Genomic DNA, 113,644 nt, shown 5'->3' on the forward strand with positions numbered 1-113,644 from the left:
GCGCGCGAGCTTCACGTCGAACGCGCCGCGCGATGCCGACGTCGATCGTGCGCTGGCGTCCGGCACGTGGTCGATTCGTTTCGACGCGCTGAGCAATCACATTCCGCTGTGGGTTGCGCAGCGCGAGCTGTTCCTGTTCGGCCTCGACGGCAGCCCGCTCTTGAAGGACGTGCACGAGCGCGGCTTCCGGAAAGACGACCGGATCGAATTCGGCGCGCGCGACGGCAATGGCTATCTGCGTGTGAACGGCCACGAGGAGGCATTTGCGGGCGCGGCCGCATCCGCGCATGCGTTCATGCAGGAAAGCTTCGTCGGCCTGATCCTCGGCTGGCGTTGGGATCCGGCCGCTGCTGCGGCATCCGCGACGAAATCCGCGTCCGCACGGGGCCTGCCGGCATGACCGCGACCGGCGAACTGCCTGCGTCGCCGCAGCCGGCGCACGGCGAGCGCTTCGACTGTCTCGATGCACCTGTGCTGCGCGGCGCGGCGCGGGCACGCGCGACTCTCGTCGATCGCATCAAGCGGGCGGCGATCCGGCAGCTTCATCGCAGCATGCATGGCGAGCGCTGGATGCTGCGCATGTACCTGATCGGCGAAGAAGCGACCGAGTGCGCGTTGCACGAGGACTGGGCCGGACAGCCGCCTGACTGGCTCGCGCCGCGGATCGAGCAGCATCTCGCGGACGAGCGCCGCCACGCGGCGGCGTTTGCCGATGCGCTGCGCATGCGCGGCGTGGCGCCGTCGACGAAGCCGCACGAGCCCGACTGGCTGAGCCGGCGCAAGATCATGCGATGGCGCCGGCTCGCGCAGCGCTATGCGCCGCATTTCGTGCAAGGCGTGCTCGTGCCGGCCTATGCGACAGGCCTGTGCGCGGAACAGATGGCGATGCGCGTGCTCGCGCGCCACTGCGCGACGATCGGCGACGCGCATCCGCTGTATCCGTTGCTTGCGCGCGTGCTCGCCGACGAGACACGGCACGTCCGGCTTTGCTCGGACACGCTGCGCCGTCTCGTTGCGCCGTCCGAGGCCGCACATCTCGCCGCGTTGCTGGACGAGATTCGCGCGATCGAAGCCGGCTTCGGCGTGACGGGCGCGCTGGCGATGTACGTGGCCGGATGGCTTCAGTCGCTTCGTCTGCGCGCATGATGCAGCGGATCGTCTATCTCGCGACGGCCGACGCGCGCGGCCACCTGATGCGCGCACAACTGCTCGTGCATGGGTTGCGCACGGCCGGCGCGCAGGTCGACGTGCTGACGACGTCCGATGCGGGGCAGGCATTCCTGTCCGCGTTCGGCATCGAGGCGGCCGTGCTGTCCCGTCACTACGCGGTGCAGTTCGACGAACGGCAGAACATGTTGCGCGACGCGACCGATCGCAATGTCGCGCACTACGTGTTCAGGCCGACGCGCATGCTGCGCGACATCGCGCGGCTGCGTGCGATCGTCCGCGATGCCGATCTCGTGATCAACGACTCGTTTCATCCGGCGCTGCTGTTCATGGGCGTGATGCCGGGCTGGCGGCACCGCGTCGTTCACGTGTATGGCGGCAGCCTGCGCCGCGCGTTGACCGCGAATTTCGATGCGCGGCTGCCGCGCCTACTGGCGCGTGCTTTCGCGCGGATCGTCGACTGGCAAATCGATTCGGCGCGGTGCTGCATCGAGCACGATTTTGCGTACGACGGCGCCGATGATGCGCAGCGATCGCACCGGCATTGCCGGTTGCCGACGCCGGTGCCGGTCGTCGCCGAACTGCCGGCTTCGAAACCGGCTGTTGCGGCCGTTTATCTGAATCCGCACTTTCGCGATGTCGCGCTCGCCGATGCGTTGTCGGCCGGCATGCGCGACGCCGGGCTTGCCGCGCATCGCGTGGGCGAGGGCTATGCCGGGTACGACGGCTGGACCGGCGTCGATGCCGACTGGGCGACGCACGCCGCGCATGCGCCGTTGATCGTATCGGCGCCCGGAATGGCTGCGTTGTCGATCGCGCGCGTATATCGCCGCCCGATCCTGCTCGTGCTGACCGATCAGCCCGAGCAGGCGAGCAACGCCGCGCGCGCGGCGCGGCTGCAACTCGTGCACCGTGTCGTCACGTGGCGCGGCGATGCGGCCGCGTTCCGGCAGGAAGTCGGGCAGGCCGCAACCGACCTGATGCGCAACCCGGGTACGCCGGCGGGAACGATCGCCGGCCGCGAGCATGCGCGTGCGCGTGTGGATGCATGGACGTCGCGTATCCTCGCGCTGCGTCCGTATGCGCGGACGGCCGATGCGGATACCCGATGCGAGGCGCCGGCGCCGCGATGAACACGTTGTCGTTTCGTGACGATCGCCGGCCCGATATCCGGCAGATGCTGGCCGCGACGTTCGGCATGGCCGCGGGTCTCGCGATCTTCTTTCTGCTGGAGCGCGGCGTCACGCCGCGCTACGTCTTCGCCACGGCGATCGATGCGCGGATTCCGTTCATCGCATGGTCGTGGTTCGTCTATGTCGCCTTCTTTCCGTTCGTGATTATGCTTGCCGCCTATGCACGGCCGCCCGCGTTCGTCGCGTTCAAGGCGGCCGTGCTGATCGCGTTCGTGCTCGGTGTCGCCGCTTTCCTGATGTTTCCGGAAGCCGTGCCGCGGCCCGACGTCGCGGAGATCGGCAATGCTTTCGTGCGGCATCGGCTCGCGCGCATGTGGCAGCTCGATCTCGCGGCCAACGGCTTTCCGAGCCTGCATGTCGCGGTGACATGTCTCGCCTGCCGGATGCTGGCGGACCGGCGCCGGATCGTGGCGACAGCGATCGGCCTGCTGATCTGTACGTCGACGCTGACGCTCAAGCAGCATACGGTCGCCGACGTGCTGGGCGGCGTGGCACTCGCGATGGTCAGTGCGCGGTGGGTCGAACGGCGTTCGCTGCGCAGGAGGCTCGCGTGACGGATGCCCGTGTTCATCATGCCGGGACGAGCGCCAAGCTCGCGCAGTTCGTGCCCGATCCCGCGCTGTTCCGTGTGAACGCATCGCGCGTCGGCGCGGCGCTGGCAGGTGACTGGCTGGTGATTGCCGTGGCGTTCGCGATTGCGATCGCGTTTGCGCATCCGCTCGTGTACGCGTTCGCCGCGATCATGATCGCGCGCAGCCAGCTTGCGCTCGCGGTCATGATGCATGAAGGCGCGCACGGGTTGCTGGCGCGGAACCGGCGCGTCAATGACGCGCTGGGCCAGCTGTTCGCGGCCGGCCCGCTGTGGTTGTCGCTGCGCACGTATCGTGCAGGCCATCTGAAGCACCATCGCGCACCGATGCAGTCAGACGATCCCGTTGCGCTGCTGTTCGGCGTTCACGACTATCCGGTGACGCGCGGGCGGCTGATCGGCCGCCTGCTCGCGTACGCGTGCGGGATCGGTTACGTGACGAGTGTCGTGAAGCTCGCGCGCGGCCAGTTTGCGCATGCGTTGCCGAAGGTCGAAAAATCGCGTGCGTATGCCGCGTGGGAAGTCGCGTCGATGCTGGCCGGCAACGGCTCGCTGTTCGGCGCGCTCGCGCTGGCCGGACATCCTCTGCTGTACGTCGCGTTGTGGATCGTGCCGTCCGTCACGCTGTTGCCGCTCGCCGGGCAGGTGCGCGCGATCTTCGAGCACGCGGGGCTGCCGGCTTGCGTGGACCAGAGCCGCAACGCGCGCACGATCGTCCGGCGTTCGTGGCAGACGTTCCTGTTTGGCCCGCACGCGATTCATTTCCATATCGAACATCACCTGTTCACGCGGATGCCGTTCCATAGCCTGCCGATCGTGCACCGGCAACTCGCGCAGCGGCAGTTGCTGCCCGACGGCAATCTGTATGCGGGATACGGTGCAGTGTTGCGCGACGTGAGCGTGCGCTGACTTGCAGGCGGGGATTGCGCGGAGAGACGCTCTACCGTGACAGCGAGCTGCACGATGGTAGTGGTGCTGTCCTGCGGCAACTGCTCGAGTCTGAACGGAAACCGGGATGAGGCACGGTCACCTGGCGAGTCGGGAAGGACGCCCGATGCTTGCGTACTCAAGCGGGAACGGGAAGTCGAAATTTCGAGCCCGGCGCGGCACGAGGCAGACGCAAAAAAGCCTCCACGCGGGAGGCTTCAATTGCAACTATCGAAAAGATAGATGGTAGGGTGGGAGGGACTCGAACCCTCGACTCTCTGATTAAAAGTCAGATACTCTAACCAACTGAGTTACCACCCCACGTCCTCAAAACTGCTCGAGAACGAGAAAAACGGCTTCAGGCTGTAGCCGATGCGGACTGAACTAACGACCCAAAGAGCAAAAGATTATAGCGACGGATTATCAGCCCGTCAATAATCCGTCACGATAATTATTTGATCGTTTCGAGCTTGCCCTGCGCCGTCTGCGCCGCGTTCGACCCGGCGTACTGCGAAACAACCTGCTCGAACGTCTTCTTCGCGGCCGCCTTCTGGCCTTGTTCGAGCTGGTTCGTCCCGATCGCCACGAGGGCATCGGCCGCGCGCGGGTGCTGCGGGAACTTGCTGACGATCCCTTGCCACGTCGCAGTCGAACCGCGGTAGTCGCGCAGCGCGTATTGCGCATTGCCGAGCCAGTACTGCGCGGTCGGCTGGTACGGGCTCTGCGGATACTTCGCGATGAAGCTGCGGAACGAAGCCGCCGCCGCCTTGAAGTTGCCGTTGCGGAACTGCTGCTGGGCCGCACTGAGCGCATCCGTTTCACCCGGCTGCACGGTGCCTTCGACGCCGTCGATCGTCGCCTGCTGCGGCTCGAACTTCTTGAGCCGCGTATCGAGATCCTGGTAGTACTCCTTCTGCTGCCGCTCGAGCGTCGTCAGCCGGTTCGTCAGATCCTCGTTCTCGCCGCGCAGCGTCGCGACCTGCTGGTTCAACTGGTCGAGACGGCTGGATTGATCGAGGATCGTACGCTGGGCGGCCGACAGCTGGCTTGCCAGGTTGTCGGTCTTGCTGCGCAGGTCGAGCACGGCGCGGCGCGCTTCGTTGTCGTCGAACACGCCGGCGTGCGCCGGCGCGGCCGACCACGCCGCGCCGGCGACGCAGAATGCTGCGGCAACGCGCAGCCAGGATACACGATGCGTCATACGGCGATTCTTCCGTTACTTACTGTTGATAGACGAGGTCGGCGCGACGGTTCTGCGCCCACGAAGCTTCGTCGTGACCCGCTGCCTGCGGCTTTTCCTTGCCGAGGCTCACGGCTTCCATTTGCGAATCGCCCACGCCGAGCAGTGCCATCGCGCGGCGAACGGCTTCCGCACGCTTCTGGCCCAGCGCGAGGTTGTACTCGCTCGTGCCGCGTTCGTCGGTGTTGCCCTGGATCAGCACGTGGCGCTGCGGGTGGCTCTTCAGGTACTGAGTGTGCTGCTGCATCAGCGGCTGGTACTCGTCCTTCACCGAATAGCTGTCGAAGTCGAAGTAGATGCTGCGCTTCGCGAGCGGGCTGTTCGGGTCGTTCAGCGGATCGACGTTCACTTGTGCGACGTTGTCGGCGCTCGGCTGCGTGCTCATCGCACCCGCGTTGTTCGCCTTGTCGTCGAGCTTCACGCCCGACTTGCACGCTGCGAGCGCGCTGATCATCATCACGGCCAGGGCCAGACGAGCTTTATTAGACATCATGGTTACTCTCCTTGTGGTCATTGCATGAAGGGCCCCCACGACGGCTCACGAACGGAGCCGCCCTGGACGGACAGGATCTGTGGCGGCGCGCTGCCGTCGGAGGGCACTGCAGCCAGAACGTTGCGACCACCCGACTGGGTAGCGTACAGAAGGTACTGGCCGTTTGCCGCGAAGCTCGGCGATTCGTCGCGATTCGTATTCGTGATGGCGTTCGCCGCGCCGGATTGCAGATCCTGAACGTACAGCTTGAAGCCCCCACCCGTGCGGGAGATGTAGGCGAGCAGCTTGCCGTCCGGGCTCACACGCGGGCTCGTGTTGTAGCTGCCGGTAAAGGTCACGCGCTGCGCGGAACCGGCGCTTTCGCCCTGTGCGGGCATCCGGTAGATCTGCGGCGCGCCGCCGCGATCGCTCGTGAAGTAGATCCAGCGGCCGTCCGGCGAGTAGTACGGCTCGGTGTCGATCGAGCTGCTCTGCGTGAGACGGCGCAGGCCGCCGCCGTTCGAGTTGACCGTATAGATTTGCGTGTTGCCCGTCAGCGACAGTGCGACGGCGAGCGTGTTGCTGTCCGGCGACCATGCCGGCGCGCTGTTGTTGCCCTTCTGGTCGGAGACCATGTAGCGTTTGCCGGTCGGCAGGTCATGGATGTAGACGATCGGCTTCTTGCGCTCGAACGACACGTACGCGACCTTCGTGCCGTTCGGCGACCAGGCCGGCGAGATGATCGGCTCGGTGCTCGACAGCGCGATGCGCGCATTCTGGCCGTCCGAATCCGAGATCTGCAACTGGTAGCGGTTACCGGTCTTGATCACGTACGACAGGCGCGTGGCGAACACGCCGCGCACGCCGAGCAGCTTCTGGTAGATGTAGTCGGCGATCTTGTGGCCGGCCGTGCGCAGCGTGGTGTCGGTGGCCGTCAGCGACAGGCCGCCGAGGCTTTGCTGCTTCACGGTGTCGTACAGGATGAAGTTGACCTTGTACTGGCCGTTCGCCTCGCGGTTCACGCTACCGGCGACGAACGCATTCGCGCCCTTGGCCTTCCATGCGCCGAGATCGACCGATGCGGTCTCGGGCACGGGCGTGCTGCCCGCGTCGATATTGGTGAATTTGCCGCTGCGGGCGAGGTCGGCGCGGACGATCGACGTGACCTGCTGCGGCAGGCCTGCCTCGTTCGCGAAATTCGCGGTGGCGATGGGGAACTGGGTCGACCCGACACCGGTGATCAGCACGTTGACCTGGGCATTAGCGGCGCTGCCCGCCGTAATCAGACACGAGGCCACGAGTGCCCTGAAACCTAGCTTTGTCATCAAACTCATGCTTCTTGCTTCCCGTATGACTAGAATCGCTGCGCAACCGCAGAGACAGTAAAAATACCCGATTCGTTCCCGTCTGACAGCGACGCCCGGAGTGTAAGCGCATTTCTTTTCACTCCGCCGCCTTGAAGGTAATCGTAATGTCAGACGGGGTACGACCGTTAGAATCGGGCGGCAACGGGACCGATGCGTGGATCGCACTGACCACGGCTTGATCCCACCCCGAATTCCCGCTGGAGCGGGAGACCGATGCGCTCAATACGTCACCGGATGGCGTGCACCGAATCTTGACGACGGTGGTCAGGCCTGCTCGCTCGCCGCCCCAGACGATGTTCGGTTTGACGCGGCGGCGCACCTTGTCAGCATAGCCGGGCGTCGCGGCATTGCCGCCTGAGCCCGTGCCCGTGCCGCTCTTCGCGAGGCCTTCGCCGCCGCCTTCGCCGGCGCCGGACAGGCCCTGCATCTGCGCGAGACGCGCGCTGCGCTCGCGGTCGAGCTTCGCGTTCGCCGCCGCATCGGCCTTCGCGCGCGCCGTGGCTTCGGCCTTCGCCTTTGCCTGGGCTTCCGCCTTCGCCTTCGCGGCCGCGTCGGACTTCGCCCTCGCCGCCTGCTGCGCTTCGAGCTGCACCTGCTTCTGCTGCTGGAGTTTCTGCTGTTCGAGCTTTTGCTGCTCGGCGAGCTGTTGTTGCTTGAGCTTGTCGGCCTGCTTTTGCTTGTCGCGTTCCGCGGCCTTCTGCGCGGCGAGCGCGGCAGCCTGCTGCGCCGCGAGTTGCGCGCGCCGGGCGTTTTCTTCCTGCTGGGTCTTCAGTTGCTGCGCGCGGCGCTGCTGCTCGAGCAGCGCTTCGCGCGCGGCCGCTTCCTGCTGCCGCTTCTTCTGCTGCAGCGCGATGTCGGCCTGCTCGTCGCGCACCGGGGGAGGGGGCGGCGCGACTTTCGCGGGCGGCGTTACGACGGGCCGCGGCGCGGCGACATCGGGCACTTCGGTCCACAGCTCGGCTTCGGCGCCGGCCGGCGTGCTGTTCTGCCACTGCACGCCGTGATAGAGAAACAGCGCGAGCAGCACGTGCATCAGCGCGGCGAGTGCGAACGCGCGCCACGTGCCGCGCTCGCGGGGAGGCTGAGGCGGGTAGCCGATGTTGCGCGTGGGTTGCGGCCGGTTCATTGCGATTTGACGAGGAGGCCGACGCGCTTGACGCCGCGCGCCTTCAGATCGGACATCACGGTCATCACCGCATCGTACTGCACGGTCTTGTCGGCCGCGATCACGACCGGCTGGTCGGGATGATCGGCCTGCCGGGCCGAGATGAAGCCGTCGAACTCGGCTTTCGTCATCGTGTCTTCCTGGGTCGCGCCCGAGTCGCCCTTGTACTTGACGCTCATCGTGCGGTCGGCCTTGATGTTGACGACGACGGGCGGTGTCTGCTCCTGCGGCGCGGCATTGCCGACGGTTGGCAGGTTGATGATCGACGGGGCGACGAGCGGTGCGGTGACCATGAAGATCACGAGCAGCACCAGCATCACGTCGATGTACGGCACGACGTTGATGTCGGCCATTGCGCGGCGCGAGCGGCCGCCGCGCATGCTGGATCGGATGGGGCTTCCTGCCATGGCTCGCTCCTTACTGGGCCTGACGCTGCAGGATGTTCGAGAACTCTTCGATGAAGGTCTCGAAGCGGATCGCGAGGCGGTCGATGTCGTGCGCGTAGCGGTTGTACGCGACCACCGCCGGAATCGCGGCGAACAGGCCGATCGCGGTGGCGACGAGCGCCTCGGCGATGCCCGGCGCGACGTTCGCGAGCGTTGCCTGCTGCACGTTCGCGAGGCCGCGGAACGAGTTCATGATCCCCCAGACCGTGCCGAACAGACCGATGTACGGGCTGACCGAGCCGACCGATGCGAGGAACGCGAGGTTGGCTTCGAGCACGTCCATTTCACGCTGGAACGACGCGCGCATCGCGCGGCGTGCGCCGTCGAGCACGAGGCCGGGATCGCTGAGGCGCTTTTCCTTCGCCTTCAGGAATTCGCGCATCCCCGATTCGAAGATCCGCTCGAGCGCGCCGATCGTGTGGCGGTTGTTGGCCGCGCTCTGGTACAGCGCCTGCAGGTCGCCGCCCGACCAGAAATCTTTCTCGAAGCGTTCGGTCTGCACGCGCGCGCGGCGGATCGCGAACCACTTGCGGAAGATGAAGGTCCACGACATCAGCGACAGCAACAGCAGCAGTCCCATCACGGCCTGGGCCAGCACGCTCGCGTTGAGGACGAGGGAAATGATCGACAGGTCTTGAGTTGTGTTCATAGAGGTTTGAGTAACGGCCCTTCGGGGCGCCCGGTATGCGTGCGGCGCGGCGCGCCGGCCATGCCTGACGCCGAACCTTGCTTAGTATCGAATCAGAAAGGCAAGTTCATAGGCTTTGTCTAAACGGCGCTCATGCGAGCTTCGTTGACAATACAGTCTGCCCGGCGTCGATGACGGGCCCGCGTTGCAGTGCGTCGAGCACGGCCGGCGGGATGGCCGCGGGCCGGATGCCGGTACGGTCGACGCAGCCGAGGCGAATGTGTCCGGCCACGAGCAGCGTGTCTCCACACCAGGCTTCCTGCGCGAATTCCACCGATGCGCGGCCGATGCGTCCGGGCCGGCTCATGATCGCCAGCGTGTCGTCGAGTCGCGCCGGCGCGCGGTAGTCGAGCGACGTGCTGCGGACGATGAAGATCGCGCCTGTATCGTCGGCGAGCTGACGCTGGTCGATGCCGCATGCGCGCAACCATTCGGTGCGGGCGCGCTCGAAGAACTTCAGGTAGTTGGCATAGAAGACGATGCCGCCTGCATCGGTATCCTCGTAGTACACGCGCACCGGCCAGGTAAAGCCGGAGGGCGCTTCCGGGGAGCGGGAAGGCTGAGTCATGGCGCGCATTCTACCGGAAGGCTGGAGCCCGATTCGTAACCGATTCGTAACGGAATGTAGTACGCCGTAGCACACCGCGGGCCGGCCCGGCGGCCGGGCCCGCGGGGCTTCAGCCGCGGTGGACGGTCGGGCCGCCGGGTGCTTGCGCGATCGGCATCAGCTCGATCGTGTTGACGTTGACATACGCCGGGCGCGTCGCGATCCAGTAGATCGTATCGGCGATGTCCTCGGGCATGAGCGGCTGGACATTGGTGTAGACGTTCGCCGCTTTCGCGTCGTCGCCGCGATAGCGGACGTTCGAGAACTCGGTGCCCCCGCACAGGCCCGGCTCGATGTCGGTGACACGCAGCGGCGTGCCGAGCAGGTCTGCGCGCAGGTTCAGGCTGAATTGTCTGACGAAAGCCTTGGTTGCGCCGTAGACGTTCCCGCCCGCATAAGGGTACGAACCCGCGACCGAGCCGAGATTGAAGATATGGCCGCGGCCGCGCTCGACCATGCCGGGCAGCAGTGCGTGCGTGACCGTGACGAGGCCCGCGCAGTTCGTGTCGATCATCGTCCGCCATTCGTCGAGGCTGGCCTTGTGGGCCGGCTCGACGCCGAGCGCGAGGCCGGCGTTGTTGACGAGCACGTCGAGCGCCGCGAATTCGGCGGGAAGGGCGGCCGGCACGGCCTCGACAGCCGCGCGGTCGCGTACGTCGAGCTCGAACGGCAGAAGGGAATCGCCGAGCTCGGCGGCGAGCGCGTCGAGACGATCCTTGCGGCGCGCGGTCGCGACGACGCGGTGGCCTCCGTTGACGAAGGCACGGGCGATGGCGGCGCCGAAGCCGGCGGACGCGCCTGTGACGAACACGATCATTGCTGCTCCTGGTCGGTGACAAAATAGCGGGTAGTATCCCGCAAGCCTACTGAGATTGCCGCACCGCGGCAAGGCGGCAAAGCGTTTCGGCACGGGCGCGTAGAGTCTGGCCCCAATTGCTTTCTGCGCACTGCCGTGCGGTTGCCTATTCATGACGCATCCAATACACTAACGCGCTCATCACCCCTGCGTGACTGGCGATAGAACCCTTCGGGTTCAAGGTGGAGCATCCCACCGTGAAGCGCGGGGCGCCGTTTTTGCCGTTCGCCTGGGCAGCCGTTGTGCGCCGTCGCGTGCATCGCCGGTGGCTGTCCTGCCTCGCGTCATCCGGATTTTTCCGCCACGTCGAGCTGGTCCCGCCAGCAGCGCGCTGTACTCGGCCACCCCGGTCAACCTGTACACACTTAACGGAAACCGTATGTTTGACAGAGCCCAAAGCACCATTGCGAACGTCGATCCCGAAGTCTTTGCAGCGATCGAGCAGGAAAACCGCCGCCAGGAAGATCACATCGAGCTGATCGCGTCGGAAAACTACACGAGCCCGGCCGTGATGGCCGCGCAGGGCTCGCAGCTCACGAACAAGTACGCGGAAGGTTATCCGGGCAAGCGCTACTACGGCGGTTGCGAATACGTCGACGTGGTCGAGCAACTGGCGATCGACCGCGTGAAGCAGCTGTTCGGCGCGGAAGCCGCGAACGTGCAGCCGAACTCGGGTTCGCAGGCGAACCAGGGCGTGTTCTTCGCGATGCTCAAGCCGGGCGACACGATCATGGGCATGAGCCTCGCGCACGGTGGTCACCTGACGCACGGCTCGCCGGTGAACATGTCGGGCAAGTGGTTCAACGTGGTCAGCTACGGCCTGAACGAGAACGAAGACATCGACTACGACGCGGCCGAGAAGCTGGCACAGGAACACAAGCCGAAGCTGATCGTCGCGGGCGCGTCGGCGTTCTCGCTGAAGATCGACTTCGAGCGTATGGCGCAGATCGCGAAGTCGGTGGGCGCGTACCTGATGGTGGACATGGCGCACTACGCGGGGCTGATCGCGGCGGGCGTGTACCCGAACCCGGTGCCGCACGCGGATTTCGTGACGACGACGACGCACAAGAGCCTGCGCGGCCCGCGCGGCGGCGTGATCCTGATGAAGGCCGAGTACGAGAAGCCGATCAACTCGGCGATCTTCCCGGGTATCCAGGGCGGCCCGCTGATGCACGTGATCGCGGCGAAGGCGGTGGCGTTCAAGGAAGCGCTGTCGCCGGAGTTCAAGGCGTACCAGGAGAAGGTGGCGGAGAACGCGCGGGTGCTGGCTGAAACGCTGGTGAAGCGCGGGCTGCGGATCGTGTCGGGCCGCACGGAAAGCCATGTGATGCTGGTGGACCTGCGCGCGAAGAAGATTACGGGCAAGGCGGCGGAAGCGGCGCTGGGCGCGGCGCACATCACGGTGAACAAGAACGCGATCCCGAACGATCCGGAAAAGCCGTTCGTGACGAGCGGCGTGCGCCTGGGCTCGCCCGCGATGACGACGCGTGGCTTCGGGCCGGCGGAAGCGGAGAAGGTGGGCAACCTGATCGCCGATGTGCTGGAGAACCCGGAAGATGCAGCGACGATCGAGCGCGTGCGCGCGCAGGTCGCCGAGCTGACCCAGCGTTTCCCGGTCTACCGCTGATCGACGATGCGCTGCCCGTTCTGCCGGCATGACGACACGCAGGTCGTCGACTCGCGCGTGTCCGAAGATGGCGCCGCGATTCGCCGGCGCCGTCGCTGCTCGGCTTGCGACAAGCGCTTCACGACGTACGAGCGGGTCGAGCTGGCCTTGCCGTCCGTCGTGAAGAAGGACGGCAGCCGCACGGAATTCGACCGTCGCAAGATCGTCGCCAGCATGCAACTCGCGCTGCGCAAGCGGCCGGTTGCTGCCGACGCGATCGACGCGGCGGTCGCCCGCATCGAGTATCAACTGCTCGCGACAGGCGAGCGTGAAGTGCGTAGCGAGAAGCTCGGCGAACTCGTGATGAACGAGTTGCGTGGTCTCGATACGATCGCCTATGTCCGCTTCGCATCGGTGTATCGCCGGTTCGAGGACGTCTCCGAATTTGCCGACGTGATCGAAGAGTTCCGTCGCGCCTCTCCCGCCAAGACCCCGCGCAAGCGCTGACGCGCTGCATCCGTTCATCGTCTTCTCCGTTGGTTCAGTTCGCGCCGATTGTGTCGGTCGCGATCGCATGTCGCCAGTCGGCCGTTCGGCAAATGGCGTGCGTCCGCACGCGTCGCTACAGTCGTCGCATCACATTGGCGGAGGACGACTGCAATGGGACTGCACCATCAATCCTTGAAAAACGTGGTGCGACGCTCGGGCGGGTTCACGCTCGTCGAGCTGATGGTCGCCATCTCGCTGGCGGCCGGGCTCGCACTCTATGCGGCGCCCGCGTTCGACCAGTGGCGCATGCGGGAACGTGTGGATGCGCGCTCGCGCGCGTTGCTCGGCGCGCTGTCGTTTGCGCGTACCGAGGCGACGCGTCTCGGTACGCGCGTCACGCTGTGCCGGGCCGGGAACGACGGCGTCTGCCTGCGTGCCGGCGAGCGGTGCGATCCGGCCGAATGGTCGTGCGACTGGATCGTCAGCGGGCAGGTCGACGGGCAGTCGCGCGTTCTGCGGCGCTATCCGCGCGATGCCGAAGTGGCCGTCGCGGGCGCCGCGCACGATCTGGCTTTTGCACCGCCGGTCGGTCAGGCGATCGGCGGAATCCGGCGTTTCGAATTGCGTGCACGACGCGGCCCGTCCGGGGACGGCGACGCGCACGTATCGCGTTGCGTGCGGATCGCGGCAGGTGGCCGGGCGCGTATTGTCGCCGGCCGTTGCGACGCGGCGTGATGGCAACGCGCGACGCAATGCACGGCACGTCGCTGATCGAGGCGATGCTGGCCATCGCGCTGCTTGCGGCCGTGATGCTGGCGGTGGCCGGCAGCCAGCTCGCGATGGCGCGCGTACAACGGGCAACGATCTGGCGCGAACGCGCGCTGTGGCTGGCCGATGCGCGTATCGAGCGCTCGCACGCGGGCGCGGGAGGCGACGACGGTCTTGCTGCGCTGGCGGTGGCGTCGTTGCCCGGCGGCGCGATGACGCTCAATGACGGGCCGGGCGGCGTCCGCTACGCGGTTGTCGGATGGCGTGGCAGCGATGTGGTCGCGTCGCCGCGATGCGAAGCCGCGGGGATGTCGGCACAGCCGCCGTCGTGCGTCCGGATTCCGTTTCGAGAGGCTGGCGCCGATGAACGCTGATCGCCGCATGCGCGCGCATACGCTGCTCGAAGTGCTGATTGCGATGACCGTCGGTCTCCTCGTGCTCGCGGCGGCCGGTGCGCTGTACCACGCGCAGCGCGTCGCGCAGCGGCGTGCGGAAGACGGGTTCCGGATGCGCGATGCGGCCGGCACCGCACTGATGTTGATCGGTCAGCAGATCCAGATGGCAGGATTCCGGCCGCTCGATGCCGAAAGGGCATCACCGCTGCCGCCGGTGTTCGGCTGTTCGATGGCGCGCGTGAGGGGCGACGGCGCTCAGGTACGGTGCGAGCCTGTGCGCGCTTCGTCGGACGCGCTGCTGATCCGGTATGCCGGCGATGCCGTGTCGACGTGGCTGACGGTGAGCGGCCAGGTGTCGGATTGCCTCGGGCAGGGTATCGGTGTGTCCGGTGAGCGTTCGCCGGTGGAGAACCGCTTCGATGCGCATGTCAGCCCGTCGACGGGCGAGCCTGAGCTGTACTGCGAAGGAAGCGGCCATCCAGGCACGCCACAGCCCGTCGTGTCGGGAATCGATCAGTTGCGCGTGCGCTATCTTCGTCGCGGCGGCATGCAGTTCGTCAACGCCGATGCAATGCGAGTCGACGACTGGCGCGATGTCGTGGCCGTGCATGTCTGCGTGCGGGCGCGCGGCGAGCCGATGCGCGAGCCGGCGCGCCACGTCGACTGCGACGGTCGTGCCGCCGTTGCACCGGATGGCCGCGCACGTTTGACGCTCCATCGCATCGTCGCGTTGAGGAATGCCGCGATCGCACTCGACGATACATTGCGTGATGCAACGCGCGCACGCGAGGAGTTGCGATGAGCGAAGCAGGGCAGTACGCGCGGAAGAAATCGCGGTGCGTTGCGGCAGGCAACGCGCATGGGCGCATCGCGGCAAACGGCAGTGAACCGCTGCAGGCTGCATGTGCGGGCATCCTGACAACGAGCCGGCGCGAGCCGCGCCTACGCTTCCGGTCGGCCGGTCGTGATTGGCGTCGCGACGCGGGCCTTGCGTTGCCCGCGGTGATCGCGGTCGGTGCGGCGGTCGCGGCGCTGACAGGCACGTGGTTCGAAGCCGCGCTGACGGAATCGCGCCGGACGCGTGCGTTGTCCGATCGGCTGATCGCATTCCACGCGGCCGATGCCGCGCTTGCGGCGTGCACCGCGCGATTGCTCCGTGGCTCGGCGCCCTACGTGAACGAAAGCGAATCACACGCCGAGCCCGACGCGTGGCGGCGTATGCCGGCGCTGGCGGCCGCCGAAGCGTTCGCGCCGTTCGCCGGATGGCCGATGGCAGCGCAACCGCCGCGATGTCTGATCGAGGCTTGGCGCGGGGCAAGGCCGGCCGGTGGCCGCGCCTACCTCGTCACCGCGCGTGGCGTCGGTGCGCATCTGTCGAGCGCTGTCTGGCTGCAGCACCAGGTCGCGATACTCGACGGACGCATCATCGCGCTGCGCTGGCGTCGCGTCGCGGCGGTGCTTCGATGAACGGTCGCACGTTCGTGTGCCGACCGGCGGGATTCACGCTGATCGAGCTGATGATCGTGCTCGCCATCGTCGCGGTGCTGGCCGGATGGGGCATCCCGTCGTATCGCGAGCATGTCGTGCGTGTTCATCGCGCGTCGGCGGTTGCCGCGCTGTACCGGGCGGCCCAATACCTCGAAACGCTGGATGGTGCGCCGCCTTCGGCATTGCCGGACGCGCTCGCGCGGGCACCGCCGGACGGGCGGGCTGTCTATCGATTGATGCTCAGGCGGCCGGACGGCGACGATTCGCCGGTGACCTACGAACTGGAAGCGCGCCCACTCGGCACGGGCCCGATGCACGACGATGCATGCGGCGCATTCACGCTGCGCTCGGACGGGACGAAAGGCAATGCGCGGCGCGATGGCGCCGACGAACCGGGCGCCGCTTGCTGGGGCGTCCGTTGAGTTCGCACGAAAGGCGCGCAACGGCGCATGGCCGTGCGCGCAGGATGTCGATGGTCAGTCGTCGTGCGCGTCGAGCCCGCGCTCGTCGCGAGACTGCTTCCAGATCCGGTAGACCTCCCATGCGGCGAAGCCGAGCGTGCCCCACTTCAGCGCGGGGCCCGCGCTCGCGCGCAGCAGCGAGCGAACGGGTTTCGCCAGCACGAGCGATGCGAGCGAACTCAGCATCGGATACTGGTTGACGAGGTTGCCTAGGCTTGCGTTCAGGTTTCTTGCGGACTGGCTGAACTTGCTGCTGGAAAGGCCGGGGATGAACACCTTGAGCCAGCTGAAGCGCGTGACGGCCTGGCGCATTTCGCCAGCGGCTTCCGCGAGCTCGAGCCGCTCGACTGCGGATCGAAGGATCAGCAATTCCTTGCGGAGCGCGCGATGCTGCGACGCGCTCCAGTTCGATCGCGACGAATGGGAGCGGGGTGAATTGCCCGTGACGTTCTGGCTCATGGCGCGTCGGCGAAGTAGGTGGGAGGGGTGAGCGCGACTGCGTTCACGGCTTGCCGCGGAACAGTTCGCGGTCTTTCTCGAGTTCGGCGAGTGTCGCCTCGAACACGGTCGGCGCATCGCGCAGGCCCGAGCGCGCCTTCAGCGCGCACGCGATGCCGCCTGCGGCATACAGGACGGTGATCGCCGCGAGCGACTGCCAGCGGTAGGTATCCCAGAACGCGATCGCGACGAGCACGGTCAGGCTGATGAGCGCCATCGTCGCGAGCATCATCGCGGCGAGCGCGAGGAACAGCACGCCCATCAGGCGCTCCTTCTCCTCGGCAAGCTCGATGCCCACCAGTTCGAGGCGCGTTTGCAGAAGTCCGATCGCGGAGCCGACGAGGCGGCGCAGCGGTCCTTGGCCGGACGGCTGCGAGGTGGTGTCTGTCGTCATGGATGAGGTGCTTGCGCGTGCAGTGAGCAGCTAGGACAAAGCCGGCCGGCGGAGACCGCCGGCTGGCTTCGACGCCCGTGAGCCGCGCGACGCGGCCCGCGGGACGAAACGGCGCAGAGCGCGTTACTTGCGGTTGATCAGCAGGCCGATCAGCACGCCGATGCCGGCGGCGACGCCGACCGACGTCCACGGATGCTCGTGCACATAATCGTCGGTCGCGCGAGCGGCCTTCTTGCCTTTCTCGACCACCACGACCTGGACGTCGGCTGCCTTTTCCTTAGCCTGCTTCAGGCGCGACATGGCTTTCTCGCGCAGCTCGGCCGCACGGTCGCCCGTGCTGCTCGCGGCTTGCTTGAGCAGGTCTTCGGCGTCCGAGAGAACGGTTTTGATATCCGACATCAGTTTCTCCTTGTTGATTTCCGACATTGCAACTCCCTTCGTGCTGTCATGCTGCAGGTTCACATCGTAGCGAAACGCCTGCCTGCTGGCGAGCCGGGAAGACACACGGCGGCAGTGCAAGACTGCATGGTAAACGATTTGTAATCATTAACAGAGCGGCAAACGGGGTGGAAAGTTTCCCTCGTGACCGTTCGTCCTGCCCCGACACCGGGTAAAAATGACAAAAAAGTATGAATATCAAACGGAATAATCGTTCGCACGGCCCATTGCTTCCCGTAAGCTGATGGACTGTCCCGCGCTGGACCAGCGCGCGGTTTCAACCAGCATCGTTCGAGGAGGGAACATCATGAGTCTGCGTCTTGGCGACATCGCACCGGATTTCGAGCAGGAATCGAGCCTGGGCCCCATCAAGTTTCACGAGTGGCTGGGCGACGGCTGGGGCGTCCTGTTTTCCCACCCGGCCGACTACACGCCGGTGTGCACGACTGAGCTCGGGCTGACCTCGAAGCTGAAGGGCGAATTCGAGAAACGCAACGTGAAGGTGATCGCGCTGTCGGTCGACGGCGTCGAATCGCACAAGGGCTGGATCAACGACATCAACGAAACGCAGTCGACGGTCGTCGGCTTCCCGATCATCGCCGACGCGGACCGCAAGGTTTCGCAACTGTACGACATGATCCACCCGAATGCGAACGAGACGCTGACGGTGCGCTCGCTGTTCGTGATCGACCCGAACAAGAAGGTGCGGCTCACCATTACCTATCCGGCCAGCACGGGGCGCAACTTCGACGAAGTGCTGCGCGTGATCGACTCGCTGCAACTGACCGACAACTACAAGGTAGCGACGCCCGGTAACTGGAAGGACGGCGACGATGTCGTGATCGTGCCGTCGCTGCAGGATCCGGAAGAGCTGAAGAAGCGTTTCCCGAAGGGCTTCAACGCGGTGCGTCCGTATCTGCGCCTCACGCCGCAGCCGAACAAGTAAGCATCACCGGCGCGTGAACGCGGTACCGGGCCGGCGGCCCGGATCGCGAATCCGACGAAAATACGGCCCGCCCGGCAGTCATGCCGGGCGGGCCGTATCTTTTCTGCGTGCGCGGCATGGCTGCCGGGCGGGCCGCATCCGGGTGATCAGAAGAATGCCTGGATGCCCGTCTGCGCGCGGCCGAGGATCAGCGCGTGGATGTCGTGCGTGCCTTCGTACGTGTTGACCACTTCGAGGTTCACGAGGTGGCGCACAACGCCGAATTCGTCGGAGATACCGTTGCCGCCGAGCATGTCGCGCGCGAGCCGTGCGATGTCGAGCGCCTTGCCGCACGAATTGCGCTTCATGATCGACGTGATCTCGACGGCCGCCGTGCCTTCGTCCTTCATCCGGCCGAGGCGCAGCACGCCTTGCAGGCCGAGCGTGATTTCGGTCTGCATGTCGGCGAGCTTCTTCTGGATCAGCTGGTTTGCGGCGAGCGGCCGGCCGAACTGCTGGCGATCGAGCACGTACTGGCGCGCGGTGTGCCAGCAGGACTCGGCGGCGCCGAGCGCGCCCCAGGCGATCCCGTAGCGTGCCGAGTTCAGGCACGTGAACGGGCCGCGCAGGCCGCTCACGTTCGGCATCAGGTTCTCTTCTGGGACGAACACCTCGTCGAGGACGATCTCGCCGGTGATCGATGCGCGCAGCCCGACCTTGCCGTGGATCGCGGGCGCCGACAGGCCCTTCCAGCCCTTCTCGAGGATGAAGCCGCGGATCGCGTCCTTGCCGTTCTCTTCCAGCTTCGCCCACACGACGAACACGTCGGCGATCGGCGAGTTCGTGATCCACATCTTCGCGCCGGACAGCGAGTAGCCGCCGGGCACCTTCTTCGCGCGCGTGACCATGCTGCCCGGGTCGGAGCCGTGGTTCGGCTCGGTCAGCCCGAAGCAGCCGATCCATTCGCCGGTCACGAGCTTCGGCAGGTATTTCTGCTTCTGCGCGTCCGAGCCGAATTCGTAAATCGGCACCATCACGAGCGACGACTGCACGGACATCATCGACCGGTAGCCGGAATCGACGCGCTCGACTTCGCGCGCGATCAGCCCGTAGCTCACGTAATTGAGGCCGGGGCCGCCGTATTCCTCCGGAATCGTCGGGCCGAGCAGGCCGACTTCGCCCATCTCGCGGAAGATGGCTGCGTCGGTGCGTTCGTGGCGGAACGCTTCGGTGACGCGCGGTGCGAGCTTGTCCTGTGCGTAGGCCTGCGCGGCATCGCGCACCATCCGCTCTTCTTCGGTCAGTTGCTGGTCGAGCAGCAGCGGATCGTCCCAATGAAAAGTTGCAGCGCTCATCGTTTCATCTCCTGTCGGTCAGCGTTAGCGCTTCAGCGCTTACGCGGACCCCATGCTTTGCGGTCGGTCAGCGTTAGCGCTGATCCCATGCCTAAGGTTCGCTTGACTTGCGTTCCGCACTGCGGAACAATGTTTTGCAAATCAAACCCAGTGTAGCATCAGATGACACTTTCAACCATCGACGAAACCATGATCGACGAACGCAAGTTCGTCGTCGCGCTCGCGCGCGGGCTCGACCTGCTGCGCGCCTTCCGACCCGGCGAGACGATGCTCGGCAATCGCGACTTCGCGGAGCGTACGGGGCTGCCGAAGGCGACGGTGAACCGCCTCGCCTATACGCTGACCGTGCTCGGCTACCTGCGCTACGACGAGACGCTCGGAAAGTATGCGCTCGACGCCGGCGTGCTGTCGCTCGGCTACGCGCTGCTGTCGGGCTCGGGGACGATCGACCTCGCGCGGCCGCACATGCAGGCGCTCGCGCGCGAGATCGGCGCGGCCGTGTCGCTCGGCTGCCGCGACGGGCTCGACATGATCTATCTGGAGACGATCCGCAGCGAAACCGCGCTGACGCTCGGGCTTGCGCCCGGCTCGCGGCTGTCGATGCTGACGAGCTCGATGGGGCGCGCGTACCTGGCCGTGCAGCCGGAGGACGTGCGCCGCGCGCTGTATGCGGAACTGCATCGCGCGGCCGGCGGCGCGGCCGACGCCGATGCGCTCGTCGTCGCCGCGCAGCACGCGGTGGCCGAGTTCTCGGCGGGTGGAGGTTGCTGCTATTCGTTCCGCGCGTGGCACATGGACGTGAACGCGGCGGCCGTGCCGTTTCGCGAGCCGCGCGAAGGGCGCTGGCTGATCCTGAGCTGCAGCGGCCCCGCGTCGTCGATGGACGAGGGCGTGTTCCGTACGCAGGTCGGGCCGAAGCTGAAGGCGCTCGCGCAGCGGCTCGGGCAGACGGCCTGAGCACGGCGGCGCGCGGCGACGTGCGACGGGCCGGTGTGATACCGGCGCCGCAAGCGGCGAATCACAGTCGCGGGTATCCGCAAAAACGGCAAGCGCGTCCCGCTCGCGGTTGCGTGCCCGGCGCACGGCGCTCATCATCGTCTGCCAGATGCTCGACGAGTTCAACGCGTTCGACGACGAGGCTGGCGATGTCACACCCGGAAACGATGGAAGGCGGTTGTGCGTGCGGGGCGATCCGCTACCGGATCGCGCATGTTCCGACCGACGCCGGTTTTTGCCATTGCCGGCTCTGCCAGCGGACGACCGGCGCGGCGGTCGTCGCGTCCGCGTCGGTGCCGATCGACGCATTCGAATACCTGCAGGGCGAGCCGACGGTCTACGCGTCGAGCGCGTGGGGCGAGCGCCGCTTCTGCGGCCGATGCGGCGCGCAACTCGAATACCGGCTTGCCGATGCGCCGAACACGGTCGAGATCAACTCCGCGACGCTCGACGCGCCGTCGCGGTTGCGCCCGGCGTGGCATGTCTGGTACGGGGATCGTTTTCCGGGCATCGAGATCGGCGACGACCTGCCGAAGTACGACGATGGTGGAAGCGACTAGGCGGCGGCCGCCACGCTAAAGAGAAACACAACGCCTGAACCTGCCGTTTGGCATGCGGCGCGCCACCTCCTGCGCGCGCCGTCCTCCCGTCTCGTCAAGCCGTCACGATCTTCGCGAACACCGGCCCCTGCATGAACCGCACGTCGTGCTGGCGCAGCAACTCGCACTGCGTCTCGTCGACGACGCCGTCGAAGATCAGCGGAATCCGCACGCGCTGCGCATAGGCGACGAGCGCCTTGACCATCCCGTCGCGCAACGCGATGCCTGCATCCATCTTGATGTAGTCGGGCCGCGCCATCTCCGATTCGACCGCGAGGATGCGGCCCGGATCAGGCAGCTTGTCCGCGACCTTGAAACCGTGATGCTGGTAGCTGCGCGTCAGGTAGCCGAGAAAGGTCTTGTGCGCGACCGCGACCGCCGGCAATTCGATCACGATGCGCTCGACCGGCAGCCCGAAGCGCTGCAGCACCGACGAGAAATGCTTGCCGTGGTCGTACTTGACGCTCTTCAGCAGCCGTTCGTGCACGCGCAGGAACAGCAGCCCGTGGCGCTGCGCGCCGAAGAAGTTGATCGCGTGCAGCGCGCGCGACAGGCGATCGATCGCGACGAGCGTCTGGTCGTCGACGGCCGAGTCGATCGGATCGTGCGGCGCACCCGTGACGAGCGTGACGGCCTGGAAGCCGAGTTCGTCGCCGTAGCGCTCGATCGTATCGGCGAACGACGTCGATTGCGGCGCGCCGGGCATCGTGACGTCGTAGATCGGTTCGTAGGCGCTGCCGAGCGTGCGCTCGGGCAGATTCGCGCTCGCGGTGCCGCCTTCGGCGAGCGCGAGGTGATCCCGCAGATACGGCAGTTGCCCGGCACGGGCGACCAGCTCGGGAATGGTGGGCGGAATCATCGGCGTAAGAAGGAAAAACGGCGGCCGAACGGGCCGCCTCGTATCTCGATATTAGCAGCGCACGCCACGCTCGGCTTGGCGTTTCGTTCATATGGTTATCCCGTCCCCGGGTCGGCGCTTAGGGTTTACGATGTTTTCACTATTCGTAATTGGTTTTACTATTCGTAAATCAAAAAGATGTCGCCGATCAAGAAATGCGGCAGTCGGGCGCCGCGAAACGGCGCCGTTCACGAATCAACAGGAAGCAAGGAGCGAGACGTGGCGGTTGACAGGAAATGCGCGCGGGACGGCGGGCCGGAGCGCCGGCAGGCGACGGGCGGGAACACGGATGCGCCGGCGTGCGCACGGCGGCGTTGAGGCGCGGATGGCGACCATGAGCATCGATTACCAGACGCTGAAGTTCGAGTACCGCCCGCGCGCGCATGACGCGGCCGTCCACCCGGTGATCGTCGTCGGCGCGGGCCCGGTGGGCCTGTCGGCCGCGATCGACCTCGCGCAGCAGGGCGTGCCCGTCGTGCTGCTCGACGACGACGACACGCTGTCGACCGGCTCGCGCGCGATCTGCTTCGCGAAGCGCACGCTCGAGATCTTCGACCGGCTCGGCTGCGGCGAGCGCTTCGTCGACAAGGGCGTGAGCTGGCACGTCGGCAAGGTGTTCCTGCAGGACGAGCAGCTGTACGCGTTCGACCTGCTGCCCGAGGAAGGGCATGCGCGCCCCGCGTTCATCAACCTGCAGCAGTACTACGTCGAAGGCTATCTGGCCGACCGCGCGTTCGCGCTGCCGAACATCGACATCCGCTGGAAGCACAAGGTGACGGGCGTCGAGCAGTCGGCCGACCACGCGGTGCTGACGATCGAGACGCCGGAGGGCGTCGCGACGCTGCGCGCGCAGTACGTGATCGCGGCCGACGGCTCGCGCAGCCCGATGCGCACGATGATGGGCTTCGAAAGCCACGGCCGGACGTTCAAGGACCGTTTCCTGATCGCCGACGTGAAGATGAAGGCGGAGTTTCCGACCGAGCGCTGGTTCTGGTTCGATCCGCCGTTCCACCGCAACCAGTCGGTGCTGCTGCACCGCCAGCCCGACAACGTGTGGCGCATCGACTTCCAGCTCGGCTGGGACGCCGATCCTGTCGCCGAGAAGCAGCCGGAGCGCGTGATCCCGCGCGTGCGCGCGCTGCTCGGGCCGGACGTCGAGTTCGAGCTCGAATGGGTGAGCGTCTATACGTTCCGCTGCCAGCGGATGGACACGTTCCGTCACGGCCGCGTGCTGTTCGCGGGCGATTCCGCGCACGGTGTGTCGCCGTTCGGCGCGCGCGGCGCGAACAGCGGCGTGCAGGACGCGGACAACCTCGGATGGAAGCTGAAGCTCGTGCTCGACGGCCGCTCGGCCGACAGCCTGCTCGATACGTACGCCAGCGAGCGCGAGTTCGCGGCCGACGAGAACATCCGCAACTCGACGCGCTCGACCGACTTCATCACGCCGAAGAGCCCGGTGTCGCGCGTGTTTCGCGACGCGACGCTGAAGCTCGCGCGCGACTGCGAATTCGCGCGCAAGCTCGTGAACAGCGGCCGCCTGTCGGTGCCGGCCGTGCTCGCCGATTCACCGCTGAACACGCCCGATCGCAGTGGCGACGCATTCGCGTGCGCGATGCGGCCGGGCGCGGCGGCGGCCGATGCGCCGGTGCGCGCGCTGGGTGCCTCGGGCTGGCTGCTGCAGCACCTGCGCGGCGGCTTCACGGGCGTGCTGTTCGGGCTGCCGGGCGATGCGGCCGCGCTCGCGCAGGCCGTCGACGGCCTTGCGCTGCCGGTGCGGCCCGTGCTCGTCGTGCCGGCCGGGCATGCGCAGCCGGTGGCCGGTGTCGACGTCGATATCGTGGAGGATGTCGACGGTTTCGCCGCGCAACGTTACGACGCGAAGCCCGGCACGTTCTACCTGCTGCGTCCCGACCAGCATGTCTGCGCACGCACGCGCACGCTCGACCGTCAGGCGATTGCCGACGCACTGGCGCGCGCGACCTGCGCACGCTGAACATCGCATTGCACACGACAACGACACCGGAGCCCCCGTCATGCCCTCACTCGATACCCGTCCGCGCCTGGTCGATCCGGACGCGTTCTACGAAGCGCTGATCGACATGCATCGCGACCTGTCCGACGCCGACAGCCAGCTCGTCAACGCGAAGCTGATCCTGCTGCTCGCGAACCAGATCGGCGATCTCGACGTGCTGCGCGAAGCGATGGCGCTCGCGCGCCAGGGCGTGACGCCGCCCGTGCATCCGGCCGCCGAGGCGGCGCAATGAGCGCGGCGCCGGCCGACGCACGCGTGCTCGAAGTCGAGCGCGTGATCGACGAGACCCATCGCCCGGGCTTTCACTGGATGCTGCTCGTGCTGTGCGGGCTGTGCCTCGTGATCGACGGTTTCGATGCGCAGGCGATGGGCTACGTCGCGCCGAGCGTGATCGCCGAATGGGGCGTGCCGAAGCAGGCGCTCGGCCCGGTGTTCAGCGCGAGCCTGTTCGGGATGCTGCTCGGCGCGCTCGCGCTGTCGGTGCTGGCCGACCGGATCGGGCGGCGCCCGGTGCTGATCGGCTCGACGCTGTTCTTCGCGGTGACGATGCTCGCGACGCCGTTCGCGGGGTCGATCCCGGTGCTGATGGCGCTGCGCTTCGTCACGGGCCTCGGCCTCGGCTGCATCATGCCGAACGCGATGGCGCTGGTCGGCGAGTTCAGCCCGGCCGCGCATCGCGTGAAGCGGATGATGATGGTGTCATGCGGTTTCACGCTCGGCGCGGCGATCGGCGGCTTCATCAGCGCCGCGCTGATTCCGGCGCTCGGCTGGCGTTCGGTGTTCTTCGTCGGCGGCACGGTGCCGCTCGTGCTCACGGTCGCGATGGTCGCGCGGCTGCCCGAGTCGCTGCAGTTCCTGGTGCTGAAAGGGCGCGACGCGCAGGCGCGCGACTGGCTCGCGCGCTTCGCGCCGCAGGCCGGCATCGACGCGAACACGCGGCTCGTCGTGCGCGAACGCGCCGCGACCGGCGCGCCGGTCGCCGAACTGTTCAGCCACGGCCGCCTGCCGGTCACGCTGCTGCTGTGGGCGATCAGCTTCATGAACCTGATCGATCTGTACTTCCTGTCGAACTGGCTGCCGACCGTGATGCGCGACGCGGGCTATTCGCAGGGCACGGCGGTGATCGTCGGCACGGTGCTGCAGACCGGCGGCGTGATCGGCACGCTGTCGCTCGGCTGGTTCATCGAACGCTACGGCTTCGTGCGCGTGCTGTTCGTGTGCTTCGCGTGCGCGGCCGTATCGGTAGGGCTGATCGGCTCGGTCGCGCATGCGCTGCCGTGGCTGCTGGTCGCCGTGTTCGCGGGCGGGTTCTGCGTGGTCGGCGGGCAGCCGGCCGTGAACGCGCTCGCGGGCCAGTATTACCCGACGTCGCTGCGCTCGACGGGCATCGGCTGGAGCCTCGGCATCGGCCGGATCGGCTCGGTGCTCGGGCCGCTCGTCGGCGGACAACTGATTGCGCTCAACTGGTCGAACGGTGCGCTGTTCCACGCGGCCGCGGTGCCCGTGCTGTGCTCGGCGCTGTTCGTCCTCGGCCTGGCGGGTGTGACGCGGCGAAGCGGCGCGCAGGCGCCGAACGCCGCCATGAATTGATGGAGAAAGGAAACGATGACGCTTGACCTGTCGAAACCGGCGACTGCCGGCTACCTGAGCGGTTTCGCGAACGAATTCGCGACCGAGGCGCTGCCCGGCGCGCTGCCGCACGGCCGCAACTCGCCGCAGCGCGCGCCGTACGGGCTGTATGCGGAGCAGTTGTCGGGCACCGCGTTTACCGCGCCGCGCGGCCACAACCGCCGCTCGTGGCTGTACCGCATCCGCCCGGCGGCCGTGCACCGGCCGTTCGAGCCGTTCGCGGGCCCGCAGCGGCTCGTGTCGGAATTCGGCGACTCGGCCGACGTGCCGCCGACGCCGCCGAACCAGTTGCGCTGGGATCCGCTGCCGATGCCGGTCGAGCCGACCGATTTCGTCGAAGGGCTGGTGACGATGGCCGGCAACGGCTCGGCGGCCGCGATGAACGGCTGCGCGATTCACCTGTACGCGGCGAACCGCTCGATGCAGGACCGCTTCTTCTACAGCGCGGACGGCGAACTGCTGATCGTTCCGCAGCAGGGCCGGCTCTTCATTGCGACCGAATTCGGCCGGCTCGACGTCGAGCCGTTCGAGATCGCGGTGATCCCGCGCGGCGTGCGTTTTTCCGTCGCGCTGCCGGACGGCGACGCGCGCGGCTACATCTGCGAAAACTTCGGCGCGCAGCTGCGCCTGCCGGATCTCGGCCCGATCGGCTCGAACGGTCTCGCGAACCCGCGCGACTTCCTGACGCCGCAGGCCGCGTACGAAGACCGCGAAGGCGCGTTCGAGCTGATCGCGAAGCTGAACGGCCGCCTGTGGCGCGCGGACATCGGCCATTCGCCGCTCGACGTCGTCGCGTGGCACGGCAACTACGCACCGTACAAATACGATCTGCGCCTGTTCAACACGATCGGCTCGATCAGCTTCGACCATCCCGATCCGTCGATCTTCCTCGTGCTGCAGTCGCAGAGCGATACGCCGGGCGTCGACACGATCGACTTCGTGATCTTCCCGCCGCGCTGGCTCGCGGCCGAGGATACGTTCCGCCCGCCGTGGTTCCACCGCAATGTCGCGAGCGAGTTCATGGGGCTCGTGCACGGCGCATACGACGCGAAGGCCGAAGGCTTCGTGCCGGGCGGCGCGAGTCTGCATAACTGCATGTCGGGCCACGGGCCCGACGCGGACACGTTCGAGAAGGCGTCCGCGAGCGACACGACGAAGCCGCACAAGGTCGACGCGACGATGGCGTTCATGTTCGAGACCCGCACGCTGATCCGGCCGACGCGCTACGCGCTCGACACCGCGCAGCTGCAGGCGGACTACTTCGAATGCTGGCAAGGCATCCAGAAACACTTCAATCCGGAGCAACGATGAGCGATACCCAAGACTGGCGCGCGACGCTCGACCCGGCCCGCAAGAGCTGGGTCGAGACGGCGAACGATCCCGCCTGCGATTTCCCGATCCAGAACCTGCCGTTCGGGATCTTCAGCGATGCGAAGCAGGCGGCGCGCCGTGCGGGCGTCGCGCTCGGCGACCAGGTCGTCGATCTCGCTGTGCTGGCGCGCGCGGGCCTCGTGACGCTGCCGGCCGACGCCGATGCGTTCGCCGCGCCGACGCTCAACGCGTTCATCGCGCTCGGCCGCGACGCGTGGCGCAGCGTGCGCGTGCAGTTGTCGGACCTGTTCTCGCGCGACAACGCACGGCTGCGCGACGATACGGCGCTGCGCGCGCAGGTGCTCGTCGCGCAGCGCGACGCGACGCTGCATCTGCCGGTCGAGATTCCCGGCTATACCGATTTCTATTCGTCGAAGGAACATGCGACCAACGTCGGCTCGATGTTCCGCGATCCGAAGAATGCGCTGCTGCCGAACTGGTCGGAGATGCCGATCGGCTACAACGGCCGCGCGTCGTCGGTGGTCGTGAGCGGCACGCCGGTGCGGCGCCCGAACGGGCAACTGAAGCTGCCCGACCAGGAACGCCCGGTGTTCGGCGCGTGCCGTAAGCTCGACATCGAACTGGAGACGGGCTTCATCGTCGGCAAGGGCAATGCGCTCGGCGAGCCGATCGCGTGCGAGGACGCGGAGGCGCACATCTTCGGGATGGTGCTGCTGAACGACTGGAGCGCGCGCGATATCCAGCAGTGGGAATACGTGCCGCTCGGCCCGTTCAACTCGAAGGGCTTCGCGACGACGATCTCGCCGTGGATCGTCACACTCGACGCGCTCGAACCGTTCCGCACCGCGCAGCCGGAGCAGGCGCCGCAGCCGCTCGCGTATCTGCAGCACGCGGGCAAGCATGGGTTCGACATCGCGCTCGAAGTGACGCTGCGCGCCGAGGGCGACGCCGAAGCGACGTCGATCTGCCGCACCAACTTCAAGCACATGTACTGGACGATGGCGCAGCAGCTCGCGCATCACACGGTCGCGGGCTGCAACACACGGGTCGGTGACCTGATGGGATCGGGCACGATCAGCGGGCCGACGAAGGATTCGTTCGGCAGCCTGCTCGAACTGACGTGGAACGGCAAGGAGCCGGTCGCGCTGGACGGCGGCGGCAGCCGCACGTTCATCGACGACGGCGACGAGTTGACGCTGAAGGGCTGGTGCCAGGGCGACGGCTATCGTGTCGGCTTCGGCACGTGCGCCGGCAAGATCCTGCCGGCGCGTAACGCGTAACGCGCAAGACGCAGCGTGTAGTACGGCAGTACCGGGCGGCCCGTATCAAGCGGGCCGTCGTCAATGTGTCGGCGGATGTCAGACCGCGCGTTGCACCGTGGCGCGGCGTTCCCACAGCGCGGCCGCGACGAATGCCGCGACGCAGACGACCAGCACGCCGACCAGCGCGTTGCTGCCCAGTTGCTCCATCAATGCGCCCGCAACGAGCGGGCCGCCGAAGCTCGCGGCGCTCCACGACGCCGACACGAGCGAGCTCGCGGTGACGAGCGCCGCACCGCGGAAGCGTTCGCCGCACGCGACGAGCGACAGCGTATAGATGCTGCCGGCCGCCGCGCCGAGCACGAACAGCAGCGGCCAGCACAGCCACGGGTTCGCGATGACGAATGGCAGCAGCGGCAGGCCGGCCAGCACGATCCAGCCCGCGCCGAGGTGCACGCGTTCGCGGCCGAGCTTGTCCGCGAGCCAGCCGATCGGGAACTGCATCGCGGTATCGCCGAACAGCATGATCGACGCGAGCAGCACGGCGGTCGCGCTCGCGACGCCGTGATCCATCGCGTAGAGCGGCAGCAGCGACAGCGCGAGCGTGTCGAACAGCGCGAAGAACCCGGTGCCGATGATCAGCGCGGGCATGCGCGGCAGCACCGCGAGCCAGTGATCGTGTTCCGCGTGATGTGCGTCGTCGCCGGCGAGCGGCGCGCGCCGGATCGTCGCGAGCGTCGGCAGCGCGAGCAGGAACAGCGCGCCGCACAGCGCGAAGCGGATGCTCGTCGCGCCCGCGATCTGGCTCACGAGCACGGGGCCCGCCATCTGGAACAGCGTGAAATTGGTCGCGTAGATCGCGACGACGCGGCCGCGCGTCGAATCGTCGGCGAGCTGGTTGACCCATGCTTCGCCGATCGTGAACAGCAGCATCAGCGCGGCGCCGCACAACACGCGCAGCACGCCCCACAGGATCAGGTTCGACGTGAACTGCATCAGCGCGGTGGCCGCCGCGAGCAGCACGACCGACACGACGATCGCGCGGCGTGAGCCGATGTGTCGCGCGAGTGCGGTGACGAACGGGACGATCGCGAGGCCGCCGAGGGCCTGCGCGGCCGTCAGCATGCCGACGACGTTGGTGCCGTGTCCGGCTTCGGTCAGCGCGAGCGCGGTGAGCGGCAGCGTGGCGCCGGTCCCGAGGCCGACGACCGCGACGCTCAGGATGAGCGCGAGGAAATCACGATTAAGAATGGCTTTCATCGGCGGCGATGCTACACCGGGGACCTTGAAAGGTCCATGAAGGCCATCAGGTTCGAATGGCGTTGCGCGCGCAACGAATGCGCGCGGCCCCGCGTTACACGTATTCGGTCGGCACGACCACCGGGCGGCGTTCGAGCGACGCCGACCACAGCGTGAGCGCCAGCGCCGCGACGGCCATCGCGACCCCGACCCACGGCAGGTTCACGAGCGGCACGCCGGAACCGATCGCCATCCCGCCGAGCCAGGCGCCCGTCGCGTTGCCGAGGTTGAATGCGCCCTGGTTCAGCGTCGACGCGAGGTTAGGTGCGTCGCTCGCGCGGTCGACGATCAGGATCTGCAGCGGCGGCACGATCGCGAACGCGAGGATGCCCCACACGAAGATCGTCGCGAGCGCGGCGAACGGCAGGTGCATCGTGCCCGCGAACAGCGCGAGGACGATGCCGATCAGCGCAAGCGTCGCGATCAGCGACGGCATCCGGCGCCAGTCGGCGAGCTTGCCGCCGAGCGTGCCGCCGACCGTCAGCCCGAGGCCGAACAGCAGCAGCACATACGTGACCTGACGCGGCGAGAAGCCGGTCACGTCCTCGAGGATCGGCGTGATGTACGTGAACACGCTGAACAGGCTCGCGGACGCGAGCACGCTGATGCCGAGCACCATCAGCACCTGCGGGTGCTTCAGCACGCTGAATTCGCGCGTGATGCTGGTGTCGGGCATCGCGAGATTCTTCGGCAGGCACACGGCGAGCGCGGCGGCCGCGGCGATGCCGATGCCGGTGACGGCCCAGAACGTCGCGCGCCAGCCGAACGCCTGGCCGAGCGCGGTGCCGAGCGGCACGCCGAGCACATTCGCGAGCGTGAGGCCCGTGAACATCAGCGCGATCGCCTGTGCGCGGCGGTTCGGCGCGACGAGGTTGCTCGCGACTACCGAGCCGATCCCGAAGAACGCGCCGTGGCAGAACGCGGTGACGACGCGGGCGGCCATCAGCACCGCATAGCCGGGGGCGATCGCACAGAACAGGTTGCCCGCGATGAACAGCCCGATCAGGCCCATCAGTGCGCGCTTGCGCGGCATCTTCGCGGTGACGATCGCGAGGATCGGCGCGCCGATCGTCACGCCGAGCGCGTAGCCCGACACGAGCATCCCGGCGGCCGGAATCGACACGCCGAGGTCGCGCGCGACATTGGGCAGCAGCCCCATGATCACGAATTCGGTGGTACCGATTCCAAATGCGGCGACGGCAAGGGCGAAAAGAGGTAAGGGCATCGCGGTAGGCTCGGGAAAAGCCGCCGCTCGGGCCAGGCGCGGATGCGCGGGGCGGGCGGACGGTAAGGCGAACGACAGCCGCGATTCTACTTCAGTGAAAACCCCTATGCTCGGGGCCAAAACGGATGTTGCCGGCGTGCGACGGGGTAGCGCGTGTAAAGCGCACAGTGTGGGATTCGACGAAGGTTTGCAGCGGCGAATGTGCCGGGGTCGGAACGATGACGGCGGTGGGGCCGCTCGTCAGGCGATTCGTTCGGGAGACCCGTCGGGGAAGGCGTTCGATGCGTTTGCCGCGTCGGCGTCCGGTGTTGCGTCCGCCGGCGACGAAGGCGAACCGGCGGCGTCGATCGCGGCCGGTTTGTCCCAGCCGTTCTCGAACAGGCACGCTTCGATCGGCATCCGCGTGGCCCAGCGTTCCGCTTCGAGCATCGGCTTCGCATAGAACGCGTCGACGTGCCCGACGCACAGCACGGCGATCGGCTTTGCGCCGTCGGGCATGCGAAGCAGCGTGCGCAGCGCATCGACGTCGAACAGCGACACCCAGCCCATCCCGAGCCCTTCCGCGCGGGCCGCGAGCCACATGTTCTGGATTGCGCACGCGGCGGACGCCAGATCCATCTCCGGCAGCGTGCGGCGGCCGAACACGTGGCGCTCGCGGCCGTCGGCGAGCGCGACGACCAGCAGCTCGCCGCATTCGCGCACGCCTTCGACCTTCAGCCGCATGAATTCGTCCTGGCGCTCGCCGAGCGCGTCGGCGGTCGCGCGGCGTTCGGCCTCGACCAGCGCGTGGATCGCGGTGCGCAGCGCGGGATCGGTGATGCGGATGAAGCGCCACGGCTGCATGAAGCCGACGCTCGGCGCGTGGTGCGCGGCGCGCAACAAGCGCGCGAGCACGGCCGGATCGACGGGCGCCGGCGTGAAATGGCGCATGTCGCGCCGTTCGAAAATGGCGCGGTAGACGGCGGCGATGTCGGAGTCGTCGAAACGCATGAGCGGCAAAGGCAAGGAAGGACGTCGGCGCAACGATAACAGACGGCGCGCACGAAACGTTACTTCAGCAGAAACAATGCACTGAATTGTTGACGAAGTCGGGTGCGGTGCGCAGCAACAGGCGCGAGCAAACGATTGCGGGTGCGCTGCCTGCCGTCAAACGTGCTGTTTCTCAACGGTTTGCCATCACGACGTTCTGCGGAGCCCCCGCATGCCAAGCCTCGATGTTCAGCAGCGTCGTCTGCGCGATCTCCGCCAACGCTTCGCGCGTGAAGAACGCCTGGTGCGACGTGACGATCACGTTCGGGAACGTCAGCAGGCGCGCGAGCACGTCGTCCTGCAGCGGCAGGTCGGAGTGATCCTCGAAGAAGAGCCCGCTTTCCTCCTCGTACACGTCGAGCCCGAGATGGCCGAGCTGGCCGCTCTTGAGCGCGTCGACCAGCGCCTGCGCATCGACGAGGCCGCCGCGGCCGGTGTTGATCAGCATCGCGCCGTGCTTCATCCGTGCAAGGGTCTGCGCATTGATCAGATGGTGCGTCGACGGCAGCAGCGGGCAGTGCAGGCTGACGATGTCGGCGTGGTGCAGCAACGCGTCGAGTTCGACATAGCGCGCGCCGAACGCGATCAGCTCGTCGTTGTACGGCGGCACCGAATGCGCGAGCACATGCATCCCGAAGCCCATCATGATCTTCGCGAACACGCTGCCGATGATGCCGGTGCCGATCACGCCGACGGTCTTGCCGTGCAGGTCGAAGCCGAGCAGGCCGTTCAGCGAGAAGTCGCCTTCGCGGGTGCGCGCGACGGCGCGCGGCAGGCGGCGGTTGAGCGCGAGGATCAGTGCGACCGCGTGCTCGGCGACCGCATGCGGCGAATAGGCGGGCACGCGCACGACCGCGATGCCGAGCCGCTCGGCGGCCGCCAGGTCGACATGGTTGAAGCCCGCCGAGCGCAGCGCGATCAGGCGCGTGCCGCCGTCCGCGAGCCGTTCGAGCACGGCCGCGTCGACGGTATCGTTGACGAACGGGCAGACGACTTCATAGCCATGCGCGAGGATCGCGGTCTCCGCGTCGAGGTGCGACGGCTGGAAGTGCAGTCGATAGCCGAACTGCCGGTTGGCGGCGCTAAACGAATCGTCGTCGTACTGCCGGCTGCTGAACAGGATTACGCGCACGCTGCACCTCCGATGGCTGTCGCGCGCAGTTTACTGCAGGCCCGTGATGATGTCGGAGCGTTCAGGCCCGCGCGACGGCCGCAGGAAGCCGTAGTCCGTCCGTTCTCGGGCCTTCTGCGCGCTGAAGTGGTCGAGTGCGTGCTCGACGAAGCTGCGCGTGCGGGCCGGCACGTACTGGCGGTTCGGGTAGACGAGCGACAACTGCGCGTCCGGATCGTCGATCCGGTAGCCGGCCAGCAGCCGAACGAGCGTGCCGCTGTTGAGCGCGTCGGCGACGCACGGTTCGGGCAGCACCGCGATGCCGGCGCCGGCCACGGCGGCCGCCTGGACCAGCGCGAGCTGGTTGACCGTGCAGGCCGGGCGCACCGTGACGGAATGCGCGACGCCGTCGTGGCCGACCAGTTGCCACGCGGGCGCGTGCTGGTGCGGCGCGAGCGTGACCCAGTCGTGGCCCGGCAGGTCGTCGGGCACGCGCGGCTCGCCGCGCCGTTCGAGATAGGCCGGCGCCGCGCACGCGACGAACGGGTTCGGCGCGAGCGCATGGCCGATCAGAGACGGGTTGCCGTCGAGCCGGTTGCCCGTGACGATACCGACGTCGTAGCCCGAATCGAGCACGTCGAGCGGCCCCTCGGCGACGGTCAGCTGCACGCGCAGCTCGGGGTAGCGGTGCCGGAAGCTGCTGACGAGCGGAGTCAGCGCAAGCGGCGACAGCAGGCCCGACGCGACGACGCGCAGCGTGCCGGCCGGTTCGCGCACGGCATGCGCGACGGACGACTCGAGGTGGTCGAATTCCTCGAGCAGCGCGCGGCAACCGTCGAGGTAGCGCACGCCGGCCTCGGTGAGCGACAGGTTGCGCGTGGTGCGGTGGATCAGCCGTGTGTTCAGGTGGCCCTCGAGCATCGCGATCGAACGCGTGACGAGCGCATTGGACACGCCGAGATGGTGCGCCGCGCGCCGGAAGCTTTGCTGCTCGGCGACGCAGACGAATACACGCATGGTCTGAATCTGGTTCATGGCTTGTGTATTTCTGGCCCGGTTGATTGATTATGGTTGTGATTTTTTGCCGCGCAACCTCGAAATTGCATCACACGGCACCCAGTTCTCGCTCGTATCGAAAAATCGGTTTTCGATTCCGCAGACGATTGTTAAATACAGAAGCGATATCCGTCAACCTGAGAAAAGGGGCGGGTTGCGGAAAATCGAAATCGCGGGTACCGGTTAAACGCGGTGATGCCGCACGCGCCTGCCGGGAAAAACCGGCGCGGTATTGGAATATGCGTCGATGTGGCGAATATTTCTTATGTTAATCAATTGGTTGCATGTTATTCGATCAGGCCGTATCGGGTAATTTGAGGAGTCGTCCCCCCAATACATGCTGCAATAATGGATGTTTTTCCTGCGTGCGAATTTCGCGTATCGCATTCCGCGCGGCGATTTTTATCGGGCACCCGGTCTATTCCGTTCGGTGCGCAAGTCGTGCTGAACCGCCGGCATCGGCGAATCGCGGCGATATTGCCGGAGAAAATCGCGCGCATGGCGCCCGGATGGAACCGTTTCGCAACCGGCCGGCAATCCCTTTCCAATCCGGAACGCCATCGCGCGACACGCGCGCGGCCGGCTGGCCCGGTCGGGCGACCGGGCCAGCGTCGTGCTGTCCGGTCGCGCGTGCCTCTTGCGCGAGGCCGCGGAACGCGGAATGATCGATCAGTTCGCCATGCAGCGCGGCGAGCGTCCGTGCACTTCCTTTCCTCACCTGCTACCCGCCATGTCTATCGATTACTCGCCGATTCCCTGTCCCGTCGTCGTGCCGCTCGACGCGATCCTGCCCGAAGAACCGCTGCTGATGATGGGGGCCGGCCCGGTTCCGATTCCGGCCGCCGTCGCGAAGGCGAACACGGTCGTGATCAACCACCTCGGTGCGACGATGGCGAAGATCATCGAGCAGGTGAAGGAGATGGGGCGCTACGTGTTCCAGACCCGCACGAAGTGGGTGCTCGGCGTCGCGGGCCCCGGCTCGGCCGCGATGGAAATGGCGATCTCGAACCTGGCGTGGCGCGGCACGCGCGTGCTGTCGATCCGCAACGGTTTCTTCAGCGCGCGGATGGCCGAGATGGCCACGCGCGTCGGTGCCGACGTCGCGACGCTCGAAGTGGCCGATCGCGCGGTCGCGAGTCTCGACGAAGTCGCGGATGCGATCGCGCGCGAGCGGCCCGAGATCGTCACGATCGTGCAGGGCGAGACGTCGAACACCGTGTGGAACCGCGACCTGCGCGACATCGCGGCGCTCGCGAAGGCGGCCGGCGCGCTGGTCGTCGTCGACGCGGTGTGCACGCTGTCGACGATGCCGCTCGAGATGGACGCGTGGGGCATCGACGCGGTGATCACCGGCGGCCAGAAGGGGCTGTCGTCGATCCCGGGCGTGTCGCTGATCGCGTTCTCCGACGCCGCGTGGGAGCGTATGAAGCATCGCCCCGAACCGAACGCGCACTGGTGCCTCGACATGGCGCTCGCCGAGAACTTCTGGCACAACGCGGGCTATCACTACACGGCGCCCGTGTCGGGCGTGCTCGCGCTGCACGAGGCGCTGCGGCTCGTCTGCGCGGAGACGCTCGAAAGCCGCTTCGCGCGCCATCTGCGCTGCTCGCTCGCGCTGCAGGCGGGCGTCGAGTCGATGGGGCTCAAGCTCTATGCGCCGAAGGACTGCCGGCTCAATTCGGTGGTCGGGATCGAAACGCCGGAAGGGCTCACGCCCGGGATGATCTGCGGCCATATCTCGAAGCAGTACCAGGTCGAGATCTCGGGCTCGTTCGGCTTGCCGATCGTGCGGATCGGGCAGATGGGCGAGCAGTGCCGCGAACACAACCTGTTCCGCACGCTGCATGCGTTCGGTCGCACGATGGTCGATCTGAAGGTGCCGGTCGACCTGCCGGCCGGTGTCGCGGCGCTCGAACAGGAGCTGTCGCGGCGCGGTGCGTAAGCTGGAAGGGGGAAGCCGCGCTCAGCGGCCCTGCATCGCGCGCCGGTACGTATTCGGCGTCGTGCCGTGCGCGTCGCGAAAGCGATGGCTGAAGTGGCCGGCGTTCGCGTATCCGCAGTCGGCCGCGATCTGCGCGAGCGGCAGCGAGGTCGTGCGCAGCAGCTCGCGCGCTCGCGCAAGCCGCTGCTCGGCCACCCACGCGTGCGGCGCGCGGCCGAACGACAGCCGGAACATCCGCGAGAAGTGGTATTCGGACAGCGCGGCGACGTCGGCCAGTTCGCCGAGCGTCAGCGGCTGCGCCAGGTACGTGTCGATATAGTCGCGCACGCGGCGGCGCACGGCCGGCGCGAGGCCGCCGCGGAACGATGCATCGGTGCGCGTCGTGCTCTGCCCGCGCAGCAGCAGGCTCAGCACCTCGTGCGCGGTCTCGTTCACGCGCAGCCGTTCGTCGGCATCGTCCCAGCCGTCCAGCGCGAGTGAGCGGAGCAGCGCGGCGACGCGCGCATCCTCGAAATAGGTGCGGTCGGCGAGTTTCAGCTCGCGCGGCTCGCGGTCGAGTTCGCGGATCGCGCGCTGCGTGAAGTGCTCGGGCAGGAAATACAGGTGGATGAAATGCATCTCGCCGCGCACCCACCAGCGCGATTCATGGTCGCCCGGCAGCGCGCACAGCAGGCTCGGCGCGCCGTAGCGCGGCACGCGTTCGCGTTCCGTCCGGTAGCCGCCGTCGAGGTAGCACGACAGCGTGTGGTGGCCGGGCTGCTCGTAGACCGTCTCGCTTTCGTCGGTAATCCGCGTCCATTCGGCGATCGCGAGATGGTCGCCGAGCCACGCGAAACGCTCGAGCGTCGCGTTTGCGTCGGCGAGCGTGCGGCATACCGACTGCAGGCCGAACGGCAGATCGCCGCCAGCCAGGGCGGCGGCGTGGTCGACGGGCGGAGCGGAGAGGGAGAAGCTCATGATGAGCCGAGTATAAGCGGGCGCGCGACACCGCAGGCGAGGCCCCGAAAAAGACCGCAATTCCGGACAATCGACACGCGCCGCGCGGCGGCATAGTCGGGATCCCGTTTCACCCGATTTTCCGGATCGTTGCCGCCATGAACCTGTCGCTCTATTTCGTCACCGTGCTGATCTGGGGCACCACCTGGATCGCGATCAAGTGGCAGCTCGGCGCCGTGCCGCCGCCCGTGTCGATCGCGTGGCGCTTCTGGCTCGCGGCCGCCGTGCTGTTCGCGCTGCTGCGCGTGCTGCGCCGGCCGGTCCGCCCGCCGCGCGAAGCGTGGCGCTACCTCGTCGCGCAGGGCTTCGCGCTGTTCTGCCTGAACTTCCTGTGCTTCTACTATGCGGAGCAGGTCGTGCCGAGTGGCCTCGTCGCGGTGATCTTCTCGACCGCGCCGTTGTTGAACTCGATCAACGGCCGGCTGTTCATGGGCCGTCCGCTGCGGCCGTCGGCGATCGCCGGCGCGCTGCTCGGCCTGGCCGGCATCGCGTGCCTGTTCTGGCAGCAGATGGCCGGCCACCTCGACGATCACGCGACCTGGACGGGGCTCGCGATCGCATTCGCCGGCACGATGTGCTTCTCGGCCGGCAACCTGCTGTCGAGCCGGATGCAGTCGATGGGGCTGCACCCGCTCGCGACCAACGGCTGGGCGATGCTGATCGGCGCGGCGATCCTGACCGTCGGCAGTGCGGTGGCCGGGATGCCGTTCACGCTCGACATGAGTCCGCGTTATCTCGGCGCGCTCGTCTACCTGGCCGTGCCGGGCTCGGTGATCGGCTTCACCGCGTACCTGACGCTCGTCGGCCGGATCGGGCCGGAGCGCGCAGCGTACTGCACGGTGCTGTTCCCGATCGTCGCGCTGGCCGTGTCGACGGTGTTCGAAGGCTACCAGTGGTCGCCGCTCGCGGTGATCGGGCTGCTGCTCGTGGTGGCCGGCAATCTGGTCGCGTTCGATGTGACACGGAGGCTGTTTCTGCGGACGGCATGACCTTCGCGGTCGCCACGACGGCCGTCGGATAAAAGAACGCCCGCGCGATGCGGGCGTTCTTTTGGGGGGACCGGCGGCGCGATTTCCGCGACCGGCCGCCATGCAACGGCCTGCGCGTTCACGCCGCCGCGCTACTCCCCGCAACACGTGCCTGCCGCTGGTACAGCACCATCGACAGCGCGACGCCCGCCGCGGCGGCCGCCGCCGCGAACAGGAACACCTGCGGATAGCCGAACGCGCCGGCGACATAGCCAGCGAGCGGGCCCGTGATGCCGAGCGACAGGTCGAGGAACACCGAGTATGCGGACAGCGCCGCGCCGCGGCTCGCGGGCGGCACGAGCGCGACGGCCTCGACGCCGAGCGCCGGGAAGATCAGCGCGAAGCCGAAGCCCGTCAGCGCGGCGCCGACGAGCGCGACGTGCGGCACGGGCGCGAGCCACAGCAGCACGAGGCCCGAGCATTCGAACGCGAACGACACGATCGCGACGCGGAAGCCGCCGTAAGTCTTGATCGTGTTCGCGAACAACAGGCGCGCGCCGATGAACAGCGTGCCGAACACGGTCAGCGACAGCGCGGCGTTCGGCCAGTGGCGCGCCGCGTAGTACAGCGTGACGAAGGTCGCGATCGAGCCGAAGCCGGCCGAGCCGAGCGCGAGGCCGAGGCCGTGCGGCAGCACGCGCGTGAACACGCTCGCATACGACATCCGTTCGCCGTGCACGAGCGGCACGGAGTCGATCAGGCGCGCGAGGTAGAAGCCGATTGCGGCCAGCGCGATCACGATCACGCCGATCAGCGCCGGATTCAGCGTATGCGCGATCGCGACGCCGACCGGCGCGCCGAGCGCGAGCGCGCCGTAGGTCGCGATGCCGTTCCACGAGATCACCTTCGCGTTGTGCGCGACGCCGACCTTGCCGATGCCCCACAGGATCGCGCCGGTGCCGCACAGGCTCTCGCCGACGCCGAGCACGAGCCGGCTCGCGACCAGCAGCACGAGGCTCGCGACCGGCCAGTGCGCGAGCAGCAGCGCGACCAGCAGCAGCACGCCCGACACGCCGCAGCCGATCAGCCCGCGCAGCACCGTCTGCTTCGGGCCGAGCGTATCGGCGAAGCGCCCGGCGAGCGGCCGCGACGCGAGCGTCGCGAAATACTGGACGCTGATCGCGCCGCCCGCGACGATCGCGGAAAAGCCGAGGTCGTCATGGACGAAGCCCGGCAGCACCGCGAGCGGCAGGCCGATGGTCAGGTAGCAGATGAACGTGAAGCAGACGACGGACACGATTTGCAGCGTGACCGCGAACCCGCTGCGCGGTGGTGTGGCGGAATCGGTTGACATGGGGTCGGAACGAATGAGCGGAACGGAGCGTTACGGAACGGAAAGCGGCGAAAAACGGAATCGGGATTTTCCCATGGAACCGGTTTTCACGCAGGTACCATTTAGTTAATCGCGACCCGTTTTTGCGGATGACGGATCGCGGCGGGCATCGCCGGACGGCCCGCGGAGCACCGTGCGGAAAGGGCGCCGGGCGGCCCCGGCGCTCATATCGCGGCAGTTATATGGGCCCCATGCGTGATGGGCTATGGGTTGCGGAATTTGATGGTGATAGCGTGCAAACTGTCAGAAAAACGTCGGTCGAGCGCTCCGCGCAGGCCGCCTTGCCCCCCATTTGAAGAACCATAGAGACATGAGTGAGCCGATTCGCTTCTATCATCGTCACGCTATCCGCGAAGTCAGCGGCGCGGACGTCACTCGCACCGTGCTGCAGTACCTGCGCGAGGACGCGCATTGCACCGGCACCAAGGAAGGCTGCGCGGAAGGCGACTGCGGTGCGTGCACGGTCGTCGTCGGCGAACTGACCGACGCCGGCGCGGTCGAGTTCAAGGCCGTCAACGCATGCATCCAGTTCCTGCCGACGCTCGACGGCAAGGCGCTGCTGACGGTCGAGGACCTGCGCCAGCCGGACGGCACGCTGCACCCGGTGCAGCAGGCGATGGTCGATTGCCACGGTTCGCAATGCGGGTTCTGCACGCCCGGCTTCGTGATGTCGATGTGGGCGCTATACGAGAAGCACGGCCACGAAGGCTGCGGCAGCGCGTGCGCGAAGGCGAAGGACGTGCCGACGCGCACCGAGATCGCCGATGCGCTGACGGGCAACCTGTGCCGCTGCACCGGCTATCGCCCGATCGTCGATGCGGCCGTGCAGATGTTCGATGCGCCGGCGCCGTCGGCGCCGGTCGACACGGCCGCGCTCGCCCGCACGCTCGCGTCGCTCAAGCGCGACGACACCTTCGACTACACGATCAACGGCGCGCGCTTCGCGGCGCCGCGCACGCTCGACGCGCTGGCCGCGCTGAGGGTCGAGCGTCCCGACGCGCGCATCCTCGCGGGCAGCACCGACATCGGTCTGTGGGTCACGAAGCAGATGCGCCGGCTCGATGACCTGATCTACGTCGGCCAGATCGCCGAACTGCAGCGCCTCGCGGAGCGCGGCGACTGGATCGAGATCGGCGCGGGCGTGACGGTCGAGAAAGCGTATGCGGCGCTGGCCGGCACGTATCCGGAACTGATCGAGATGTGGAAGCGCTTCGCGTCTGTGCCGATCCGCAACGCGGGCACGATCGGCGGCAACGTCGCGAACGGCTCGCCGATCGGCGACTCGATGCCGGGCCTGATCGCGCTCGGCGCGCACGTGGTGCTGCGCGGCGGCGACACGGTGCGCGAGCTGCCGCTCGAGGCGCTCTACACGGGCTACCAGCAGAAGGACATGGCGCCGCACGAATTCGTCGTCGGCCTGAAGGTGCCGACCCGCACCGGCGCGCGCGAGAAGCTGCAGTTCCGCACGTACAAGCTGTCGAAGCGGTTCGATTCCGACATCTCGGCGGTGTGCGCGGCGTTCGCGTTCATCGCGGACGGCGACACGATCCGCGAGCCGCGTATCGCGTTCGGCGGGATGGCCGCGACGCCCAAGCGCGCGGCGCAAACGGAAGCCGTGCTCGACGGCGCGTTGTGGCACGAAGCCACCGCGCAGGCCGCGATGCAGGCGCTCGAGCGCGACTACCAGCCGTTGTCCGACATGCGCGCGACGAGCACGTACCGCCTCGATACCGCGAAGAACCTGATGTATCGATTCTGGCTGGAGACGCGCCCGCACGACCCGCTGCCGCCGCAAGCCCTGAATGTGCGTGAAGTGGCCGCCGAAGCCGGCGCTGACGCGGCGCGCGTCTGAAGACGGAGAACACCCAAGATGAACCAGCAAGCAGAACCGTTCCTGAGCACCCTCGACCCGCAAACCGACGCCGCGCAGGTGCACGTATCGCGCGCGCACGAATCCGCGCACCTGCACGTGAGCGGGCGCGCCACCTATACCGACGACATCCCGGTCGTCGCGGGCACGCTGCACGCGGCGCTCGGATTGTCGGCGAAGCCGCATGCGAGGATCGTGTCGATGAACTTCGATGCGGTGCGCGCGACACCCGGCGTGGTCGCCGTGTTCACGGCCGACGATATCCCGGGCGTCAACGATTGCGGCCCGATCATCCACGACGACCCGGTGCTCGCCAAAGGCATCGTGCAGTTCGTCGGCCAGCCGATGTTCATCGTCGTCGCGACGTCGCATGAAACCGCGCGGCTCGCCGCGCGCCGCGCGCAGGTCGACTACGAAGAGCTGCCGGCGATCCTGACCGCGCAGGAGGCGCGCAAGGCCGAAACCTACGTGATCCCGCCGCTGAAGCTCGCGCGCGGCGATGCGGCCGCGCGGCTCGCCGCCGCGCCGCACCGCGAGGCGGGTGAAATGCTGCTCGGCGGCCAGGAGCAGTTCTATCTCGAAGGGCAGATCGCGTACGCGGTGCCGAAGGACGACGACGGGATGCATGTGTACTGCTCGACGCAGCACCCGAGCGAGATGCAGCACCTCGTCGCGCACGTGCTCGGCGTCGCGTCGCACAACGTGCTCGTCGAATGCCGCCGGATGGGCGGCGGGTTTGGCGGCAAGGAATCGCAGTCGGGCCTGTTCGCGTGCTGCGCGGCGCTCGCCGCGTGGAAGCTGCTGTGCCCGGTTAAGCTGCGTCCGGATCGCGACGACGACATGATGATCACCGGCAAGCGGCACGACTTCCATTACCGCTTCGACGTCGGCTACGACGACGACGGCCGCCTCGACGGCGTGGCGCTCGACATGACGTCGCGCTGCGGCTTCTCGGCCGACCTGTCGGGCCCGGTGATGACGCGCGCGGTGTGCCACTTCGACAACGCGTACTGGCTGGGCGACGTCGACATCGCCGGCTATTGCGGCAAGACCAACACGCAGTCGAACACCGCGTTCCGCGGCTTCGGCGGCCCGCAGGGCGCGTTCGCGATCGAATACATCCTCGACGACGTCGCGCGCGCGCTCGATCGCGATCCGCTCGACGTCCGCTATGCGAACCTGTACGGCAAGACCGAACGCAACGTGACGCCGTACGGGCAGACGGTCGAGGACAACGTGCTGCAGGAGCTGCTCGGCGAACTCGAGACGACGAGCGACTACCGCGCGCGTCGCGCTGGCGTGCGCGAATTCAACGCGCGCAACACGGTGCTGAAGAAGGGCATCGCGATCACGCCGGTGAAGTTCGGGATCGCGTTCAACGTCACGCACTTCAACCAGGCCGGCGCGCTGGTGCACATCTACACCGACGGCTCGGTGCTGGTGAACCACGGCGGCACGGAGATGGGGCAGGGGCTCAACACGAAGGTCGCGCAGGTCGTCGCGCACGAGCTCGGCATCCGCTTCGGCCGGATCCGCGTGACCGCGACCGACACGAGCAAGGTCGCGAATACGTCCGCGACGGCCGCGTCGACGGGCTCGGACCTGAACGGCAAGGCCGCGCAGGATGCGGCGCGCCAGTTGCGCGAGCGGCTCGCGGTGTTCGCGGCGAAGCAGTTCGGCGACGGCAAGGTCGATGCGGCCGACGTGAAGTTCGGCAACGACTTCGTGTGGGTCGGCGGCAACGGCGTGCCGTTCGGCGAAGTGATCGCGAAGGCGTACCTCGCACGCGTGCAGCTCTGGTCAGATGGTTTTTACGCGACGCCGAAGCTGTACTGGGACCAGTCGAAGCTGCAGGGACGGCCGTTCTACTACTACTCGTACGGCGCGGCCGTGTCGGAAGTCGTGATCGACACGCTGACGGGCGAGATGCGCACGCTGCGCGTCGATGCGCTGCACGATGTGGGCGACTCGCTGAACCCGGCGCTCGACATCGGCCAGGTCGAAGGCGCGTTCATCCAGGGGATGGGCTGGCTCACGACCGAGGAGCTGTGGTGGAACAAGGGCGGCAAGCTGATGACGCATGCGCCGTCCACGTACAAGATCCCGACCGTCAACGACACGCCGCCCGAATTCAACGTGCGGCTGTTCGAGAACCGCAACGTCGAGGACAGCATCCACCGTTCGAAGGCCGTCGGCGAACCGCCGCTGCTGCTGCCGTTCTCGGTGTTCTTCGCGGTGCGCGATGCGATCGCGGCAGTCGGCGATTACCAGGTGAACCCGCCGCTCGACGCGCCGGCCACCGGCGAGTCGATCCTGCGCGCGGTGCATGCGGTGCGCGCGGCGCGTTCGGCTCGGGCAGGCTGACATGAAACGACCCCCACGCTCTCTTTGTTCGCTGCCCCCCGCGGGGGCGGTCAGCCTCCTTGGGACGGCCCGGCGGAGGCTGACATGAACGGGCCCGCACGTTCGCTTCGCGCCGCGTCGAACCAGGCGTTCGCGCAGGGCACCGGCCAGCGCAACCGCGCGACGGGCGCGCCGGCGCCGATGCACATCGTGCTGTTCGGCGCCGGGCACGTCGGTCACGCGCTCGTCACGCTGCTCGGCGCGCTGCCGTGCGTCGTGCAGTGGGTCGACACGCGCGACGAGCTGTTCCCGGACGAATGTCCGCCGAATGTGCAGCCGGAGCCGACCGACACGCCGGAGGCCGTCGTCGACGCCGCGCCGCCCGGCGCGTACTTCCTCGTGATGACGCACAACCACGCGCTCGACTTCTCGCTCGCCGCGCAGATCATGCGGCGGCGCGACTACGCGTACTTCGGGATGATCGGATCGCGCACCAAGCGCGTGAAGTTCGAGCGCCGGCTCGCCGCGCGCGGCGTCGATCCGGCCCGGCTCGTGGAGATGGTGTGCCCGATCGGCGTCGCGGGCATCGTCGACAAGGCGCCGGGCGCGATCGCGGTGGCCGTGTGCGCGGAGCTGCTGCAGGCGCGCTCGGGCATGCCGGTGGCCGACGCGAAGGCGGCCGCGTCGGGGCGCGCGCGCGACGACGTATCCTGCGCGCGGTAACGCCGCACGGCCACGGGTTTTTGCATACACTGCACGGCAACGCGCGGCATCGGGCCGCGCCTTACCGTGCACGCACCATGTCCGATCATCAGGTCTATCTCGACACGCTCGATGCGAGCCTCGTCGCCATCGAGCGCTGGCTGTCCGGCGTCGATACCGCGCCCGCGGCACTCGACGCGCTGCTCGCGCCGTTCTCCACCGGTTTCACGATGATCCTGACCGACGGCCGCGCGGTCGACCGCGACGGCACGCGCGCGTTGTTCGCGAAGCTCGCCGGCGCGAAGCCGGGGCTGCGCATCACGCTGTCGGAAACCCGCATGCTCGCGGCCGACGCATCGCATGCGGTGATGACCTATCTCGAAGCGCAGCACGCGGCGTCGGGCGAGTTGCCCGCGCGCCGCGCGACCGCCGTGTTCGAACGCGACGCGGCAGGCGTCGTGCGCTGGTCCCATCTGCAGGAAACGTTCTGCACGGCCTGAGCGGCCGCGCTGCGCATCAGCGCTTGCGGCTGCGGGCGACCGTCAGCTCGTCGGACACGCTCTGCATCAGCGCGCACAGCCACGCGATGTCGGTCGGGCGGTCGGGCTGCGGATGCGTGAGCAGGTAGCTCTTGATGCGAGGGAACGGTACGGGCGGCGTGACGACGACGAGCGGCAGCAACTGCGCATAGTGCGTCGCGAAGCGGCGCGTCGTCGTGAAGATCAGGTCCGACTGCAGCAGCACCTGCGGCACGATCCCGAAGTACGGCAGCGTCGTCACGATGCGCCGCGTGAGGCGCGCACGCGCCAGGCCGATCTCGATCGCGTTGCGCTTGTCGCCGGTGTACGGCGTGGGCGCGACGTGCGCGGCCGCCGCATACGCTTCGCGCGTGAGCGGCACGCGCGCGAGCGGGTGCGCGTCGCGCATCAGGCACACGATCGTGTCGGAGAACAGGTCCTGGCGCGCGAACTGCGGGTCGGGCTTCGGCCAGTTGCCGATCACGAGATCGAGCGCGCCCGATTCGAGCGCGCCCGCGTGGTCGAGCGCGGGATTCAGCGAATCGATTTCCAGGTGCGCATGCGGCGCCGCGTCGCGAAAGCGCTCGATCAGCGTCGGCATGAAGAAATCGTTCAGGTAGTCGGGCGCGGCGACGCGGAACGTGCGCCGCGCGGACGACGGGTCGAAGTCGCCGTGCGGCGTCGCGATGAAGTCGACCTCGCGCAGCGCGCGCGCCGCGGCTTCGAGCAGCGAGGCGCCGTATTCGGTCGGCACCATCCCGGATTTGCCGCGCACGAGGATCGGGTCGTTCAGCGTCTCGCGCAGCTTGCGCAGCGCGGTGCTGATTGCGGGCTGGGTCTGGTTCAGCCGCAGCGCGGCCTGCGTGACGCTGCGCTCGAGCAGCAGCGTGCGCAATACGCGCACGAGCCAGATGTCGAGCGAGGCGGTACGGTCGTCGTCTTCCATCGGGGCGGGTGATTCGGGGGATGCGTAACCTTACCGCAGCCGCGCGTTGCCGTGCGTGATACCGGCCATCACGCACGACCCTTCGGCAGCGCGCTGATCCGCTTGACCTCGCGCGATTCGAGCCAGTTCGGCGTGCGTGCGCAATACAGCACCATCGGCAGCGCGTCCTCGCCCCAGAAAAGCTGCTGGTTCATCCAGAACGTCGGCACGCCGAACGCGCCGAGCGCGATCGCGTCGGCGTTGTTGCGGGCCAGCTGCGCATTCGTCTCCTCGAATTCGATCAGCTCGTCGCCGTGGCCGACGCCGACGCGCTCGCACAGCGCCGCAAAACCCTCCGGCGTCGACGGGTCGTTGCCGTCGTGCCAGATGAAGCGGAACATTTCCAGCACGGTCGCGATATCGGCGCGCAGCGCGATTGCGAGGCGCAGCACCTTGTCGGAATCGAACGGGTGCGCGGGCGGCATCTTGAAGCGGATGCCGAGCTGTTCCGCGCGAAACAGCGCGTGACGGTACGTGAACACGCGCTTGGCCGGCACGTCGGCACCCGAGCGTTGCCCCCAGTGGCGCTGCAGGTCGATGAGCGACACGGCGACGGGTTCGAACGGCACGTCCGGCCACTTGTCATGCTGTTCGAGCAGCAGATAGGAGAACGGCGACACGAAGTCGAAGAACCAGGCGGGCTGGGCAGTGTCGAGGCCGGTTGTCATGGCGATCTCCAGAGGGTGGGGCGTGCGCGCCTGGCGGCGGCCTTCATGTTACGCGGCGGCGCGCGGATGCAGCAATGATCGCGGATCGTCCGCTCACGCGGAACCGGGAGTCGCCCGGGGGGGATCGCCGGCGCCTGGCGTGCCTGCCGCGGTGTCCTGGTCGTGCGCGGTGAGCCGTTCGCGCACGAAGCCGATGTGCTCGCGCAGCACGTAGAACTGCCCGGCGTAGGCCAGCGGCATCTTCATCCGGTTCACGGCTTCCTCGATGTCGTCGAGTTGGTCGAGCAACTGGACGCGTTCCTCGGCCGTGTGCTCGCCGAGCGCGCTGCGCTCGAGCGCGATCAGCGCACCGTACCAGCGGTAGATGCGCGAGCGCACGCGCCAGCCGTACAGCGACGGCACGAGCCGCAGCCCGGGGATCAGCACCACGATCAGCGGCACGACCACGACGAGCAGCCGGTCGACGAGGCTGGCGACCCAGAACGGCAGCCGCCGGTACAGGAAGGTCTTGCCCGACTTGTAGTAGCGCGCGGCGTCGTCGGACAGCGGGAAACCGCGCGTGACGGACGACGGGAATTCGCCGGCGTGCTGCAGGATCGTCGCATGGCCGTGCACCTCGCGCGCGGCCTCGATCAGCAGGTCGGACAGCGCGGGGTGCAGCGAGTCGCGCGCGACCAGCTCGATCGTCGGCGCGACCGTGTGGAGGTCGGCGGGCGGCAGGTTCCGGCCGAGATCGTAGACGCCCATCGGCAGCGTGATCGCGGTCAGGTACGGGAAGCGCCGCGCGTACGCCTCGGCCTGCGTGAACGAGTACACGTGCACGCCCGGCGCGCGGAACAGCTTCGCCATCACCGGGATCTGCGTCGAGTCGCCGGACAGGAACGCCGCGTCGATCTTGCCTTCGAGCAGCGCGGTCGCGGCGTCCTCGCCGGCGGTCGGCAACAGCTCGGTCGAGCCGCCCGGCACGATGCCGTTCATCTTCAGCAGCGCGAGGCTCAGCTCGCGCGCGCCGCTGCCTTCCGCGCCGAGCGCGAGCCGCTTGCCCTTGAAGTCGGACAGGCGCGCGACGACCGGGCCGCGGTACATGATCGCGAGCGGCACGTAGCCGATGCTGCCGAGCGACACGAGGTGCTCGTCGCGCGCCTGCGGGCCGATGCCGCTCTGCACGAAGCCGACGTCGACCGGCGCGTTCGGGTTCGACAGCCGCGCGAGGTTTTGCGCCGACCCTTCGGACGATTCGACGTCGAGCGTGACGCCGTTCTTCGCGAGGATGGTCTTGTATTTCTGCGCAGCGTTCCAGTACGTGCTGCCGGGCGGCCCGGACGAGATCACGAGCGTGGACGGCGGCGCCGGCTGGATCAGCTTGACCGCGAGCCAGACGGCCGCGCCGGCGAGCAGCACGGTCGGGCCGATCGACAGCGCGAGGTCGCGCCACGACACCGCGACGAAGCGGGCGAGGATGCGGCGAGGCGGGCGAGGGCGGGCTGGCTTCATGGGATCGGCGGATGACGCTGGCATGACGCATCGATGACGGTCGTCACGGACGATGCGGATTCTCGCGGCGATGGTACCCGGTTTCGCCGCGCGTGCGCGAGTCGGGCGGCATGGCGCGGCTGCGGGGCGACAGCGGCGGGCGCCGCCGCGTCAAAAGCTTTGCGCTTCCGCGGGCGCTGGATTACATTGTGCGACGCAGCCGCGCCCGATTCGCGCGCGACCCGGCACGCAATGAGACCGGGCGCGTCCGGCCGGCGGCTGTCCGGCCCGGCCGGCCCGCACTTGCGCGCGCCGGCTGCCGGCCCGTCACGCCTCTCTCGTTTCGCCGTGGAAATCACCGGCTGTCCCGCCCGTTCGCGCGCGGGCCGGCTGTCTTTGGGGGTATCCGGCCGTACTGTGCACGGCCGTTCCGGAGTTACAAGGAGATAGCATGAAGTCGATCGTGTTGAGAGCGTTGGGTGTCGCCGCCGTGGCGGCTTGTCTGTCGGGCAGCGTGTATGCGCAGTCGAGCGACGCGGCGGCAACCGAAGCGCCGGCGGCCGCGACGAGCGCGCCGAAGGCTGCCGCGAAAACCGCGAAGAAGGCGAACCGCAAGCTCGGCTATACAGTGCGCAAGGCGATTTCGAAGGAAAGCGGCGTGAACGTGTCGAACCTCGTCGTGCGTTCGAAGGGCGGCGCGATCACGCTGGAGGGCACGATGCCCGATCAGGCACAGATCGACAAGGCCGAAGCCGCGGCCAAGGACGTGAAGGGCGTGACGTCGGTCACGAACAAGCTGACGGTCCAGCAGCAGTGACGCCGGGCGGCGGCGCGTGAGCGCCGCGTGCGCCTGCTTTCAGGCGGGCCCCGGCATGCCGGGGCCCGTTTGCGCTTCAGAGGCCGCGAGCCGCATGACGCGGCGGCGGACCGATAACGATATCGAGAGGGCGGCGATGGCGAGGCTCGGGTGGGGCAGGCGGATGGTTTTTGGCGCGGCGCTGGCCGCTGTCGCGATGCTCGGCGCCTGCAACGGCGACGATTCGGGCGAGCGCAACCGGTTGCCCGGCTTCGTGTCCGGCAGCGTGCGCACGACGGCCTACGACGGCGCGAGCGACGACCTGCTGACGGCCGGCCTCGGCAAGACGGGCCTCGGCACGGCGACCGCGCCCGGCTTTGCGAACCCATCCCGGCCGACGAGCGCCGAGCTGCGCCGCCTCGCGATCTGGTCGAACTACCGCGCGCTCGTCGACATGAGCGCGAACGGCGGCTACGGCCGCTTCTGGGGGCCGAACGTCGACCTCGACGGCAACGACACGCTCGGCGAAGGCAAGATCCCCGGCACCGAATATCTCGCGTATTCCGATGACGGCAGCGGCAGCAAGAACGTGACGCTGCTCGTGCAGGTACCCGCCCGCTTCGATCCCGCGCAGCCGTGCATCGTCACCGCGACGTCGTCGGGCTCGCGCGGCGTGTACGGCGCGATTTCCGCGGCCGGCGAGTGGGCGCTCAAGCGCGGCTGCGCGGTGGCCTACAACGACAAGGGCGGCGGCAACGGCGCGCACGAACTCGGCTCCGACACGGTCACGCTGATCGACGGCACGCTCGCCAACGCGGTGCTGGCCGGCACCGCGAGCCTGTTTACCGCGAACGTGACGAGCGGCGATCTCGCCGCGTTCAACAACCGCTTCCCGAACCGCTATGCGTTCAAGCACGCGCATTCGCAGCAGAATCCCGAGCAGGATTGGGGGCGCGTGACGCTGCAATCGGTCGAGTTCGCGTACTGGGCGCTCAACGAGCAGTTCGGACCGCTGATCGACGGCTCGCATCACGGCGTGCGCTATCGCGCGGGCGACATCACGACGATCGCCGCGTCCGTCAGCAACGGCGGCGGCGCGTCGCTCGCGGCGGCCGAGCAGGACAGCCGCGGCTGGATCACCGCGGTCGTGGTCGGCGAACCGCAGATCAACGTGCGGATGGCGCCGAACGCGATCGTGCGCACGGGCGGCCAGCCCGTGCCGTCGTTCGGCCGGCCGCTGGCCGATTACGCGACGCTCGCGAACCTGTTGCAGCCGTGCGCGGCCGCGTCGGCGTCGCTCGCCGGCGCGCCGTACCTGAGCGCGCTGCCGGCCACGACCACGCAGTCGATCCGCACGCAGCGCTGCGCGACGCTCGCCGCGGCCGGGCTCGTGTCGGGCGCCGATACGCAGAGCCAGGCCGCCGACGCGCTCGCGCAGCTCCACGCGGCCGGCTACCTTGCCGATTCCGACCTGCTGCACGCACCGATGTGGGATTCGCAGGTGATTCCGGCGATCGCGGTCACCTACGCGAATGCGTACACGCGCTCGCGCGTCACCGACAACCTGTGCAATTTCAGCTTCGCGACGACGAACGCGGCGACGGGCGCGGTCGCGCCGCCCGCCACGTCGCCGATGCCGGCCGTGTTCGGCCTCGGCAACGGCGTGCCGCCGACGTCCGGCATCGACCTCGTGTTCAACACGGGCGCGGGCGTCGACCACCGGCTCGCGACACCCGATGCGAGCTTCGCGGGCGCGCTGTGCCTGCGCCAGCTATGGACGAACGGGATGCTCGGGATGCCCGCGAACGTCGACGCGGTGCGCGTGAACGCGAACCTGCAGGGCAAGCCGGCGATCATCGTGCAGGGCCGCAGCGACGCGCTCGTGCCCGTGAACCACGCATCGCGCGCGTACGTCGCGCAGAACGGCATCAGCGAAGGCGGGCGCAGCCAGCTCGTGTTCTACGAGGTGACGAACGGCCAGCACTTCGACGCGTTCCTGCCCGTCGCGGGCTTCGACACGCGCTTCGTGCCGGTCCACTACTACAACCTGCAGGCGCTGAACCTGATGTGGCGGCACCTGAAGAACGGCGCACCGCTGCCGCCGTCGCAGGTGATCCGCACGGTGCCGCGCGGCGGCACGCCGGGCGCCGCGCCCGCGCTGACGAGCGCGAACCTGCCGCCGATCTCGGCCGCGCCGGGCGCGAACGCGATCACGGCCGGCGCTGGGGTGATCGACGTGCCGCTCTGACGGCGCCCGCCGCACCGCCATCAAGAAGCCGGACAACCGTCCGGCTTTTTCTTTTTGTGCGCCCAGCATGGGCGCACTCCTGCGGGTGCAAGTCCCGCCATAAGCTGATCACGGCAAATGAAGCGAAGCGCAACTGCATGAGGGCGACCGAGTGTGGGGAGGAAGCGTGGAGCGTAAATCGCGAGCCGATGGACAAGAACTGCATAGAAGGCGCTGCCGAGCAGGGCGAGCGGGCAAGAGACCGCGAAGCTCTCGTGATCAAGGCGAAGCGGCGTAAATGCAGCGGTTGTGCGATGAAGGAGTGCGTTCTTACCTGGGGAGATCTCGCCTTGTGCCTGAAAGGGCGACGGTGCTGAGCCGGAGCGAGAAGTCAGCAGAGGCCGTAGTAGCCGCTGGTTGAGGGCAAAGGGCTGAACGAGTAGGAGGGCCGAAGGCCGTGTCGCTCGGACGTGCAGGGCATCAGAAGGCTACGCAGGTAGCGCGCAACGCGGGATGGCGAGGTGAAGCCGAGCCTGAAGCGAGGCGTGATGAAGCGCGGACGGCGCGACACGAAACTGGAGGCTTGGGGCGAGACAGTCTGCTATCGCAGGCGCTCGCGAGAGCGAATCTGGTGATGGCGTGGAAGCGCGTCAAAGCCAATCGTGGCAGTGCCGGGGTGGATGGGAAGTCGATTGCCGAGACGGCGGAACACCTCAAGACGCACTGGCCGGGGATTCGGGAAGCGTTACTGGACGGCAGCTACCGGCCCGCGCCGGTGAGGCGAGTCCAGATTCCGAAACCCGGTGGCGGGACGCGTGAGTTGGGGATTCCGACGATAACGGATCGGCTGATCCAGCAAGCCCTGCTGCAAGTTCTGCAGCCCATCATTGATCCGACATTCAGTGAACACAGCTACGGCTTCCGTCCGGGACGTCGAGCGCGTGACGCGGTGCTGATGGCACAGCGGCATGTGCAGGACGGCTATCGGGTGGTGGTCGATGTGGATCTGGAGAAGTTCTTCGATCGGGTCAATCACGACATCCTGATGGAGCGGCTATCGAGGCGGATCGACGACAAGGCCGTGCTGCGGCTGATTCGTCACTATCTTGAGGCCGGGATCATGGATGGCGGCGTGGTCAGTGAGCGACACGAAGGCACGCCGCAAGGCGGGCCGCTGTCGCCGCTGCTGGCCAATGTGCTGCTGGACGAGGTGGATCGTGAACTGGAGAGGCGCGGACACCGCTTCGTGCGTTACGCCGACGACTGCAACGTGTATGTACGCAGCAGCCGGTCGGGCGAACGGGTGCTGGGCGGCCTGCGCAAGCTCTACGATCGGCTTCACCTGAGGGTCAACGAGGCGAAGACGGCGGTCGCACAGGCGACCGGTCGCAAGTTCCTGGGCTACAAACTGTGGCGCGGAGCGGGCGGGCGGATCAAATGTGCGGTGGCCCGAAAGGCATTGGAGACGTTCAAGCAACGCATCCGGGAACTGACCCGCCGCTCGGGTGGGCGCAGCCTGCTGGAGAGCGTGGAGCGGTTGCGGGCGTATGTGCCGGGTTGGAAGGCGTACTTCCATCTGGCGCAGACGCCCAAGGTGTTCCGCGAACTCGACAAGTGGATCAGGCACCGGCTGCGTGCGATGCAGCTCAAGCATTGGCGTCGAGGTACGACGATGTACCGGGAGTTGTTGGCGCTGGGCGCCTCGAAAGAGGATGCCCACCGGGTGGCCGCGAACAGTCGGCGTTGGTGGCGAAACAGCCGCTGGCTGCTGAACCGCGCCATGCCGATCGCCTACTTCGACCGTCTTGGCGTACCCCGGCTCTCATGACCTCAACTGCTCGAACCGCCCGGTGCGGACCCGCATGCCGGGTGGTGTGGGAGGGGATCGGTCAGATTACCTGACCGCCCCTATCCCGATTCGCGAGTGGAATCGGTCCCGTGCCGCCTTTTATCCGAATGGCGAGCGCTGTAACAAATTATTACTTTACGACGGTAAATCAGGAACCTATTATGCGCCGGTATTTTCACTTAATTTAATAAATTCCAGATACGAGAATATTCCTTTCCGTTTAGTTAATCGATCCTTTCGATTTTATTAAATCGGCTCGGGCTGCGATTGGTCGCCGTTTAGCGATTAATCGGCGTCTCGCCGAGGGGGATTGTTCGTCTGTTCAAAGCGAAGTCGCCATGCTGGGCGGGCTTTGCGGGGCATGCTTTTGCCATCGATTTTGTGCGCTTGCGGATATGTGGAATGAATCCGTATTTGCTGCGGATTATTGAATTGCCGTTTGCAATGGAATTGATTCCATTGTGCAGTTGCAAAAAAAATATGGGTGGGGTAAATCGTGCCGGTCGGTATTCGCCGATCCGGTAAAAAACTCGGAGTGCGTCGCATAACGAATGCATTCCTGGTGCGGAGCGCCGGCGCAAATGATCCTTTGCGGCCGGCGGTATTTATCGTTCTGTTCGAGAGGCAATAATGACGACACGGAAGTCCTTGAAAGACGGTTTCGCGCTATTCGGAACGACTCTGAGCGTGCCGCTCGCCGCGGCTGCGGCCGCGGCGCTGCTCGTCACGGGGTGCGGCGGCGACGACGGGCCGAGCCCGGCCGCTTCGGCCGCCGCCGCGGCCGCGACGACGGCCGGCGGCAGCACGTCGGCCAGCACCAACGCAACGGCCGCCGCCGCGGCCGACCAGCCGTTCGTCGACACCGACGTGTACGGCACCGGGCCGAACGACGCGGTCACGGATTCGACCGAAGGCGCCGCGGTCGTGCACCGCCAGGTCACGATCGGCGGCAAGACCATCAAGTACACGGCCACCACGGGCCACCTGACGACGATCGATCCGACCACGTCGGCGCCGAACGCGAAGATGTTCTACGTCGCGTACACGCAGGACAATCCCGACCCGTCGAAGCCGCGCCCGGTCACGTTCTTCTACAACGGCGGCCCCGGCTCGTCGTCGGTCTACCTGCTGCTCGGCTCGTACGGGCCGAAGCGCCTGCAGTCGTCGTTTCCGAACTTCACGCCGCCCGCGCCGTACAAGCTGCTCGACAATCCGGACAGCCTGCTCGACCGCACCGATATCGTGTTCATCAACCCGGTCGGCACGGGTTATTCGACGGCGATCGCCCCGGCGAAGAACAAGGACTTCTGGGGCACCGACCAGGACGCGCGCTCGATCGACCGCTTCATCCAGCGCTACCTGACCAAGTACTCGCGCTGGAATTCGCCGAAATTCCTGTACGGCGAGTCGTACGGCACCGCGCGCAGCGCGGTCGTGTCGTGGGTGCTGCATGAGGACGGCATCGACCTGAACGGGATCACGCTGCAGTCGTCGATCCTCGACTACGCGAATGCGCTGTCGGCGCCGGGCACGTTCCCGACGCTCGCGGCCGACGCGTTCTACTGGAAGAAAACGACGGTCAACCCGACGCCGACCGATCTCGACGCGTACATGGTCCAGGCCCGCAACTACGCGGACAACACGCTCGCGCCGCTCGCGCAGAAGCCGAACCCGCAGGACGGCGGCTTCGTGAACGTGCGGCTGAACCTGAACCTGCAGACCGCGCAGCAGATGGGTTCGTACATCGGCACCGACCCGACGTCGCTGATCCAGACCTTCGGCAACCCGGCTGCGCTCGGCAACGTGCCGTCGTCGAACGACAACCCGCCGTACACGTTCTTCCTGACGCTCGTGCCGGGCACGCAGATCGGCCAGTACGACGGTCGCGCGAACTTCACGGGCAAGGGCATCGCGCCGTACATCCTGCCGAACTCGGGCAGCAACGATCCGTCGATCACGAACGTCGGCGGCGCGTACACGGTGCTGTGGAACAGCTATATCAACACCGACCTCAAGTACACGTCGACGTCGTCGTTCGTGGACCTGAACGACCAGGTCTTCAACAACTGGGACTTCAGTCACACGGACCCGACCGGCGCGAACAAGGGCGGCGGCAATACGCTGTACACGGCCGGCGACCTGGCGTCGACGATGAGCGTGAACCCGGACCTGAAGGTGCTGTCGGCGAACGGCTATTTCGACGCCGTCACGCCGTTCCACCAGACGGAGCTGACGCTCGCGCAGATGCCGCTCGATCCGACGATCAAGGCGCAGAACCTGACGATCAAGAACTACCCGTCGGGCCACATGATCTACCTGAACGACGCGTCGCGGACCGCGCTGAAGGGCGATCTCGGCAACTTCTACGACAGCATCCTCGCGAACCGCACCGCGCTGCAGCGCGTGCTGAAGCTGCAGGCGCGCACGCAGCAGCTCAAGCAGCAGCAACTGAAGCAGCAGGGGCAGTAAGCGCCGCGGGCGGCTCGCGCCGCCCGAAGTGACGTAAAAAACGCCGCCCGGTCACGCGCCCCAGCTCTTCACGTGGCGTGTGTTGGTGGCTGTGCTGTTGTTTTCCACGATGCCCCGTAAGTCACGGACTTCCGGGGCATCGTCTTGTCCGAGGGTCGGCTCGTCGCCCCGGAAAAGCCACTAGTGACGTCACTGCATAATCCTCAAAAAGGGGATGAGTAGCCTTCAATTGAGGATTCGATGCCAGATGCGGCGGGGCGCTGCGCCGCGCCGTTTACGCGAGCACGAGCCGCACGCCGACCGCGACGAGCGTCGCGGCGAGCAGGTTGCGCAGCAGCCGCTCGGGCGCGCGCGCCGACAGCAGGCTGCCGAGCACGATGCCGGGCAGCGAGCCGAGCAGCAGCGACAGCAGAATCGACCAGTCGACCGAGCCGAGCAGCCAGTGGCCCATGCCCGCGACGAGCGTGAGCGGCACCGCGTGCGCGATGTCGGAACCGACGATGCGGGTCGTCGCGAGCGCCGGATACAGCAGCAGGAGCACGGTCACGCCGATCGCGCCGGCGCCGACCGACGTCATCGACACGAGCATGCCAAGCACGGCGCCGGTCAGCACGGTCGACCACAGCGTGCGCGCGGGGCTCGGCGCGAACGGGTTGCGCGCGGCGAACGCGGTGAGCTGCGGCCGGAAGATCAGCGCGAGCGACGTGAGCAGCAGCGCGACGCCGAGCACGAGCTGGATCATCCGCGCGGTGCCCGGCGTGTTCATCCCGTGCGTGTGCAGCCACCACAGCGTGACGGCCGCGGCCGGGACGCTGCCCGCCGCGAGCCGGCCCGTGATGCGCCAGTCGATCGACCCTTTCAGGCCGTGGACGAGCGTGCCGGTGGCCTTGGTCGCGGCCGCGTACAGCAGGTCGGTGCCGACCGCCGTCGCGGGGTGGACGCCGAACAGCAGCACGAGGATCGGCGTCATCAACGAACCGCCGCCGACGCCGGTCAGGCCGACGAGGATGCCGACGAACAGGCCGGACAGGGAGTACAGCAGATCGATATGGGGAAGCGACATCGGAAGCAGGCGGTTATGCGGCGTTCGGCGGCGGCGCGTGGGTCAAAGTCCGCCATTGTCGCAAAAGTGGCGGGTTGGTGTACGACTGCGTTAAAAATCAGCCGGAAAGGCGCGTGCGGCGGGCGGCCGGACGGAGGTGAAACGGGCGTTTGAGCGGTGGCGGGGCGCGATGGAGGGGTCGATGACGGTTATCGGCGTGTTATCGGCCTGAAAGGCAGGGCGAATCGGGAACGCGTGCCGTGCCCGGCACGCGCAAAAAAGGCGCGACGGTGCGCGCCCGGGTTCGATGCCGGAGGCGGGCGCCACCGGCCATCGGTCAGTGCATCGCGGGGCCGACGCCTTCGACGGCGCCCTGCCGCCGGATGCGCAGCGCGAGGCCGATCAGCGCGGCCGCGGCGGCGAATGCCGCGCCGAATGCGAACGCCGCGTGATAGCCGCCGTTCAGCGCGTCGAGCGGTGCGGTCCGGGCGGCCGCGAGCGCGTCGGTGCGGGCGGCCGCGAGGCTCGCGAGCACGGCGAGGCCGAGCGCGCCGCCCATCATGAACGCGGTGTTGACGATCCCCGACGCGAGCCCGGAATCGGCCGGATCGACGTCGTTCATCGCAGCGAGCAGCATCGGGTTGAACGCGACGCCCGCGCCGATGCCGAGCAGCGTCATGCCGGGCAGCACATGCCAGACGAAACCGCCGTCGACCGGCGCGCGCGAGAACAGCGCGAGACCGCAGGCCGCGATCAGCAGGCCGGCCGCGATCGGGCCGCGGATTCCGAAGCGCATCACGATGCGCGCCGACAGCCCGAGCGAGAACGCGGCCATGATCAGGTTCGCCGGCAGGAACGCGAGGCCGACCTGCAGCGGCGCGTAGCCGAGCACGCGCTGCATGTACAGCGCCGACAGGAAGAACCATGCGAACATCGCGGCCGCCCACAGCACGGCGATCGCGTTCGCGAGCGCGACATTGCGCGCGGTGAATAGCGTGAGCGGCATCAGCGGGTGCGCGGCGCGCGCCTCGATCGCGATGAACAGCGCGAGCAGCGCGACGGCCGCGCCGATCAGTGTGACGGTTTGCGTCGACAGCCAGCCGGCTTCGTTGCCGCCGACGATCCCGTAGACGGCCAGCATCAACGACGCGGTCACGGTGATCGCGCCCGCGACGTCAAGCCGTGCGGCGCCGGCCGGCGCGCGCATGCGCGGCAGCAGCGCGACGCACATCGCATAGACCGCGATGCCGATCGGCAGGTTGACGAGGAAGATCCAGTGCCACGACAGCGAGCTCGTCAGCAGCCCGCCGAGCAGCACGCCGATGCTGCCGCCGCCCGCGCAGACGAAGCCGTAGACGCCCATCGCGCGCGCGCGTTCGCCGGGCTCGGTGAACAGGTTCATGATCAGCGACAGCGCGACGGCCGACACGACCGCGCCGCCGAGCCCCTGCACCGCGCGCGCGGCGATCAGCATCGTCTGCGATTGCGCGAGGCCGCATGCGAGCGATGCGAGCGTGAACACGACGAGGCCCGCGAGGAACATGCGCCGCTGGCCGTACAGGTCGCCGAGCCGGCCGCCGAGCAGCAGGCAGCCGCCGAACGTCAGCAGGTACGCGTTGACGACCCATACGAGGGCCGTCTCGGTGAAATGGAGGTCGGTGCTGATCGACGGCAGCGCAACGTTCACGATCGTGCTGTCGAGCACGATCATCAACACGCCGAGACAGAGAACGAGCAGCGCGTACCAGCGCTTCTCGCCGTGGATCCCGTGAGTCATGGGCTTGCAGCCTTCCGATAGGTATTTGAAAGGCTGCATTGTAGACGTCATCGGCGCGGGTTTCCTGCCGGTTTGTGGCAGGAGCGTCGCGTAGTGGCGCGTCCGGGCGGGACGCGCATGACGGGCGCGCCGGGCGTTACGCGCGCGCCGGCAGTTCGCAGCCGTCGGGGCCGCATGCGGCGGCGTCGCTGCCGTCGAGTTCGACGATGCCGTCGCGCCACGCCTGGTCGAGCGCCTGCGCGAACGCGTCGACCGGCTGCGCGCCCGACACCGCGTAGCGGCCGCCGAACACGAACAGCGGCACGCCGCGCCCGCCAATCTGCGCGGCGCGCGCGATGTCGGCTTCGACTTCATCGCGATACGCGTCGCTGCGCAGCACGGCGTCGACCGCCGAGCGCTCGAGCCCGGCTTCGACCGCGAATTCGGTCAGGTCGGCGTGATCGAACAGCGAGCCGTGCTCGCAGAAATACGCGCGGTACAGCCGTTCGGTCAGCGCGTGCGCGCGGCCCGTCGCCTCCGCGAGCTTCACGAGCCGGTGGCCGTCGAGCGTGTCGCCGACGAGCGTGCCGGGCAGGTCGTAGCGCAGCCCGACGCTTGCGGCCGCATCGGTCACCTGGCGCAGCATCTGGTCGACCTGCGCGGGCGACATCCGGTACTTGCCCGCGAGCATCGCCTCGACCGGCTCGACGGGCTGGCCGGGCATCAGCCGGTATGCGCGCAGCGCGACGTCGACGCGGTCGGCGTGCGCGAACGCGGCGAGCGCCTCGTCGAAGCGGCGCTTGCCGATCCAGCACCACGGGCAGATCAGGTCGGACCAGATTTCGACGGTCAGGGTCGGGCGGGCAGTCGGGGCGGGAGCGGTCGTCATGGGCGGTTCGGAGCGGCAAAAAAATGTAACCGGGACTATATCATTTTCTGCTTCGGCGCTTTGTCGTGGCCGGGGGGCCCTTGCGGAACAGGCCCGGGCCGGGCGCATCACGAAGCATAGACACGGAAGCCGCGTCCCGATAGCGATTGCCGATGCCGGCCGCCGCCGTGTGCCCCGACGAGCCGGCCCGCGGGGCAGGCGGCTTACGCGTCGCCCTGCGTTTCCTTCAGGTGCTTGAGGTGCTTGTAGACCGTCGCGCGCCCCATCCCGAGCACGTTCGCGACGTAGTTCGCCGCGCTCTTGCCGCGAAACGCGCCCTCCGCGTAAAGCGCCTCGACGAGTTCGCGCCGGTGCTCGCGCGTGAGCCCGTTCAGCCCGACCTGCCGCTCGCGCAGCCAGCCATGCAGGAACGTGTTGATGCGCTCCTGCCAGTCGTCGCGGAACAGCTCGTCAGGCTGCGCGACGACGCCTGCGCCCTTGATGAACAGGTCGAGCGTCGCGCGCACCTCGTCGAACACCGCGATGTTGAAGTTGATGCACATCATCCCGGCCGGACGGCCTGCGTCGTCGAACAGCACGTTGCTGACGCAGCGCATCCGCCGGCCGTCCCAGTTCAGTTTCTCGTACGGGCCGATCACGCGCTCGCGTGCGGAATGATCGATTTCCTCGAGCGCGGAATCGTCGCCGACCTCGCGTTTCGACAGGTTGTTCGCGAGATACAGCACGGTCTGGTCGTGCAGGTCGTGGATCACGACTTCCGCATACGGGAAGAACAGCGCGGCGATACCGTCGGCGATCGGCGCATAGCGGGTGAGCAGCAGGTCTTTGACGGGGGATTTGTTCTTGCGCATCGGAATCGCCATCTCGGGTGGGCGGGGGCCGGGCGGCGCATCGGGCCGGCGTGCCGGCGCGCCGGTGGCCGGCCTGCCCGTGCGCCCGCGCGCGGCCGCCGCGGCGGTTGCGCCATTGTATCGGCCCCGCAGGCGTGTGCCGCTCATGCGCGCATCAGGTGCGTGTACAGCGCATGCGCGATCGCGATGTCCTCGAGCCCGAGGCCGATCGAGCGGAAGAACGCGTGACGCGTGCGCGACGGCGCCGCGCAGGTGCCGGCGACCAGCGCGGGCAGGTCGCCGACGATCCGCCCGGCGGCCCAGCCGTGGTCGGCCGCCGCGATCTGCATCTCGCCGGCGCTCGCGGGCGTCGTGTGCCGGTAGTCGCAGTACACGTCCATGTCGGGCAGCCATGCGGGCGGGATCTCGTGCGCGCGCGCGACGTTCGTGCTGATCGACGTGACGAGCGCGGGGCGCGTGAGCATCCCGTCGCCGAGCACGGGCGTGCCCGATGACGTGCACAGCATCACGACGTCCGAGTCGCGCACGCAGGCTTCGATGCTAGCCGCGCGCCGCGCGCGCGGGTCGAGCTGCGCGAGCGTCGCCTGCAGCGCCGCGTCGCCGGCGAGCGCTGGCGAGTACACGCGGATCGTCTCCCAGTCGCGCAATGCCGCCGTGTGCCGCAGGTGCGCGAGGCCGACCGCGCCTGCGCCGACGATCGCGAGATGGCGCGCGTCGCGCGGCGCGAGGCAGTCGACCGCGAGCGCCGTCGTGCCGGCCGTGCGCTCGACGGTCAGCAGCCCCGCGTCGCACCACATCAGCGGCTGGCCCGTGCGCATCGACATCAGCGCGGTCCAGGCGGTGACGATCGGTTTGCCGCCCGTCACGACGTACGGCGACAGCTTCGCGCCGAACACCTGCTCGTCGGCGAGCGCGCCGAGATACGTGATGAAGTCGCCGGCCTGGTCGGGAAACAGCGTGAGGGTTTGCGGCGGCTGCACCGCGCGCGCCGCGGCGAGCGACGCGAACATGCGGCGCAGCGTGCCGAGCACGTCGAGCGACGGCAGGGCCGCGCGCACCGCGGCTTCGTCGACGGTCAGCGGCAGGGTCGGGACGGTTTGCGTCATGTGGACATCTCCGGTCGGGGCCGGACAGCACTGTCTCGAAAGAGGGTGTCCGGCGGTGTTCGTGATGGACGAAAAGTCTAATATAGACAAATGAAATCTGGAGGATTTTTCTTTTCGAGACTTTGTGTCGTCGTGGGTTTATGAAAAAACACCGGAAAATCAACGGTATTTTTGATGGTCGACGAAATTTGAATGCGGCGCGACGGTGTGTGATCCTCGTATCCCCTATAGTCTATAGTAGACTTTAAGTCTATATTTCGCGTGCAGGACACGACGCGTCGCCATACGGCGGCCTGCATCGAATGCCGATCCGGCGCCCGGCAGAGGGTGTCGTGCGACCGATCTTCATCGCCTCACTCCAGAACAGAAGGACTCGCCATGAACTGGAAGCTTTCCCTCTGCGCCGTCGCGGCGCTCGCGTGCGCGGCCGCCACGGCCCATGCGGAACAGACCACGTTGCGCTTCGGGATCGAAGCCGCCTATCCGCCGTTCGAGAGCAAGACGCCGGCTGGTCAGCTGCAGGGTTTCGACGTCGACATCGGCAATGCGGTGTGCGCGAAGCTGAACATGAAATGCGTGTGGGTCGAGAATTCGTTCGATGGCCTGATCCCGGCGCTGCAGGCGCGCAAGTTCGACGCGATCAACTCGGCGATGAACATCACCGCGAAGCGCAGGCAGAGCATCGACTTCACGCCGGCGATCTACGTGGTGCCGATCGTAATGGTCGCCAAACGCGGCTCGCCGCTGCGGCCCGATGTTGCGAGCCTGCGCGGCAAGCACGTCGGCGTGCTGCAGGGCTCGTCGCAGGAGGATTTCCTGAAGGCGCACTGGGCCAATGCGGGCGTGGCCATCGTGTCGTATCAGGATCAGGACCAGATCTACGCCGATCTCGTCGCGGGGCGGCTCGACGCGGCCGTGCAGGAGGCGCAGACCGCGCAGGACGGTTTCCTCGACAAGCCGGCCGGCCGCGACTACCAGATCGTCGGCGAGCCGCTGAAGGATCCGGCGACGCTCGGCGAAGGCACGGGTTTCGGGATGCGCAAGGGCGACAAGGCGCTGCAGGCGAAGATCGTCGGCGCGCTCGATGCGCTGAAAAAGGACGGCACGCTGGGCACGCTGTCGCAGAAGTACTTCAAGCGCGACATCGTCGCGAAGTAAGCACGGCCGCGCGCCGGCCGCGGTGCCGGCGTGCGTCGCATCGACTCTCGACGGAGTACGGGGAAGCATGGATTTCGACGTCATCGTTCTGGGGGCCGGCATTGTCGGCGTGTCGTCGGCGCTGCATTTGCAGGATCGCGGGCTGCGCGTTGCGCTCGTCGACCGGCGCGCGCCCGGCGAGGAAACGAGTCACGGCAACGCCGGGCTGATCGAGCGCTCGTCGGTCGTGCCGTATGCGTTTCCGCGCAGGCTCGGCACGCTGCTGCGCTATGCGCGCAACCGCTCGGTCGACCTCTATTGGGACTACCGCGCGCTGCCCGCGTATGCGGGCTGGCTCGCGCGCTTCTGGCGTGAATCGTCGCCGCAGCGGCTCGCGGCCGCCGCGCGCGACCTGCTGCCGCTTGTCGCGGCGAGCGTCGTCGAGCACGACGCGCTGCTCGCGCGCACCGACGCACAGCCGCTCGTGCACGACGGCGGGTGGATCGAGGCATTCCGTTCGCCCGCGCTGTTCGACGCGGAAACGCGCGCGCAGCAGCGCGTGGCCGAAGCGCATGGGCTGCGGATGACCGTGCTCGACGCGCGTGCGTTGCGCGAGCGCGAGCCCGGCGTCGGCGACGCGTTCTGTGGCGCGTTCCACTGGCAGGACCCGAAGACCGTGTCGAGCCCGGGTGGGCTGACGAAGGCCTATGCGCGGCTGTTCGAACGCGACGGCGGCACGGTCGCGCTCGGCGACGCGACGACGCTCGTCCAGGTGGATGACGGCTGGCAGGTCGATACCGGGCACGGGCCGATTTCGGCGCGCTCGGCCGTGGTCGCGCTCGGGCCCTGGTCCGATCACGTGTTCGCGCCGCTGGGCTACCGGATTCCGCTGCGCGCGAAGCGCGGCTACCACATGCACTACCGGCCGACGCGCACGCCGCTGAACGTGCCCGTGTGCGATACCGAGGAAGGCTTCGTCGTCGCGCCGATGGAGGGCGGCCGCCTGCGACTCACGACCGGCGTCGAGATCGCGCTGCGCGGTGCGCCGCCGACTGGCGTGCAACTCGCGCGCGCCGAACCGCTGGCGCGCGACGCGTTCGGCATCGGCGAGCGGCTCGATCCCGAGCCGTGGCTGGGGATGCGGCCATGCACGCCCGACATGCGTCCGGTGATCGGGCCCGCGCCGCGCCATCGCCATCTGTGGTTCGCGTTCGGCCATTGCCACCACGGGCTCACGCTCGGCCCTGCGACCGGGCGCCTGCTTGCCGAAATGATGACGGGCGCGCCGACCTATATCGATCCCCATCCGTACCGGCCCGCGCGCTTCGGCTGAACGCGCGGTGCGGCGATGTGGCCCAGGCCGTCGCCGCGCGCCGCATCGCGCGCTCCGGTCGCGATGCGGCCGTCACAGTTTTTCATTCTGCTGTCCGCGCTATCGAAAGGCACGCAATCGGAAATGATCTGCGTAATCGCCAAGAAAGAAATCGCGTAAAAAGAAAATCAGCAAATTCGCGATTTATCAATGCATTTTCATATCGCTGAAATGCGCAATGGGCAGCCGGCCCTGACGATGTTCGGCACCGTCGCGACCGGACGTTCCGGCGTTACGCGGAATGTACCGGAACACGTTACTACGGGGCTCGCAAACGTTACGTTACATCCGCGTTCCGTTGCTCTTTTTCATCAGACAATTCAGACAATACAATTCGCGTATCTCGCCTGAAATCAATAAAAAAAGCGTTATTGCTTGTCAATAAGCAGACGAATGAGTTGGTTTTTTTGAATTGGCACGCTTCATGCAATCCGTCCCCATGCTTTGTCAACGTAGTGCCAACCGAGATGGGGTAAATAAAGATGGGACAAAATCTTAAATTGACGGGTGTGGCGCTGTCGGTCGCGACGGTGTTCGGGGTACTGGCTTCGGGCTCCGCGATGGCGGGGGCCCTCGATTCGCTGTCGATTCCGCAAGTGATCGTCAATCCGCCGACGAACAGCGTGTCGGTCGGGCTGGTTGCGACGGGCACGTCGCCGCTGGGCTCGGTCACCGTGACGACGGGCGGATCGGGCGCGATCCAGACGTCACTCGGCGATCCGGGCCAGGTGCTGTCGGGCGCCGTGGGGGCGGTGACGGGCGCACTCGGCGGTGGCGGCGGCACGGTGACGCCGCTCGCGCCGGTGCAGGGTGTGGTGAATCAGGTGACGGGTGCGCTTGGTGGCGGCAACCCGGCAGGCGCGTTGACCGGTGCACTCGGCACGGTGACCGGTGCGCTGGGTAACGTCGGCGGCGGCGCGAACCTGCTGGCGCCGGTACAGGGCGTGGTGAATCAGGTGACGGGCGCCCTCGGCGGCGGCAACCCGGCAGGCGCGTTGACCGGTGCACTCGGCACGGTGACCGGTGCGTTGGGTAATGTCGGTGGCGGCGCAAATCCGCTGGCGCCGGTCCAAGGTGTCGTAAGCCAGGTCACGGGCGCCCTGAGCGGCGGTAATCCGGCTGGTGCATTGACCGGCGCGCTGAATACGGCGACGGGGACGTTGAGCAACGCACTCGGCACCGCAACGGGCGCACTGGGCGGCATCGGCGGCGGTTCGAACCCGCTGGCGCCGGTCCAAGGCGTGGTGAATCAGGTGACGGGTGCGCTTGGCGGCGGCAATCCGGCAGGCGCGCTGACCGGTGCACTCGGTACGGTGACGGGCGCCCTGAGCGGCGGCAACCCGGCAGGTGCATTGACCGGTGCGCTGAATACGGCGACGGGGACGTTGAGCAACGCGCTCGGCACCGCAACGGGCGCACTGGGCGGTATCGGCGGCGGCACGAATCCGCTGGCACCGGTCCAGGGCGTCGTGAACCAGGTCACGGGCACGCTCGGCAGCGGCAACCCGGCCGGCGCACTGAGCAACGCGGTCAACACAATCACGGGCACGCTCGGCAACGTCGGCGGCGCGGGGAGCCCGCTCGCGCCGGTGCAAGGCGTCGTCACGCAGCTCGCGGGCACGCTCGACAACGGCAATCCGGCCGGTGCGCTGACGAACGCGCTGAACTCGGTGACGGGTGCGCTCAGCGGCGCGAACCCGCTGGCGCCGGTCCAAGGCGTCGTGAACCAGGTCGTCGGCACGCTGTCCGGCGCTGGCGGCGGCAGCCCGATCACGCCGATCACGAACCTCGTCAGCGGCTTGCAAAACGCGCTGCCGACGGGCGGCAATGCGGCCGGCGCACTGACCGGCGCGCTCGGTTCGGTGACGGGCGCGCTCGGCAACCTCGGCGGGTCCAATCCGCTGGCACCGGTGCAAGGTGTCGTGAACCAGATCGTCGGTACGCTCGGCAGCGGTAATCCGGCCGGTGCACTGACGGGCGCGCTGAACTCGGTGACCGGCGCGCTCGGCAACCTCGGCGGCACGAACCCGCTGGCGCCGGTGCAAGGCGTCGTGAACCAGATCGTCGGCACGCTGTCGGGCGCGGCGGGCAACAGCCCGATCGCACCGATCGCGAACCTCGTGAACGGCCTGACGGGCGGGAGCAACCCGGCCGGCGCACTGACCGGTGCGCTCGGTTCGGTGACGGGCGCGCTCGCGAACGGTCCGGTAGCCCTCGGGCAGGCGGCCGCGGCTGGCGGTGGCCTGCTCGGCTCGGGCGCGAACGCGGTCGGCGGCACGGCGGGCGCGGTCGGCTCGCTGCTGACGACGGGCGCCAATGCGACGGCGACGGTCGTCAATGCGGTCGGCACGACGGTGGGTACGGCGCTCGGCTCCGCGCCGGGCCTGTCGGTCACGCCGCACTCGGGCAGCAACTCGCCGAACAACCCGCTCGCACCGGTGTCGACGCTGCTCCAGTCGCTGGCGGGCGCACTGCCGAAGTAACCGGCCGGAAACGCACGGCGGCGCCGTATCGGCCGCCGCGCGCAACGGTCGTGCAACACGGGTCGCGTAACGCGGCATGACCGGGATGTCATGCCGCGTTGTCTCTTGGTTTCCCGTTTTCTTTCGTCACATGAATGGCCGCTGCCGACCGTCGCCGGGCGGCATGGAATAACCGGCCGCCTCCACCCGTTTACTACATACCGAATCCCGGCACAGCCGGCCGGCGGGATAATGGTCGCGACGAAGTCGATCGCCCCGTTCGGCGGCGTCGTGCCGCGATGCCATGCCATGTCAAGGAGAACGGAAATGAAACGGATACTCCTCGCTGCCGCGCTGACGGCGGCGATCGTGCGGCCGGCGGTCGCGGAACCGCCACAGGTCGGCAACGGGAAAGTGGTCGATGACGATCACATGACGCTGTATGTGTTCGATCGCGACGCGCCCGGCAAGAGCGCGTGCGACAGCGCTTGCGCGGCCAACTGGCCGCCCGCGATCGCCGACGCGTACGACAAGGCATCGGGCGCGCTGAGTCTCGTCGCGCGTGACGACGGCAAGAAGCAATGGGCGTACCACGGACGTCCGCTGTATCGCTGGAAGATGGACCGCAAGGCCGGCGACGCGGGCGGCGACGGGATCGGCGGCATGTGGCACGTCGCGCGTCCGTGACGGCACGGCGAGGCGCGAGACATCCCGATGAGCTATGAATCGGATCTGCTGGTGTGGTTGCCGCATCTCACGCGCTACGCGCGCGCGCTGACGGGCGACCGGGCCTGGGCGGACGATCTCGTGCAGGACACGCTCGAGCGTGCACTGAACCGGCCGCCACGCGATGGCGGCAACCTGCGCGCGTGGCTGCTGACGCTGTTGCGGCATCGTTTCATCGACCAGTTGCGTGCGCGGCACGAGATCGCGGTCGACGACGCGACGGCGCCGTGGCAGACGATGGCCGCGCCGGCCGGCGAGATCGGCGGGCTGGTGCTGCGCGACGTGCAGCGCGCGCTGTACCGGCTGCCGGTCGAACAGCGCGAGGTGCTGCTGCTGGTCGCGCTTGAAGAGTTGAGCTATCGCGACGCCGCGCAGGTGCTCGGCGTGCCGGTGGGAACGGTGATGTCGCGGCTCGCGCGGGCGCGCGGGCAGATGCGCGCACTGCTGGACGAGCCGTCGGCGCACGGCGCGACCGCATTACGGGTGATCAGGAAGACATGATGGACGATCCGCGCAAGCCTTCGAACGAGCGAGACGACGATGCGTCGGCGCAACTGCTGTCCGCGTTGCTGGACGGCGAGCTGTCCGGGCACGAGCGCCGCGAGATGCTCGAGCGCCTGCAGGCCGATCCGGAGGAGGCCGAACGATTCGCGCATTACCGCGCGCAGCGCGACGCGCTGCAGGCGCTGTTTCCGCTGCCGGGCGCCGCGCCGGCGCTGTTCGTGCAGCGTCGCGCGCCGCGCCGGCGCGGGTTTGCGTATGCGTTCGCGGGGCTGGCGGCCGGGCTGCTGATCGGCGTCGCGCTGCATGCGGGCTGGGCGGTCTTTGGCAGCGAACCGGCGTTCGCCGCGCGTGCGGATGTCGCGTATGCCGTGTACGCAGCCGATCGCGAGCATCCGGTCGAGGTGGGCGCGGGCAATCCCGAACGTCTCGCCGCGTGGCTGTCGGCGCGAGTCGGGCGGCCCGTGCGCGCGCCGTCGCTCGACGAATACGGCTACGCGCTGCTGGGCGGCCGGTTGCTCCCCGGCGAAGCGGGGCCGGCCGCGCAGTTCATGTACCAGCGCCCGGACGGCGAGCGCGTGACGCTGTACATGACCGCGTACGACACGCGGCGCCTTGCGCCGCAGGCGATGTCGGCCGACGGCCGCTACACGTATTTCTGGTCGGATCGAGGCATGGGCTACGCGTTGTCCGGCCGTGGCGACGAACGGCGCCTGCGCGAGATCGCGATCGAAGCGTGCGGCGCGCTCGGCGGCTCGACCGACGCGTGGAAGGGATGACGCGCGGCGCCGACAGGGAGCACGCGATGAAGATGACGATGACGAAGGTGCTCGTGCTGATGCCGGTGCTGGCGGCGCTCGCCGCGGGCGGCGCGCTTGCGCGGGCGGACGGCGACGCGCCCGTGCGCGTGCCGGTCGACGCCGACGGCGTGCAGCGGGTGGCGATCGTCGGCGGCAGCTATTTCTTCCGTCCGAACCATGTGATCGTGCGGGCGCACGTGCCGGTCGAGCTGACCGTGTCGGCCGAGCCCGGCGTGGTGCCGCACAGTTTCGAAATCGATGCGCCGCAGGCCGGCATCTCGGTGCACACCGAGCTCGGCACGACGCCGAAGACCTTTCGCTTCACTCCGGCGCAGCCGGGCCGGTTCGCCTACTATTGCACGCATCGGCTGCTGTTTTTCAGGAGCCATCGCGAGCGCGGGATGGAAGGCGTGCTCGATGTCGAGGCGGCGCCGTGATCGCCGCGTTGCTGGCCGCGAGCCTGATAGGAGCGAGCATGACCGCCGATCCCGTGACCGTTGCGCAGGCGCATTTCGATCACGTCCGCTCGTACCGCGCGACGATCCGCTCATCGGCGCGAGGCGGCGAACACACTGAAATCCACTACGCGTACCTGAAACCCGGCTTCGTCCGGATGGATTTCGTGTCGCCTCATCACGGCGCGGTGCTCGCGTACGACCCCGGCGACGGCAAGGTGCGGCTGCGCCCGTTCGGCGCGCATGCGCCGCCCGCGCTGACACTGTCGCCGTCCAATCCGCTCGTGCGCGACCGCAGCGGCCACCGGGTCGACCGGTCGGACGTCGGCGAACTGCTGCGCAACGTTCATGCGCTGCAGGAAGGCGGCGCGACGGTGACCGAAGGCGAGGAGGCCGTCGGCGGCCGGACCGCGTTGCGCGTGTCGGTCACGGGCGCGCCCGCGCACGCGATCGACGGCGTGCATCGCTACCGGCTGTGGTTGGACACCGAGGACGGCTTTCCGCTGAAGGTCGTCAGCTTCGCGGACGATGACGACGTGCCGCTCGAAACCGTAACGCTCGACGATGTCGAGATCGACGTCGCATTTCCCGAGCGCTTCTTCGCGCCCTGATGGGTGTCCTGATTCGTGCCCTGATTGATGCCCCTGACGGGGATGCCGGAGGCTGCATGGCGGAATACCGGTTCTCGACGACATGGCGTGTGGACGCCCCGCTCGCGGCAGTCTGGGACGCGATCTACCAGGTGGACCGCTGGCCCGACTGGTGGAAGGGTGCCGTGCGCACCGTCGAGATCGAGCAGGGCGACGCGCGCGGCGTCGGCGCGCTGCACCGGTATACGTGGAAGGGCGCGTTGCCGTACCGGCTGACCTTCGACATGCGCGTCTGGCGCGTCGAGCCGCCGCATGCGCTCGAAGGCCGTGCGAGCGGCGCGATCGAAGGCGACGGATGCTGGTCGTTCGCCGGCGACGGCGCGTGCACCGTCGTGCGCTACGACTGGCACATCCGCACGCACGTGCGCTGGATGAACTGGCTGGAGCCGCTCGCGCGTCCGCTGTTCCGATGGAATCACGACGTCGTGATGCGCGAAGGCGCGAAGGGTCTCGCGCGGCTGCTGGGCGCGGCAGTCGAGACGGAAGGCCGGACGTTCCGGCCGCTGTCGGGGGCAGGCTGCGCCGATGCGTGACGGCGCGTGACGACGATCCGCGCCGCTCAGCGCGCGTACGCCATCACCGCGCCGTCCACCACCAGTGCGACGCGTTCGCCGACGGCCGGACACCGGTGCCCCGGCACGCGTACGCGCACCAGCACGTCGGTATCGGCATCGAGACGCGCGAGCACGTCGTCGTCGTGGGTTGCATCCGGACGGGCCGGGAAAAGGGTGCGTCGGGTGCATCGCGTGTCGTTGCGTCGTGATGTCGTTACGCGTCGAACAGCGCGGCGCCGATGTACGAACCGGGTTGCGCGCCCGGCGGACACGCGAAGATCGCGCTGCCGACGTGCGTGGTGAACTGGTTCATGATGTCCAGCTTCGCGAGCTTCTCGTTGATCGGGATGAAGCCCTTGCGCGGGTCGCGCTGGTGCGCGACGAACATCAGCCCCGCGTCGTACTCGGTCTGCTGGCGCCACGGCGGCCAGCGCTCGATGTAGAAGTTCGCGCTGTCGTTGTACGAATACGCGCGGCGCAGGATCTGCGCGCCGTTGTTGAGCTGCGGCGACGCGAGACGCGCGTGCGCGTTGTCGGGGATCACCGAATTGCCGTCCTTGTCGACCGCGTCGAGGTCGAGCGCGTCGAATTCCTGCTTGCCGCCGAGCGGCGCGCCGCTGTACTTCTTGCGGCCGAACACCTGCTCCTGGAAGCCGAGCTCGGTGTTGTCCCAGTGTTCGAGCGTGATGCGGATGCGGCGCACGACCGTATAGGTGCCGCCGTTCATCCACGCAGGGCCTTCGTTGCCGGCCCACACGAATGCGTTCATCGCGGCCGGGTCGTCGCGCGACGGGTTCATCGTGCCGTCCTTGAAGCCCATCAGGTTGCGCGGCGTCTCGCCCGGCTTGCCGGACGTGAAGCCGGCCTGGCCCCAGCGCATCTGCACGGCCTTGCCGCCGAGGCGCACGAGCTGGCGCACCGCATGGAACGCGACCTGCGCGTCGTTCGCGCACGCCTGGATGAACAGGTCGCCGCCCGTCTTCTCCGGAATCAGCTGGTCGCCGTTGAAGCGCGGCAGGTCGACGAGCGCGGCCGGGCGCTGCTTCGCGAGGCCGTAGCGGTCCTTGCCCGCGACTGCGAACAGGCCGGGCCCGAAGCCGAACGTGATCGTCAGCCGCGACGGGCCGATGCCGAGCGCGTCACCCGAGTCGGCCGGCGCTGCGTCGTCGCCGCCGGTCGCCGGCAGCGGCTGCGCGGTGTCGCCGCGCGTCAGGCGTGCGGCCGCGTCGGTCCACGTCTTCAGCAGCGCGATCACGTCCGCGCGTTTGTCGGTCGCGAGATCGAGCGCCGCGAAATACGCGTTGCGCTGCTGCGGCGTCGTGATGCCGCCCTGGTGCTTGCCGTAGAACGGCTCGAGGTCGTCGTCGTGCGCGTGCGCATCCGGGGCGGCCGTGGCGGCATCGGCCGCGCGCGCGGCCGGCATCGCGCCCGCAGCGAGGCCGGCGGCCACCGCCGCGCCGCCGGCTTTCAGGAAGCCGCGGCGCGCAGGGCGCGACGGCGGGTTCGAATCGTCTGCCATGGTCGGCTCCGTTACTTCGCGAGCATCAGCGTGTTGACGTCGTCCTGGACGTAATAGAAGCCGTCGCCGGCCGGCGTCATCGCGATCCCGAACAGGTCGCCGTTGCCGGGCGGCGATTGCGCCTTGTCGGTGTCGATCCAGCGTGCGTAGAGCTGCTTGCCGGCGGCCGGATCGATCTCGACGACCTGGCCGTTCAGCGCATTGGTTGCGAGCAGATGGCCGTTCGGCGCGGTCGCGAGCGCGAGCGGGCGGTGCAGGAAGCCGTCGGCCGTGACCTGGCGGCCGACGCCCGCGCTCGTGTCGCGCGTGAGCGGATCGTCGATCTCGACGATCCGGTTGCCGATCGCGTCGGACACGTACAGCTTCTTCTGGTCGCCCGACAGCGCGAGGCCCGTCGGGCCGACGAGGAACACGCCCTTGTCGGCCTGCGCGCCGAGACCGCTCGCGACGACCGTTTCCTGCTTGATGACGGGAGGCTTGCCGGCCGGTACGTCGACGTCGAGGCGCAGCACCGTCGCCTGCTTGTAGACGGGTGGGTTGCCGTCCGCGCCGCCGACGCCGAAGCCGGCCATGCTGACGAACAGCGTCGCGCCGTCGCCGCGGTCGACCACGGCCATGTTGCCCCACGGGTCGTTGATGTTCGGGCTCGACCACGTCGATGCGATCTTGCCTTGCGGATCGAGCACGATCAGGCAGCCGGCGCCCTTCGTCGACGTCGTGCCGTCGTTGCTCGGCGTGCTGCCGACGATCACCCAGCCCGACTTCAGCATCGTCATCGCGGTCGACAGGCCGACGCCGCCCGGGCATGCCTTCAGGTCGCGCGGAATCGTCGCGAACACGCTCATCTGCTTCGTCGACGGGCGGTAGTTGACGATCGTGCTGCCCGTGCCCTGCAGGTTCGCCGCGTTGTTGAAGTTGTCGACGAGCACGTCGCCGGCCTGGATCGTGCCGGCCGACACCGGCGCGACCGCGATCGCGTACGGGTTCTGGTCGCCGTTGTCGGGCACCGTGTTGACGAGCAGCGTGTGGCGATGCAGCGTCTCGAGGAAGCCTTGCGGCTCGGCAAACGCGCCGGCGGCGGCCGTCAGCGCGGCGGCGGCCAGTGCGCCCGTCGCGAGGCGGCGAAGCGGGGCGGATTGAATCATCTGGGTCTCTCCTGGGGGGCGCGCCGCCGTGGTGGCGCGCGAAAAACGGGTGGCGTGGGTGCGGCGCTCAGAACGTGATGGTCGTGCGCGCGCCGAGCACGAACGTGTTGCGCAGCGGCTGGGTTGCGTCGCTCGGGTTCTGGCCGGCGCCTGCATTGAACGTGTACTGCGCGTCGGCCTGGATCACCCACCACGGGTTGACCTGGTACTGGTAGGTCGCCTCGATGGCCGTCTCGCGGGTGCGCACGCCGTACGGGCCCGTCGCGAACGTCTGCGCGGTCTGGTCGAGATCGGTCACGTGGCGGCCGACCTGGATGTACGTGACGCCGAGGCCGACGCTGTCGTTGTCGCGGCCTTCGAACGGCGCCTTCAGCACGACGCCCGCGTTGGCCGAGAAGCTCACCAGGTTGCGGTCGCCCGGCGCGCCCATCACGCGCGCGAACACGCCGAGGCTCCGCGGGCCGGTTGGGTCGGGGCGCCAGATCATCTGGTCGGCCACCGCGTAGAAGCTGTAGTTGCCGTGACGCTGCCGCGCGTTGCCGTTCGACGCGGGATCCGAGAGCGACAGCCCGTCGGTGCCGACGTTCTGGTCCGCGAAGCGGCCGTTGTGATACCAGACGCCGATCTTGTAGGTGCCCGGCAGCCCGTTCGAGCGGCCGGTGTCCATTTCGCCGTCGGACGGCTGGTTCAGCGCGTACTGCAGCTCGCCGATGTAGAGCGTGCCGTTGTGCAGGTTGAAGTTCGTGCCGCTCAGGTTGGTCGGGTTGTTGCCGAGCGGATCGCCGTCGAACACGCCCGCGAGCGCGGTGAGCTTCGGTGTGATCTGTGCGCGCACGCGCACGCCGAGGCCCGCGAGCGGATAGGCGGGGCCGCCATTGGGCAGGTCGTATGACGGCAGCGCGGGCCAGCCGAACATCGTGTTGACGAACGTGTTCGCGTACGTGCTGACCATGAATTCCTGGTCCAGGCTCTGCTGGCCGATCTTCACGTCGACGCGCTTGTCGAGGAACGACTGCTGGTACCACAGCTCCCACAGGCGCGTCGTGTCCTGCGCCTCGATGCCGCTCGCGGTGTTGAGCGTGCCGAGGTTCGCTGCGCTCAGGTTGCGGCCGTGGATCTGCAGCGCGCTGACGTTGAAGGTGCCGCCGGGCAGGCCGATCGCCTTCTGCGTGTCGACCGTCAGTGTCGCCGTCGTCAGCCCGTCGTACGTGCCGCCTCGGTTCAGGCCGCCGCGCAGGTTCGCGAGGTATTCGCTGGTTTCGGTGATCTGCAGCGTCGCGCCGTACTTGCCGAGCCACGGGCGGATGCCGCCCATGTCGCCGAGCAGGGTCTGGCGGGTCCAGATACCGGTCCACATGTTGGTCGGCTTCGCCTGGATAGCGAGATCGGCCTCGGGCGCTTCGGGCTGCGCGTCGACCGGCGTGCCGGCGAACGCGACCGTGCTGGCGAGCGTCGCGCACGCGACGAGGGCCGCACGGACGGCGGGGCGCATCCGGGCGCGGACGCTGTCTCCGTGGAACGACGCAACCTTCATATCAAATCCCTGGTTCTATTTGGTGTGGAGTGCTGCTTGTCGGCCGCTGTCCGGGCGCTCGGCACCGATCGGCGAAGGCAGGAAGAAGAGCGCAACGCGGCGCATCGTAGGAGTATCAAATGCGAAAGTCAATGCAAACGAGAATGATTCGCATCTGAATTACTGATTGTAATAAGGGAGCTTACGGATAAGGCTCGGCGGGTGTTTGGTGCAGAGGTAAACCGTAAATATCGATGTAATGATAATGAATGGTTCGATGCGGATCGATGCTTCGCGGGGAGGGCGCGCAACGGGCGTGCGGCGTGCGTGAAGGCGGCGTTGCGGTGTGCCGGATCGGCGTCGGCGCAGATTTTTTGATGCGATGTCGCCGGCTGCAGGAACTCCGTGCTTACCCGGTGTCCAAACGGGGCTGGATGGGGGTTGCGGGCGGCGCAGGCCCGCCTGTAAGGCGGGTAGTGGCCGTCATGACCTTGTTTTAAAAGGGTTTTGTGCTGTTTTCGTGCGTTTTCCCCGCTGCCTCGCCGCCCTGAAAATTCGTCTGGTTTCCCTTCTTGAATTTGTCAAAACCCGTCCATATAATTAGCACTCGCTGCACGTGAGTGCTAACAATTCTCTGCCGGGCGATCCGCCGGGCAGATTCCCTAAGCGTTCTTCAATCTCAGTCAAGAGAGGAGTGAATATGAACCTTCGTCCTTTGCACGATCGCGTGATCGTCAAGCGCCTGGATCAGGAAACCAAGACCGCCTCGGGCATCGTGATCCCCGAAGCAGCAGCCGAGAAGCCGGACCAGGGTGAAATCCTGGCGGTCGGCCCGGGCAAGCGCGACGACAAGGGCGCCCTGATCGCGCTCGACGTGAAGGTCGGCGATCGCGTCCTGTTCGGCAAGTACGCCGGCCAGACCGTGAAGGTCGACGGCCAGGAACTGCTGGTCATGCGCGAAGAAGACATCATGGCCGTGGTCAACGCCAAGTAAGCGTCCTCCAACGGTACATATTCCCAAGAATTCAAGGAGTTAGAAGATGGCAGCTAAAGACGTCGTATTCGGCGATTCCGCCCGTTCGAAGATGGTCGAAGGCGTGAACATTCTCGCCAACGCAGTCAAGGTCACGCTGGGTCCGAAGGGCCGCAACGTGGTGCTCGAGCGCAGCTTCGGCGGCCCGACGGTCACCAAGGACGGTGTGTCGGTCGCGAAGGAAATCGAGCTGAAGGACAAGCTCCAGAACATGGGCGCGCAAATGGTCAAGGAAGTCGCTTCCAAGACCAGCGACAACGCAGGCGACGGCACGACGACGGCAACCGTCCTCGCGCAATCGATCGTTCGCGAAGGCATGAAGTACGTCGCATCGGGCATGAACCCGATGGACCTGAAGCGCGGCATCGACAAGGCAGTCGCAGCGGCTGTCGAAGAGCTGAAGAAGATCAGCAAGCCGTGCACGACGAACAAGGAAATCGCACAGGTCGGCTCGATCTCGGCGAACAGCGATTCGTCGATCGGCGATCGCATCGCTGAAGCGATGGACAAGGTCGGCAAGGAAGGCGTGATCACCGTCGAAGACGGCAAGTCGCTGGCCGACGAACTCGACGTCGTCGAAGGCATGCAGTTCGACCGCGGCTACCTGTCGCCGTACTTCATCAACAACCCGGACAAGCAAGTCGCCGTCCTCGACAACCCGTTCGTGCTGCTGCACGACAAGAAGGTGTCGAACATCCGTGATCTGCTGCCGGTGCTCGAGCAAGTCGCGAAGGCTGGCCGTCCGCTGCTGATCATCGCTGAAGACGTCGAAGGCGAAGCGCTCGCAACGCTGGTCGTCAACAACATCCGCGGCATCCTGAAGACCGTTGCGGTCAAGGCGCCGGGCTTCGGCGATCGTCGCAAGGCGATGCTGGAAGACATCGCGGTCCTGACCGGCGGTCAAGTCGTCGCGGAAGAAACCGGCCTGACGCTCGAGAAGGCAACGCTGGCAGAACTGGGCCAGGCGAAGCGCATCGAAGTGGGCAAGGAAAACACGACGATCATCGACGGCGCAGGCGAAGCCACGAACATCGAAGCACGCGTGAAGCAAGTGCGCGCGCAGATCGAAGAAGCGACGTCGGACTACGACCGTGAAAAGCTGCAAGAGCGCGTGGCCAAGCTGGCCGGCGGCGTGGCAGTGATCAAGGTCGGTGCTGCGACCGAAGTCGAAATGAAGGAAAAGAAGGCACGTGTCGAAGACGCACTGCACGCAACGCGCGCAGCTGTGGAAGAAGGCATCGTGGCCGGCGGCGGCGTCGCGCTGATCCGCGCTCGCACCGCGATCGCTGGCCTGACGGGCATCAACGCCGATCAGAACGCCGGTATCAAGATCGTGCTGCGCGCAATGGAAGAGCCGCTGCGCCAGATCGTCGCGAACGGCGGCGAAGAAGCCAGCGTCGTGGTAGCGGCAGTTGCTGCAGGCAAGGGCAACTACGGCTACAACGCAGCGACGGGCGAGTACGTCGACATGGTCGAAGCCGGTGTTGTCGACCCGACCAAGGTCACGCGCACCGCACTGCAGAACGCAGCTTCGGTTGCCGGCCTGCTGCTGACGACGGACGCAGCTGTCGCAGAACTGCCGAAGGAAGACGCGCCGATGGCTGGCGGCATGCCGGGCGGCATGGGCGGCATGGGCATGGACATGTAATCGACTTCGGTCGATGGTGTCCGGAACGCGCAGCGATGCGCGTTCCAGCCAAAAGAAAAGACCCGCAGCGATGCGGGTCTTTTTTTATTGGCGCGCGGGATTCGATGCGCGCGCGGGCCGGGCGTTCACGCCCGCCGCGCGTGTTTCAATGCCGGTGCGACGTCCTCGGCACCGGGTCGACCTTCGCGGCCGGCGGCGTGTCCGAGTCTTCGTTGCTGCGCGCCCAGAAGAACCGATCGGGCAGGTGCGCGCCCATGCCGGGCCGGAACGCGTCGCGCACGGCCTGGTACAGGTACTCCTGCGCCTCGCGGACTGCCTCGGGCGGCTCCTGGCCGTTCGCGAGCAGCGCCGCGATGGCCGCGCCGAGCGTGTCGGTGATGCCCATCAGCCGATGCGGCGAGCGATCCCACATGTCTTCGCGGAGTTGGCCTTCCTCGCCGTATAGCGTGTTGACGAGCCGGTGCGAGCCCATCTCGGAGGTCAGGATGTACTCGCAGCCCTGCGACAGCAGGTGCGAGACGGCCGCGTCGAGATTCGGCGCCTCGGCGTCGCCGTCAGGCTGCGCGAGCGCGATCAGCGTTGCGTAGTCGGCAACCAGCAGCGTCGTCTGCGGCGCCAGCAGGTCGGCGATCGATTCGCGCAGGTCGTCGGCCGCGAGCACGTGCTCGTCGTCGAGCGTGAAGTCCGGTGCGAGCACGAGCGGCACGCCGTCGTAGTCGGCGACGACCTCGGCGATCGCGCTCACGACTTCCGCGCGCGTCGCCGCGCCGATCTTGAACGCGGCAACCGGCATGTCTTCGAGCAGCATGCGCGCCTGGGCGGCGACGACGTCGGGATCGAGGCCGGTCACTTCGTCGCAGGCGGCCGAGTCGCGCACGGTGTAGCCCGTCAGGACGGACACGCCGTGACAGCCCATGCTCGCCAGGGTCATCAGATCGGCTTGGATGCCAGAGCCGCCGGTGGGATCGGACAGGCCGAAGGTGAGGACGATCGGAGGGGCGTTGCTGGACATGTAAAAATGGGGCAAGAGAAAAACGGGAAAGCGACGGACATGCGGACGGCGAGGCGAAATGGGCTTTTTCGGCCCTGTGTTGCCCGGCAGGCCGCACTTTTCAGCCATTATGCGGCGGAATCCGGCTCGCACGACGGATTTTTTAGCGCAGCGCAACGTAGTCGCCGTACTCCAGCGCGATTGCTAGGCAGTCCGGCCCCGACACGGTACCATCATGGCTCCCGAATTTACCGACTTTCCCAACGCGGCTTAAGATGGAATACAAGAGCTGGATGTGCCTGATTTGTGGCTGGATTTACGACGAAGAAGCCGGGCTGCCGGAAGAGGGCATTGCCCCGGGCACGCGCTGGGAAGACGTCCCGATCAACTGGACGTGTCCTGAATGCGGCGCTCGCAAGGAAGACTTCGAGATGGTCCAGATCTGATCGGACCCTTGGCCCACGGACACACCGCTCAGGCCTCGCATCGGCCCGGCGCTCGCGCACCGAGGTTGGCGCGAGCAACTTGACGATGACAGGCGCGCGTGTCCATGACGTCCGATCCGGCGAACGTTCCCCAACCTGACGCACTGCCCAACCCGCGTGGCGGGGCCGTGCGCGCGGCCGACGCGTGGCTTGCGGCTGCTGCCGACGCATTCGAGCGTCGCGACGACGCGGCCGCGCCGCTGTCCGCTGCCGCGGCCGTGCTGGCGGAAGCCGGCTGGCTTTCGGCCGCGCGTTTCGCGGGGCAACTGTCGGCCGCCGCGCCGCTCGTCGCTGTCGAGCCGACTTCGGCCGGCTGGCGTGCCGCGCTGCGCGATTTCCGCGCAGCCGTCGGGCGCCACAACCTGCGCGAGCTCGCCTGCTCGCCCGTTCTCTTCGAGCATTTCCGTGCGTTGCGTGCGCAAAGCGCAGCCGACCTGCGCGCGAGCGCGCCGCTCGACGCGCTCGCGCTCGTCGGCCGTGCGGTGCCGCCGGCCACGCTGCGCGCGCTGCCCGATGCGATTGCGACCCGGATACGCGCCCGCTACGAGCAGGCGCTGCTCGGCGTGCTGCGTGCGCAGCACGGCGCGCCCGACGCGGCGCTCGACGAACTCGATGCGATGCTGGCCGCGCTCGCCGACGACGGGCCGTACGATTTCTGGCGGCTCGCGACCGCGTGCCTGCGCGCGCTGCGCGCAAGCAGCGCGCCCGAGCTGAAGCGCTTTCTCGCGCGGACGAACCTGCTGCTCGGCGAGCACGCGCAGGGCCGGCGCAGCGCGCCGCCCGAACTCGTGCGCGAGACGATTGCGCTGTTGTGGCGCGATTTCGCGCTGTTCGGCGCCGCGGCCGAGGACGTCGCGCTCGTCGACGTGCTGCACGACTACGGGCTGACGGTCGACTGGCACGTCGCCGGCACGCCCGCGTCCGAAGCGCTGTGGGAGGCCGATGCCGCGCGGGCTGAGCACGACGCGGTTGCCGTCGCGCCGACCCGCGCGCTCGGCGTCGTGACCGTCAATGCGCATGCATATGAGGATTTCCTGCAGACGGCCGATGCGTCGATGGCCGACCTCGCGGCCGATCCGGCCGCAGCCGACGCGGGCGCCGCGTGGCACGCGTCCGGCGCCGCCTACCGGGTCGGTACGGCGGCGTGCGCGCTCGGGCTCGGCCACGCGGCGCTGCTGGCCGATACGCTCGGCCTGGCGTGGCGCCGTGCGGCGCACGGCGTGCCGCTCGCCGACGGCGGCCTCGACGCGCACGGTCACGCGTCCGACATGTTGCGCGCGGCGCTGCTGAAGATCGCGGCCGGCGTCGCGCCGCCGGACCTCACTGCGGCGTCCGCGGCGCTTGGCGCGGCGCTCGGCCGGACCTGACGAACAAGGGGACGGACACGCGGCGGCGGCCCTTGCCGCGCGGGCCCGCAACAGGCTGCCGACAGCGCCCGCGCGCGTGTTAGAGTGCCATGTGATCCGCGCGCGCCGTTGCCAGCGCGGCGCGGCGTTGCTTGTTGATCGCGGCCCGGTCAGGCCGCGGCGTCTTTGCTAAAATTCAAACCATGTCAAAGCCTTCCGATCGCATCAATCTCACCAACCAGTTCCTGATCGCCATGCCCAACATGGCCGATCCGACGTTTTCGGGAACGGTGGTCTATCTTTGCGATCACAGCGAGCGCGGTGCGCTCGGCCTCGTCATCAACCGTCCCACCGACATCGACCTCGAATCGCTGTTCAACCGCATCGACCTGAAGCTCGACATCGAGCCGCTGCTGCACATTCCGGTGTACTTCGGCGGCCCGGTCCAGACCGAGCGCGGCTTCGTGCTGCACGAGCCGGTGGAAGGCGCGAGCTACAACTCGTCGATGTCCGTCGAGGGCGGGCTGGAGATGACGACGTCAAAGGACGTGCTCGAGGCGGTCGCGACAGGCACTGGCCCGAAGCGCTTCCTGCTGACGCTCGGCCATGCGGGCTGGGGTGCAGGGCAGCTCGAGGAAGAAATTTCCCGCAACGGCTGGCTGACCGTGGCCGCCGATCCGCGCATCGTGTTCGACACACCGGCCGAGGAGCGTTTCGAAGCCGCGCTCGGCCTGCTCGGCGTCAGTTCGTCGATGCTGTCCGGCGAAGCAGGGCACGCATGAGTGGCGCGAGCGCGCGTGATGCGACGCTCCTGGCGTTCGACTACGGCGAAAAGCGGATCGGCGTCGCGATCGGCAATGCGCTGACGCGCTCGGCCCGCGCACTCGTCGTGATCCAGAACCTGAACCGCGAACACCGCTTCAAGGCGGTCGGCGACCTGCTGGCCGAATGGCGGCCGGACGCGCTCGTCGTCGGCCTGCCGATGCATCCGGACGGCACGCCGCACGACATGACGCAGCAGGCGAAGCGCTTCGGCAACCAGCTGAACGGCCGCTTCGGGCTGCCCGTCACGTGGGTCGACGAGCGCTATTCGTCGGTCGAGGCCGAGGCCGGGCTGCGCGAGCGCAATGTGCGCGGCCGCGCACGGGCCGAGATGCTCGATGCCGAGGCCGCGCGCGTCATCCTTCAACAGTATCTCGATCAATTGTCCGACCATGAGCACCATTGACGCCGAGGCGCTTTACCGCGTCCTGCTCGACCAGATCCGCGCCGCGTACGGTACGGCGTTCGCCGAACCGGGCGGCCCGCGGCTCGCCGGCATCTATAGCGGCGGCGCGTGGCTCGCCGAGCGCCTCGCGCGCGATCTCGGCGCGCCGGCCTTTGGCGTCGTGAACGTTGCGCTGCATCGCGACGACTACGCGAAGAAGGGCCTGCACAGCCAGGCGAGCCCGACGGCGCTGCCGTTCGAGATCGACGGTGCGCGCATCGTGCTCGTCGACGACGTGCTGTACACCGGGCGCACCGTGCGCGCGGCGCTCAACGAGCTGTTCGACTACGGCCGTCCGGCCGCGGTCGAGCTCGCGGTGCTCGCCGATCGCGGCGGCCGCGAGCTGCCGGTCGCCGCGCGCTTCGCGGGCGGCGCGCTCGACGTGCCGGCCGGCGCGACGCTCGTGCTCGCGCGCGACGATGCCGCGCAGTTCACGCTGCGCGTCGAGGCGCACGGCGCTTGAACGACACGCGAAACCGTTTTCCGGGCCGCTGGTTCGCACCGCGGCCCGTTTGCATAGTTGGAATCACGCACACCATGACCACCGACACCACTGGCCGCACCGGCAATCCCGCTGCGACCGCGAGCCCCGACCGGTTCCGCTACGGTTTCCTGAAGGGCAACCCGCAGCTCACGAAAAACGGCGAGCTGAAGCACCTGCTGTCGATCGAGGGCCTGCCGCGCTCGATCGTCAACCACATCCTCGATACGGCCGAGCAGTTCGTCAGCGTGACGGACCGTGAAGTGAAGAAGGTGCCGCTGCTGCGCGGCAAGTCCGTGTTCAACCTGTTCTTCGAGAACTCGACGCGCACCCGCACGACCTTCGAGATCGCCGCGACGCGCCTGTCGGCCGACGTGCTGAACCTGAACATCAATGCGTCGTCGACCAGCAAGGGCGAATCGCTGCTCGACACGATCAACAACCTGTCGGCGATGCATGCCGACCTGTTCGTCGTGCGCCACGCGTCGAGCGGCGCGCCGTACCTGATCGCCGAGCACTGCGCGCCGCACGTGCACGTGATCAACGCCGGCGACGGCCGCCATGCGCACCCGACGCAGGGCCTGCTCGACATGTACACGATCCGTCACTACAAGCGCGACTTCACGAAGCTGCGCGTGGCGATCGTCGGCGACATCCTCCATTCGCGCGTCGCGCGCTCCGACATCCACGCGCTCACCACGCTCGGCGTGCCGGAAGTGCGCGCGATCGGCCCGCGCACGCTGCTGCCGGGCGGCCTCGAGCAGATGGGCGTGAAGGTGTTCCACAACCTCGACGAAGGGCTGAAGGGCGTCGACGTGATCATCATGCTGCGCCTGCAGAACGAGCGGATGAGCGGCGCACTGCTGCCGTCCGCGCAGGAGTATTTCAAGACCTGGGGTCTGACGCCCGAGCGCCTTGCGCTCGCCGCGCCCGACGCGATCGTGATGCACCCGGGCCCGATGAATCGCGGCGTCGAGATCGATTCGCAGGTCGCCGACGGCCCGCAATCGGTGATCCTCAACCAGGTCACGTTCGGTATCGCCGTGCGGATGGCGGTGATGGGCATCGTCGCCGGCAACAGCGACTGAGCCCGCTTTCGCGCATCCCTTTCACGCAATCAACGCATTCACAGACAGCGCATGAAGATTCATATCAAAGGCGGCACGCTGATCGACCCGGTCGCCGGCACCGAGCGGCAGGCCGACGTATTCGTCGCGGGGGGCAAGATCGCCGCGATTGGCGAGGCGGGCGCGGCGGCACCGGCCGATTTCAACGCCGCGAAGACCATCGACGCGTCGGGCCTGATCGTCGCGCCCGGTCTCGTCGACCTGTGCGCGCGGCTGCGCGAGCCCGGCTACGAGCACAAGGCGACGCTTGCGTCCGAGATGGCCGCGGCCGTCGCGGGCGGCGTCACGACCCTCGTGTGCCCGCCGGATACCGATCCCGTGCTCGACGAGCCGGGCCTCGTCGAAATGCTCAAGTTCCGCGCGCGCAATCTGCAGCAGGCGAACGTTCATCCGCTCGGCGCGCTGACGGTCGGCCTCAAGGGTGAAGTCATCACCGAGATGGTCGCGCTGACCGAGTCCGGCTGCGTCGGCTTCACGCAGGCCAACGTGCCGGTGCGCGACACGCAGGTGCTGCTGCGCGCGCTGCAGTATGCGAGCACCTACGGCTACACCACGTGGCTGCGCCCGCTCGACGCGTTCATCGGCCGCGGCGGCGTCGCCGCGAGCGGCGCGCTGGCGTCGCGGCTCGGGCTGTCCGGCGTGCCGGTCGCGGCCGAGACGATCGCGCTGCACACGATTTTCGAACTGATGCGCGTGACGGGCGCGCGCGTGCACCTCGCGCGGCTGTCGTCGGCGGCCGGCCTTGCGCTCGTGCGCGCGGCGAAGGCCGAAGGGCTGCCCGTGACCTGCGACGTCGGCGTGAACCATCTGCACCTGATCGACGTCGACATCGGCTACTTCGATTCTCAGTTCCGGCTCGACCCGCCGCTGCGCAGCGAGCGCGACCGCGAAGCGATCCGCGCGGCGCTCGCCGACGGCACGATCGACGCGATCTGCTCCGACCACACGCCCGTCGACGACGACGAGAAGCTGCTGCCGTTCGGCGAAGCGACGCCCGGCGCGACGGGGCTCGAGCTGCTGCTGTCCCTGACGCTGAAGTGGGCGGACGAGACGCGCACGCCGCTCGCGCAGGCGCTGCGCCGCATCACGTCCGCGCCGGCCGACGTGCTGAAGCTGCCGGTCGGCCGCCTGGTCGAAGGCGGCGCGGCCGACCTGTGCGTGTTCGACCCGCGCGCGCACTGGCGCGTCGAACCGCGTGCGCTGAAGAGCCAGGGCCACAACTCGCCGTTCCTCGGCTACGAACTGCCCGCTTGCGTGAGTACGACGCTCGTTGCCGGACAGATCGCGTTCGAGCGCCACTGAACCACGCCGGACCCTCGCCATGACCGCCCTTCGCAAGCTGCGTCTCGTCTTTCACCTGTTGCGCGGCATGGCGATCGTCGCGCTGCGGTTTTCTCACGTCACGCCCGCGCGCCGCGCCGAAATGATCCGCCGCTGGTCGCTCAAGATGCTGCGGATCTGCGGGATGCGCGTCGTCGTCCATAACGACGGCGCGCGGCTCGACGCGAGCGCGCTCGTGGTCGGCAATCACGTGTCGTGGCTCGACATCTACGCGATCAACGCGTGGCGGCCGACGCCGTTCGTGTCGAAGGCCGAGGTGCGGCAGTGGCCGGTTGTCGGCTGGCTCGCCGAGAAGCTCGACACCGTGTTCCTGCAGCGCGAGAAGCGCACCGAGGCGATGCGGATCATGCACGAGATGGCCGAGCGCCTGCGCAACGGCGGGCTGATGTGCGTGTTTCCGGAAGGGACGACGACCGACGGCCAGGAACTGCTGCCGTTCCACGCGAACCTGTTCCAGGCCGCGGTATCGGCCGGCTGCGCGGTGCAGCCGATCTGCCTGATGTACGAGGACGCGCAGCGGCGGCAGTCGGTCGCGCCGGCCTACACGGGCGAGCTGTCGCTCGGCAAGTCGCTCGACATGGTGTTGCGCGGCGGCCCGCTCGTCGCGCATCTGTATGTGTGCGAACCGATCGCACCGGGCGGCGACCGGCGGACGACGTCTGCGGCGGCGCGCGACGCGATCGCGGCCGCGCTTGTGACGCTGCAGGCGAAGGTCGGCAAGCCGTCGGCCGAGTCGCTCGCGGAGCTGGCCAGGCATGCATATCCGGCGACCGAACTCGGCGCCGGCGCGACGGGCGATGGGGCGGCCGAGGAGCCCGTGCCGGGGCGCGAGGGGTGATGCGCTTCCCGGTCGGACGAATCAGCGCGTAATCACTCGCCGCCCGGCGCGCGGCACGCTTCGCACTGCACCTGCGTGACCGTGCGCTGCGCCGGATCGGCCGTCAGCCGCACGGCCGACAACTGGTTTCCCCATACGCATCCCGAATCGAGCGCGACGACGTTCTCGCGCAGCATCAGGCCGAGCGCGGCCCAGTGCCCGAACACGACCGTCACGTCCTCCGTGCGGCGCCCCGGTACGTCGAACCACGGCAGGTAGCCGGGCGGCGCGCTGTCGGGGCCGCCGTTCGCCTTGAATTCCATTACGCCGTCGGGCGTGCAGAAGCGCAGGCGCGTGAACGCGTTGAACGCGACGCGCATCCGGTCGCGTTTCTTCAGGTCCGGGCTCCATCGATTCGGTTCGTTCCCGTACAGCTTCTGCAGCGTGTCGCGCCAGTCGGGCGCGCGCAGCGCGCGCTGCAGTTCGTCGGCGAGTTCGAGCACGAGCGTGGTGTCCCATTGAGGGAGTACGCCCGCATGCACGAGCAGCATTCCGTTCTCCGCATGCACGAACGGGCGGTGGCGGACCCAGTCGAGCAACGCTTCGGCGTCGGGCGCGTCGAGAATCTCGCCGATGGTGTCGCCCGGGCGTTCGGTGCGGATGCCCGCGGACACAGCGAGCAGGTGGAGGTCGTGATTGCCGAGCACAACGGTCGCGCGCGGTCCGAGATCGACGAGCGCGCGCAGCGCGGCGAGGGAGTCCGGCCCGCGGTTGACGACGTCGCCGGCGATCCACAGCGGCGTGTCGGCGGGGGCTGAAAGCTTTTCGAGCAGCGCCTGGAAAGCAGAATGACAGCCTTGGATGTCACCGATGGCGATGGGGGTGCGGGTCATAGGGCGGCGGATATTGCGAGGTTCGATGGTGCGGGAAGAATCATCCATTCAATGCGGCATTGTGCAATTTCTGTTCCGTAATAGTTCGTTGATTTGGCAATAAATTTCATGTTCAACAAGGGTTCGGAGCGCTGTATCAAGTTGTTAGCGGCATGGCTTTTGCAGGGGACGGCTCCCTATAATTGTCGTTTTCCCCAACAAAATTAGCATTTCATGACTTTGGAGGCCATGTCGAGCGGTTAAAATTCCCGGTCTGACGTAGCGATCACAAGTTACTAGCATTTGCGAATCTGATGTGGCAGGCGCCTGATGACGTCTGCCGCGCATTACTAGAGGGAGCCTCATGATCCTGGTTACGGGCGGCGCGGGTTTTATCGGTGCCAATTTTGTACTCGACTGGCTGCGCGCATCCGACGAAGCCGTGCTCAACGTTGACAAGCTGACGTACGCGGGGAACCTGCGCACACTGCAGTCGCTGGACGGGAACCCGAAGCATGTGTTTGCACGCGTCGACATCTGCGACCGTGACGCGCTCGATGCGCTGCTTGCCGAGCACAAGCCCCGTGCCGTGCTGCACTTCGCCGCCGAAAGCCACGTCGATCGCTCGATCCACGGTCCTGCGGATTTCGTGCAGACCAACGTCGTCGGCACGTTCACGCTGCTCGAGGCAACCCGTCAATACTGGAACAGCCTGAGCGACACCGACAAGGCGGCGTTCCGCTTCCTGCACGTGTCGACCGACGAGGTGTTCGGTTCGCTGTCCGCAACCGATCCGCAATTCTCCGAGACGACGCCGTACGCGCCGAACAGCCCGTATTCCGCGACGAAGGCGGGTTCGGACCATCTGGTGCGCGCGTACCATCATACGTATGGGTTGCCGACGCTGACGACGAACTGCTCGAACAACTACGGCCCGTACCAGTTCCCCGAGAAGCTGATCCCGCTGATGATCGCGAACGCGCTTGCGGGCAAGCCGCTGCCCGTTTATGGCGATGGCCAGAACGTGCGCGACTGGCTGTACGTCGGCGATCACTGCAGCGCGATTCGCGAAGTGCTCGCGCGTGGCGTACCCGGCGAGACGTATAACGTTGGCGGCTGGAACGAGAAGAAGAACCTCGAAGTCGTGCACACGCTGTGCGATCTGCTCGACAAGGCGCGTCCGAAGGCGGCGGGTTCTTACCGCGACCAGATCACCTATGTGACGGATCGGCCCGGCCACGATCGCCGCTATGCGATCGATGCGCGCAAGCTCGAGCGCGAGCTTGGCTGGAAGCCTGCCGAAACGTTCGAGACGGGGCTTGCAAAGACGGTCGACTGGTATCTCGACAATCAGGTCTGGGCCGACGAAGTCGCATCCGGCGAGTACCGCAAGTGGGTCGAGACGAACTACGCGAAACGCGATTGAGGAGAGGAGCGATGGCACGTAAAGGCATCATTCTCGCCGGTGGTTCCGGCACCCGGCTGTATCCGATCACGCACGTCGTATCGAAGCAGCTGCTGCCGGTCTACGACAAGCCGATGATCTACTATCCGCTGTCGACGCTGATGATCGCGGGCATTCGCGATGTGTTGATCATCTCGACACCGCAGGACACGCCGCGCTTCGAATCGATGCTCGGCGACGGCAGCCAGTGGGGGATGAACATCCAGTATGCGGTGCAGCCGTCGCCCGATGGTCTCGCACAGGCCTTCATCATCGGCAAGGAGTTCGTCGGCAACGATCCGTCGGCGCTGATCCTCGGTGACAACATCTTCTACGGCCACGACCTGGCGAAGCAACTCGAGCGTGCGCATGCGCAGGAAACCGGTGCGACCGTCTTTGCGTACCACGTGCATGACCCGGAGCGTTATGGCGTCGTCGAGTTCGACAAGTCGTTCCGCGCGCTGTCGATCGAAGAAAAGCCGGCCAAGCCGCGTTCGAACTATGCGGTGACCGGCCTGTACTTCTACGACAACCGCGTGTGCGACATCGCGGCCGACATCAAGCCGTCGCCGCGCGGCGAGCTGGAAATCACCGACGTGAATTCGCGGTATCTCGCTGATGGCGCGCTGAATGTCGAGATCATGGGGCGCGGTTACGCGTGGCTCGATACCGGTACACACGATTCGCTGATCGAGGCTGCCAGCTTCATCGCGACGCTGCAGAAGCGGCAGGGCCTCGTGGTTGCGTGTCCGGAGGAAATCGCCTATCGCCGCAACTGGATCGACGCGGAGCAGGTGCTGAAGCTCGCGCAGCCGCTCGCGAAGAACGCGTACGGTCAGTACCTCAAGAACATTCTTACGGATCAAGTCGCATGGCCATCCAAGTAACGTCGACGGCGCTGCCCGAAGTCAAGATCATCGAGCCGAAAGTGTTCGGCGATGCACGTGGGTTCTTCTACGAAAGCTTCAACGGGAAGGAATTCGCCGAGCAGGTCGAACCCGGCGTCGAATTCGTGCAGGACAACCATTCGCGCTCGTCGAAGGGTGTGCTGCGCGGGCTGCACTATCAGGTCCAGCATGCGCAGGGCAAGCTCGTTCGCGTGGTCGAGGGCGAAGTGTTCGACGTCGCCGTCGACATTCGCAAGAGCTCGCCGAACTTCGGCAAGTGGGTGGGTGTCGTGCTGTCGAACGACAACCATCGGCAGCTGTGGGTGCCGCCCGGCTTCGCGCACGGTTTCGTCGTGCTGTCGGAGGCCGCGCAGTTTCTTTACAAGACGACCGACTACTGGTTCCCGGAGCACGAGCGCAGTATCGTGTGGAACGATCCCGAGATCGGGATCGAGTGGCCGATCGACTTCGAACCGTTGCTGGCGGCGAAGGATGCCGCGGGCAAGCGTCTGAGCGAAGCCGAAGTCTATGCGTGAGGTAGGTGTGACTTCTGAACCGACGATTCTCGTGACAGGCGTGAACGGACAGGTCGGATTCGAGCTGCTGCGTTCGTTGCAAGGCCTGGGGCGCGTGGTGGCGTGCGATCGCTCGATGCTCGATCTGTCCGATCTCGATCGGGTGCGCAGCGTCGTGCGCGAGCTGAAACCGTCGATCATCGTGAATCCTGCCGCCTATACGGCCGTCGACAAGGCCGAGACGGATGTCGACGCCGCGCGTCGCCTGAATACCGACGTGCCACGTGCTTTTGCGGAGGAGGCGGCGCGCCTCGGCGCAGCGCTGATTCATTACTCGACCGACTATGTGTTCGACGGTACCAAAGAGGGTGCCTATGTCGAAACGGACGCCACTAACCCGCAGAACGTGTACGGGCTGACCAAGCTCGAAGGCGAGCAGGCCATCGCGGCGACGGGGTGCGCGCACCTGATTCTGCGCACGAGCTGGGTGTATGGGCGTCGCGGCAAGAACTTCCTGCTGACGATGCTGAAGCTCGGCAGCGAGCGTCCGGAACTGCGCGTCGTTGCGGATCAGGTCGGCGCGCCGACGTGGTCGAAGACCATCGCTACCGCGACATCGCATATCGTTGCGCAAGCCCTGGCGGCTGGCGACGCGGACTGGTGGGCGCGGCGCTCCGGCGTTTACCACTTCACGTCGGCCGGCGCGACGTCGTGGCACGGGTTTGCCGAAGCGATCTTTTCGAACGCGATGGGCGAGCGTGCGCCGAAGGTCGTGCCGATTCCGGCGAGCGACTACCCGGTGCCTGCCAAGCGTCCGTCCAATTCGCGACTGTCGCACGACAAGCTGACCGAAGCATTCGGGTTGCGGTTGCCGGACTGGGCCGATGCGCTGAAGCTGTGCCTGAGTGAGTAACTTGAATCAGAATCCCGCGGATCAGGAGCGGGCCGGTGTCGTGGTCGTGTTCTACCGACCGGATCACGGTTGCGTGGCTCGTGCGAATCGGCTCGCCAAAGTATGGCCGTGCGTGGTGATCGACAACACGGAGAGTGTGTCGACGCCGGAGGCGCTCGGACTTGACGCACGGGTTGAGTATGTCGCCAACGGCGCTAACCTCGGCATTGCGACGGCGCTCAATCAGGGCGTCGAGCGCCTGATGGCGGCAGGCTACAGATCGGCATTGCTGTTCGATCAGGATAGCGAACCATCTAGCGAATTGCTGGTTGAATTGCCCCGAACACTGGCGGCCGAGCGCATGCGCAATCGTCGCGTGGCGCTTGTCGGTCCCGCGTACGAGGATGCGCGGCTGGGCGGCGTCGCACCATTCGTTCGCTTCGGGTATCTGAAACTGCGCCGTGTTCAGCCGGAGGGCGTGCAGCCGATCGAGGTCGACTTTCTGATTACGTCGGGATCGTGCGTGAATCTCGACGTGTGGCGCGACATCGGCCCGATGGACGACGCACTGTTTATCGATTTCGTCGATCTCGAATGGTGCGTCCGGGCGCGCTCGAAGGGCTATTCGGTGCTCGGGGCGCCCGCGTTGCGATTGACGCACGAACTGGGCGGCGAGCCGGTGAGGGTTTTCGGGCGAAGCTACCCAGGACACAGCGCGGTTCGGCATTATTATCTGTTCCGCAACGCGATCGCACTGATCCGGCGTTCCTACGTGCCGTGGAGCTGGAAGTCGACGGAACTCGTCAAGATGCCGGTCCGGCTAGCGATCTACGCGCTGTTCATGCAGCCACGAATGGCGCACCTGCGACTTTCGCTTCTTGGCATCTGGCATGGGTTATCCGGACGCTCGGGAGAGCTGTAATCCATCGGTTACGGCGGATTCCAGGGTTTGTCGTCTAACTATCTATTATTGAAGAATCGCATGCTCACTGTCGCAATCGCAGACCTAAAACAAAGCATCGTGTCCTGGCGGCTATGGACGCTGCTCGGCTGGCTGGAAATCCGGCAGCGCTATGCGCGCTCGCGTGTCGGCCCGTTCTGGCTCACGATCAGCATGGGCGTCATGATCGGATCGTTGGGCGTCGTCTACGGTACGCTCTTCGGACAGGATATGCACGCCTACCTTCCGTTTCTGGCGGCGAGTCTTGTGATGTGGGGGCTGCTTTCGCAGACGATTCAGGACGGCAGCGTCGCATACATCAACAGCGCGTCCTACATCAGGCAAATGGCGACGCCGAAGCTGATCTACATGCTGCAGGTGGTGTGGCGAAACCTGATCGTGATGACTCACAATGCGGTGATCATCGTCGTGCTCCTGGCGATATTCGGCGTGAAAAGCTGGGAAACCTTGCCTTTGTTCATCCCCGGCCTGCTGCTGTACCTCCTGAACATTCTGTGGATTGCGATGACGGTCGGCGTGTTGTCCGCCCGTTTTCGCGATCTTCCCCAGATCATCTCGGCATTGCTTCAGGTCGCGTTCTACGTGACGCCGATCATCTTCCGTCCCAACGCGTTGAACCGCTATACCTTCATTGTCGAGTGGAATCCGCTCGCATATCTGCTCGACGTCGTGCGTGGCCCGCTGATCGGGCAGCCGCCGAGCGCGTTGACGTGGGGTGTCACGGCCGGTATGGCCGCGGTAGGCTGGATCGTCGCCTTGTGGCTGACCGGTCGTTATGTGAAACGTATCCCGTACTGGGTTTGAGGAGCACATCGTGGCCCATATCGAATTGAAGAACGTGACGCTCGATTTGCCGATCTATGACGTGCAGGGACGCTCGCTGAAGAAGCAGGTCATGCGCATGGGGCGACGCAATCGCATTGCCGAGGGCAGTGACGGTGTGATCGTCGTGCGCGCACTTGACGACGTCAACGTCCGCTTTGAGCGTGGCGATCGTATTGGGCTGATCGGGCACAACGGAGCGGGAAAGTCGACGTTGTTGCGTGTGATGGCGGGTATCTACCCGCCGACAGCCGGGGCCGTGTCGCGCATCGGCAAGGCTGTACCGTTGCTGGATATCAGTCTCGGCATGGATGAAAATTCCACCGGTATGCAGAATATTCGACTGAGAGGCCTGCTGCTCGGAATGTCGGACGCCGAGATACGGCAGAAGCAGCAGAGTATCGCGGAGTTCTGTGAACTCGGCGACTATCTCGATTTGCCGATTCGTACCTATTCCAGCGGCATGCGGGTGCGACTCGCATTCGCCGTGTCTACCGCGGTCGACGCCGAGATCCTGTTGCTCGATGAAGTGATGGGCGTAGGCGACGCGTCTTTCATGCATAAGGCGGAAGCGCGATTGGCGGACCTGCATAGTCGCGCGGAGATCGTCGTACTGGCGATGCATTCGAACAGCGAAATTCGCAAGGTTTGCAACAAGGCGCTGTGGATGGAGCGGGGCCGGGTTCGCGCATTCGGTCCGGCGGACGAGGTGGTGTCGCAGTACGAGGCGGCAGTAGCTTGAGTCTCGCCGTCATTCAGATGACATTGTCAAAAGTCAGTTCGCTCGTAGGTCGGATAACCGGGGGCAGGAACCTTGGCGCCATGTTGCGCCAGGGCTATGCCGTCTATCGCCGTGAAGGTTTCGGCGGGGTCAAGCGCAAGCTCACGTGGATGATGGCCGGTGCGCCCGGGGCAATCGATCCGGAGGATTATGCGAACTGGGTAAGTCGTCACGATCGGATCGACGATGCCATGCGAGAGGCGATGGGGCGCCGCATCGGCGAGTTCTCAAAAGCGCCGCTGATCTCGGTGGTGATGCCGGTCTACAACCCCCGTCCCGAGTGGCTGGCGGAAGCGATTGAATCCGTGCGGCGCCAGCTCTATCCTCACTGGGAGCTGTGCATCGCGGACGATCGCTCTCCGGACCCGGCGATTCGTCCGTTGCTCGAGCGTTATGCAGCGCAGGATTCGCGGATCAAGGTGGTATTCCGCGAAACCAACGGCCATATTTCCGCGGCTTCGAACAGCGCGCTCGGTCTGGTAACCGGGGAGTGGGTTGCATTGCTGGATCACGACGATCTGCTGCCGGAACATGCACTCTACTGCGTGGCGGATACGATCGAGCGCAACCCGTCCATCCGTCTGATTTATTCGGACGAGGACAAGATCGACGAGGGTGGCAGGCGCAGGGATCCCTATTTCAAATGTGAATGGAATCCGGATCTATTCCATTCGCACAATATGTTCAGCCACCTTGGGGTCTACCAGAAGGCACTGCTGGACGAAGTCGGCGGGTTTCGCATTGGCTATGAGGGGTCGCAAGACTACGATCTCGCGCTGCGTTGCATCGAGCGCGTCGATGCGGCTGCCATTCGTCATATTCCTCGGGTGCTCTACCACTGGCGGATTCATTCAACCAGCACGTCGAGCGGTGTCGAAGCGAAGCCCTATGCGGCAGTTGTCGGCGAAAAGGCCATCAATGAGCATATCGGCAGGCTGGACGTGGCGGCACATGCCGAATACATCGGATATGGCTATCGTGTCAGGTATGCGCTGCCGGCGCAGCCACCGCTTATTACGCTGATTATTCCGACCCGCAATGCAGTGCAACTGATGCGTCAATGCATCGGTAGCATTCTCGAACGCACGACTTACGAAAATTACGAAATCCTGATCGTTGACAATGGCTCGGACGATGCCGAAGCGTTGCTTTATTTTGAGTCCCTCGTTGAGAACCCCAGAATTCGGGTCTTGAGGGACGAGCGACCGTTCAATTATTCGGCGCTGAATAACGCCGCGGTAGCGTCCGCCAACGGCGAGTTTGTTTGTTTGCTCAACAACGACATCGAAATCATTTCTCCGGACTGGTTGTCCGAAATGGCTGGTCTGGCGCTGCAGCCCGGAGTGGGCGCGGTCGGGGCAAAATTGTTGTATCCGAACGATACCGTGCAGCATGCAGGTCTCGTGTTGGGAATTCTCGGCGTCGCTGGCAACGCGCACAAGCACGTTCCAAGGACGACGCGTGGCTACTTCGGGCGTGCCGGTCTCGTCAGCGGATTCTCGGCGGTGACGGCTGCTTGCCTGTTGGTACGCAGGTCGATCTACCGGGAGGTCGGGGGGCTGGACGAACAGAATCTGGCCGTGGCCTATAACGATGTCGATTTCTGCTTGCGCGTTCGCGAGGCCGGTTACCGGAACGTATGGACGCCGTTTGCCGAGTTGTATCACCACGAGTCTGCGACACGCGGCCCGGAAACCGATCCCGCCAACCAACTGCGCTTCCAGCGTGAAACCGCGCATATGACGCAGCGTTGGGGCAAGATGTTGCTGGATGATCCTTGCTATAGCCCCAACCTGACCCTCGATCGCGAGGATTTCAGTCTCGCGTGGCCCCCCAGGGTGGCACCGCTTGCTTAGCTATCTTGCGAAAACCGGTGGCGATGGCGCACGAAGTGAGCTGTCGAACAGATCATTGAGGGAACGCCGGAGAGAATGGAGCTGACGTGAATATCTATCCTGTCATTTTGTGCGGGGGCAGCGGCACCCGCTTGTGGCCCATGTCGCGCGGTGGATATCCCAAGCAGTACTTGCGGCTGACGGGGGAGCATACACTCGTCCAGCAAACGGTGCGCCGGCTGAGCGGCATCGCAAGTGTTGCCGAGCCGATTGTCATTGCAAACCAGGATCAGCGCTTTTTGGTTGCAGATCAGTTGCATGGCATAGGTGTCGCACCGGAGGCCATCGTCCTGGAGCCGATGAAGCGCAATACGGCGCCGGCGGTTGCGGCCGCCGCGCTGATCGCTGTCGAACGATCGCCGGATGCGCTGCTGATGGTCTTGCCGTCCGACCATGTCATTCTCGATTCCGCCGCCTTCTCGGATCTGGCCTCGGCTGCTGCCGATATCGCGCGCGAAGGGTACCTCGTGACTTTCGGAATCGAGCCGACGGCTCCCCATACCGGCTATGGCTATATCCGCAGCGGCGCCGCGCTGGATGGATTCGGCGGAGCGAGCCGCGTCGACGAATTCATCGAAAAACCCGATGCCGAAACGGCGGGGCGCTTCCTGGACCAAGGGGGGTATTACTGGAACAGCGGCATGTTCATGCTCAAGGCATCGACCTATCTGGAAGATCTGGCTCGCTATGCTCCGACGGTATTGGCACAAATCGGGCAAGCGGTTGCACAGGCCAGGCGCGATGACGATTTCATCCGATTGGAGCCGCAAGCATTTGCCTTGTGTCCCGATATCTCCATCGATTATGCAGTGATGGAAAAAACCGACCGCGCGGCGATGGTTGTTGCATCGGGCATGGGCTGGAGCGATATCGGCTCGTGGTCCGCGCTCGCTGACATCACCGAAAAGGACACGGACGGCAATTCGTTGTCGGGCGATGTGATCGCGGAGGACGTGACGAGCAGCTATATCCGGGCAGACCACCGGATGGTAGCTGCGATCGGGTTGAAGGATACGATCGTCGTCGAAACAGCGGACGCGGTACTGGTTGCTCATCGAAGCCAGACGGAGCGCGTGAAGACGATTGTCGAGCGCCTGAACGCGTCGGGGCGGCACGAGTCTGTAACGCATCGCAAGGTTGTGCGCCCATGGGGTACCTATGAAAGCATCGATCAGGGCGAGCGTTTTCAAGTGAAGCGGATCATCGTGAATCCGGGATCGTCGCTCAGCCTGCAGATGCATCATCATCGCGCCGAACACTGGATTGTCGTGCGCGGTACGGCGCGAGTGATGAACGACGGGCGCGAGTTGTTGCTGACGGAGAATCAGTCGACCTATATTCCGCTCGGTGCGAAGCATCGGCTGGAGAACCCGGGAAAGATCCCGCTCGAACTGATCGAGGTTCAGTCAGGTGCCTATTTGAGCGAGGACGACATCGTGCGCTTTGAGGACAATTACGGACGAGACGTCAAGCCGATATAAGTGCGCGTGCTGCGTTGCGAAAGTCGCTTCGCGCGGCCTGACGGAGCATGGACAAGAAACGCGCTGTAGCGGTTTGCGTTGCGTTCGCGTGAATACCGGATCGATTGCTGGCGGGGGCGGCACAGTCGTCCGACTACGAAGGAATCAAGTGGAAAATACAACTGGTCAATATTCGTTCCCGGAAATCATCGAAGCCTTGGGCGTCGACGGTGAGCTGTTCTGGGAGCCGCGCAGGCTCGTTTCTCCCGGCGCATGGGCGGGTCATATCGCGACCGCATTCTGGCTCGTGAAGGCAATACAGCCGCGTGTGCTGGTGGAATTGGGCACCCACAGCGGCAACTCTTATTCGGCTTTCTGCCAGGCAGTTTCGCAGTACGGATTGTCAACCCGTTGCTTCGCCGTCGATACATGGCAGGGAGATGAGCATGCCGGCCAGTACGATGAGCGTGTCTTCGAGAGCATCTCGAAGTTCAACGATTTGCACTACGCCGGGTTTTCGAAGCTGCTCAGAATGACGTTCGATGAAGCGAGAGCCTACTTTCCGAGCCATCCGCAAGGAGAGATCGATCTGCTTCATATCGACGGATTGCATACATACGAGGCAGTCAAGCACGATTTCGATACATGGATCGACGCACTCTCGGATCGAGCGGTTGTCCTGTTCCACGATATCAATGTTCGCGAGCGGGGGTTTGGCGTCTGGCAGCTTTGGCAGGAACTGTCGGCGAAGTATCCTTCGTTCGAATTCGACAACTCCGAGGGGCTCGGCGTGCTTTGCACTGGATCCGAGAGTGCGCCGCTGATTGCCAAACTGACGGCGCTTGGTGCCGATCCGACGGCTGCATCGACGATTCGGGCGATGTTCGCTGCGCGCGGCGAAGCCTTTCGCCGTCATGTCCAGGTTGTTGATCTCGACAGGCATGCAAACAACCTGAGTGGCGAGATCGTGCGCCTGTCGCACGAGGCGCAGGCTGCTAAGGCCGGGTTCGACGAGCGTGTCGGTGCGCTCACGTCGGACCTGGCACAGGAACGGGCAGTTCGACAGACGCTGGAATCGGGCGCCGCGGATGCCGCGGCTGCGCAGGAGGTTCTCCGTCAACGCATCGTTGCGCTTGAGGTAGATCTGGCGCGAGCGCGAGACGAGCAATCGTCTCGCGCGGCAAGCAAAGCGGAATGCGCGCGTCTTTCGTCCGAAGTCGAACGGCTGGAAGCGAAACTTGCACTGCAACATAGTGAGCACGAAGGGCAACTGCACAGCTTGATGGAGAGTGAGCTGCGCGAGCGCGATCAGATCGTTCAATCGTTCCGGAGCTCCACGTCCTGGCGAGTGACGGCACCGATGCGGGCCGTGATTACGCGGCTTCGCGGCTCGGGAGTGGTGAATCCACTTGCACTTTCGTCAACCGGTGTTTCCGGCACCGACGGATCATCGACGGGGGCGCAAGGTATTTCCGATGCCGGCCTGGGAACCGATGCGAAAGCGGCAATGCGCGCCGGATTCAAGGTGCGTTTCGACGCGTTTCTGACCTCGAGCGGCATGCTGCGTTTCAAGCAGCATGCGGAGCCGGATGTCAGCATTCTGCTGATCTTTTATAACAGCGTCGAGCTGAGCTATGCATGCCTGGCATCGATCGCCGAAGTCCTGAGTGATAGCGAGATCCGGGCGGAAGTGATCATTCTGGACAATGCATCGACCGATGCAACTTCCCGACTGCTTGATCGTATCGAAGGCGCAACGATCATCCGCAGTAAGGAGAATCTGCACTTCCTGAAAGGCACGAACCGGGCTGCGAAGGAGGCGCGCGGCAAGTACCTGCTGTTCCTCAACAACGACGCACTTCTGATGTCTGGCTCCCTGGAGGCAGCGGTGTCGCTTTGCGAGGCGGAAGGCGACGTCGGAGCCGTCGGGGGACGCATCATCCTGCCGGACGGATTGTTGCAGGAAGCCGGATCCGTGGTCTGGCGCAACGGTGCATGCACGGGCTATGGCAGAGGTGCCGCACCTGAAGGTGCAGAATACATGTTCCGTCGCGATGTCGACTACTGCTCGGGGGCGTTCCTGTTGACCCCACGCCAATTGTTCGAAGGTCTGAATGCATTCGACGAACGATATGCGCCGGCTTATTACGAGGAAACGGACTATTGCCTGCGGCTGTGGGAGTCAGGACACCGCGTGGTGTTCGACCCGGACATCGTCATCATGCATTACGAATTCGGCAGCGCGTCGACCAGTGCCCAGGCGTTGCAATTGCAGCAAAGAAACCATGGAATCTTCCGCGAGCGGCACGCGAACTGGCTCCGGGAGCAGCACGAGGTGGCACCGGACAAGATCCTGTGGGCGCGTGCAGCTCGAAGTAACCGGAAAAGACTCCTCTTTATCGAGGACCGCGTACCGCATGAAAGCCTGGGCGCCGGTTATCCTCGCGCGCTCGAGCTTCTGTGTTCGCTGGAAAAGGCGGGAGCAGACATCACGCTTTTCCCGATGTTTCGCCACGACGAGAGTTGGCCGGCTATCCGGCGCACGGTTCCTGCTTCTGTTGAAGTAATGCGTGATCATTCCGCGCGAGATCTTCCACGGTTTCTGAAGGAGCGGGCAGGCTACTACGATGCGATCGTGGTTTGCCGCCCGCACAACATGGAAGCGTTCCTCGGAGCAACCAACCGTGGCAAATCACCGTGGGTGAGTAACACTCCCATCATTTACGACGCGGAATCGCTGTTTTCGTCGAGAGTGCTGCTGGAGCGAAAATTGTCTGGCGAGACTGCGTCGCCAGACGAGGCACGCAAGCTGATTGCAGACGAAATTGCGCTGACCCGTCCGGCTAAAGCGATCATTTCCGTGTCCGAGGCCGAGAAGCGTCAATTCGAATCGCATGGCGTGGGGCCCGTCTACGTGCTCGGACATGCGGCCGAGCCGACGCCGACACCGCGTGCGTTCAGGCAACGCGCCGACTTCCTGTTCGTCGGCGGTATCCATGACGACAAATCACCCAATGCCGATTCCCTGCGCTGGTTCGTGACGCAAATTTGGCCTCGGGTTATTGAGAAACTGGGTGCCGATCTCAAGCTCCACATTGTGGGCTACAACCGAGCAGCCAGTGTTTTCGCGTTGAAGGATCGATCGGTGCACCTGGTCGGCCGAGTCGACGAACTGGAGCCATGGTACGACGCTGCGCGTGTCGTCATTGCTCCGACTCGAATCGCCGCAGGTATTCCTCTCAAGGCGCATAGCGCGGCATCGCATGGCGTTCCGATGGTGGCGACCCGATTGATTGCCGAACAACTGGGGTGGGAGTCCGGCGTGCATTTGCTGGCCGAGGACGACGCCGATGCGTTTGCCGATGCATGTGTGCGCTTGTATAACGACGAGGTGTTGTGGAATGCGATGCGGACGAATGCACTTGCACGTGTCGCCGTCGATTGTTCGACGCAGCGTTTCGATCAGACGGTAAGCGACCTGTTTGCGCAGATTTTCGGCGGCGATAATCCGTCCCACAACTTGTCAACTCAAAAGTGACTCAAATGATCGAGCCGACGCTCAACCCGGCGAATGATTTGACGCCTGAAGGGCCATGGTGGGTTGCCACCGGGCCGGATCCTTATTTTCTGCTCGATTTCGGTAACGCTGGGATCTCGGCGGGATGGCACCTCGTCACGCTCGAGATCGAACTCGAGAGCGGGGTTCTGGCACCGACGTTCTATTTCGACACCGGCACCGGTTTTTCTCAGGAGCTTGCGCAGGAGTTGCCCGCGTCGTCCTTGTCGTCGCAGGGGGCAATGATCGTATTTCCGGCGAACGTACACGCGATTCGCCTGGATCCGATGAGCTGTCCCGGACGTTTCAGAATCAAGCGGTTTTCGATTCAGCCGACGTCGAGGCTATCGCTGGCCTGGCGGCGCATGAAGCCAATGATCCGCCTGCTTCGAGACAAACCGGCGCTGTTTTTCCCGTATGCAGCACAAGCCGTTCGGCTGCTCAAGGAGCGTGGCGCCGCCGGTGCGCTGCGGCATGCACTCAGGGATCGCACGACCGATACCTTGCCGAACTCGTCGAGTAACGACTATGGCGATTGGGTCGCGCGCTACGATACGTTGTCGCATGACGATGTATCCGGGATCGCGGCGCATATTCAGCGCTTGGTGCATCGCCCGCTCGTTTCCGTGCTGGTCCCCCTCTACAACACGCCTGAGCCGTTCCTGATCCGATGCATCGAGTCGGTGCGCGAGCAGCTTTATGATCACTGGGAATTGTGCCTCGTCGATGATGCGTCGCCGCAACCTCATGTGCAGCGGATTTGCGAGCGATACGCAGCGCAGGATTCGAGAATCCGCTATTTGCGCCGCGAGACGAATGGACATATTGCCGAAGCCACCAATTCGGCGCTGTCGCTTGCGACAGGCGAGTTCACCGCGCTGCTCGATCACGACGACGAGCTTGCCGCGCACGCCCTGTATATTGTGGCGGTGGAACTGAACAAGCAGCCCGATCTCGACATGCTCTACTCGGATGAAGACAAGATCGACGAACAGGGCAAACGTTACGAACCATGGTTCAAACCGGACTGGAATTACGATCTGATGCTGTCGCAGAATGCCGTGGTGCATCTGGCGGTATATCGGACATCGATACTTCGGGCGATCGGCGGTTTCCGGAGTGCGTTCAACGGTAGCCAGGACTATGACGTGACGCTTCGCTTCAGCGAGAAAACCACGCCGGAGCGCATCAGGCACATTCCGTTCATTCTTTATCACTGGCGTGCAATCAGCGGTTCTGTCGCGCTTGCCACGACTGAGAAGATGTATCCATATGAGGCGGCCGAGCGCGCGATTCGTGAACATCTGGAGAGAACCGGTCGGAGCGCGACGGTGGAACGTCAGCCGCATCTCGGCTACTACCAGGTCACGTGGCCGGTTCCGGCGCTTGAGCCGAAGGTAGCGATCATCATTCCCACGAAGGACAAGGTCGAACTGCTGCGTGTCGCAGTCGATTCGATTCTCGAGAAAACGACCTACGAGAACTATGAAATCGTCATCGTGAACAATCGCAGTGTGGAAGCGAGCACGATGGAGTATTTCGCGCAGGCGCTGCAATCGCCGAAGGTGCGTTTGCTCGATTACGATAAGCCGTATAGTTTTGCTGCACTAAATAATTGGGCCGTGACCCAGACTGATGCGCCGTTGCTGGCTTTCGTGAACAACGACATTGAAGTGATCGAGCCGAACTGGTTGCGGGAAATGGTCGGGCACGCGCTACGTCCCGAAGTCGGCTCGGTCGGCGCGAAGCTGCTTTATCCGAACGGGACGATTCAACACAGTGGTGTGGTCGTGGGTATTGGCGGCCTCGCGGGGCATCCGCATGTCGGAGAGCCCGGGGAAACGTTCGGTTATTTTGGCCGCGCCTCGTGCACTCAGCGGTATTCAGCTGTGACAGCGGCTTGCGTGGTGATGCGCCGCGAGGTCTTTCTTGAAGTCTCGGGTTTTGACGAGGTCAATTTCGCGGTGGCGTTCAATGACGTGGATCTTGGCTTGCGTTTGGGAAAGGCTGGTTACGCGAATGTATGGACGCCGCGCGCACTGCTTTTCCATCATGAATCCGCCAGCCTCGGACTGCCGACGAACGAAGATCGCCGCCGGCAGTTCCTTGAGGAGTGCGACAACTTTCGCAGAATCTGGGCGGATGTCATCAGGAACGATCCGTTCTATAACCCAAATTTGACCGTAAGCGGTGGCGATTTCCGCCCCAATTTCCCTCCTCGCGTGCGCAGGCCGTGGGTCGAGCAGAATGACCTGCATGAAGGCGTGGTGGCGTAGCGCCAGGCGATTGCACACCCGGCATGACGAACGCATATTGACTGCGGAGATCATGCCGGGGAGCGTGAAGTGCCCGGCGGGAAGATGCGTTTCTGTCCGATCAGCTTCTCGTCAGCAAGCGCTTGAACGCACGCAGCGGCGATGTAATTCGCCAGCTTTTCGACGTCAATATTTCAATATGTGATCTGCGCATGTCGTCGAGTTCTGCTCTTGTCGTCGCCATCTTCGATCTGATATCGGCGAACGCTTCATTGGTCGAGTGCAGTTGCGCCTCGAGTTCTTCCTGTCTGTTACGCGCGTCGTCGCGCTCGGTGTGAGCGCTTTGCAATGCATTGGACCATGCTTGCTGCTGTTGCTCCAATACGTGAATCGTCTCGTTGAGCGACGCGATTGTCGCATTCAATGTCTCGGTGGCGCGCAGGTGATCGTGGAGCGCAGCGTCGCTCGCTTGCTCGGACGCTTGTGTCAGGTGGAACTGCCGATCGAGCTGCCATTCATATCTTAAAAGCGGCGAGATATCATCAAGATAGATACGCGCGTTTCTGGCGGCATCGGACAGCAACGTATTGTCGGCCGGAAGTTTGTTTCGCACCGATTCGTCGAGTGCGGCAAAAAGTGCCTTTACCTGACGAGGCGCGGAGTGAAGTAAATCGAGATCCTCCGCGGCGAATCTGGTGTGTCTGAGGTCGCCGTCGATGAATTCCCTGTCGAATGTTGCCGCCTCGGACTCGATCAGCGGCAATCCCAACTCGGACGAGATTCGCGTCAATTCCGATTGAGGCGCGTCCAGCAGCGCGTCGTAACTGATGAGTGTCCGAGTGCTGCCGACAGTCATCTCGAGCGCGGAAAGCGTGTGAGTGAGCCAAAGGATATGCGATTTTTCTTCGGCGAACCGGTCGCGCTCCAGGAGCGAGCGTGCAACGCTGATCGGGTTGCGAACGGCAATGGCATACACGACACGGGATTGCAAGCTCGTGAGGACTGGTTGCCAGAACCAGGACAGTCGGGCAATGCGCGGATCCTTGAGCGCAAAAGTCTTGCCGTCGCATTTTGCGCGAAGCATGGTTGCGGCTTTGACGCGGAGTTCATCCAGTCGATGCATGTCGATCGCGCTTGAGTTGATCGGTGCCATGGTGTCCCAGTCGAAACCCGCTGCGCGCATGACGTCGATGTTGATCTGGTTGACGTCGAGATCTTCGAAAAATCCCTTGTCGTTGTTGCCTGCGGCTGCTGGCATAAGTCTCGAGCCGAGATCGGCACCGAGCGCTTCCATCGCACGTGTGAGAACGCTTGTACCGCTACGGTGCATGCCGAGAACGACGATCAGGGTCGGTGGCGTGGACGAGGAATTGGGCATAGGGTGAAACGGACCAGTCGATAAAGGGGACGTATTTGCGTCGCTGCTTCAGAGATCGGTGCCATGAGCGAGACGCCGGTGTCGCCGTGTTCAAGTGGTCTCTTGGGGGGCAAGCGGGCACTCTGACGGTCGTTGCACGACAGCGGCTCGGCGCATTGTCGGATATGCGGCGCATCGGGAGGCGGAGGGTACATTCTAAGCAAACATGGAATGCGAGCGCGATATGAGAGTGGCTATTTTCGGACGGGCCGTTACCATGCGTTGCTCGCACACGGCATGGACTCCATCGAAGGCAGGATTGTTCTGACTGGCCAGTGGTTGAGAGAGGCGCACGTAGTTGGTGTCGTGTGTGCTTGATGTCACCGACCCATCCTATTCGACGGCATGCAGAAAAACGGGGGCAGATTCTCTGGTTGCCGCCAGACGGGCAGACGTTAAAATAACAGGCTGACGCCGCATATCGAACGGAAAGCGGGCTTGTACGGTTCGGTAGCCGTGAGAGACGCTTGATCTCTCATGCTTCGGCAATCTGTCCAACCAGCGCTTCATCGTCAGGCGCGTAGTCGAACCACGGATGAATGTAATAAGCGTGCCACCTCGCGATACCGACGGCTTGTCAGTTTCCATCGTCGTTTACTACCCCGACGCCGTTCAACTTGAGCAGACACTGATCAGTCTGGGCGCTGCATGTGCACGCATGCGCATGGTTTCGCCCGAATGCCCGATCGATTTGTTTCTGATCGATAACGGCGGTCTCGGCGATGTCGAAGCGGTGGTCGACGAACTCGGTACAGAGGGCCTTACATGCCGGGTGCTGACGGGGCACGGTAATATCGGGTACGGAAGGGGGCACAATCTTGCCGTCGAACTGTCGACGCGGCCGATGCACTTGATTCTGAATCCCGACATCGATCTGGAGGCACATGCACTCGTTGCTGCCCGTGCGTTTCTCGATTCGCGTCCCGACGCTGGCGCGCTGACGCCGTGGATCGGCGATTACGCGGGCGGGCAGCAGTATCTCTGCCGCCGTTACCCGGCGGTGCTCGATCTGCTCGTGCGTGGCTTTCTGCCGGCGCGGTTCCGCGCACCTTTTGCGAAGCGCCTCGCCCGCTACGAAATGCGCGACGTGATCAACGACCGCGACATCGTCTGGGACCCCCCCATCGTCAGCGGCTGCTTCATGCTGTTCCGCACCGAAGTCCTGAAGAAACTCGGCGGCTTCGATCCGCGCTACTTCCTGTACTTCGAAGACTACGATCTCAGCCTGCGCACCCATGACGTCGCCCGCGTCGCCTACGTCCCGTCGGTCCGCGTGATCCATCACGGCGGCGGCGCATCCCGTAAGGGCTTCGCGCACATCCGTATGTTCGCCGCGTCGGCCTTCAAGTTTTACAACCGTTTCGGCTGGAGGCTGTGGTGAGTCACCTCGTCGTCACCGGCGCGAACGGCTTCGTCGGCCGTGCGGTCTGCCGCCGCGCGCTGCAGGCCGGGCACACCGTCACCGCACTGGTCCGCCGTCCGGGCGGATGCATCGACGGCGTGCGCGAATGGGTGCACGGCGCCGCCGATTTCGATGGCCTGGATGAAGGGTGGCCGACCGATCTGGCAGCCGATTGCGCGATCCATCTTGCCGCCCGCGTGCACGTGATGCACGACGAGTCGCCCGATCCCGACGCCGCGTTCGATGCCACCAACGTCACTGGTACCCTGCGCCTCGCCGAGGCGGCGCGCAATCACGGCGTACGCCGCATCGTCTTCGCGAGCAGCATCAAGGCGGTCGGCGAGGGTGACGGCGGCGTACCGCTGTCGGAAGCAACCGCCCCCGATCCGCAGGACGCATACGGCCGTTCGAAACTGCGTGCGGAGCAACAACTCGCGCAGTTCGGCGCATCGGCGGGACTCGACGTCGTCGTCGTTCGTCCGCCGCTCGTCTATGGCCCGGCCGTCCGCGCCAACTTCCTGCGGATGATGGACGCTGTCGCGCGCGGGATGCCGTTGCCGCTCGGCTCCGTTTCAGCACGTCGCAGCATCGTCTACGTCGAAAACTTCGCTGACGCGTTGCTGCGTTGCGCAATCGACCCGCGCGCGGCCGGCGAATGCTTCCACGTCGCCGACGACGACGCGCCGTCGGTCGCGGGCCTGCTGCGTCTCGTCGGCGACGCGCTCGGCAAGCCGGCGCGGTTGGTTGCAGTGCCGCCAACGGTGCTGCGCGTGCTCGGGAAGCTGACTGGCCGCCACGCGGCCATCGACCGCCTGACGGGCAGCCTGCAGCTCGATACGGGCCGGATCAGACGCGTGCTCGACTGGCATCCTCCCTATACGACCCGCCAGGGCCTCGAAGCGACCGCCGCATGGTATCGTTCGCGCGATACACAACAATAGTCGACATGCTTTTCCCGATCTCCACATGGCCTGCTGCGGTCGTGGTGGCGCTGGTCGCCGCCATCGCATCGACGGCCATCCTGCGCGTGCTGCTCGCGACCGGCCTCGCATGGCGCCTCGCCACCGACATTCCGAACGACCGTTCGCTCCATACGCTGCCGACACCGCGCGTCGGCGGATGGGGCATCGTGCCGGTGAGCATCGTTGTGCTCCTGGCGCTGGCGCCGCGACTGTGGCTGATCGCCATCGCCGCCGCGGGGCTGGCCGCGATGTCCCAGATCGACGACCGCCGCGGGCTGCCGGCCCGCGTGCGGTTCTCGGCGCACTTGGCGGCAGTCGTCGCGCTGATCGTCGTCTTTCCGGCCGAAGCACCCTGGTGGTTGCTCGCTGGCGTGGGCTTCGCGATGGTCTGGCTGACGAACCTGTACAACTTCATGGATGGCGCCGACGGCCTCGCGGGCGGCATGGCGCTGTTCGGTTTCGGCGGGTACGCGGTCGCGGCGCTCACCGGCGCATCTGCGTCGCCCGATCTGGTCGTGGCCGGCGCAGCGGTCGCCGGCGCGGCGTTGGGCTTCCTGCTGCTCAACTTTCATCCGGCCAGGCTGTTCCTTGGCGACGCCGGCTCAATTCCGCTGGGATTTCTGGCCGGTGCGCTCGGTTACTGGGGCTGGCGCACCGGTGCCTGGCCGATCTGGTTCCCGGCGCTGGTATTCGCCCCCTTTATTGCAGATGCATCTGTAACACTTTTGAGACGTCTGTTACGCGGCGAAAAGTTCTGGCAAGCGCACCGGGAGCACTATTATCAAAGGATGGTCCGATCGGGCATAGGTCACGGTCGGACCGCTCTTTATTGGTACCTCATCATGCTCGCCGGCATAATCGTCGCCGTGTGGGCAAAGGGCCGCCCGCAACTGCAGCAATGGCTGTCGTTCTTCGCGTGGTACGGCGTCCTGGCATGGTTCGGATGGTTGATCGACATGCGTTGGCGCCGGTTTCAATCGGCTACCGAAAACAATTCGTGAGGTTTCCCGCCGATGTTGCGATCCAAGGCATCTTGGCTGTCACTGAGTGCTTTCCTGTTCGACCTGACGGCGGTTGTTGCCGCGTGGTTGTTCGCTTATCTCGTTCGTTTCAATGGCAGCGTTCCGCATGATTTCCTGAGCGGCGCGCTGATGGCACTGACATGGGTGCTGCCTGTCTACGCGCTGATGTTCCTCGGGTTCGGCCTGTATCGCGGGCTGTGGGTGTTCGCGAGCCTGCCCGACCTGATGCGCATCGCGAAGGCGGTGGTCGGCGGCGGCGTGGTCGTGATGATCGGCGCCGTGATGTTCCAGCCCGCGCCGATCATTCCGCGCTCGGTGCTGCTCGTGTCGCCGCTGATGCTGTTCCTGGCGATGGGCGGCGCACGCGCACTGTATCGCGCGACGAAGGAGTACTACCTGTACGGCGGTCTCGTCGGGAAAGGCAAGCCGGTGCTGGTGCTCGGTGCCGGCACGGCCGGCGCGAGTCTCGCGCGCGAACTGTCGCGCTCCGGTGAATGGCGCCTCGTCGGCCTGCTCGACGACGACGTCACGAAGCAGGGGCGCGAGATCTACGGCTACAAGGTGCTGGGTTCGTTCAACGACCTGAAGCACTGGACCGACGCGATGAAGGTCGAATACGCGATCATCGCGATTCCGTCGGCGTCGGTCGAGATGCAGCGTCGCGTCGCGACACTGTGCGTGCGCGCCGGCGTGAAGGCGATGGTGCTGCCTTCGTTGACCGCACTGATGCCGGGGCAGGGCTTCCTGTCGCAGGTGCGGAACATCGATCTCGAGGATTTGCTCGGCCGCGACGCCGTGACAATCGACACGCCGCACGTCGAGGCGCTGCTGCGCGGCCGCGTCGTGATGGTGACGGGCGCGGGCGGCTCGATCGGCTCCGAGCTGTGCCGGCAGATCCTGCGCTTCGCGCCGGCGCAGCTCGTCGCGTTCGACCTGTCCGAATACGCGATGTACCGGCTGACCGAGGAGTTGCGCGAGCGCTTCCCCGACTTGCCTGTCTTGCCGATCATCGGCGACGCGAAGGATTCGCTGCTGCTCGACCAGGTGATGTCGCGCCATGCGCCGCACATCGTGTTCCATGCGGCCGCTTACAAGCACGTGCCGCTGATGGAGGAGCACAACGCGTGGCAGGCGCTGCGCAACAACGTGCTCGGCACGTATCGCGTGGCCCGCGCGGCGATCCGCCACGATGTGCGTCACTTCGTGCTGATCTCGACCGACAAGGCCGTCAATCCGACCAATGTGATGGGGGCGAGCAAGCGCCTTGCCGAAATGGCCTGCCAGGCGTTGCAGCAGACGAGTGGGCGCACGCAGTTCGAGACCGTACGCTTCGGCAATGTGCTCGGCAGCGCGGGCAGCGTGATCCCGAAGTTCCAGCAGCAGATCGCGAAGGGCGGCCCGGTGACGGTCACACACCCGGAGATCACGCGTTTCTTCATGACGATCCCGGAAGCGTCGCAGCTCGTGCTGCAGGCGTCGAGCATGGGGCATGGCGGCGAGATCTTCATTCTCGACATGGGCGAGCCGGTGAAGATCGTCGATCTCGCGGGCGACCTGATCCGCCTGTACGGTTTCTCGGAAGACCAGATCCGCATCGAGTTCACCGGGCTGCGGCCGGGCGAGAAGCTTTACGAGGAGCTGCTGGCGGACGACGAGGCGACGACACGCACGCCGCATCCGAAACTGCGGATCGCGCGCGCGCGGGAAGTGCCGGACAACCTTCTTGACGAACTGCTGCCATGGCTGATGCAGCACCGCGTGCTGGGCGACGACGAGGTGCGGCGCGATTTGCGGCGCTGGGTGCCGGAATATCAGACGGCCGTGGCGCCGGTGCTGCAGAGTGTGCCGAAGCGGGCCGTTGCCAGCGAGTGATCGGGCCGGCGGTTGGTCGCGCGGAGATAACAAGCGATCGCGGAATCCATGCCGTTCAGTAGCGTACTGAACGGCATTTTTATTGATGGGATCGCCGCGAATAAAGTCAGGTTGGCGCGTGATGAATGCCGAGTGCGATGCTTTCGGTTTTACAACTTGTGAAGCTCGATGCGACATCTATCGGGTATGACTGGAAGCATGCATTGCGCTGAACGGGGGCATGGCTTGATACGTCCGCGTCATTTGACTGCCGGTCGATTTCTGCATATGTTTTCCTAAAGGTGGTCGGGCGATTTCCGTAAAGAACAAAGTGAAAAACTGAATAAGAAATCTACGGTCGATACCAATCCGATGAAAGCGGAGCATTTTGCAAGGGGAATGAGCGCGGTATTCATCGTGCTCGTGCTTGCAGGCTGCGGCGGCGACGACGACGCGAGTCCGACTGCGGCCACTGTGCAGGCCGGCAAACTGTCGGCGCTGCGAGCCGCCGGCAACGTGGTGAGTGCGGCGCCGATGAGTGCGACGGCGCCGGTCCATGTTGTGCTCGTGCTCAAGCTGAATGACGAAGCCGCGTTGAACCGCTTTCTGCAGCAAACGCGAACGCCCGGCAGTGCCAGCTTCGGGGCCGTGCTGAGCTCCGCGCAGATTGCCGGGCGATACGTGCCCACCGCCGGGCAGGTCGCCACCGTGAAGGCCTATTTGGGAAGTAAGGGCTTCACGAACGTCAAGGTGGCCGGCAACAACATGATCGTCGAAGCCGATGCCCCGGCCAGCGTGATATCCGGCGTGTTCCAGACGACACTGGTACCGGTCGCGATGGCGGACGGCAGCAGTGCGCATATCAACACCACTCCGGAGACGGTGCCGGATGCGATCAGCGGGGTCGTTCGAGGGGTTCTGGGGCTGGATACCGCGACTCGCCTGCATCCGCATTTCGTGCGCGCTTCCGTTGCCGGCAGTGCGCCGACCGCAAACGCGTCGCCGACGACCGCCGCCGTCACGGTGGGCCACAATCCGACGGACTTTCCAGGCATCTATTCCGTCGGCAGCGCTCCGACGGCAGGCAATACCATGGTGGGCATCATTGCCGAAGGAGACGTGACGCAGCCCGTCATCGACCTGACGACGTTCGAAAGCAACAACCAGTTGCCCGCCGTACCCGTTTCGGTGATCCATGCCGGCACGCCGAGCGCGGACACGAGCGGAGACACCGAATGGTCGCTCGATAGCCAGACCGTCGTCGGGATGTCCGGCGGCGTCAAGCAGCTCAATTTCTACGTTGCGCCGTCCTTCGCGTGGAGCGATATGGCGCTCGCGATCAATCGCGCCGTGACCGACAACACCGCCCGGGTCATCAACATGTCGATCGGCGGATGCGAGAACTGGGCCCCGACGGCATCGATCGATGTACTGTTCGAACTTGCAGTCGCGCAGGGGCAGACCTTTTCGGTCAGCTCGGGGGATTCGGGCAGCGTCGCGTACGGTTGCACCGGCACGTCGGTGCAATACCCGGCCAGCTCGCCCTATGTCGTATCCGTAGGCGGCACCACCCTCTATACGAACGGGAACGGAAGCTACGCCGGCGAGACGGCCTGGGACTCCGGTGGTGGCGGCATCAGCGGCTTCGAACCGATTCCGTCATGGCAGTCGAACGTACCTGCGCTCAAGGGGCGAGCGTTCCGGGGCCTGCCGGACCTTGCGTTCGACGCCGACCCCAACAGTGGCGAACTGGTCGTCGTGGGCGGACAACTCGAGACGGTGGGCGGCACAAGCCTGTCCGCGCCGCTGTTTACCGCGACCTGGGCGCGCCTGCTGTCCGGCAGTTGCGCAACGAACCTCGGGTTCGCGGCGCCCACGATATACAGCTTTCAATCAACGACCGGGGCCATCTTTCGCGATATCACCAACGGCAGCAACGGCGCATACAGCGCGGGTTCGGGATGGGACTTCGTGACTGGCTGGGGCACGCCGAACGTCAGCGTGCTGCATTCCGCGATATGCGTTCCGACGTCTCCGATCCACGGCGGCGTTATCAATGAAGGTACGACGCTCAAGTCGGGGCAAATACTGTACTCGGCGTCCGGAAGCCATGAGCTGGTCATGCAGGATGACGGCAACCTCGTGCTTTACAACACGACCAATGGTGCCGCGGTGTGGAATTCCGGGACGCACGGAAACGCCGGAGCGTATGCCGTCTTCCAGACCGATGGCAACTTCGTGGTCTACAGCGCGAGTGGCAAGGCGCTGTGGTTCTCGTCAACCAACAGCACGTCTTATGGGCAATACCTTGCCGTACAAGACGACGGCAACATGGTGATCTACGAATCACAGGTGCCGGTATTTTTCACAGCGACCACTACCACGGGTTATGTGAATTCGTCGAGTGGCCCGGCCCTTTGGTATGGCGGCGTCACCATCAGCAATGGCCAAAGCTTTACTTCAGGCAACGGCGCAAACGTGCTGGTCATGCAGGGCGACGGCAATCTGGTGCTGCTTCGCCAGGGCGTTCCGCAGTGGAATTCCGGTACGTCCGGTCATGCGGGCGCCTATGCCACGATGCAAACGGACGGCAATCTGGTCGTCTACAGTTCGACGCACACGCCGCTCTGGTATTCCAACACCAGCGGGAATCCGGGCGCAGTCACCTACGTTCAGGACGACGGTAACGTGGTGATCTATACGCAAGTGCCGCACTGGAGCACCAATACTACGGGAAGCTAAGGTTCCGTTCGTTGCGTGAGCGGGCTTTGAGTTCGATTGGCGACAGCCCGCTCAATGCCCACGCCGCTCCTTCCTCACCACCATCCACCTCGGCACCCTGAACCGCACGATGCTGAGGTACAGCCACACATAGGTCAGTGCAAACAGCACCACAAACACGAACAGGTGCACCGTGTGTCGCCAGAACAGCGTCGCGGGTATCACCGCGACGAGGCACAGCAGCCACAGGTACGGCGACGTCAGCGAATTGCGCCGCGTCAGGTCATGTGCATGCTTCGTCCCCACAGCCCAGCGCATCAGCCGCTTGTACACGAGCATGTGCAGGTGCACACCGTCCGGAATGCCGGGCGACATCCCGCGGATGAACTTCTTTCGGTAGATCGAGAAGCAGGTCTCGAAGATCGGATACATGAACAGCAGCACCGGGTACCACGCGGACACCTCGCGGTTGCGCATCACCAGCAGGATCGCGAGCTCCGCGAGCATGAAGCCGATGAAATACGCGCCGCCGTCGCCGAGGAAGATCAGCCCGGCCGGGAAATTCCACAGGAAGAAGCCGAGCACGGCCCCCATCATGATGATCGACGCGGACATCACGACCGGGTCGTTCACGTGAAACGCGACATACGCGAGCGACGCGAACATCATGAAGCTGACCATCGACGCGAGCCCGTTGAAGCCGTCGATGATGTTGATCGCATTCGCCAGCGCCGCAACCGCGAGCACCGTGATGAACGCAGAGATGGCGACATACCCGAGCAGGAAATCGAGCGGCGGCACGCTGATGCGCTTGACCGCGATCCCCATCAGCCAGAACGCGAGCGCGGCCGCACCCATCGTGCAGAGCAGCCGCGCGCGCGGCGACACGCGCTTGGTCAGGTCCTCGACGAGGCCGGACAGGAACGCCGGCAGCCCGCAGGCGGCGATGCCCAGAATGCTGCCGGCGATCGTCGGATAGCGCCGGGACAGGATCAGCGCGGCAATGACGACCCCGGCGAGGATCCCGATGCCCCCGACCCGCGGCACGGGCCGCACGTGGAATTTCTGCACGCCGGCCAGGTCGCTGTCGATCGAGAATTTCTCGTGAAGGTGCGCGTAGCGCACGATGAACAGCGTGACGAGCAGGGAGGCAATGAAGCCGGACGCGAAGCTGAGCATGGGATCGCTCGAAAAATGGACAGCGGATTATACAAAACCGCGCGGGTTCCCCTCCTGCCATCGCCAGTGGTCGGCACACATTTCCTCAATGCCGAGCGTCGCGCGCCAGCCGATGATGTCGGCCGCGGCCTGCGGGTTCGCGTAGCACTCGGCGATGTCGCCCGGGCGGCGCGCGACGAGTTCGTACGGCACCGGGCGGCCCGACGCCTTCTCGAATGCGCGCACGACTTCCAGCACGCTGTAGCCTTGGCCCGTGCCGAGATTCACGACGAAGCTCGCGTCGCGCTTGGCCAGCGCGTCGAGCGCGGCGATGTGCCCCTTCGCGAGATCGACGACATGGATGTAGTCACGCACGCCAGTGCCGTCCGGCGTCGGGTAGTCGGAGCCGAACACGCGCAGCTTCTCCAGCTTGCCGACCGCGACCTGCGCGACATACGGCATCAGGTTGTTCGGAATGCCGGCCGGATCCTCGCCGATCAGCCCGCTCGCGTGCGCGCCGACCGGGTTGAAGTAGCGCAGCGTCGCGATCCGCCACGACGGTTCGGACACCTCGAGATCGCGCAGGATCTGCTCGGCGATCAGCTTCGACTGGCCGTACGGGTTCGTCGCGGACAGCGGGAACGATTCGTCGATCGGCGAGCGCTCGGGCACGCCGTACACGGTCGCGGACGAGCTGAACACGAACTGCCGGACGTTGCGCTCGCGCATGACCTTGAGCACGGCGAGCAGGCCGCCGATGTTGTTCTGGTAGTACTCGAGCGGCTTCGCGACCGATTCGCCGACGGCCTTGAGCGCCGCGAAATGAATCGTGCCGGTGATCGGGTGCGCGTCGAACACCTTCGCGAGCGCAGCTTCGTCGCACACGTCGACCTGGTGGAACGCGGGTTTCCTGCCCGTGATCTGCTCGATGCGCCGCAGGGACTCGGCCTTGCTGTTGACGAGGTTGTCGACGATCACGACATCGTAGCCGTTGTCGAGCAGCTCGACGGCGGTGTGCGAGCCGATATAGCCAGCTCCGCCGGTGACGAGGATGGTGCCTTTAGCGGTCATTGCAGATGCGCTCCTTCAGAGGGTGATACCGGTCAACGAATGAATGGTCTGACGATAACGTTCGACGACCTGCTGCTCGTCGAATTCCGCCGTGACCTTCTGCCGGCCGCGCGCGCCCATCGCGTCGCGTCCGGCCGTTCCGAGTTCGATCATGCGGAGCAGTTGCTCCGCGAGGCTCGCGCTGTCGCGCACGCGGCACAGGAAGCCCGTTTCGCCGTCGGCGGCGACGTCGCGGCAGCCCGGCACGTCGGTCGCGACGATCGGGCGGCCCATCGCCGATGCTTCCATCAGCGTGCGCGGCACGCCTTCGCGGTACGACGGCAGCACGACGCAGTCGGCGGCCGCGATATGCGGGCGCACGTCGTGCGCTTCGCCGAGATACTCGACGATGCCTTCGCCGACCCACGCGTCGACATCCGCGCGACCGATCGCGCTCGGATTGTCCACGCCGAGCGGCCCGAGCAGCTGGAAGCGCGCGTTCGGGAAGCGGGCACGCACGATGCGCGCGGCCTCCACGTATTCGCGCACGCCCTTGTCCCACAGCAGCCGGCCGATCAGGATGAAGACGGGCGCGTCGCCGGCGGGCAGCGGCACGGGCGCGAACTGTTCGAGATCGACGCCTTCGCCGTGCAGCAGCCGCGCGCGGTCGGGATGCGCGAGCAACTGCTCGTCGGTGAAGGTCGCGAGATCGTCGCGGTTCAGGAACCAGACTTCACGCGGGAAGCGGAACGCGAACCGGTACAGGCGCTTCGCGACGCTTGCCGCGCGGCTCTTCTGGATGAATACGTAGCCGAGCCCGGTCGTGACCGCGATCGACGGCACGCGCGCGAGCCACGCGGCGACCGAGCCGTAGATGTTCGGCTTGATCGTGTAATGGAACACGAGCTCGGGCTTCAGCGCGCGGTAGTGGCGCACCAGCGCGGTGAGCGTGCCGAGATCCTCGCGCGGGCTCGTGCCTTTCGAAGCAACCGCGAGCGCCACGTAGCGGCAGCCCATCTGCTCGAGCAGCGGCACCGTGCGGTCGTGCGGCGCGATCACGATGACCTCGGCGCCGCGCGAGACGAGCGCACGGATCAGCCCGTGGCGGTACGTGTAGATCGCCCAGGCCGTGTTGCAGACGAGCGCGATGCGCAGCGGGGAGGTGGCGGCCATGAAAAAAAAAGAAAAAATAAAGCGTCGAAAATGCCGAATATGCGTCAGGAGGACGGCCGCGCGGCGAACAGCGTCTGCTTGATCCGCTGCAGCGTACGGTACGGCGTCACGAAATGCAGCAGGTTCTTGGCGAGGCCGGCCCAGTCGTACGGGTTCAGCGCGTTGAAGTGGCTCAGCAGCAGCGTGAGCGTCGAAACGAGCTGGCGCCGGCGCTTCGTCGCGCTGATCCCGCCCTCGTTGAGCTCGTAATAGAGGCCGAGCTCGGGCAGGTTCGCGCAATCGTAGCGTTGCATTAACCGTAAAAAAAGATCGAGATCCTCGGCCGCGCGGTATTTC

The 113,644-nt window shown here is 66.3% G+C and carries 104 protein-coding genes, 1 tRNA gene and 1 riboswitch (2 of these 106 running past the window's edge); of the genes, 65 read left to right on the forward strand and 40 right to left on the reverse strand.

The window, feature by feature from the left end; all coding sequences use genetic code 11:
* The 5 genes in view from CUJ89_RS03980 to CUJ89_RS04000 are tightly spaced (each overlapping or abutting the next) and all read left to right on the forward strand, a layout consistent with a single transcriptional unit that may run on beyond the window.
* Positions 1 to 400 carry the 3' end of a hypothetical protein gene (locus CUJ89_RS03980; protein WP_114176224.1) on the forward strand. 617 nt of this gene lie to the left of the window's left edge, so only the last 400 of its 1,017 coding nucleotides appear in the window; its start codon lies beyond the left edge, outside the window; it ends in the stop codon at positions 398 to 400.
* Complete coding sequence (locus tag CUJ89_RS03985; RefSeq protein ID WP_114176225.1) at positions 397 to 1,146, forward strand: hypothetical protein; 750 nt, start codon at positions 397 to 399, stop codon at positions 1,144 to 1,146. Before CUJ89_RS03980 ends, CUJ89_RS03985 begins: the two co-directional genes overlap by 4 nt.
* Positions 1,143 to 2,300 (forward strand): hypothetical protein, encoded by a 1,158-nt coding sequence (locus tag CUJ89_RS03990; protein WP_114176226.1) that lies wholly within the window; start codon positions 1,143 to 1,145, stop codon positions 2,298 to 2,300. Before CUJ89_RS03985 ends, CUJ89_RS03990 begins: the two co-directional genes overlap by 4 nt.
* On the forward strand, positions 2,276 to 2,914 hold the full coding sequence (locus CUJ89_RS03995; protein WP_236654917.1) for a phosphatase PAP2 family protein: 639 nt from the start codon (positions 2,276 to 2,278) through the stop codon (positions 2,912 to 2,914). Before CUJ89_RS03990 ends, CUJ89_RS03995 begins: the two co-directional genes overlap by 25 nt.
* Entirely contained in the window at positions 2,911 to 3,858 is a 948-nt protein-coding gene (locus CUJ89_RS04000; protein WP_114176227.1) for a fatty acid desaturase family protein, read from the forward strand. The genes CUJ89_RS03995 and CUJ89_RS04000 overlap by 4 nt, the downstream gene beginning before the upstream one ends.
* Positions 3,859 to 4,120: 262 nt before the next feature.
* On the opposite strand, the gene CUJ89_RS04005 is transcribed toward CUJ89_RS04000, so the two are convergent.
* From CUJ89_RS04005 to CUJ89_RS04045, 9 genes are all read right to left on the reverse strand, one after another.
* Positions 4,121 to 4,197: transfer RNA gene (locus CUJ89_RS04005), tRNA-Lys, on the reverse strand.
* A gap of 130 nt (positions 4,198 to 4,327) precedes the next feature.
* The gene (gene ybgF / locus CUJ89_RS04010) at positions 4,328 to 5,077 is read right to left on the reverse strand and encodes a tol-pal system protein YbgF (protein WP_114176228.1); all 750 of its coding nucleotides are present in this window, start codon (positions 5,075 to 5,077) and stop codon (positions 4,328 to 4,330) included.
* A gap of 19 nt (positions 5,078 to 5,096) precedes the next feature.
* Complete coding sequence (gene pal, locus CUJ89_RS04015; RefSeq protein WP_114176229.1) at positions 5,097 to 5,609, reverse strand: peptidoglycan-associated lipoprotein Pal; 513 nt, start codon at positions 5,607 to 5,609, stop codon at positions 5,097 to 5,099.
* A gap of 17 nt (positions 5,610 to 5,626) precedes the next feature.
* Positions 5,627 to 6,922, reverse strand: coding sequence for a Tol-Pal system beta propeller repeat protein TolB (gene tolB / locus CUJ89_RS04020; RefSeq protein WP_114176230.1), 1,296 nt, complete (start codon positions 6,920 to 6,922; stop codon positions 5,627 to 5,629).
* Between the two features lie 109 nt (positions 6,923 to 7,031).
* A complete protein-coding gene (tolA, locus tag CUJ89_RS04025; RefSeq protein WP_114176231.1) occupies positions 7,032 to 8,081 on the reverse strand; it encodes a cell envelope integrity protein TolA in 1,050 nt (349 codons plus the stop codon).
* Positions 8,078 to 8,527: a protein TolR gene (gene tolR / locus CUJ89_RS04030; protein ID WP_114176232.1), complete on the reverse strand. Its 450-nt coding sequence runs from the start codon at positions 8,525 to 8,527 to the stop codon at positions 8,078 to 8,080. Before tolR ends, tolA begins: the two co-directional genes overlap by 4 nt.
* Before the next feature lie 10 nt (positions 8,528 to 8,537).
* Entirely contained in the window at positions 8,538 to 9,215 is a 678-nt protein-coding gene (gene tolQ, locus CUJ89_RS04035) for a protein TolQ (protein ID WP_114176233.1), read from the reverse strand.
* Positions 9,216 to 9,345: 130 nt separating this feature from the next.
* A complete protein-coding gene (ybgC, locus tag CUJ89_RS04040; RefSeq protein ID WP_114176234.1) occupies positions 9,346 to 9,831 on the reverse strand; it encodes a tol-pal system-associated acyl-CoA thioesterase in 486 nt (161 codons plus the stop codon).
* A 100-nt stretch (positions 9,832 to 9,931) separates the two neighbouring features.
* The gene (locus CUJ89_RS04045) at positions 9,932 to 10,678 is read right to left on the reverse strand and encodes an SDR family NAD(P)-dependent oxidoreductase (protein WP_114176235.1); all 747 of its coding nucleotides are present in this window, start codon (positions 10,676 to 10,678) and stop codon (positions 9,932 to 9,934) included.
* Positions 10,679 to 10,858: 180 nt separating this feature from the next.
* Positions 10,859 to 10,959, forward strand: a riboswitch (ZMP/ZTP riboswitch).
* A gap of 137 nt (positions 10,960 to 11,096) precedes the next feature.
* Here CUJ89_RS04045 and glyA point away from each other — a divergent pair.
* The 7 genes from glyA to CUJ89_RS04085 all read left to right on the forward strand — a co-directional run bounded on the left by glyA (position 11,097) and on the right by CUJ89_RS04085 (position 15,885).
* Positions 11,097 to 12,344, forward strand: coding sequence for a serine hydroxymethyltransferase (glyA, locus tag CUJ89_RS04055; protein WP_114176236.1), 1,248 nt, complete (start codon positions 11,097 to 11,099; stop codon positions 12,342 to 12,344).
* Positions 12,345 to 12,350: 6 nt separating this feature from the next.
* A complete protein-coding gene (nrdR, locus tag CUJ89_RS04060) occupies positions 12,351 to 12,830 on the forward strand; it encodes a transcriptional regulator NrdR (RefSeq protein ID WP_114176237.1) in 480 nt (159 codons plus the stop codon).
* A gap of 153 nt (positions 12,831 to 12,983) precedes the next feature.
* On the forward strand, positions 12,984 to 13,547 hold the full coding sequence (locus tag CUJ89_RS04065; RefSeq protein WP_114176238.1) for a GspH/FimT family pseudopilin: 564 nt from the start codon (positions 12,984 to 12,986) through the stop codon (positions 13,545 to 13,547).
* Positions 13,547 to 13,954, forward strand: coding sequence for a hypothetical protein (locus CUJ89_RS04070; protein ID WP_114176239.1), 408 nt, complete (start codon positions 13,547 to 13,549; stop codon positions 13,952 to 13,954). The genes CUJ89_RS04065 and CUJ89_RS04070 overlap by 1 nt, the downstream gene beginning before the upstream one ends.
* Entirely contained in the window at positions 13,944 to 14,777 is an 834-nt protein-coding gene (locus CUJ89_RS04075) for a PilW family protein (RefSeq protein WP_114176240.1), read from the forward strand. The genes CUJ89_RS04070 and CUJ89_RS04075 overlap by 11 nt, the downstream gene beginning before the upstream one ends.
* A gap of 191 nt (positions 14,778 to 14,968) precedes the next feature.
* Complete coding sequence (locus CUJ89_RS04080) at positions 14,969 to 15,442, forward strand: hypothetical protein (RefSeq protein WP_415859042.1); 474 nt, start codon at positions 14,969 to 14,971, stop codon at positions 15,440 to 15,442.
* On the forward strand, positions 15,439 to 15,885 hold the full coding sequence (locus tag CUJ89_RS04085; RefSeq protein WP_201752271.1) for a type IV pilin protein: 447 nt from the start codon (positions 15,439 to 15,441) through the stop codon (positions 15,883 to 15,885). Before CUJ89_RS04080 ends, CUJ89_RS04085 begins: the two co-directional genes overlap by 4 nt.
* A gap of 54 nt (positions 15,886 to 15,939) precedes the next feature.
* On the opposite strand, the gene CUJ89_RS04090 is transcribed toward CUJ89_RS04085, so the two are convergent.
* The 3 genes from CUJ89_RS04090 to CUJ89_RS04100 form a co-directional block, all read right to left on the reverse strand.
* Positions 15,940 to 16,383, reverse strand: a complete 444-nt coding sequence (locus CUJ89_RS04090; RefSeq protein WP_114176241.1) for a DUF3318 domain-containing protein — start codon at positions 16,381 to 16,383, stop codon at positions 15,940 to 15,942.
* A gap of 43 nt (positions 16,384 to 16,426) precedes the next feature.
* Positions 16,427 to 16,816, reverse strand: a complete 390-nt coding sequence (locus CUJ89_RS04095) for a phage holin family protein (RefSeq protein ID WP_114176242.1) — start codon at positions 16,814 to 16,816, stop codon at positions 16,427 to 16,429.
* A gap of 123 nt (positions 16,817 to 16,939) precedes the next feature.
* The gene (locus CUJ89_RS04100) at positions 16,940 to 17,242 is read right to left on the reverse strand and encodes a DUF883 family protein (protein WP_114178482.1); all 303 of its coding nucleotides are present in this window, start codon (positions 17,240 to 17,242) and stop codon (positions 16,940 to 16,942) included.
* A 319-nt stretch (positions 17,243 to 17,561) separates the two neighbouring features.
* On the opposite strand from CUJ89_RS04100, the gene CUJ89_RS04105 reads away from it, so the two are divergent.
* Positions 17,562 to 18,200: a peroxiredoxin gene (locus CUJ89_RS04105; protein ID WP_011351087.1), complete on the forward strand. Its 639-nt coding sequence runs from the start codon at positions 17,562 to 17,564 to the stop codon at positions 18,198 to 18,200.
* A gap of 146 nt (positions 18,201 to 18,346) precedes the next feature.
* Here the strand turns inward: CUJ89_RS04105 and CUJ89_RS04110 are convergent, their stop codons facing one another.
* Positions 18,347 to 19,534 (reverse strand): acyl-CoA dehydrogenase, encoded by a 1,188-nt coding sequence (locus tag CUJ89_RS04110; RefSeq protein ID WP_114176243.1) that lies wholly within the window; start codon positions 19,532 to 19,534, stop codon positions 18,347 to 18,349.
* Between the two features lie 162 nt (positions 19,535 to 19,696).
* Here CUJ89_RS04110 and CUJ89_RS04115 point away from each other — a divergent pair, with 162 nt between their 5' ends.
* Entirely contained in the window at positions 19,697 to 20,491 is a 795-nt protein-coding gene (locus tag CUJ89_RS04115) for an IclR family transcriptional regulator (RefSeq protein WP_114176244.1), read from the forward strand.
* A 188-nt stretch (positions 20,492 to 20,679) separates the two neighbouring features.
* Complete coding sequence (locus CUJ89_RS04120) at positions 20,680 to 21,090, forward strand: GFA family protein (RefSeq protein WP_114176245.1); 411 nt, start codon at positions 20,680 to 20,682, stop codon at positions 21,088 to 21,090.
* A 94-nt stretch (positions 21,091 to 21,184) separates the two neighbouring features.
* Here CUJ89_RS04120 and CUJ89_RS04125 read toward each other — a convergent pair whose 3' ends face one another.
* Positions 21,185 to 21,988: an EAL domain-containing protein gene (locus CUJ89_RS04125; RefSeq protein WP_114176246.1), complete on the reverse strand. Its 804-nt coding sequence runs from the start codon at positions 21,986 to 21,988 to the stop codon at positions 21,185 to 21,187.
* A gap of 364 nt (positions 21,989 to 22,352) precedes the next feature.
* Between CUJ89_RS04125 and CUJ89_RS04135 the strand changes: the two genes are divergently transcribed.
* The 5 genes from CUJ89_RS04135 to fahA are packed head-to-tail and all read left to right on the forward strand — an operon-like array spanning position 22,353 to position 28,300.
* On the forward strand, positions 22,353 to 24,020 hold the full coding sequence (locus CUJ89_RS04135; RefSeq protein ID WP_114178483.1) for an FAD-dependent oxidoreductase: 1,668 nt from the start codon (positions 22,353 to 22,355) through the stop codon (positions 24,018 to 24,020).
* Positions 24,021 to 24,060: 40 nt separating this feature from the next.
* Positions 24,061 to 24,291, forward strand: a complete 231-nt coding sequence (locus CUJ89_RS04140) for a DUF2783 domain-containing protein (RefSeq protein WP_114176247.1) — start codon at positions 24,061 to 24,063, stop codon at positions 24,289 to 24,291.
* Positions 24,288 to 25,649, forward strand: coding sequence for an MFS transporter (locus CUJ89_RS04145; RefSeq protein ID WP_114176248.1), 1,362 nt, complete (start codon positions 24,288 to 24,290; stop codon positions 25,647 to 25,649). Before CUJ89_RS04140 ends, CUJ89_RS04145 begins: the two co-directional genes overlap by 4 nt.
* Before the next feature lie 15 nt (positions 25,650 to 25,664).
* Positions 25,665 to 26,999 (forward strand): homogentisate 1,2-dioxygenase, encoded by a 1,335-nt coding sequence (gene hmgA / locus CUJ89_RS04150; protein ID WP_114176249.1) that lies wholly within the window; start codon positions 25,665 to 25,667, stop codon positions 26,997 to 26,999.
* A complete protein-coding gene (gene fahA / locus CUJ89_RS04155; protein WP_114176250.1) occupies positions 26,996 to 28,300 on the forward strand; it encodes a fumarylacetoacetase in 1,305 nt (434 codons plus the stop codon). Before hmgA ends, fahA begins: the two co-directional genes overlap by 4 nt.
* A 78-nt stretch (positions 28,301 to 28,378) precedes the next feature.
* On the opposite strand, the gene CUJ89_RS04160 is transcribed toward fahA, so the two are convergent.
* The 5 genes from CUJ89_RS04160 to CUJ89_RS04180 all read right to left on the reverse strand — a co-directional run bounded on the left by CUJ89_RS04160 (position 28,379) and on the right by CUJ89_RS04180 (position 33,978).
* The gene (locus CUJ89_RS04160) at positions 28,379 to 29,539 is read right to left on the reverse strand and encodes an MFS transporter (protein ID WP_114176251.1); all 1,161 of its coding nucleotides are present in this window, start codon (positions 29,537 to 29,539) and stop codon (positions 28,379 to 28,381) included.
* 94 nt (positions 29,540 to 29,633) lie between these two features.
* Positions 29,634 to 30,803, reverse strand: coding sequence for an MFS transporter (locus CUJ89_RS04165; RefSeq protein WP_114176252.1), 1,170 nt, complete (start codon positions 30,801 to 30,803; stop codon positions 29,634 to 29,636).
* A 240-nt stretch (positions 30,804 to 31,043) separates the two neighbouring features.
* A complete protein-coding gene (bluB, locus tag CUJ89_RS04170; protein ID WP_114176253.1) occupies positions 31,044 to 31,793 on the reverse strand; it encodes a 5,6-dimethylbenzimidazole synthase in 750 nt (249 codons plus the stop codon).
* A 172-nt stretch (positions 31,794 to 31,965) separates the two neighbouring features.
* Complete coding sequence (locus CUJ89_RS04175; RefSeq protein WP_114176254.1) at positions 31,966 to 32,964, reverse strand: 2-hydroxyacid dehydrogenase; 999 nt, start codon at positions 32,962 to 32,964, stop codon at positions 31,966 to 31,968.
* 30 nt (positions 32,965 to 32,994) lie between these two features.
* Complete coding sequence (locus tag CUJ89_RS04180; RefSeq protein WP_114176255.1) at positions 32,995 to 33,978, reverse strand: LysR family transcriptional regulator; 984 nt, start codon at positions 33,976 to 33,978, stop codon at positions 32,995 to 32,997.
* Between the two features lie 751 nt (positions 33,979 to 34,729).
* Here CUJ89_RS04180 and CUJ89_RS04195 point away from each other — a divergent pair.
* Positions 34,730 to 35,941 carry a pyridoxal-phosphate-dependent aminotransferase family protein gene (locus CUJ89_RS04195; RefSeq protein ID WP_114176258.1) on the forward strand — a complete coding sequence of 404 codons (1,212 nt, stop codon included), beginning with the start codon at positions 34,730 to 34,732 and terminating at the stop codon, positions 35,939 to 35,941.
* A gap of 21 nt (positions 35,942 to 35,962) precedes the next feature.
* Here CUJ89_RS04195 and CUJ89_RS04200 read toward each other — a convergent pair whose 3' ends face one another.
* The gene (locus tag CUJ89_RS04200; protein ID WP_114176259.1) at positions 35,963 to 36,898 is read right to left on the reverse strand and encodes an AraC family transcriptional regulator; all 936 of its coding nucleotides are present in this window, start codon (positions 36,896 to 36,898) and stop codon (positions 35,963 to 35,965) included.
* Positions 36,899 to 37,035: 137 nt separating this feature from the next.
* Between CUJ89_RS04200 and CUJ89_RS04205 the strand changes: the two genes are divergently transcribed.
* Positions 37,036 to 37,926: a DMT family transporter gene (locus CUJ89_RS04205; protein WP_114176260.1), complete on the forward strand. Its 891-nt coding sequence runs from the start codon at positions 37,036 to 37,038 to the stop codon at positions 37,924 to 37,926.
* Positions 37,927 to 38,044: 118 nt separating this feature from the next.
* Here CUJ89_RS04205 and CUJ89_RS04210 read toward each other — a convergent pair whose 3' ends face one another.
* Positions 38,045 to 39,259: an MFS transporter gene (locus CUJ89_RS04210; RefSeq protein WP_114176261.1), complete on the reverse strand. Its 1,215-nt coding sequence runs from the start codon at positions 39,257 to 39,259 to the stop codon at positions 38,045 to 38,047.
* Between the two features lie 349 nt (positions 39,260 to 39,608).
* Between CUJ89_RS04210 and xdhA the strand changes: the two genes are divergently transcribed.
* The 4 genes from xdhA (at position 39,609) to CUJ89_RS04230 (ending at position 44,713) form a co-directional block, all read left to right on the forward strand.
* On the forward strand, positions 39,609 to 41,150 hold the full coding sequence (gene xdhA, locus CUJ89_RS04215) for a xanthine dehydrogenase small subunit (RefSeq protein ID WP_114176262.1): 1,542 nt from the start codon (positions 39,609 to 39,611) through the stop codon (positions 41,148 to 41,150).
* 18 nt (positions 41,151 to 41,168) lie between these two features.
* Positions 41,169 to 43,532: a xanthine dehydrogenase molybdopterin binding subunit gene (gene xdhB / locus CUJ89_RS04220; protein ID WP_114176263.1), complete on the forward strand. Its 2,364-nt coding sequence runs from the start codon at positions 41,169 to 41,171 to the stop codon at positions 43,530 to 43,532.
* Between the two features lie 84 nt (positions 43,533 to 43,616).
* On the forward strand, positions 43,617 to 44,234 hold the full coding sequence (xdhC, locus tag CUJ89_RS04225) for a xanthine dehydrogenase accessory protein XdhC (protein WP_114176264.1): 618 nt from the start codon (positions 43,617 to 43,619) through the stop codon (positions 44,232 to 44,234).
* 77 nt (positions 44,235 to 44,311) lie between these two features.
* Positions 44,312 to 44,713 (forward strand): polyketide cyclase, encoded by a 402-nt coding sequence (locus CUJ89_RS04230; protein WP_114176265.1) that lies wholly within the window; start codon positions 44,312 to 44,314, stop codon positions 44,711 to 44,713.
* A 16-nt stretch (positions 44,714 to 44,729) separates the two neighbouring features.
* Here CUJ89_RS04230 and CUJ89_RS04235 read toward each other — a convergent pair whose 3' ends face one another.
* The 3 genes from CUJ89_RS04235 to CUJ89_RS04245 form a co-directional block, all read right to left on the reverse strand.
* A complete protein-coding gene (locus CUJ89_RS04235) occupies positions 44,730 to 45,677 on the reverse strand; it encodes a LysR family transcriptional regulator (protein WP_114176266.1) in 948 nt (315 codons plus the stop codon).
* Positions 45,678 to 45,745: 68 nt separating this feature from the next.
* Positions 45,746 to 46,384, reverse strand: a complete 639-nt coding sequence (locus CUJ89_RS04240; protein ID WP_114176267.1) for a DsbA family protein — start codon at positions 46,382 to 46,384, stop codon at positions 45,746 to 45,748.
* 93 nt (positions 46,385 to 46,477) lie between these two features.
* Positions 46,478 to 47,878 (reverse strand): TAXI family TRAP transporter solute-binding subunit, encoded by a 1,401-nt coding sequence (locus CUJ89_RS04245; protein ID WP_114176268.1) that lies wholly within the window; start codon positions 47,876 to 47,878, stop codon positions 46,478 to 46,480.
* A 430-nt stretch (positions 47,879 to 48,308) separates the two neighbouring features.
* Here CUJ89_RS04245 and CUJ89_RS04250 point away from each other — a divergent pair, with 430 nt between their 5' ends.
* From CUJ89_RS04250 to CUJ89_RS04275, 4 genes are all read left to right on the forward strand, one after another.
* Positions 48,309 to 48,674: a BON domain-containing protein gene (locus CUJ89_RS04250; RefSeq protein ID WP_114176269.1), complete on the forward strand. Its 366-nt coding sequence runs from the start codon at positions 48,309 to 48,311 to the stop codon at positions 48,672 to 48,674.
* Between the two features lie 136 nt (positions 48,675 to 48,810).
* The gene (locus CUJ89_RS04255; RefSeq protein WP_114178484.1) at positions 48,811 to 50,901 is read left to right on the forward strand and encodes a D-(-)-3-hydroxybutyrate oligomer hydrolase; all 2,091 of its coding nucleotides are present in this window, start codon (positions 48,811 to 48,813) and stop codon (positions 50,899 to 50,901) included.
* 436 nt (positions 50,902 to 51,337) lie between these two features.
* Complete coding sequence (ltrA, locus tag CUJ89_RS04265; protein ID WP_114176270.1) at positions 51,338 to 52,708, forward strand: group II intron reverse transcriptase/maturase; 1,371 nt, start codon at positions 51,338 to 51,340, stop codon at positions 52,706 to 52,708.
* 651 nt (positions 52,709 to 53,359) lie between these two features.
* Complete coding sequence (locus tag CUJ89_RS04275) at positions 53,360 to 55,198, forward strand: S10 family peptidase (protein WP_114176271.1); 1,839 nt, start codon at positions 53,360 to 53,362, stop codon at positions 55,196 to 55,198.
* 274 nt (positions 55,199 to 55,472) lie between these two features.
* Here the strand turns inward: CUJ89_RS04275 and CUJ89_RS04280 are convergent, their stop codons facing one another.
* The 5 genes from CUJ89_RS04280 to CUJ89_RS04300 form a co-directional block, all read right to left on the reverse strand.
* Complete coding sequence (locus CUJ89_RS04280) at positions 55,473 to 56,261, reverse strand: sulfite exporter TauE/SafE family protein (RefSeq protein WP_114176272.1); 789 nt, start codon at positions 56,259 to 56,261, stop codon at positions 55,473 to 55,475.
* 316 nt (positions 56,262 to 56,577) lie between these two features.
* Positions 56,578 to 58,017, reverse strand: coding sequence for a DHA2 family efflux MFS transporter permease subunit (locus CUJ89_RS04285; protein WP_114176273.1), 1,440 nt, complete (start codon positions 58,015 to 58,017; stop codon positions 56,578 to 56,580).
* A gap of 136 nt (positions 58,018 to 58,153) precedes the next feature.
* Positions 58,154 to 58,885, reverse strand: a complete 732-nt coding sequence (locus CUJ89_RS04290) for a DsbA family oxidoreductase (RefSeq protein ID WP_114176274.1) — start codon at positions 58,883 to 58,885, stop codon at positions 58,154 to 58,156.
* A gap of 203 nt (positions 58,886 to 59,088) precedes the next feature.
* On the reverse strand, positions 59,089 to 59,883 hold the full coding sequence (locus CUJ89_RS04295; RefSeq protein WP_114176275.1) for a transcriptional regulator: 795 nt from the start codon (positions 59,881 to 59,883) through the stop codon (positions 59,089 to 59,091).
* Positions 59,880 to 60,842: an ornithine cyclodeaminase family protein gene (locus CUJ89_RS04300; protein WP_114176276.1), complete on the reverse strand. Its 963-nt coding sequence runs from the start codon at positions 60,840 to 60,842 to the stop codon at positions 59,880 to 59,882. Before CUJ89_RS04300 ends, CUJ89_RS04295 begins: the two co-directional genes overlap by 4 nt.
* Before the next feature lie 378 nt (positions 60,843 to 61,220).
* Here CUJ89_RS04300 and CUJ89_RS04305 point away from each other — a divergent pair, with 378 nt between their 5' ends.
* From CUJ89_RS04305 to CUJ89_RS04350, 9 genes are all read left to right on the forward strand, one after another.
* Positions 61,221 to 62,000, forward strand: coding sequence for an ABC transporter substrate-binding protein (locus CUJ89_RS04305; RefSeq protein ID WP_114176277.1), 780 nt, complete (start codon positions 61,221 to 61,223; stop codon positions 61,998 to 62,000).
* 67 nt (positions 62,001 to 62,067) lie between these two features.
* Positions 62,068 to 63,312 (forward strand): NAD(P)/FAD-dependent oxidoreductase, encoded by a 1,245-nt coding sequence (locus tag CUJ89_RS04310; RefSeq protein WP_114176278.1) that lies wholly within the window; start codon positions 62,068 to 62,070, stop codon positions 63,310 to 63,312.
* 521 nt (positions 63,313 to 63,833) lie between these two features.
* Positions 63,834 to 65,834, forward strand: a complete 2,001-nt coding sequence (locus CUJ89_RS04320; protein WP_114176279.1) for a beta strand repeat-containing protein — start codon at positions 63,834 to 63,836, stop codon at positions 65,832 to 65,834.
* Positions 65,835 to 66,140: 306 nt separating this feature from the next.
* A complete protein-coding gene (locus tag CUJ89_RS04325; RefSeq protein ID WP_114178485.1) occupies positions 66,141 to 66,500 on the forward strand; it encodes a hypothetical protein in 360 nt (119 codons plus the stop codon).
* Positions 66,501 to 66,527: 27 nt separating this feature from the next.
* Entirely contained in the window at positions 66,528 to 67,040 is a 513-nt protein-coding gene (locus tag CUJ89_RS04330) for a sigma-70 family RNA polymerase sigma factor (RefSeq protein WP_114176280.1), read from the forward strand.
* Positions 67,037 to 67,819, forward strand: a complete 783-nt coding sequence (locus CUJ89_RS04335) for an anti-sigma factor family protein (RefSeq protein ID WP_114176281.1) — start codon at positions 67,037 to 67,039, stop codon at positions 67,817 to 67,819. Before CUJ89_RS04330 ends, CUJ89_RS04335 begins: the two co-directional genes overlap by 4 nt.
* 26 nt (positions 67,820 to 67,845) lie before the next feature.
* Positions 67,846 to 68,277, forward strand: coding sequence for a quinol oxidase (locus tag CUJ89_RS04340; RefSeq protein WP_415859035.1), 432 nt, complete (start codon positions 67,846 to 67,848; stop codon positions 68,275 to 68,277).
* Complete coding sequence (locus CUJ89_RS04345; protein WP_114176282.1) at positions 68,274 to 68,906, forward strand: LolA family protein; 633 nt, start codon at positions 68,274 to 68,276, stop codon at positions 68,904 to 68,906. The genes CUJ89_RS04340 and CUJ89_RS04345 overlap by 4 nt, the downstream gene beginning before the upstream one ends.
* A gap of 56 nt (positions 68,907 to 68,962) precedes the next feature.
* Positions 68,963 to 69,478 (forward strand): SRPBCC family protein, encoded by a 516-nt coding sequence (locus CUJ89_RS04350; protein WP_114176283.1) that lies wholly within the window; start codon positions 68,963 to 68,965, stop codon positions 69,476 to 69,478.
* 26 nt (positions 69,479 to 69,504) lie between these two features.
* Here the strand turns inward: CUJ89_RS04350 and CUJ89_RS38830 are convergent, their stop codons facing one another.
* The 4 genes from CUJ89_RS38830 to CUJ89_RS04370 all read right to left on the reverse strand — a co-directional run bounded on the left by CUJ89_RS38830 (position 69,505) and on the right by CUJ89_RS04370 (position 73,697).
* A complete protein-coding gene (locus CUJ89_RS38830; protein WP_265341761.1) occupies positions 69,505 to 69,633 on the reverse strand; it encodes a hypothetical protein in 129 nt (42 codons plus the stop codon).
* An 80-nt stretch (positions 69,634 to 69,713) separates the two neighbouring features.
* Positions 69,714 to 71,018 carry an iron uptake transporter deferrochelatase/peroxidase subunit gene (gene efeB, locus CUJ89_RS04360; protein ID WP_114176284.1) on the reverse strand — a complete coding sequence of 435 codons (1,305 nt, stop codon included), beginning with the start codon at positions 71,016 to 71,018 and terminating at the stop codon, positions 69,714 to 69,716.
* 11 nt (positions 71,019 to 71,029) lie between these two features.
* Entirely contained in the window at positions 71,030 to 72,163 is a 1,134-nt protein-coding gene (locus tag CUJ89_RS04365) for a hypothetical protein (protein WP_114176285.1), read from the reverse strand.
* A gap of 67 nt (positions 72,164 to 72,230) precedes the next feature.
* Positions 72,231 to 73,697, reverse strand: coding sequence for a carbohydrate porin (locus CUJ89_RS04370; RefSeq protein WP_114176286.1), 1,467 nt, complete (start codon positions 73,695 to 73,697; stop codon positions 72,231 to 72,233).
* A gap of 679 nt (positions 73,698 to 74,376) precedes the next feature.
* Here CUJ89_RS04370 and groES point away from each other — a divergent pair.
* Together groES and groL are read left to right on the forward strand one after the other, a co-directional pair.
* On the forward strand, positions 74,377 to 74,670 hold the full coding sequence (gene groES / locus CUJ89_RS04375; protein ID WP_069746035.1) for a co-chaperone GroES: 294 nt from the start codon (positions 74,377 to 74,379) through the stop codon (positions 74,668 to 74,670).
* Positions 74,671 to 74,716: 46 nt separating this feature from the next.
* On the forward strand, positions 74,717 to 76,357 hold the full coding sequence (gene groL, locus CUJ89_RS04380; RefSeq protein WP_114176287.1) for a chaperonin GroEL: 1,641 nt from the start codon (positions 74,717 to 74,719) through the stop codon (positions 76,355 to 76,357).
* A 145-nt stretch (positions 76,358 to 76,502) separates the two neighbouring features.
* Here the strand turns inward: groL and CUJ89_RS04385 are convergent, their stop codons facing one another.
* On the reverse strand, positions 76,503 to 77,369 hold the full coding sequence (locus CUJ89_RS04385; RefSeq protein ID WP_114176288.1) for a hydroxymethylpyrimidine/phosphomethylpyrimidine kinase: 867 nt from the start codon (positions 77,367 to 77,369) through the stop codon (positions 76,503 to 76,505).
* A 254-nt stretch (positions 77,370 to 77,623) separates the two neighbouring features.
* On the opposite strand from CUJ89_RS04385, the gene CUJ89_RS04390 reads away from it, so the two are divergent.
* The 8 genes from CUJ89_RS04390 (at position 77,624) to CUJ89_RS04425 (ending at position 84,233) form a co-directional block, all read left to right on the forward strand.
* A complete protein-coding gene (locus CUJ89_RS04390; protein ID WP_004186709.1) occupies positions 77,624 to 77,794 on the forward strand; it encodes a rubredoxin in 171 nt (56 codons plus the stop codon).
* Between the two features lie 104 nt (positions 77,795 to 77,898).
* Positions 77,899 to 79,200, forward strand: coding sequence for a hypothetical protein (locus CUJ89_RS04395; RefSeq protein WP_114176289.1), 1,302 nt, complete (start codon positions 77,899 to 77,901; stop codon positions 79,198 to 79,200).
* 182 nt (positions 79,201 to 79,382) lie between these two features.
* Complete coding sequence (locus CUJ89_RS04400; RefSeq protein ID WP_011351143.1) at positions 79,383 to 79,961, forward strand: YqgE/AlgH family protein; 579 nt, start codon at positions 79,383 to 79,385, stop codon at positions 79,959 to 79,961.
* The gene (gene ruvX / locus CUJ89_RS04405) at positions 79,958 to 80,407 is read left to right on the forward strand and encodes a Holliday junction resolvase RuvX (RefSeq protein WP_027788201.1); all 450 of its coding nucleotides are present in this window, start codon (positions 79,958 to 79,960) and stop codon (positions 80,405 to 80,407) included. The genes CUJ89_RS04400 and ruvX overlap by 4 nt, the downstream gene beginning before the upstream one ends.
* On the forward strand, positions 80,394 to 80,909 hold the full coding sequence (gene pyrR, locus CUJ89_RS04410; RefSeq protein ID WP_114176290.1) for a bifunctional pyr operon transcriptional regulator/uracil phosphoribosyltransferase PyrR: 516 nt from the start codon (positions 80,394 to 80,396) through the stop codon (positions 80,907 to 80,909). Before ruvX ends, pyrR begins: the two co-directional genes overlap by 14 nt.
* Before the next feature lie 74 nt (positions 80,910 to 80,983).
* Entirely contained in the window at positions 80,984 to 82,015 is a 1,032-nt protein-coding gene (locus CUJ89_RS04415) for an aspartate carbamoyltransferase catalytic subunit (protein WP_041492755.1), read from the forward strand.
* Positions 82,016 to 82,066: 51 nt separating this feature from the next.
* Positions 82,067 to 83,356: a dihydroorotase gene (locus CUJ89_RS04420; RefSeq protein WP_114176291.1), complete on the forward strand. Its 1,290-nt coding sequence runs from the start codon at positions 82,067 to 82,069 to the stop codon at positions 83,354 to 83,356.
* Between the two features lie 19 nt (positions 83,357 to 83,375).
* The gene (locus CUJ89_RS04425) at positions 83,376 to 84,233 is read left to right on the forward strand and encodes a lysophospholipid acyltransferase family protein (RefSeq protein WP_114176292.1); all 858 of its coding nucleotides are present in this window, start codon (positions 83,376 to 83,378) and stop codon (positions 84,231 to 84,233) included.
* A gap of 32 nt (positions 84,234 to 84,265) precedes the next feature.
* Here CUJ89_RS04425 and CUJ89_RS04430 read toward each other — a convergent pair whose 3' ends face one another.
* Positions 84,266 to 85,105: a symmetrical bis(5'-nucleosyl)-tetraphosphatase gene (locus CUJ89_RS04430; protein WP_114176293.1), complete on the reverse strand. Its 840-nt coding sequence runs from the start codon at positions 85,103 to 85,105 to the stop codon at positions 84,266 to 84,268.
* A gap of 343 nt (positions 85,106 to 85,448) precedes the next feature.
* Between CUJ89_RS04430 and rfbB the strand changes: the two genes are divergently transcribed.
* The 11 genes from rfbB (at position 85,449) to CUJ89_RS04485 (ending at position 100,573) form a co-directional block, all read left to right on the forward strand.
* Positions 85,449 to 86,510, forward strand: a complete 1,062-nt coding sequence (rfbB, locus tag CUJ89_RS04435; protein WP_114176294.1) for a dTDP-glucose 4,6-dehydratase — start codon at positions 85,449 to 85,451, stop codon at positions 86,508 to 86,510.
* A gap of 11 nt (positions 86,511 to 86,521) precedes the next feature.
* Positions 86,522 to 87,415 carry a glucose-1-phosphate thymidylyltransferase RfbA gene (gene rfbA / locus CUJ89_RS04440; RefSeq protein ID WP_114176295.1) on the forward strand — a complete coding sequence of 298 codons (894 nt, stop codon included), beginning with the start codon at positions 86,522 to 86,524 and terminating at the stop codon, positions 87,413 to 87,415.
* Positions 87,400 to 87,951 carry a dTDP-4-dehydrorhamnose 3,5-epimerase gene (rfbC, locus tag CUJ89_RS04445; RefSeq protein ID WP_114176296.1) on the forward strand — a complete coding sequence of 184 codons (552 nt, stop codon included), beginning with the start codon at positions 87,400 to 87,402 and terminating at the stop codon, positions 87,949 to 87,951. The genes rfbA and rfbC overlap by 16 nt, the downstream gene beginning before the upstream one ends.
* Positions 87,944 to 88,843, forward strand: a complete 900-nt coding sequence (gene rfbD, locus CUJ89_RS04450; protein ID WP_114176297.1) for a dTDP-4-dehydrorhamnose reductase — start codon at positions 87,944 to 87,946, stop codon at positions 88,841 to 88,843. The genes rfbC and rfbD overlap by 8 nt, the downstream gene beginning before the upstream one ends.
* 1 nt (position 88,844) lies before the next feature.
* Positions 88,845 to 89,744, forward strand: a complete 900-nt coding sequence (locus tag CUJ89_RS04455) for a glycosyltransferase family 2 protein (protein ID WP_236654920.1) — start codon at positions 88,845 to 88,847, stop codon at positions 89,742 to 89,744.
* Between the two features lie 60 nt (positions 89,745 to 89,804).
* Positions 89,805 to 90,587 (forward strand): ABC transporter permease, encoded by a 783-nt coding sequence (locus CUJ89_RS04460; protein ID WP_114176299.1) that lies wholly within the window; start codon positions 89,805 to 89,807, stop codon positions 90,585 to 90,587.
* Between the two features lie 10 nt (positions 90,588 to 90,597).
* Positions 90,598 to 91,347, forward strand: a complete 750-nt coding sequence (locus CUJ89_RS04465; protein ID WP_114176300.1) for an ABC transporter ATP-binding protein — start codon at positions 90,598 to 90,600, stop codon at positions 91,345 to 91,347.
* A gap of 17 nt (positions 91,348 to 91,364) precedes the next feature.
* A complete protein-coding gene (locus CUJ89_RS04470) occupies positions 91,365 to 93,242 on the forward strand; it encodes a glycosyltransferase family 2 protein (RefSeq protein ID WP_114176301.1) in 1,878 nt (625 codons plus the stop codon).
* Between the two features lie 86 nt (positions 93,243 to 93,328).
* Positions 93,329 to 94,762 carry a mannose-1-phosphate guanylyltransferase/mannose-6-phosphate isomerase gene (locus tag CUJ89_RS04475; protein WP_114176302.1) on the forward strand — a complete coding sequence of 478 codons (1,434 nt, stop codon included), beginning with the start codon at positions 93,329 to 93,331 and terminating at the stop codon, positions 94,760 to 94,762.
* Between the two features lie 148 nt (positions 94,763 to 94,910).
* Positions 94,911 to 98,279: a class I SAM-dependent methyltransferase gene (locus CUJ89_RS04480; protein ID WP_161556525.1), complete on the forward strand. Its 3,369-nt coding sequence runs from the start codon at positions 94,911 to 94,913 to the stop codon at positions 98,277 to 98,279.
* A 5-nt stretch (positions 98,280 to 98,284) separates the two neighbouring features.
* Positions 98,285 to 100,573 (forward strand): glycosyltransferase family 2 protein, encoded by a 2,289-nt coding sequence (locus CUJ89_RS04485; protein WP_114176304.1) that lies wholly within the window; start codon positions 98,285 to 98,287, stop codon positions 100,571 to 100,573.
* 100 nt (positions 100,574 to 100,673) lie between these two features.
* Here CUJ89_RS04485 and CUJ89_RS04490 read toward each other — a convergent pair whose 3' ends face one another.
* On the reverse strand, positions 100,674 to 101,930 hold the full coding sequence (locus tag CUJ89_RS04490) for a sulfotransferase family protein (RefSeq protein ID WP_152036586.1): 1,257 nt from the start codon (positions 101,928 to 101,930) through the stop codon (positions 100,674 to 100,676).
* Between the two features lie 574 nt (positions 101,931 to 102,504).
* On the opposite strand from CUJ89_RS04490, the gene CUJ89_RS04495 reads away from it, so the two are divergent.
* The 5 genes from CUJ89_RS04495 (at position 102,505) to CUJ89_RS04515 (ending at position 109,948) form a co-directional block, all read left to right on the forward strand.
* On the forward strand, positions 102,505 to 103,350 hold the full coding sequence (locus CUJ89_RS04495) for a glycosyltransferase (RefSeq protein WP_114176306.1): 846 nt from the start codon (positions 102,505 to 102,507) through the stop codon (positions 103,348 to 103,350).
* Positions 103,347 to 104,312, forward strand: coding sequence for a UDP-glucose 4-epimerase family protein (locus CUJ89_RS04500; protein ID WP_114178487.1), 966 nt, complete (start codon positions 103,347 to 103,349; stop codon positions 104,310 to 104,312). The genes CUJ89_RS04495 and CUJ89_RS04500 overlap by 4 nt, the downstream gene beginning before the upstream one ends.
* 5 nt (positions 104,313 to 104,317) lie before the next feature.
* Positions 104,318 to 105,334 (forward strand): MraY family glycosyltransferase, encoded by a 1,017-nt coding sequence (locus tag CUJ89_RS04505; RefSeq protein ID WP_236654921.1) that lies wholly within the window; start codon positions 104,318 to 104,320, stop codon positions 105,332 to 105,334.
* Between the two features lie 12 nt (positions 105,335 to 105,346).
* Positions 105,347 to 107,227 carry a polysaccharide biosynthesis protein gene (locus tag CUJ89_RS04510; protein WP_114176308.1) on the forward strand — a complete coding sequence of 627 codons (1,881 nt, stop codon included), beginning with the start codon at positions 105,347 to 105,349 and terminating at the stop codon, positions 107,225 to 107,227.
* Positions 107,228 to 107,578: 351 nt separating this feature from the next.
* Positions 107,579 to 109,948: a protease pro-enzyme activation domain-containing protein gene (locus CUJ89_RS04515; protein ID WP_114176309.1), complete on the forward strand. Its 2,370-nt coding sequence runs from the start codon at positions 107,579 to 107,581 to the stop codon at positions 109,946 to 109,948.
* A 51-nt stretch (positions 109,949 to 109,999) separates the two neighbouring features.
* Here CUJ89_RS04515 and CUJ89_RS04520 read toward each other — a convergent pair whose 3' ends face one another.
* The 4 genes in view from CUJ89_RS04520 to CUJ89_RS04535 are tightly spaced (at most 44 nt apart) and all read right to left on the reverse strand, a layout consistent with a single transcriptional unit that may run on beyond the window.
* Complete coding sequence (locus CUJ89_RS04520; RefSeq protein WP_114176310.1) at positions 110,000 to 111,106, reverse strand: MraY family glycosyltransferase; 1,107 nt, start codon at positions 111,104 to 111,106, stop codon at positions 110,000 to 110,002.
* 27 nt (positions 111,107 to 111,133) lie between these two features.
* Positions 111,134 to 112,156: a UDP-glucose 4-epimerase GalE gene (gene galE / locus CUJ89_RS04525; protein WP_114176311.1), complete on the reverse strand. Its 1,023-nt coding sequence runs from the start codon at positions 112,154 to 112,156 to the stop codon at positions 111,134 to 111,136.
* 15 nt (positions 112,157 to 112,171) lie between these two features.
* Positions 112,172 to 113,308 carry a glycosyltransferase family 4 protein gene (locus CUJ89_RS04530; RefSeq protein WP_114176312.1) on the reverse strand — a complete coding sequence of 379 codons (1,137 nt, stop codon included), beginning with the start codon at positions 113,306 to 113,308 and terminating at the stop codon, positions 112,172 to 112,174.
* A 44-nt stretch (positions 113,309 to 113,352) separates the two neighbouring features.
* A protein-coding gene (locus CUJ89_RS04535; protein ID WP_114176313.1) for a glycosyltransferase crosses the window boundary here: on the reverse strand, positions 113,353 to 113,644 show its 3' end. It continues 533 nt past the right edge of the window; the window shows 292 of its 825 coding nt (coding positions 534-825); its start codon lies beyond the right edge, outside the window; it ends in the stop codon at positions 113,353 to 113,355.

Origin of the sequence: Burkholderia pyrrocinia, assembly GCF_003330765.1 — a bacterium.
In the GTDB taxonomy this organism is placed as follows: Bacteria; Pseudomonadota; Gammaproteobacteria; order Burkholderiales; family Burkholderiaceae; genus Burkholderia; species Burkholderia pyrrocinia_B.

Bases quoted from the DNA above. Each gene is read 5' to 3' on its own strand.
- xdhC (WP_114176264.1), top strand. From the start codon at position 43,617: ATGAACGGGCCCGCACGTTCGCTTCGCGCCGCGTCGAACCAGGCGTTC.
- CUJ89_RS04300 (WP_114176276.1), bottom strand. From the start codon at position 60,842: ATGACGCAAACCGTCCCGACCCTGCCGCTGACCGTCGACGAAGCCGCG.
- CUJ89_RS04350 (WP_114176283.1), top strand. From the start codon at position 68,963: ATGGCGGAATACCGGTTCTCGACGACATGGCGTGTGGACGCCCCGCTC.
- CUJ89_RS04290 (WP_114176274.1), bottom strand. From the start codon at position 58,885: ATGACGACCGCTCCCGCCCCGACTGCCCGCCCGACCCTGACCGTCGAA.
- CUJ89_RS04135 (WP_114178483.1), top strand. From the start codon at position 22,353: ATGGCGACCATGAGCATCGATTACCAGACGCTGAAGTTCGAGTACCGC.
- CUJ89_RS04395 (WP_114176289.1), top strand. From the start codon at position 77,899: ATGACGTCCGATCCGGCGAACGTTCCCCAACCTGACGCACTGCCCAAC.
- ybgC (WP_114176234.1), bottom strand. From the start codon at position 9,831: ATGCGCGCCATGACTCAGCCTTCCCGCTCCCCGGAAGCGCCCTCCGGC.
- CUJ89_RS04460 (WP_114176299.1), top strand. From the start codon at position 89,805: ATGCTCACTGTCGCAATCGCAGACCTAAAACAAAGCATCGTGTCCTGG.
- CUJ89_RS04510 (WP_114176308.1), top strand. From the start codon at position 105,347: ATGTTGCGATCCAAGGCATCTTGGCTGTCACTGAGTGCTTTCCTGTTC.
- hmgA (WP_114176249.1), top strand. From the start codon at position 25,665: ATGACGCTTGACCTGTCGAAACCGGCGACTGCCGGCTACCTGAGCGGT.
- galE (WP_114176311.1), bottom strand. From the start codon at position 112,156: ATGACCGCTAAAGGCACCATCCTCGTCACCGGCGGAGCTGGCTATATC.
- CUJ89_RS04310 (WP_114176278.1), top strand. From the start codon at position 62,068: ATGGATTTCGACGTCATCGTTCTGGGGGCCGGCATTGTCGGCGTGTCG.
- CUJ89_RS04470 (WP_114176301.1), top strand. From the start codon at position 91,365: ATGACATTGTCAAAAGTCAGTTCGCTCGTAGGTCGGATAACCGGGGGC.
- CUJ89_RS04125 (WP_114176246.1), bottom strand. From the start codon at position 21,988: ATGATTCCGCCCACCATTCCCGAGCTGGTCGCCCGTGCCGGGCAACTG.
- xdhA (WP_114176262.1), top strand. From the start codon at position 39,609: ATGAGTGAGCCGATTCGCTTCTATCATCGTCACGCTATCCGCGAAGTC.
- CUJ89_RS04095 (WP_114176242.1), bottom strand. From the start codon at position 16,816: ATGACGACAGACACCACCTCGCAGCCGTCCGGCCAAGGACCGCTGCGC.
- CUJ89_RS04490 (WP_152036586.1), bottom strand. From the start codon at position 101,930: ATGCCCAATTCCTCGTCCACGCCACCGACCCTGATCGTCGTTCTCGGC.
- CUJ89_RS04230 (WP_114176265.1), top strand. From the start codon at position 44,312: ATGTCCGATCATCAGGTCTATCTCGACACGCTCGATGCGAGCCTCGTC.
- efeB (WP_114176284.1), bottom strand. From the start codon at position 71,018: ATGGCAGACGATTCGAACCCGCCGTCGCGCCCTGCGCGCCGCGGCTTC.
- CUJ89_RS03995 (WP_236654917.1), top strand. From the start codon at position 2,276: ATGCGAGGCGCCGGCGCCGCGATGAACACGTTGTCGTTTCGTGACGAT.
- CUJ89_RS04085 (WP_201752271.1), top strand. From the start codon at position 15,439: ATGAACGGTCGCACGTTCGTGTGCCGACCGGCGGGATTCACGCTGATC.
- CUJ89_RS04275 (WP_114176271.1), top strand. From the start codon at position 53,360: ATGACGACACGGAAGTCCTTGAAAGACGGTTTCGCGCTATTCGGAACG.
- CUJ89_RS04195 (WP_114176258.1), top strand. From the start codon at position 34,730: ATGTCTATCGATTACTCGCCGATTCCCTGTCCCGTCGTCGTGCCGCTC.
- rfbC (WP_114176296.1), top strand. From the start codon at position 87,400: ATGGCCATCCAAGTAACGTCGACGGCGCTGCCCGAAGTCAAGATCATC.
- pal (WP_114176229.1), bottom strand. From the start codon at position 5,609: ATGATGTCTAATAAAGCTCGTCTGGCCCTGGCCGTGATGATGATCAGC.
- CUJ89_RS04420 (WP_114176291.1), top strand. From the start codon at position 82,067: ATGAAGATTCATATCAAAGGCGGCACGCTGATCGACCCGGTCGCCGGC.
- CUJ89_RS04320 (WP_114176279.1), top strand. From the start codon at position 63,834: ATGGGACAAAATCTTAAATTGACGGGTGTGGCGCTGTCGGTCGCGACG.
- CUJ89_RS03990 (WP_114176226.1), top strand. From the start codon at position 1,143: ATGATGCAGCGGATCGTCTATCTCGCGACGGCCGACGCGCGCGGCCAC.
- CUJ89_RS04390 (WP_004186709.1), top strand. From the start codon at position 77,624: ATGGAATACAAGAGCTGGATGTGCCTGATTTGTGGCTGGATTTACGAC.
- CUJ89_RS04325 (WP_114178485.1), top strand. From the start codon at position 66,141: ATGAAACGGATACTCCTCGCTGCCGCGCTGACGGCGGCGATCGTGCGG.
- CUJ89_RS04140 (WP_114176247.1), top strand. From the start codon at position 24,061: ATGCCCTCACTCGATACCCGTCCGCGCCTGGTCGATCCGGACGCGTTC.
- CUJ89_RS04070 (WP_114176239.1), top strand. From the start codon at position 13,547: ATGGCAACGCGCGACGCAATGCACGGCACGTCGCTGATCGAGGCGATG.
- CUJ89_RS04165 (WP_114176252.1), bottom strand. From the start codon at position 30,803: ATGCCCTTACCTCTTTTCGCCCTTGCCGTCGCCGCATTTGGAATCGGT.
- CUJ89_RS04305 (WP_114176277.1), top strand. From the start codon at position 61,221: ATGAACTGGAAGCTTTCCCTCTGCGCCGTCGCGGCGCTCGCGTGCGCG.
- ybgF (WP_114176228.1), bottom strand. From the start codon at position 5,077: ATGACGCATCGTGTATCCTGGCTGCGCGTTGCCGCAGCATTCTGCGTC.
- CUJ89_RS04065 (WP_114176238.1), top strand. From the start codon at position 12,984: ATGGGACTGCACCATCAATCCTTGAAAAACGTGGTGCGACGCTCGGGC.
- rfbD (WP_114176297.1), top strand. From the start codon at position 87,944: ATGCGTGAGGTAGGTGTGACTTCTGAACCGACGATTCTCGTGACAGGC.
- tolQ (WP_114176233.1), bottom strand. From the start codon at position 9,215: ATGAACACAACTCAAGACCTGTCGATCATTTCCCTCGTCCTCAACGCG.
- CUJ89_RS04100 (WP_114178482.1), bottom strand. From the start codon at position 17,242: ATGTCGGAAATCAACAAGGAGAAACTGATGTCGGATATCAAAACCGTT.
- CUJ89_RS04115 (WP_114176244.1), top strand. From the start codon at position 19,697: ATGACACTTTCAACCATCGACGAAACCATGATCGACGAACGCAAGTTC.
- CUJ89_RS04075 (WP_114176240.1), top strand. From the start codon at position 13,944: ATGAACGCTGATCGCCGCATGCGCGCGCATACGCTGCTCGAAGTGCTG.
- CUJ89_RS04370 (WP_114176286.1), bottom strand. From the start codon at position 73,697: ATGAAGGTTGCGTCGTTCCACGGAGACAGCGTCCGCGCCCGGATGCGC.
- CUJ89_RS04045 (WP_114176235.1), bottom strand. From the start codon at position 10,678: ATGATCGTGTTCGTCACAGGCGCGTCCGCCGGCTTCGGCGCCGCCATC.
- CUJ89_RS04120 (WP_114176245.1), top strand. From the start codon at position 20,680: ATGTCACACCCGGAAACGATGGAAGGCGGTTGTGCGTGCGGGGCGATC.
- CUJ89_RS04515 (WP_114176309.1), top strand. From the start codon at position 107,579: ATGAAAGCGGAGCATTTTGCAAGGGGAATGAGCGCGGTATTCATCGTG.
- xdhB (WP_114176263.1), top strand. From the start codon at position 41,169: ATGAACCAGCAAGCAGAACCGTTCCTGAGCACCCTCGACCCGCAAACC.
- CUJ89_RS04430 (WP_114176293.1), bottom strand. From the start codon at position 85,105: ATGACCCGCACCCCCATCGCCATCGGTGACATCCAAGGCTGTCATTCT.
- glyA (WP_114176236.1), top strand. From the start codon at position 11,097: ATGTTTGACAGAGCCCAAAGCACCATTGCGAACGTCGATCCCGAAGTC.
- CUJ89_RS04415 (WP_041492755.1), top strand. From the start codon at position 80,984: ATGACCACCGACACCACTGGCCGCACCGGCAATCCCGCTGCGACCGCG.
- CUJ89_RS04200 (WP_114176259.1), bottom strand. From the start codon at position 36,898: ATGAGCTTCTCCCTCTCCGCTCCGCCCGTCGACCACGCCGCCGCCCTG.
- CUJ89_RS04385 (WP_114176288.1), bottom strand. From the start codon at position 77,369: ATGTCCAGCAACGCCCCTCCGATCGTCCTCACCTTCGGCCTGTCCGAT.
- CUJ89_RS04205 (WP_114176260.1), top strand. From the start codon at position 37,036: ATGAACCTGTCGCTCTATTTCGTCACCGTGCTGATCTGGGGCACCACC.
- CUJ89_RS04505 (WP_236654921.1), top strand. From the start codon at position 104,318: ATGCTTTTCCCGATCTCCACATGGCCTGCTGCGGTCGTGGTGGCGCTG.
- CUJ89_RS04520 (WP_114176310.1), bottom strand. From the start codon at position 111,106: ATGCTCAGCTTCGCGTCCGGCTTCATTGCCTCCCTGCTCGTCACGCTG.
- CUJ89_RS04365 (WP_114176285.1), bottom strand. From the start codon at position 72,163: ATGATTCAATCCGCCCCGCTTCGCCGCCTCGCGACGGGCGCACTGGCC.
- tolR (WP_114176232.1), bottom strand. From the start codon at position 8,527: ATGGCAGGAAGCCCCATCCGATCCAGCATGCGCGGCGGCCGCTCGCGC.
- CUJ89_RS04330 (WP_114176280.1), top strand. From the start codon at position 66,528: ATGAGCTATGAATCGGATCTGCTGGTGTGGTTGCCGCATCTCACGCGC.
- CUJ89_RS04160 (WP_114176251.1), bottom strand. From the start codon at position 29,539: ATGAAAGCCATTCTTAATCGTGATTTCCTCGCGCTCATCCTGAGCGTC.
- CUJ89_RS04495 (WP_114176306.1), top strand. From the start codon at position 102,505: ATGAATGTAATAAGCGTGCCACCTCGCGATACCGACGGCTTGTCAGTT.
- rfbB (WP_114176294.1), top strand. From the start codon at position 85,449: ATGATCCTGGTTACGGGCGGCGCGGGTTTTATCGGTGCCAATTTTGTA.
- CUJ89_RS03985 (WP_114176225.1), top strand. From the start codon at position 397: ATGACCGCGACCGGCGAACTGCCTGCGTCGCCGCAGCCGGCGCACGGC.
- bluB (WP_114176253.1), bottom strand. From the start codon at position 31,793: ATGCGTTTCGACGACTCCGACATCGCCGCCGTCTACCGCGCCATTTTC.
- CUJ89_RS04250 (WP_114176269.1), top strand. From the start codon at position 48,309: ATGAAGTCGATCGTGTTGAGAGCGTTGGGTGTCGCCGCCGTGGCGGCT.
- CUJ89_RS04400 (WP_011351143.1), top strand. From the start codon at position 79,383: ATGTCAAAGCCTTCCGATCGCATCAATCTCACCAACCAGTTCCTGATC.
- CUJ89_RS04530 (WP_114176312.1), bottom strand. From the start codon at position 113,308: ATGGCCGCCACCTCCCCGCTGCGCATCGCGCTCGTCTGCAACACGGCC.
- CUJ89_RS04210 (WP_114176261.1), bottom strand. From the start codon at position 39,259: ATGTCAACCGATTCCGCCACACCACCGCGCAGCGGGTTCGCGGTCACG.
- pyrR (WP_114176290.1), top strand. From the start codon at position 80,394: ATGAGCACCATTGACGCCGAGGCGCTTTACCGCGTCCTGCTCGACCAG.
- CUJ89_RS04240 (WP_114176267.1), bottom strand. From the start codon at position 46,384: ATGACAACCGGCCTCGACACTGCCCAGCCCGCCTGGTTCTTCGACTTC.
- CUJ89_RS04245 (WP_114176268.1), bottom strand. From the start codon at position 47,878: ATGAAGCCAGCCCGCCCTCGCCCGCCTCGCCGCATCCTCGCCCGCTTC.
- fahA (WP_114176250.1), top strand. From the start codon at position 26,996: ATGAGCGATACCCAAGACTGGCGCGCGACGCTCGACCCGGCCCGCAAG.
- CUJ89_RS04280 (WP_114176272.1), bottom strand. From the start codon at position 56,261: ATGTCGCTTCCCCATATCGATCTGCTGTACTCCCTGTCCGGCCTGTTC.
- CUJ89_RS04425 (WP_114176292.1), top strand. From the start codon at position 83,376: ATGACCGCCCTTCGCAAGCTGCGTCTCGTCTTTCACCTGTTGCGCGGC.
- CUJ89_RS04090 (WP_114176241.1), bottom strand. From the start codon at position 16,383: ATGAGCCAGAACGTCACGGGCAATTCACCCCGCTCCCATTCGTCGCGA.
- CUJ89_RS04180 (WP_114176255.1), bottom strand. From the start codon at position 33,978: ATGAACCAGATTCAGACCATGCGTGTATTCGTCTGCGTCGCCGAGCAG.
- CUJ89_RS04255 (WP_114178484.1), top strand. From the start codon at position 48,811: ATGGCGAGGCTCGGGTGGGGCAGGCGGATGGTTTTTGGCGCGGCGCTG.
- tolB (WP_114176230.1), bottom strand. From the start codon at position 6,922: ATGAGTTTGATGACAAAGCTAGGTTTCAGGGCACTCGTGGCCTCGTGT.
- groL (WP_114176287.1), top strand. From the start codon at position 74,717: ATGGCAGCTAAAGACGTCGTATTCGGCGATTCCGCCCGTTCGAAGATG.
- CUJ89_RS04110 (WP_114176243.1), bottom strand. From the start codon at position 19,534: ATGAGCGCTGCAACTTTTCATTGGGACGATCCGCTGCTGCTCGACCAG.
- CUJ89_RS04340 (WP_415859035.1), top strand. From the start codon at position 67,846: ATGAAGATGACGATGACGAAGGTGCTCGTGCTGATGCCGGTGCTGGCG.
- CUJ89_RS04295 (WP_114176275.1), bottom strand. From the start codon at position 59,883: ATGAGCGGCACACGCCTGCGGGGCCGATACAATGGCGCAACCGCCGCG.
- tolA (WP_114176231.1), bottom strand. From the start codon at position 8,081: ATGAACCGGCCGCAACCCACGCGCAACATCGGCTACCCGCCTCAGCCT.
- CUJ89_RS04335 (WP_114176281.1), top strand. From the start codon at position 67,037: ATGATGGACGATCCGCGCAAGCCTTCGAACGAGCGAGACGACGATGCG.
- CUJ89_RS04235 (WP_114176266.1), bottom strand. From the start codon at position 45,677: ATGGAAGACGACGACCGTACCGCCTCGCTCGACATCTGGCTCGTGCGC.
- CUJ89_RS04105 (WP_011351087.1), top strand. From the start codon at position 17,562: ATGAGTCTGCGTCTTGGCGACATCGCACCGGATTTCGAGCAGGAATCG.
- rfbA (WP_114176295.1), top strand. From the start codon at position 86,522: ATGGCACGTAAAGGCATCATTCTCGCCGGTGGTTCCGGCACCCGGCTG.
- CUJ89_RS04285 (WP_114176273.1), bottom strand. From the start codon at position 58,017: ATGACTCACGGGATCCACGGCGAGAAGCGCTGGTACGCGCTGCTCGTT.
- groES (WP_069746035.1), top strand. From the start codon at position 74,377: ATGAACCTTCGTCCTTTGCACGATCGCGTGATCGTCAAGCGCCTGGAT.
- ruvX (WP_027788201.1), top strand. From the start codon at position 79,958: ATGAGTGGCGCGAGCGCGCGTGATGCGACGCTCCTGGCGTTCGACTAC.
- CUJ89_RS04485 (WP_114176304.1), top strand. From the start codon at position 98,285: ATGATCGAGCCGACGCTCAACCCGGCGAATGATTTGACGCCTGAAGGG.
- nrdR (WP_114176237.1), top strand. From the start codon at position 12,351: ATGCGCTGCCCGTTCTGCCGGCATGACGACACGCAGGTCGTCGACTCG.
- CUJ89_RS04145 (WP_114176248.1), top strand. From the start codon at position 24,288: ATGAGCGCGGCGCCGGCCGACGCACGCGTGCTCGAAGTCGAGCGCGTG.